The organism is Brevibacillus sp. HB1.3 (genome assembly GCF_013186635.1).
In the GTDB taxonomy this organism is placed as follows: domain Bacteria; phylum Bacillota; class Bacilli; order Brevibacillales; family Brevibacillaceae; genus Brevibacillus; species Brevibacillus brevis_D.
The window spans coordinates 171,854-278,325 of the sequence record NZ_JABMIT010000008.1; the positions used below are offsets into that span (position 1 = coordinate 171,854).

Here is a 106,472-nt window from a genome sequence, read left to right on the forward strand (position 1 = left end):
ATCGATTTTCTTTGCCATTATTACCGTCCCTTTCGCTCCCACGATGTAATTACTTCCATCTTGTCAGGTTTCTCCCGCCGCCACTCGATGTATTCTTCGCGCGCTAACACTTCGAGCACAGTCATCACACCTTCGTGACTTCGTCCGGTCTTTACGCATATTACGTCAATGCTCGGAGGATTCGGTTTCATCGCATAGTAATTTCCTATAATTCGTAATACCTTGCGCTCAATATCCGCGAGCAAGCACCCCCCTTCAAACAAGAACATTTGTTATCTAGAATTAACCACTAAACTGAGCTAACAATAGAAAAATTAGGATAGGATTAATAATGTGTCACATTTCGCTTGGGCAGGCGCGGCTACACCGTCGTTCTCGAAGCGGGTGATAACGTCTGCGAAGGTCTTCAGTGACCCCAAAAATCTCGCAGAAGCCCGTTTGCGCCGACTTTGCAGTCTAGTGTGCCCATCCCAAACCATGCACACCAAAGCGCCTTTCCAAGCCTTCTGCGAGATTTTCCGAAAAAGCTTGCCGTTACTTATGATACGGTTCTGCGCTCACAACTTGCTGGTACACTTAAATCGTCACCAATCCATAGGGATATTTTCTCCAGCTTCTTTCTGTCTGTTGAAACATGCACAGACTTAATTACAGAACGTATCAATACTTTCTTTTCCTGATCGTCCGCTACCTCAAATAATGAGTCGAAGTCTTTGAGTATCTCAACAACCATTTGTGAATTGATTTTGATACCATAATCCAATCTGGCTAATTTACGTTCAGTCTTTGCTAGGAGTGCATTTACTTCGTCTAGTTCACTTTTCGCCTTGGTTATAAGTCGATTATAATTATCGGAGCTTATCTCTTCGCTCAAATACCTTTCGTCTAACGAATCAATTTGTTTAGTTTTGTTTTCTACCCGTAACTTCAAGTCATTATAACGAAGTTCTAATGGCTGCTTGTCTTGTGAAGCATCTTCCTCAATCTTATTTAGAACTTCATCAACCAAATCCATGCTGTGTACAGAATCCCTTAACACATGCAATACCTCTTGTTCAATCCAATCAGCCCTAATTAAATTTGAGGAACATTCTGACCTACCTTTTTGGTGGTATGCCTGGCACATATAGTATCTTCGGTAGTCGTTAGTCCCTCGAATTTTATTCTTGTGCATCACCATACCCGCTCCACATTTCGGACACCTAACAACACCAGCCAGAAAGTAATTCCCACTATGAGATTTGATTGCTGTAAACGAATTCTTATGCAGGTCGTTTATCTCTTGAACTTTTTCCCATAATTCTATTGAAATAATTGGCGCATGTTTACCGTTTCTTTCGGGTACTTCTTCGAGTGTGCCCTTTCTTCTTTTAAGGTTCCAGTCCTCCTTCTTCCCCCAAGTGTTCACTCCCACGTAATCTTTATTGAGTAAGATCACCCTAACCGCAGAAATACCGAAGTTGTTTCCTCTCTTGGTTTTATAACCATAGGAATTAAGACTGTTCACAATGGTTTTATAGCCCATACCTTCAGCGCGCATCTCAAATATCCTTTTAACTATCTCACTTTCCTGCTCATTAACAACCAATTGCTTGTTGACTATATCGTAGCCTAGTAACGTACCTCCGTTAAATTCACCGTTACTGGCTCTTTTTTTCATTCCCGACTTCACTCTATTGATTGTTACATTCCGCTCATACTCGGCAAATGTCCCCTGCAAACTGATAAACATTTTTCCTTCTATGGTTGAAGAGTCAATACCACACGTACTGACTAACAGCCGCATATTCCTTGGTTGCAACTCATTATCTATCAATGTCAAAATGTCCTTGTTGCTTCTTGAAAGTCTGTCGAGTCGCCATACAACAATAGTTTGAAACTTGTTTTGTACCATGTCAGAAAAAAGACGTTGTACATCTGGACGGATAAAGTTTTTACCCGAATATCCACCATCGCAATAAACATCAAAAACGTTAAGACCGGTTGATGCAACATATCGACGAAGTTCCTCTTCTTGTGCTTCTAGTGAACAGCCGGCGTTCTTCTGCTCTTCTGTACTGACTCTAATATAAATGGCTACCTTGTCGTTTCCCATATTTTACACCTCAGCATTTCTTTTATGAGAAAATAGGTAAGCGCTAATAATCATGCGCCTACCCATTTTGAATAGCTTTTATTTTGATTTCCGATGACCATACTTTCTGATTAATTCAGCGAGAACTCTAACAACTTCCGTTCTCTTGACGTTCTCTGCTGATGGCTTGATTATTTGAGTATCAACTTTAATCATAGTGCTACCTCTCAGCTCCCCCCACCTGGCATAGACTACCTCATATGAAGATCAAGAATGTTATGTCTAACAATGTACAGCTCTTGCTCAACTTTTTCCTTATGATCGCTTAACGCATCTACAATTTCCATTAAACCTTCGAACTTTAGATGACTTTTGTCGGCAATTTTAAAATTGAATCTAACCAAATGCCCAATTGCAGCGTCTAGCTCCTGAATTCCTAGCTTTAGGTCTTGTTCCTCCCTTTCAAAGGGTGCTTCGATTTGATTGTTTTTCATATCCTTTTCCTCCTTCATGTTATCTACTTGCAATAGACATATATCAAAGGAGGCGATTTTTTTAAGGGGAAAACAAAAAAAGTTGAACTTTTTTGCTGGACTCTTGAAGAAGGCCTACTCCAAAGAGCACTAGTCATTTTTCTCAACTCAAATAACCCAGTCATTCTTTGCTGGTTTAATCGCATGCGTATTCCTGTATTGTTGCGAAGTATACGATATTTTCCAAAATCTGCACAACCATCGTTTTTGCTGTCGTTTTCTTCCTTCGGTTCATCGTATACTGTATTTGTAACTGCCATTTGTACATGTCGCTCTTGAACTTGTGGTTTCTGCTGCCCAAGCAATACCCCACACAGTTCTTCTAATAGCGGCTCCCATGCTTCCCTTGCTAACTCGTTGAAATCTATCTGATACGGGTGAGCAAGGGTTTCTTTTACCTTCTTTCGTATATAAGGCGTTACTTCCTCTATATCTGCCCCATCCCTTAACCTTCGCGTCTGCTCTGCACGCTTCTTCGGAAGGCTGTCCCAATCTGTAACCATCGCTGCAAAGTAGTGCTTGTTCTGTTCTGGTGGATGATGCAGCAATTCTGCTAATGGTATCCTACGTTCTGGCTTATCTACTATTTCAATTCGTGTCAACTCAAAATCGATAACGGTGCTCTGATTCTCTAACAACTCCAATCCCTTATTGTAATTCCGACAATATCCATTCGTTTTACGTTGATGCTTATCCCCAAAATAACGTGTCCCCTTGTAATGTCTCATCTTTCGCCGCCCATCCTTAGGAAAGACAATCACATTATCCATTGAGGTCTTTACATCATAGGCTATGTCACAGCTCACATAGTAGATGCCACTAGCTGCGCTACGCAATCTATCCAGTACTTCCTTGAATTGAACGTAATATTCTGGGCGGGTCTCTAACCGCAACGTGTATGCACTTCCTTCAGGCTCTTTTATGTTTCGGTAAAACACATGCAAATACGCACCGTTTGCCTTCTTCAGATGCAATTCGTGGCTGTACCCGTCCCCATGATATATCGTCTGCTTATATAGCTCACAGCTTATCGCCGCGCGTATCACCAAACGAAAATAAGCCCCAAATGTAACATCTTTATATTCCACCACAAATTTGTCGATGGATACCTTCGCTTTCATCGCTTGCTACCCTCCCGTTCTCACTAGCTTTTTACTGCCTGTGATTGTATTTTTTAAGACTTAATAGACTAATTAATAATTATCGGGTTTAGACTGTTTTCAGGTCTTTAAACGTAAAAAAACACTTGTCGCCCATGTCGGGCAAATCAAGTGTTTGAAAGTTGAAAAGTTGTTAAGTGTGTTTGGATAATTTCACTAAACATGAATCCGTATATTTTATTGTGTGAAATTATTATGCCATCCGGGTAGACAGGAGTCAATAGTCTGTCATTTGGTTTACTATCACCAACGAGCTTGCACGATCTCGCTATTTGCTGCCTACCTCGGTGTCATTTGTAGTGAACACCACTGAAAACGTCATCTCACCGGGTTCTCGTAGGTCTCTGACAGGTTCCCACTGTGCTAGTCGAGTACTCCTAACTCGCGGCGCATCTCGATTTCTATTTCACGTAACCGCTTCTGCTTTTTAACCAATTCCTCAAACCATTCTTTGTCTTTTTTTGCTAAAGCCAAATCGATTAGCTCGTCGTAGTCCTCTGAACACATCATCATTGCTTCTTGAAATTTGCTCATTTGTCTAACCTCCCATTGTTAATCGACGATTAGCTAACCTGCCTTGCCTTGTTCCACAACTGGCGGCTAATGATACGAGGGAAAACATCTTTCTGTCTGATGCCGTTCCGTTCTTTTTGTCCGTTGTAGGTATTAAACCCTGTATACGTCTCATTGTTCAGAACGTTTTGCACCTGTACAACAGTCCAGTCTTTCCCTGTTTTGGTGCGGATGCCTGCTCGGTTCAATTTACAAGCAATTTTGTATGGATTATTCCCCTCTACATAGAGTTGAAATATGTTCTTTACCGTTTGTGCTTGCTGCTCGTCAAGAATTATCACACCATTTTGTACCCGATACCCGTAGGCAGGTGCACCGCCAGCATATTTATTTCCCTTGGCGGTGGCAATCCGTCCGCCTTTTGTCCGTTCGTTGATGGTTTTCCGTTCAAACTCTGAAAAAGAACCTATCATTTGCAGGAACATCATTCCCGACGGTGTAGATGTATCAAAATTTTCCGATACGCTAATGAAGGCAATTCCTTTAGGTTCCAGTTCATCCTCTATCAATAAAATCAAGTTTCTCAACCTTCTGTGTATACGATCTGCCTTTACCACGACGACTCCCGTGACTCCATTATCAACCTGTTGGACGTATTGCATCATGTCCCTGTATCCGTCACGCTCTGTTGTACTACCACTTTCTCCTTCATCCTTAAAAATTCCTGCCAGTTCCCAGCCTTGACTGATACAGTACGCTTCAATCTTTTTCACTTGCTCCGCTATCGATGTATTCTCTATCTGACTATCTGAAGAAATACGAGCGTATCCAACGACTCTCTTCATTTTCACGTTACCCATGTCCAATGACTCCTTTTTTTGTAAATACTATACGACCTAGATTAAGGAAATTACAATTCCTTTTATCCTTCCTGCCGTTCTTTTACCGTGATCATGGTAAAAGAAATTTATTTTGAATATTGTCATCCTACTGCTTCAATCACAAAAAAGGGAACGAACAAGCTTCGTCACCTGTTTGTCCCTCCCTGTTAGCGTTCGCATTCCTTCTTTGCACGATCTTTCCTTGCCTGCTCAAGTATTTCAGCCAGCCTATCTAAAGACCCATCATTCTTACTCTTGTTCATTTCAAGCAGCCTGCTACTTTCTCTTACAAGGCTCACCATGTTCATTTCAATTCTCGTAATCCCTTCCTCAATAGCTCGGATGACAGCAGGGTTCGGCTTTTTCTTCTGTTGCTCTTGATTTATCCGGTTCATCATGCGCCGTATGCGTATCTCCGATAACTTGAACCTATTCTCAACTTGAGTTATCGGGTCAGTTGAAACCTGAGCGAACAGCTCCCGCTCTTCATCCGTCAATGTATCTAGCCATATCGTTTCATACAGTCCATGCTTCAAGGCGTTTTTGTTCCCTTTCAGTTTGTTGGGGTTTTTCGGTCCAGTGGATTTTCCTCCATGAAACCTGCAACGCCCATTTGCTAGAGCAGCTTTCTTACAAGGTTCGCCGCTTCTCGTCTTAGCTCCACACAGCTTTTTCTCCATCCTTTCACCGCCTAACCGTATATCATGGGGTTCGTTTCCTTTGCCCCGGGGGGGATGAATCCACTCCCAGCCGTGCATAACCTCATGCTATGTTTTCAAGTCTTTGTTTCAACATTGTTCGACATATACTGACATGATTTCAGTTACTCGCATTTGCTTCTTGCTGTACCTTTACTTTCCTGAATGCTTCAAACTCTTCACGCAGTCCTGCTGCATTGATGTAATCTATATAGTCATCTAACAGGAAAGCGTTTCGTAACAACATGTCATTTGCTGCGCTTAGTTCTTCCCATAGTAATCTTTCATACTCTGTCATTTCATTCATCTTTGTTATGCCCTCCTGTAACCCTGAAGTTTGGTTTATATCGTGTTTCAATGTTCGGGGGCTAGAATATACGGTGCAAATTATCCGCAACACATCTCTGCCCCCTTCTCGTTGGTGCTCGTATTATTGCATTAGTTCCTTTGCCTTACGCTCCCAATATCTCCGTCTGTACTCCTTTTCCTTCTGTTTGTTCTCCGGCTTCTGGCGCCACTTCCTTCTGTACTCCCTTTCGTGCTGGCGGCGTGCTTCCAGTGCTTCGGGGCTCAATTGTGCCATATGACTAATCCTCCACTATTTCAATTAGTTCGCTGTCATCAACTATTTCAATTACGTCCACATCATCGAATATTTCTATCATCTCGTCCTCGGGCTTATCCAATCTATACACGCCATCCTCCGTAACAATTTCATGAGCCATCTTTCCCGGGAATCGTGAATGCAGGTCTTTCAACGCTCACTCCCATTTCTTCGGTATTGAATTACTCAACTCCGTTCCCCTCCAGTTCCGCAAGCTTCGCCATCTCGTAAGCTAGAAGCCGTTCTGTTTCCTGTACTCGCTCTTCCGCTCTTTGAACCATTGCCACAGCTTCTTCCTTTGCTTCTTCAAGTTCCTTCTGCTGACGGGCTAGCACGCTTTGGTTATGCTGTACAGTCCCCCTCAATGCAGATGCTTCACGCTGTAAATCTTCAATGTGGCGAATTGCTTCTAGCCTTGGATGTCCGTTCTGTTGGTCAGCTAACAACTCATACCGTACAGCCTGATCTAATAACTGCCGCATTTCTGCCCCTACTTGTGAATCCGTCCGTCCTGACCGCTTCAATTCTGCCGCCTGTTCCCTTAATTCCCTAGCCTTCAGACAGTAGCCCCTTACCTCCTCCACTAACTTCTCATACTCTGCTTGTGCCTGGGCAATCGAACGCACCGTTTCTTCTACCGCTTGTTCCTCCACTGCTGCCGCCTCTACTACCTGTTCACGTTTTGCCATTGTCTGTTCATCTCCTTAGATTTTCTGCATGCAAAAAAGGCTCACTCCAACTGAAAACAAGTTGAATAAGCCTTCTAAGTGTGGTTTCAAGTTTGTATTAACAAGGTTGGTTAAGTTTGTACTAGCATCGACTGGTTACTGTGTACAACGTACAGTGTACGACCCTTCCCTAAAGAAGTAAACCCAGCGATTATAATTTAGTTAAAATTAAAGTCGTAGACTGGCAGCGGGCTTAAACCCCTCATGGATATGTGGCGATCCCCCTTATAGAGCCTGCATCTAATCTCGTTTACTGATAAAATCTTTGTAAACGGCAATTTTATGTTCAAGCATCTCATCCGCAGCTTGTAAAGTTCTAATTTGCTTCTTAATAGAGTCCTTATGTTCTTCTAGTAGCTTTAATCGCTCTTGAGTGGTATGTTCCCCCTCTATAGCCAACGAAGCATACTCCTTAATTTTCGCGATGGGCATTTGTGTTTCTTTTAACTTGATAACAAATTGTAGCCATTTCAGATGTGAATCATCATATCGTCTGTCCCCATTATCATCCCGAACGGGAGCAATAATATTTTCCTTTTCGTAATATCGCAATGTATGCGTGCTTATTCCCATAATTTCGGCCACTTCCCCAATAGTGAACATGAAAAACCTCCACACTAAATTTTATCTTGACTTAGAGTTTACTCTAATCAGTATAATCAACTCATTGATCGATCACAATAAACGAAATGAATAAAATTTAGGGGGAATTCATTTGAAATATACAGTTATCACAGGTGCAAGTTCAGGAATTGGGTATGAAACAGCTCTTGCTTTTGCGTCTCGAGGAAAAAATTTGATTTTAGCAGCCCGCAGAACGGAAGAATTGGAAAATTTAAAGTCGAAGTTGACAGAAATCAATTCAGAACTGGATATTATCATTCGAACTGTTGATTTATCTGTCACAGCGAACGTTTATGAATTTTACGAAAGCATTCGGAATTATCAGATCGAAACGTGGATTAACAATGCTGGCTTTGGAAACTTTGCTTCTGTAGGGGAACAAAACTTAAATAAAATCGAGACGATGCTCCACTTGAATATAGAGGCATTAACCATTCTGTCCTCACTTTATGTACGAGATTATGCAAAGGTTGAAGGAACGCAAATCATCAATGTTTCATCTGGAGGCGGATACTTAATCGTTGCTGATGCTGTGACCTATTGCGCGACAAAGTTCTATGTAAGTGCCTTTACAGAAGGTTTAGCACATGAATTGAAAGAAAATGGGTCAGCCATGCAAGCGAAAGTTCTAGCTCCTGCTGCAACTGCAACGGAATTTGGTAAACGTTCTATAGATGCAGATGAATTCCAATATGAAGGTGTAGTTCCTAAGTTTCATACTGCGAAAGAAATGGCTGGATTTATGCTAGAACTTTATGACAGCACAAAGGTTGTAGGCATTGTAAACGGTGAAACGTATGAATTCCTATTAAGAGATCCAATTTACCCATATGTAACGAGAACAAGAAAGGATTCGTAGAAAAATGGACAAATTTAAAATGATTCAAAATAACCATCTAGCATTAACCCAATACTATCGTTGGTATCAAGTATATGAAGTCCCACTTAACAAAGCACGTGTTGATAATCAGTTAGATATTTTGTCGGATGACGTAGAAATTTCATCACAAGCAGGAACCTCGAAAGGGAAACTGGGAATTGAAGATCGATTAAAAATGTTTGAAGGATGGCAAAATGCACATCATGTTGAAAACACAACAATCAAACAGTTGAACGATGAGGAACTTTCATTAGAAGCGGATATTCTTTATCAAAATATACGTCCAGATAATAGTAGATATAGCTATAAAATTCATTATTCCACAACATTGAGACTTAGAGACAATGACTTGCCTCTTTTTACAAAAGTTCATTTAGAACCTACAGGTACGGTGGAAAATCCACAATTTCAATCTGCCTATGCTGAAAATCGAGCAAAATCATTTATGCATTATTGGTTATATTTAATGGAAACAGCATCTGTGAACAGCGATAAATTCCAAGAACTATTAGCTGATCACTTTGAGTTAGATTTAAGCACGACTTCTAAAATTAATACACTAGAAGGATTTAATGAATGGCTCACGACCATTCCTAATCAAGTAAAACAAAGCGGACATTATCCGAAAAACTTATCAGTTACAGAAAATGCTGATCATACGATAACTGTTTCTGTAGATTTTGAATGGGAAGGTATTTCTACCCAGAATAAGCGAATGATTGCGGAAACACATCATGAATGGATACTTGAAAATAATTTAGATGAGCGATTTGCTCGGATGAAAATGATGAAAGTAATTCAAACAAAACCATTTCAAACAGTAGAATAATTTAAAATGTTGCATTTTGAGATTTCAATAAATCTATTTTTCAAACCCGTTACGATTTCCTACTAAAAGAGAAGTAAGCGTTTATTATACAGTTTCATGTTAACTCCAAACGGATTAATATTCGCTTGGGGTTCTTTTCTTTAGGGCAAGAAAAATCAAGAGCAGTAAGTTATTCTCTTAGTTATTTTGCTAACAGGGAAGGTTAGTTCAACAAAAAAAGCGACGAACAAAGGCCTTATTTTATAGTCTTTGCTCGCCGGACAATTATCACTATCGTTTTAATCTGCTGATATAGCTACTATCAAGTACTATTTCTTTTCTGATCGTGTGTACCATCACTTGTGATACGGTTCTCCGCGCTTGATCTTAAACTAATTTGCCAATTAGCTTAATGAAGCGCCAGTCAGTCTAATACTTTTTTTCTGAGTTTAACACTTAATCTCTCCGCTTCGTCCCCATGTTCAACCCTTAGTTGGTTGAAGTAGTCCTCAACCTGATTAAGGAAAGCACCGGAAGTGCTCCAGCCCAGCGCAGGACGACAAAGTCCTGCCGTATCTTGATAACCCTCATTCTTATGTCCCTCCTGAAAATAATAATGCCCCCTGGAAAAGGGCTCTTGGTCTGGATCACGAACTTGATATATATAAGAAATTGTAATAGATTCGCTTTTTTAAGTTAGCAGGCAGCATTCCTAATATGAAGCATAATCACAGGGAGATTTCAAAGTAGGAGATGATACATTGAAAAAGATTAGCGAGGGTCGAACAGCCGAAGTATTTGCTCAAGATCAGGATAAGATATTAAAGCTTTATAGGGACGGATTTCCAATGGAAGCGGTGAAATATGAATATGAAGTAAATCGGATTGTGGCCTTCCTTGAAATTCCTGCTCCAAGAGCGTACGATTTGATTGACTTTGATCATAAGAAGGGTATTGTGTTTGAAAGGATTGAGGGCTCAACACTGCTTCGTATGGGTGTTCAGTTTCCTAACGAACTCAATTCCTTGACTAAAGAGTTTGCTGAACTACATTATCGCATACATAAATATGAACTTGATGTGGAACGAATTGGAGGATCATCCGTCCTTAATCAGAAAGAGATCTTGGCTCGTAACGTTCAGAACGCTTCCCAACTATCTAACGAAGTGAAGCATGAGATCATTGAATATTTGAAAAATCTACCGGATGGAAACCGTCTATGCCATGGTGATTTTCATCCAGAAAATGTTATGATCGGTGAGCGTAGCTGGGTAATAGATTGGATGACAGGGATGATCGGTAATCCTGCTGGTGATGTCGCTCGCACTTTGCTATTATTCCGTTTTGGTACGCTGCCTGATGAGGCTCCAAGTAGCGTTAAAGATTCACTTGAACTGATGAGGGATAAAATAAACGGAGTATACTTGGAACAATATCTTTCATATTCTGGTCTGCAGTTCAGTGACATTGATAAGTGGATGTTACCGATTGCAGCGGCTAGACTATCAGAATGGATTCCTAACGAAGAGAAAGCACTACTGTTAAACTTAATCGAAGAACGATTGAAGTAACGAAAAACAACGGTCTTTTGAGGGAGCATAAATGAAAGGGCCATCCCGCAAAAGGATTGCCCTAAAACTTGCCGTTACAGACAGCGCGGAGAACCGTATCACAGCAAAAAGCCAGTTACCGCGAGCAATGTCTCGTTCAACTTAATTGCAACCAGAATCTGCTTGGGCTTATCCACTTTACCCACAGCTTTTTGCAAGAATTGTGAGTAATTTGTTCGGAATGTGCCCATTGGGAATGCAGGACAGTTTTTCCACGCGTAGCCGGGGTACTCCTAGTGACCAAACACCTGCTTCATGGTAGGAGATTACCTCCGGATCGTTGCACCAGTAAATCACCCCGTCCTTTTGGATCACAAAATGATAGGCGATGCCCGGCGGGCCCTTGGTGTTAACATGGTATCGTGCGAATGCCTCTGGCAATCCGCTCAATGTAGCCGAATGGTGCATGGCTGCTGATCGGATATAAGCCAACTTGCGACGTCCATACTTGAGTGATTTGTGGCGCGGCAAAGAGGCACGAACATCTGTCATGCGCGCGCCGGGAATCGTCATAATCATCGTTAGCTTTCGCCTTTCGTACACCTGTCCTTTTCGACATGATTATCACACAATAGTTTTTAGCTGTCCTAACTCGTTACACGCAGAAAAGGCCGCATGCTCGGTCAGCTTCCACCGGACATGCGGCCTTTTCCCCCTATAAAAAGCGACGGTGCACCTTCTTGCCATCGTACGTAAACAACACTTGCCGATCCTCCACCATCGATTCAAGGTGGATGGATTTTCCCCACAAATCATAGATGTAAGGCAATGTTTTTTCTACGTATTTGACATCCAGCTCCAGCCCCTCGAAATGATGCTTCAGGTACATCTCGCCGGAGCGTAAGTAATCCCCATCGTGTACGAGTACATAAGGGAATCCCCCGTTAACCCGTGTGCCCGCAAGACCATCGCGTACCTTCTCCCACTGCTTTTCCGCGACGACCCAATCGTTGCCCTGCTTGCCGAACATATACAAATCCAGATCACTGACGAGGTCCTTGGTCAGGAAGTTGCGAATGAAGCTGATGTCAGACTCCAGCTCGCGCACCTCGAAAATTTTCGCGCGTCCCTCTCCTGGCTTGCGTCCGAAACGCTCCTGTTCCTCCTTCGTCGGATTATCCCAGCGCTTTTCAATGTCCTCCAAAATTTTCAGACCCAAATGATACGGATTGATACTCGTCGTCGAAGGCTGAATGACGGAGGAATGCAGCTTGGCAAACTCGATCGTCTCCGATTCTGTCAACTCCATTTCCCGCAGGATGCGCATATGCCAGTAGGTGGCCCAGCCTTCGTTCATGATCTTCGTCTCCATCTGCGGCCAGAAATACAGCATCTCATCCCGGATGATCGTCAGCACATCCCGCTGCCAATCGTCCAGGATATTGCTGTATTCCATAATGAACAGCAGCAGGTCTTTTTCCGGCTCCGGCGGGAATTTGCGTGGTGCTTTTACCGGCTCGGCTTCCTCTTTTGCTTTGCGGTCCAATCCCCAGAGATCGTCATAAGGCGAGTGCCGTTCGTTCCTCGTCTTTTTGTTCGCTTCGTCTGGCTCTCGTTTCCAGCGCAGCTTCGGACGCAGCAAGCTCGGATCGATATGCTCCTGAATCGCCAGGCTCGCATCGAGCAAATTTTCCACAGCTTCCTTGCCATACTCAATCTCATACTGGCGAATCCGCTCTCCGCTGGCCGCCATGCTTTCGACCATATCCCGATTCGTGTTGGAGAAGCGCACATTGTTTTTGAAAAAGTCGCAGTGAGCAAGGACGTGAGCCACAATGAGCTTGTTTTGGATCAAGGAATTGCCGTCCAAAAGAAACGCGTAGCAAGGATTGGAGTTGATGACGAGCTCGTAGATTTTGCTCAGATTCAGGTCATACTGCAGTTTCATCCGGTAGAACGATTTACCAAAACTCCAGTGCGAAAATCGTGTGGGCATTCCATACGCGCCAAATGTATAAATGATGTCAGACGGGCATATCTCGTATCGCATCGGGTAAAAATCGAGATTGAACCCTTTGGCGATCTCGGTAATTTCGTCAATGGATCGCTCCAGTTCTTTGCGCTCGTCGTTGGTCAAATCGTTTCGCCTCCCCCTTTTGCCGTCGGTCTACTTTATGTATATGGGGAAACAGCCAAAAGACGCCACCTTTTAGAAAAGATGTCGTTCTTCATATGACACGTTTTAATGGGTAATTTATGTCAATTACCCATTGTTGCTGAATTTAGTCGAAATAATTGAGGCTCATACCCCATTTCACGGAACCGCTTAGCTACCAAAGACACATACCCTTTCGCTAATCCAATGATCATTCCCCTAACGTTCTCCGCGACCACTACCCGCGGACGTAACTTCTCAACCACGTCCAAGAAATCGAAGAATAGATCAACAAGCTTCTGCTTTGCCTGACCTTTTCTAAGATGTCCAAAGATCAAAGAGCTCTGCCGGTAGCTGAGCATTCGGGAGATTCTTGAATGGGCATTTGAAATGGGTACATCGGGGGCAATGCTGGATGCCTTGATTTAGTTGGGCTGTCGCCGTGTTTTGTAGGTGAAACCAAACGACTACTATTCCAGCGGAAAGGTATACGTATTGTTTCACCGCAAAAAATGAGGTTGAAGCTTAGAGCCTTATGCTTTGGCTGCCTGTTGGCTTTTTTCTCCTGTCGCTGAGTCGACATACTAGCGCACTACATTTCACCCTCCTCCATGAAAAAAAGCACCGCGTGGGTGCTTAATTTAAACTATTTCTTATTAGTATTACTGTGACAATAACCCCTGCGAGACTTGGAAGAATAGTTTTCGAACTAACGACAATATCAGGTATCGAAATTCCTAGATAAATTTCTGGCAAAATATCACCCCCTATACTTCCATTCTGAGGTAATGGCAGGAGCTTGTCTATATCAAAAGCCCCCCTCTTTCGGCAGGGGCATCCGGCGCGAGCCAATCCTTACGCCTAACTGCGGCCACAGGCTATAAGAGGCGGTGCAGCAGGTAATTCTGTACACTTGAGACAGGATCGGCGAGAAGCCGAAGCCGTAGGTCTCGCATATAATCCCCTGTCCGGTAAATCCCAGCAGAGTAAATCGCGGTTTTTCAAAGCTCCGAGAGGAGTTCCCAAAAATTGAAAACCGCTGTAATGCATACAATGAAAAATAATTGCATGGTTCCCTGCTACGCTCGTCGCAGCTGGTGCGTTCAGGCTCAGAATGTCCCCCTCTCGTAAGGTCACATTCGTCATCACCCATAGATTCGCTCAGGTACACCATTGATGTCTTTTACGCGTGAAGTGCTGAGATACTTCTCTTCAACAATCCGACGCTCAATCTCGTCTAGCGAATATTGCAATGCGCGATCAATCTGTTTGGCCTTCAGCTCGTTTATTGTCTCTGTTGGCTGTAGCCTTGGGAACAGTTGACCTATGCCCTTCTCTCTTGGTTCCTGCTATTCTGTACAGCAACACGGAGGGCTTTATACTCTTTCAGTTCCTTCACAACCGCCTTTCTGACTTCTATCTCATTCACTGGTTGCAGAAATGACAATTGTTCTTGTACCTGTTCACTCATTTCCAGATTCCCCCTCGCGGTAGCCCGTGATATAATTTTCTTGTGTAAGGAAAAATTATCCAACTCTCGATTGGGGGCTTTTTTTTTTAGGAGGTCTCCAATGCCTGAGATTACTGTGGTTTTTTTATTTCTTGATTAAACACAAGAAATAGTATGTTAAACCTCCTTACTATCAAAATATAATTTGCATATTTTCCCTTTAATGATAGAATATTAGAGTATTGTCAGAATTTTCAATTAAAATACGTGATAATGATGAAGAAGTTTCTAGCTGTCGCTTTAGCAACCGTTATGGTTCTATCAGTATCTAGTGTTGCTCTAGCATCTGGTGCAACTGGTGGTGGCAATTGCCCTAAAGGAACTAATACAGGGGCGTGTAGCGTGCCCTGGTAAATTTATTCCTGCCTAAGCCTCCGAACCTCGGGGGCTTTCTTAACTAAATTTCTCTTATGTTAAATATCGATTCCCTTCGACTTTAGGAAAGCCAGGCAAACAGCGTGAGGTGCTTTTCCTGATATGGTGCCATGCAAGCGTTTCTCTGCTATGGCCAAACACTGAAAGTCGATGAACACTCCATCTTTAAATCGCGAGATTAGTTGAAGCGCGATCCCTTGTTTTGCTGCTTCCTCCACCAACACGTCCATGCCGTCCCAAGTGGTTGAGAACTTCGGCACCCATCCATGACCGTCTGTGGCCCAGTCAGCGAAATCTTCTCGAGATAAGGTTCCCACCCCAACGCCTCCGCAACTTGCTTGTCCAACTCACGTCCTGCTTGCATCCAGTTCCCCTCCTTATCCATTGTGTTAAATACTGATGATTCCCCCAATTCTTAAAGTTAGTTGTGATAAAAATATTATTTAGAATCAAAAAATATTGACATTACATTTTTTAACATCTATGTTTATAGTTGTAAAATACGTATATAAGGAGTTGTCGCAATGAAGAGAATGTCGATGGTCATTACCTCTCTAATGGCTGTTACTTTGCTTGTTCCCACAGTATCGTCTGCAAACGAAGGGGCACAATCAGCGAACAGTGCATCATCTGTAAAAGAAGTGTTTAGCTCTGCATCATCTGAGAATCGTCGCCCTGATGTAGAGATTACTAACCCTCCTTCAACAAAGGCGTACTCCCCTACAATCTATTACAACGAACAGCCCAAAATATCTTGGTACCAAACAGATCCTGATCCAAACACTGTTTTTAAAACTTTCTGGGTTCTAGTTTATGATGAGACGAATGGTAATCAAATTTATAGTTCAGGAGTTCTCCCACAAAACACAAGCAATATATCGCAATCCTTTACAATTCCAATCGAATTGCCGAGAGATAAGACTCTTAGCGTAAGTGTTAGCGTACAGGATGAAGCTGGGAATTGGAATTGGGGTGCAAATGTGCACTATTTTAAAATTCAAACACCATAAATCTATATCGAGCGGTTTATTTTCGATGCCTGTTGATAACATTTAACAGGCATCTTGATATAACAAGACATTTACTCTTCCTCCTATCGTTCTTTTCAGGAAATCCGTTTAGTTCATGTAATGAAATGTTAAATTGCTTCTTTCAAAAGTGATTCAGTATCCTTTTCTACAAAACGCTCCCAATCCCAGAAATGCTCTTTTCCCGCTGTTCCGTCCAACGCTAAGGCCAGTACAATATCGAAGTCGAACCAATAGCTTATAGGGGTGTATATGTCTTTTACATCATCATAAAATCCGCAATCGGTGTAGTATGTCTCGCCATCCTCTGTTTCAGGAACCCTGTTATTCGAGCAGTAGACATAAGCTTCAATTCCCTCCTCATACTCCCGCCTTCCATTTGAAGAGTGGGCTTTCCACACTTAGGGCAGATGCTTGCCGCATGTATGAGCAATCTCATTCGATCAAAGTAACGAACACGAATCCGTCTTTCACCCCTTTTAACAAATCGTGTGTTGTGTTACCCATTTCGAAGTAACCGCTACACCATCCGTACTCTCTACAAAACTAAATATCTATTAATCACTTTACTAAAAACCGTTTTTGTATTACCATTTACTGTAAGTAAAACCATATTATTAGGAGGGACTAACGATGCAAAACCAAGATTTGTTTGATTTAGATATTCAAGTAAATTTTGTAAATCTAGTGAGACCAGACCTGCACAAGCCTAATATGACCCAATGGTGCATAACATTTGTTGGACGCTGCAGCTTGTCCTGCTGAGAAAAAGTAGTCTTTTAACATAAGTCGTAATACAAAAATTTTCAACTCACTGGCGACAGTGGGTTGAAAATTTTTGTATTACGTGGGTAATTTAGCTCATTTTCCTCAATTACCGTTGTGTTAAAACGTGACGATTTCCGTATACTGTGTGATAGCATTGTTAGTGATAGGGGGTCTAACCTTAAACAAACGATTGAAACAACAATATTTGCATGACCTGAGCCATATCAAAATGTTGATGAACGAATGGGACCCTATGGGACTAATACAGATGGGGGCTCCCGAGGACGAATATGACTCCTACTCAGCAAAAAGTTCTCATTATAATCCAAACCTCTAAACACGACATTGAGGCTAAAAATAATCTCGAATCTTATTTAGATGCTCTGATTCACAAAGAGTTGGATAACCCATCTTGTATTCCCGCCAGCATCATTGCTGATAGATTGCTGGAGTGGTAATGGGTGATTCTACACAATAACTATTTTGTTAACTACTGTTTTCAGTATTTTGTTAATCTAGCATTATTGAACCCTTTGGCGATCTCGGTAATTTCGTCAATGGATCGCTCCAGTTCTTTGCGCTCGTCGTTGGTCAAATCGTTTCGCCTCCCCCTTTTGCCGTCGGTCTACTTTATGTATATGAGGAACCGTGCTAAAAAGACGCCAGCATTTAGAAAAGATATCGTGAATTATCAATTATACTGGTGGTAATCTTGAAGTAAACGTAAGAAAATCTACTATAATAGATCATTGGTTCTGAGATGAGGTGAGATAGTGAAAACTTTTGGGTACTTACTTACTTTCATACTCAACTTGATAGTTGCTTACTTTATATACGATCAATCCAGCTATGTAAAACCTCTCTTGCAGTCTATTTTTATCGTGGCCTTGATCGTTATCATGGATTTCATTACGAATAAAAAGAGTAATCACGTAAAGCACAAATAAAGATATTGGGTAAAGACGCCAGCCTCCCGAAGAAAAAAGGCATCCCCGATTGGAGACACCCTTGGTTTGTTTTTCATCTTGCTCCTTAACCCTTGAACCAGCCACGTACACCAGAATAAATAAGAGCTCCTGCGAATACGACCACAGTGATCAGACCCAATCCATCCACTACCGGGTCCACCCCACTTAGGAAGGAACCGTCCAACGGCGCTTTCAACAATGCGAAGCCACCAAGAAGCCCTCCTACGTTAGAAATCCATTTGTTCATATTACGTCACCTCCCGTCGCAGCGACCTGTAAGCGTTGCCACTGCGATACTTTACTCTATGTTGGAGGTTGACAAGCGGCTTGTATGGTAGTCCAAGGCGTGTTCACTAAATTACAATTGGGCAATGTCTATCTTTTTACGCTAAAATAGAGGTCGGATAGATGTACAGGTTATGCGAAAAAAGGAGTGACGCACTCATGAAGCTGTTTTTGATGCTTGGCAGTATCAGTGGATTTCTTTCGGTTGCGTTGGGAGCATTCGGGGCACATGCACTGAAGGAAAAATTGGACGAATATTCGCTGGGCATTTTCCATACGGGCGTGACCTATCAGACGACACATGCACTGGCTCTGGTGCTGGTTGCTCTGTTGCTCAAATGGTACCCGGATTCTTCTGGCCTCGTTTGGGCAGGCTGGTGCTTTACAGCCGGAACGTTGATCTTCTCCGGCAGTCTCTACACGCTGGCGATGACTGGTATTAAGGTTCTCGGTGCGATTACGCCGATTGGCGGAGTCTTGTTCCTTGCTGGCTGGGCGTTGCTTGCGATTCATGCCTGGAAAACCGTATCGTAAACGAAAGAGTTCATATGCTTGCAAAAGGTTGGGATCTTGCTCCCAGCCTTTTTTCTATGCAAAAAATCGAAAGCGGGTTGTGTCGATTCTCTAATGCTTGGCGTCTAATTCTGTTGAAGAGGGGAGGGAGAAAATGGAATCCACACCTTTTGATGAGAAGTACTGGATTTCGCGTGCCAAAGAAAATCGAGAGGACTTTGCTCCTATTTATGATCATTATGTAAAGCGAATTTACCGTTATTTTTCATTCAAAGTGGGGAAATTGCTAGCCGAGGATCTGACACAGCAGACCTTCTTAAAAGCGATGAGTCGGCTTGACAGCTTTCGGGAAGAGTCGCTTTTTTTCACCTGGCTGTTTCAGATTGCCAAGTACACGCTCTTAGACGAGCAACGCAAGCAAAAGCGGCGCCCGAGAGAATGGGAGCTTGATTCTCTATCTGCCAATTCGTCTCCCTGCTATGCAGAGCAAGCAGACACTCAACTCGATTTAGCCTCTGCCCTGCAGCAAATCAATGAGATCGAACGGGAAATTATCATGCTTAAATTTTTCGGTGAATGTACCTTTGCCGAGATCGCACAAATCATGCAAATGGGCGAAAGTGCCGTAAAAAATCGCCTGTATCGCGCCTTAGAAAAGGTAAAAGGAAATCTACGAGGATCGGAGGATTCTTATGAAGCGCAATTCAGACGAGATTGTTTCTGAACAAATCGAGAGCTTTGCCAAGTGGCTGGGGGCGCCTCACTCGGAGTTGCGCAACGGGGCTCTGGCTTATGACGCATCTGAGCTTATTGACATCGTCAAACAGCTTGAACGAGAAAACGGAATACACACCCCTGACGAAGAAACCGTAGCACGGATGAAAAGCAATTTATTCAGAACCATGCCACAAGAGCAGTCATCCGGTTCCCGTATCCGCATGAAAAAGATTTTCATGGCCTCTGCTAGCGTTGCGTCCTTCCTGCTTTTCACCCTCCTGGCGCTCGGATTTTCCTCACCCACATGGGCAGAAAAGCTGAAGCATGTACCGGTCATCAGCTCTGTCTTTGAACTGTTTCAAGAAGATACTCTACAAATCGCCAACGAAAAAGGGCTAATTACCGCAGTCAACCAAAGCGCAGTTGTCAATGGCATTACGATAACAGTCAACGAAGTATTTTACGATGGGATACAATTGGGAATTGGCTATTTGATTCAGATGCCCGAAACGACCGAAAAAGCAGCCGCCCAGGAAATCGCAGAAAGAATCGTGCTAAAGGATTTTACCTTGGCTGAGCCCATCGATAACACCGGAGCTGGCTGGAGCAATGAGGTCAAACAGATGGAGGATTATTTGTTCGCAGGTGTTACTACCATTACCCTCAATGGCAATTGGCCCGATCAGTTTACGATGCAAGCACAGTTATATGACTATCAAAATACACAAAACACATGGAACCTGAAACTTCCTGTTGTGAAGCAGTTTGCGAAGATTGACAGCAAGACCCTCACGCCTAACATCAGCCAAACCTTGCGTAGTAATTTTGCATTTCAAGTCAAAGAGGTTACACTCACGCCGGTATCCACAACGGTTGTACTAAAAGAAATTCCGCCTGACGACAAGCTGTATGAGCCGTCGTACACTCTCCTCGATCCAAGCGGAAAGGAAATTCGTATTGAGGAGGAAAGTACGAATTACGACGAGAATGGGATTTCGCGAAAATTTATCGTTTCCTTCAAGGAAAAACCCGCGTACATCCAATTAATCCCGCATATGAGCGGAGAAGCAGAACCGGATAAAGCAGTAAAAATTTCGTTACAGTAAAGGAGATCGACCATGAAAATACAACCTTTTCAAGCAATCGGCAGTTTATTGTTGGCAGCTATTATCGGTTTGACAGGAGTCGCGACTGCAAGTTCGGGGCATACTCCCACCGCGCAGCCACGTGATGCAAGTAAGCAGGAATCAATACCTGCTCTCGTAGAAGCGAGTTTTCAAAAGCTGCTTGAAGTTGAGCCCTCGCTGAAAACGTGGAAAATCATGGGGGTGCATAAGTCTCCCATGTCTATATCAGGAGACATTCGGGGAGTATGGACGATTACCCTAAACGAAACAGGGAATGCATCGGATAGAGGGAAACGTTTTTCCGAAATGCAATTCGACAGTACGACGGGCATTTTGCTGTACTATCACGGTGGTCCCTTTCCCGTAGCGAAAGTAGCGTCCCGCCATAAGGATTTCTACCTAAAACGTGGTCAAGAGCTTATGAACCAAATACTTGGCAGCGAATATACGAAGCAGTTTAAAACCGTTAGTAACCAATTCATTGAAACAGGAGATACAAACGGATTTACACGAGAGCTAGGCGGGATTACTTTTAAAGCCGAGAAGGAGCAAATTGAACTAACCATTGACTCAGACGGCCGCCTGGAGCAATACCATCGCGTTCGTCTTTCTCCCCAGAAAAAGTAATCCAAAACTCGTTCAGACACCAGCTACAATGGTGTCTGTTTTTTCTTCCTGACACCCTCCATGGACGATCGCCATATGCTGTAGGGTTAGCAGTTACCCCACTCACAAGGAGAGGAAATCATGACAAAGCCCTCCTATACTCGCCCCTCGTACTTTTTCGGCGGAATACCAGATGTCTACATGCAGATGGGGTACTATCCGTTTCCCACTCCTTCTGCTACGGAACAGCTGAGTCGGAGTGTTCACATTCCGTATGCGATGTCGATGGCGGATCAATGCAAATACTTCATGGGACAGTCGGAAAAAATAACCGTGGGCGATGGGGCTATTGGGATTGCTGCCTTGTCGAATCCCTTACGCTCCAGTGTTCATTTGTTTGTCCATCACTGGATGATCACCAATCCATCCCCGCACCCGATAGAAGCACATTTCTTGTTTGGCAAAGCCTCCTCAATCACAGGTACGACTCTCTCCCGTCAAGTGACTTCTGGTTATGTTCAACTCCCCGCATGTCCAGCCGCCCAAGGGCAAATTTTGCATGGCACTGGTATGACGGATACCTTTTCTGATCACATTCATACTGCCACACGAATCATTCCGGCATCCTCTACCGTTGAGGCGACCCCTAGCGGACAGTGGATTCTCGGACCTGGCATGTCACTCATTGTTCGCGTTCCAAACACTGGTGAGAAGACATCCTTTTCCTTTTCAATAGACTGGTGGGAACAACCCGTATATGGGTAGCTCTCACTGGAACACTTGACGGACAAGTCTAGCCACAACAAAAAAGGGAACCCCCAAAGGAGTTCCCTGTCATTTTACTTTGTATTTTTCCTATACCATGTTGAAAAGCCAATTTTCACGTGATAAAATGAGAATTGGTCTGTTGGTTAATTGATAATATGTAACTATTTTATCTCCAATATAATAGTACCACATTCACTTTCGATTGTCAAACCTTCAGGCCAAAAATGGGGAACGAAAAAGGAGCGGTACCATGAGCGTGACTGATCAAGATCGGCAAAACGAACAACAACGTGTTGAACAAGTCATCTCAGAGATAAAGAACCGAATAGATGACCTTAAAGAGCATGTGAATGTCGTGAGCGAGGATATCATCGGCATTCGCAAGCATTTTTGGGACGACGTGACAGTCAACTTCGAGGATGCCATTGAAGCTGTCGAGACTTACGCCAGTATCAAGCAGCAAGCGGAGGTCCTGTCCGAGCGTGAACGCATCCATCGCCATGCCCAAAATCAGTTGCGTACGCTGCAGCGCTTGTTGCACTCTCCCTATTTTGGCAGGATTGATTTTCAAGAAGAGCTGGAATCGAAGCCAGAAGCCATCTACCTTGGCATTGCTTCTTTGCTGGATAAAAACGACGAGGAGTTTCTCGTCTACGACTGGCGCGCTCCGATCTCCAGTCTGTATTATGACTACTCGCCGGGGCCAGCCGAGTACAATACACCAGGTGGTAGCGTAAATGGAGAGATTACGTGCAAAAGACAATACATCATTCGCGACGGCAAATTGCTGCACCTGTTCGATACGGGCGTGACGATTGGCGACGAGCTGCTTCAGGAGGTACTCGGCAAACAGGCTGACTCGCAGATGAAAAGCATCGTGGCCACGATCCAACGGGATCAAAACCGCATCATCCGCAATGAACGAAGCCGACTCGTCATCGTCTCTGGAGCTGCCGGCAGCGGGAAAACGTCTGCGGCCCTGCAACGAATCGCTTATTTGTTATACCGTTATCGCAAGACATTGACCGCAGAGCAAATCGTCTTGTTTTCGCCCAACTCTTTGTTTAACAGCTACGTCTCGACCGTTCTTCCTGAGCTCGGCGAGGAAAATATGCAGCAAACGACTTTTCAGGAATACGCGGAGCATCGTCTCGGTGACGAATTCCAACTGGAAAATCCGCTTGAACAGATGGAGTATGTACTGACAGCAAGTGATCAGTCTGGATATGAGGCGCGGCTGGAAGGGATCCGTTTCAAGTCAAGCGCCTTGTTTTTGCAGGCCATGGATGAATACGCGAATAGCTTGAAACAAGCTGGAATCATGTTTCTCCCTGTTACATTTAGGGACCAGACACTAATCAGTGCGGCTCACATCCATGAGCTGTTTTATTCTCTCGATACGAATCTGCCGATCCCCAATCGGATGGTACTCGTTGCAAAATCACTGCTGACAGAGCTGAAAAAAATGGAACAGCGCGAACGATCAAAGCCATGGGTAGAAGATGAAATGGAGCTGCTTGACCGAGATTCGTATGTAGCTGCCTATCAATCGCTGCGCCGCAAAAAGCAGTTTCGGGAGGATACCTTCGATGACTTCGAACGCGAGCAGGAGCTCTTAGCCACATGGATCGTCAAAAAACAGTTTCAGCCTCTGCGCGATTTTATCCGGGAGCTTCAATTTATTGATACTCGCGCTATTTACCTCCAGCTCTTCTTATCACCTGACTTGCTCGGGACGCTTGCGCCAAGCACTCTCCAACACGATGTATTAGACAAGTGGCCGGCAGTGTGCGAACAAACAGCAGAGCGTTTAGAGCAACAGTATTTGGCATGTGAAGACATCCCTCCTTATTTGTATTTGCAGGAACGATTGGAGGGCAAGCAGACGAACAACCTCGTCCGTCATGTCTTCCTCGATGAAGCCCAAGACTACTCCCCCTTTCAGTTCGCTCTCATCAAGAGCTTGTTTCCCCGTGCCAAAATGACTGTGCTGGGAGACTGGAATCAAGCGATTTACGCCCATGCGTATCACCAAAATAGCTTTGATGCTGTCACATCCCTGTTTGAGCCTGAAGAGACGGAGACCTTCGTCCTGACCAAAAGCTACCGCTCCACCTATCCCATCGTCTTGTTTACGCGGCAACTTTTGCGAAACGGGGAGATGATTGAGCCTTTTATGCGCGATGGTCGCTTGCCAACTCTAACCAAGGTGACATCCCCTCAAGCTCATACCGATCAAATCGAAGCACGCATACGTGAGCTCACTGATCGTGGTCATCAGACGATCGCTGTTATCACAAAAACGCTAGAGGAAGCTCAAATCGTTCATGACGCTTTGCAAGAAAGATTGCCGATTCGCTTGATCAAGCCCGCTACTCTTTCCTTCGAGAAAGGAATCTTGATCATTCCCTCTTATTTGGCAAAAGGAGTCGAGTTCGATGCGGTCATCCTTTATGATGCTTCCGCTACATCCTACGGCGAAGAAAGTGAACGCAAGCTATTTTACACGGCATGTACACGTGCCATGCATGAGCTGCACCTTTACTATTCGGGTGAAAAAAGTCCATTTATAGATAACGTCTCTCCTGAGTATTACGAGCTGTTTATTTAAAAAAAGAGATCCAGCTGACCGCTTACTGGTTCAGCCGGATCTTTTTTTCACTTTTTTAGACCCACACAAATTGTGACAAGCAACAGGATCAAATCCATCTCATAACCGCCCACAAAGCCTTTCGCCCATTTTACCGTCACAATCGCACCTGCCATGATCGCAGCTAATCCCCATGCGGCATATCTCGCCCCAACTCCAATGATCAGCGCGAGGCCGCCGAGTAGTTCTACGATCAACACCAGATACGCCAGCCACCCCGGCAAACCGAGATCACCAAACGTCGTCACAACAGTAGCCATCCCTTTTTGCAGTTTGGCTATGCCATGGATGAAAAACAAGATTCCCGTCGCGATCCGTAATAAAGAAAACGCCTTTTCGTAAGCCATCTTCTCTTATTCTCCCTCCCCTCCACCACTACCATATGCCTACTTGCGTACAATCAGTCTTGTACTCTTCGGCGGGACAACAGCTCAAAGCTTTGGTGCTTGCAACGAGGGCATCCGCGTTTTTTCAACTGTTCGATCGTCACTATTTTTGCCTGTGCACCTACCTGGATTGATCTTTTGCAACGCTTGCATTGATACTCACGCTTGGAAGGAGTCTCTTCGCCTGTGTACAACGACTCCAGAAATGGATGCTTGATTGTCGGAGTCGTCAGCTCTGTTGTGGTAAGCACGATCATCTGTCCCTTGTTTCCAATCATTTGCGCCGCTTCGTATTCATTGAAATGACTGAGCACCTCTCGTACGGTCAAGCCTGCCAGCACGAACTCCCGTTGCATATTTAGCGTAAAATCAGGTGATTTATGCGCAAAGGAAAGGAAGATGGACAGTCCTTTTTGCTTTTGCAGCCCACTGATTCCGCGGGATAAAAACAGCGCCATTCCTTGCAGCGTGTAAGGTGGATCAGTAAAAAAGCAATCGTAGCCACCCTGTAGCTTCTTCGGCAGCGGCTGCCGCAAATCAGCCTGATGGCAGGCAACGGTCAATGCTTTTTGCTTGGACACATCCGTAATGTACTGAAGAAAACGTTCATCGATATCGACTACGTCAATTTGCTCTGGACGTTGTTGATTCCCTGGAAACAAGCGCTTGAGCAAAAGTCCCAGCGAGATGCTGACCAAATCATCATCCCCGACACATAATATTTTTTTGCCCACCAAGCTCTGATGCCGCAAGCATAAGATTGCCCTGCGCAGACTCGTCTCGACTGTGCATTTGGACTGATCGATCTGTACATCGACTTGCGGACGCCCAGCAAAAATCATCTCCATCTCCGCTTGCAAGTCAGCCAGCTCGGTTTTCCAAGCTTCGTCGTCTCTCATCAGCTTTTCGTACAGCCCTCGATCCAGCCCACCATACCCTAGCTTTTGCTCAACGAACGCTTCCCCCTCTGCGGTGCATCTCACCCCGCTTCCTTGCTGTATGGCACCTGCCTTGATCAGCTCTTTTTTGACGGCAGTCGCCACCGGTACAGGCAAGAGTACTTTTCTTGCCAGCTCTTTCGTAGGCAAACCCGGATGAAAATAGCAAGCGAGCAGAAACTGTTCGATCACTTGTTGACCTTCTTGTAAACGCACTTGTTTATAAGTGTCTTCGATATAATTTTTCATGTGGAGTACCTCTTTTCAAAAGGGATGGACCCATCGATGCACGCAAAAAAGGCAGAGCATGAACATTCGTTCATCTCCGCCTTGAGGGCATACGTTCGCTACGTGCGCGTGGATAGTCACGCAAAAAAACCGTGCGTAAGAGCACGGTTCCCGTAGTCGAGCAAATGGGTAGATGGATGACCGTAAGTTCTTAACTAATCAAGGCCTCCTCTGTTCCATAGCAAATAAACTCATATGACATGAGGTTTTTGCCAAAAACAATGGGAGTACCCTATCCAGTTGCTTAGTTAAGAACACACACCGACATCAAAACGTCCCCTTTTGAAAAAGATACTTTCCATTATACGGCAATCGCAATCAATCGGCAAGAAGCTACATGGCAGTCTCTACAATCGCATTTCTAGGCTGCTTCCGCTGTTCATGCAATCTGCGTCCAAGCCAATAAAAGATCAAGCTGACCAGCGCCAATACTGCCATGACCCCAAACATCACGGGGCCACCATATGCGGTGAGCACCATACCACCTGCCCATGGTCCAAGGAAGCTCCCGAGCATCGTTGCGCTTTGTGCCCCATAGTAAGTCCCTCTCATATTCGCGGGACTGATCTCGTCGATTTGCGCATACTCCGCTGGTATGATCAAGATTTCCCCGAGCGTAAAAACGATCATCGCTGTCATAAACCAAGCCCAATTTGACGAAAAAGCAAAACCAACTTCTCCTATGGCCATCAATACAGCACCGCCTGCTATCCTCGCAAACAAGGAGTACCGCTCAACCAGCCTCGTTACTGGAATTTGCAAAAGCAAGACGGTAAATCCGTTGACGCTCATCAAGGTTCCAAACAAGGCGACACCCTCCGAAAAGTTTTCGCGCAAGTATTGGGAGAGCGTAACAGACATCTGACCGTACACCGTCACTAACAGGATTCCGCCTGTGACAAAGGTAAGAAGGACGACATCCTTTCTGAGCACTTGCCAGATCTCACCCAAACTGGCTCTCTCCACCGCTCCGTTCTCCCCACGGTTATCGGTGACGCCGCATTTCCGACATGCCACTACTAAAATGACGGCAAAGCTCATCAAGGATACCGCAGTCAGTATAAACGCCAGATTGCTGCCGGAAATCCCCAAAAAGGCACCGAGCATAGGACCAATCGCGAAGCCAAGATTGCTCGCAAGATAGCGATTCGAGAACACACGAAAACGTTTATGCTCGGGCGTCAAATCGCCCATCAACGCTTTTGAAACCGTCGCAAAAATCGAAGCCGCGAATCCCATAACCATACTGATTACCAGTAAACCAATCGGATGTGCCACTGTAATGAAGCCGATCATCGAGCACGCCATAGCAAGCAAGGAAAAAAACATCAGCTTTTGTCTGCCAAACAAATCTGAGAGAACCCCGCCAACAAATCCCCCTACTGTTCCAGCCAAAGGACCCGCTCCGATAATCAGCCCAATATAGGCGTATGAGAGCTTCGTCGTTTCACCGAGATAGATCGCCAGAAAAGGGATACTCATCGATTGGGTGAGCTGAACGAACACCGTCCCTGCCATCAACAGATGAACAATCGGATGATACGCCTCCCACACTTGCCTCATTTTGCTCATACTGATTCAACCTACCCTCTTAACAAAATCATGCTATTTCCGTAAGCAAAATCACTCTGATGCATGGAAGAAAGAACGAAGCAAGACCGGGAGACGCTCGACGAAGGCTTCTCGCAGACTGTAGTAGGAAATCGTCGTACTTCCTGTGTAGTGAGCACGAATCAGCCCCGCTCTGCGCAACGCCGTTACATGATGATGAACGGTGCTTTTTGCCAAGGATACTTGCTTTTGTAACTCACCAAGGGTGCACGTCTTTTTTGCCAGACAGCGCAAAATTTGCAGGCGCTTCTCATCTGCCAGACACTGTGTGATAGGCAACAGCTCCAAGAGTGGCTGTGGTTTGGTCGTTGCCGCATCTTTGACAGGGTACATGCAAGTGGCAAGCCCCCGATAAAAGTCGAGAACAGAAGAATGGGCACAGTGATATTGCGGGATCAGTACAACCTCTCGCAAATCTGCCATCGGCTCAATCCAGATACCGTTTGTAACATGATCGACCAAATCGATTGGAGGCGTTTCTTTGGCGCGAGCCGTCAGCTCATCGGCGCTCCGTTGCAGGCTCTCCAAAATGCGTGGGTCCATCTTCGAAAAATAATGCTCATTCCACCGGGTAAGCAAGGATAGGCTGCGATCACGGATTTCTCCCAGGTTCAGCGGGATTGTCTCCACCCACGGCGCAAGGCGCTCATAAATTTCACCGGGAGGGATGCTTTCCAGCCACCCTAGAAATTCTTCAACGGATTTGGTCTGGGGCGATTGCGCTACTAGCAGTACCAAGCGGTGGAGTACCTCCCAACGTTCGTCTGCGAGTTCATCTGCAAAAGACGTCGGGAGCTTTTGTTTTGTCTCCTCTAACCAAGCTGTACCAAGCAAACTATGCTTGCGGTCTTTCTCGTAAATGTAAGTGTAGAGGCTAATGATACATTCATACGCAGGAGACCATTCTACTCTGATCGAATATAATTCATTCATTCTATCACCATCGAACATTTAGTTTTTTTCAGTGTATCATTCTTGGTGGATTTTGCATAGTTCCATTTGGGGTCAACATAGTGGAGGAGAAGAAAAAGCACAGTGCTCTTCGACTCTGACACGCCAGCAGGGGGATTCAACTGTCCGTCTCCACTTTCAAAAGGGGACCGTCGAGCCAAAGCCACCCTACGGGCGGATGTATCTCAAGGAAGAAGTGTTCGACAAGCGTGGTCCCCTTTTGAAAGTTCCAACTGGGGAGGCGTTGTCAAGGTCTACGAGCCCTGTGCTTTTTCTTCTTACCAGGCTTTGTTGGTTTATCGATACCACTTAAACCTTTGGCAAAAAAACGCAAAAAAAGTAAGCCCCCAGCTTCACCAAACTGACGAGGCTTACCTATACTAGCTTCCCTTATACAAACGGTGGGTCCCACGCTTTTTTTCGCCAACCCAACCGATGATCAACGACGTTTAAATCACGATCCAAGACAACATCTACACCAAATGGCAGCTTGCGGTTGTACCAAAAGCGCACGTCGCTCCACGTGACTTCATAACCGTCGGCTATCTCCTTCCACGTGACGTGGATTCGTTGAGCAAATCCGAGAAAAGCACGAACGCCATCCACACCGACAGTAGCCTGGATAATCGCATCACGCTGTTGCTTCGGATATACATCCTCCAGTATTACACGCGCATACTCGATTCTCCCTGTGTAAAACAGCTCCTCCGTCTCAACGACGAATCTCCAGTGAAATGGATGTATGCTCGGGAACACATGGGATATGCCCCTTGTTTCCAATGCCATAACTACCCGTTTGACGTTACGGTGATGCTGCCAAGCCCGCACGCCAATATACACGAGCGTCATGGCATATGCCACCGGAAATAACACTGTAGGATCTCCTCTAAAAGCGATCCACCAGATCGCCGCTGTCAGATGAATGGCGAATACCAGTGGCTCAAAAATCGCGAGCACATCCAAATGCACCCAACGCTTGCTAATCGGACGTATACATTGGACTCCATAGGCGTTTAGCATATCGAGAAAAACATGCAGCATAACAGCTAACAGCGTCCAACCGTACAAAATGCCGAACTGCCCCATGAGACCAAACCCCCAGGCAAGAGAAAGACTGATGATGAGGGGCCACAGAAACAAGGCGGGAATCGAATGCGTAATTCCTCGATGAAAGCGAATGTAAAAAGAAATACCGCGAAGTCTGGCCACAGTGTCGAAATCCGGGGCATGAGAACCCACTACCGTTGCGATCATCAGCGCCTGTGCAAGCGCCGGATCATTCGCCACTCCCGGCGTGATATGAGCTAACCCCGCCAGTGTGACACCCAACAAAAGATGACTGCCAGTGTCCATTACGATGCCTCCCTTTACAAGTACTCCCTTCTCTTTTACTGTACGAAAAAATAGCGAGGATTCTATAAACCGCAGGTAAATGTTATCCGAAGATTTCTTCTGCAATGTTAACAATCTCTCAACGAAAAAAAGCAGCCTGTCAGAATAGTGACAGACTGCTTGGAACTAATTTATTCGTACATTTATGCTTCTTCTGTCAGGCGCAGGAATTCGTCGATGTCTGCCACAGCCAGGTCAACAGCTTTTTGCCAGAACTCAACTGTCGTCATATCCTCACCGAGATGCTTCTTCGCCAAGTCTTCCACCATCAGGCGGCCTGTATCTTGGAGCAGTGCATCGTATTTCGGCGCGAAGCTTTCCCCTTCTTCAAGCGCACGCGCATAGACACTCATGCTGAACAAGTACCCGAATGTGTACGGGAAGTTGTAGAACGGGTACGACGTGATATAGAAATGCAGCTTGGATGCCCAGAAATGCGGCTCGTAATCTGCCAAAGCGCCGTTGTACGCTTGCTTTTGCGCGTCTTCCATGATTCGGTCGAGATCAGCCGCGCTAACGAGACCTTCTTTACGCTTCTCATAGAAGTTTTTCTCGAAAATAAAGCGAGCGTGGATGTTCATGAAAAACGCGACGATGGATTGCAGCTTATCTTCCAAGAGCACCAGTTTTTCATCGTCATTGGCTGCATTTTTCACAGCAGCGTCAGCGAGGATCATCTCTGCGAAGGTCGATGCTGTTTCCGCCACGTTCATCGCGTAGTTTTGGTTAAGGGCTGGCAAATCCCACATGACTTGCTGATGATACGCATGCCCCAGCTCATGTGCCAGTGTGGATACATTACTTGCGCTTCCCGCATACGTCATGAACACACGCGACTGCTTGCTGACTGGGAAGCTCGTGCAGAATCCGCCTGGGCGCTTGCCAGGACGATCCTCTGCCTCAATCCAGCCCTCATCGAATGCCTTTTGCGCAAACTCAGCCATGCTCGGATTGAAGCGGTTGAAGTGCTCAACGATCAGGGCAGCTGCTTCATCGTAGGACACTTCTTTATGTACATTCCCGACTGGAGCTCCTACATCGTACCAGCTCAGCTTGTCTACACCAAGTAGCTTTGCCTTGCGCTCCAAGTAGGCAACCAGACGATCCTTGCGATTGTCGATGGCCTGCCACATCGCGTCGAGTGTCTTTTCCTGCATTCGTCCGATATCCAGTGGTTCACGCAGGACGGAATCCCAGCCGCGATGACGGTACAGAGAGAGTCGGAAACCACCCAAGTGATTCAGCGCTTGTGCGCACAGCTCCGTTTCCTTGCCCCAAGCTTCATTCCACTTTTCAAAAACATGGGAACGCACAGCACGGTCAGGACTACTCATCAGGTTAGAAGCTTGCCCCACGGACAGCTGCTTCTTCTCCCCATTGACCTCAACCTCAATGCTCATACGTCCCACAACCGCATTGTACAAGTCTTGCCAAGCATGATAGCCGTCTACAGCCAAATCGTTTGCCAGCACTTCTTGTTCAGGGGACAGCTTTTCCTGTGCACGGCGACGGCGCTCATTCAGCACAAAAGCAAGCGATTGCAATTCTTCATCTGCCAACAAATTCTCCCATGCAGCCTCGTCGATAGCCAGCAGTTGTTCTTCCCATCGCGTCAATACTGCACCAAACGCAGCCGAGATGCTCTTTACACGTCCACCCATCAGCTTGGCAGGCTCATCCTTTACATTTTGAGCAGTCAGGCAGGAAATGAATGCACCTGCTTGTCTCACTCGCACGGCAATGCTTTGAACTTGAGCGACAACCTCTTTGAAAGCGGATGTTTCATGCAAACCAGCGCCAGATTGCTCGAAACGCGCCTTCAGGTTAGCAATATCCCCTTCCACTTTCACTAAAAACGCCCGAAAATCCTCTGATTCACTGCCACCAGGAAAAATCACATCCATATCCCAGCGTTGCGGCAATGCTTTTGTCATATGTACCCCTCCTCAAAAAACTCCTTCGATAAAAATATTTCTATAATAAGGTAGCTATTCCCTCCCCATTTATTCATATCGTTAGAAAAGCGACTGCCATGTAAGCAGTCGCCAGCTTTTCACACCTATTGAACAGGGATCGAAAACGTCTCCCCTTGTTTTTCAACAACGATCCTGTCCCTCTCGTCCCCCGCTGCTGCCAACAGACGCTCAAACGGCTCATCAACTGGCTCACGCGAGAGCACAAACGTATTCCAATGAATAGGCACCAGCCACTTGGCTCTGGTCTCCTTGAACATTTGCCATGCTTGCTCTGGCGTACAATGCGCTGCCTGATACGAGTCTGGCTTGTAGGCGCCAATCGGCATGAATACCAGATCGATCGGCCCGAATTGCTTCGGCAAATTTTCCATGGAGATATAAGCGGTATCGCCGGGATAGAGGATGCACACACCATTTTTCTCAATCATATAGCCATTGTAGCCATACTCATGATTCCATGGAAAACGGTTGCCCCAATGTCGGACAGGAATCGCCGTAATCGTCAGTCCTTCTTTGGTTGTAACGGCTTCACCTGGCTGCATTTCCTCATACGAACCAAATGGCATATGCTTGAACAGCTTGCTCGTCTGGTGCGCTGTAATGACATGTGTGGATCGATTCGCTATTTTCTGCAAGGTTGGTAGATCGACATGATCCAAATGGGCATGCGATAGCAAAATGATATCTACCTCGCCAAGTTCAGAAAAGTCGAGGGCAGGAGGTGTAAAGCGCTTGGGACCAAAATGGACACCTGCTAGCTTAATCCCCAGCTTCTCACCCAAAACCGGATCCGTCAGTATTTTCGTACCAAACATATTCAACAGAATCGTCGAGTGGCCGATCCATGTAAATGTAACCTCATCGTGACTCCAGTCGGCAGGTATTGGTTTTTTCGTGTCCAGATGACGAAACTCCGGCTTCGGAAGCTGTCCCATATGGTACCAGTAGCGGTAAGCCACATAGCCAATCAATCCGAGTGTGAGTACCCCCACTATGGAGCCTACCCATGTAAAAAAATTGAGCATTAGACAACTCCCTTTATCCAGCAGTGATTTCCCCCATTATAGCAAATGGCATTATTGCTGTAGCAAGCCTAAAAAAGCGGCAAATTGCTTTTTACGCTTGCTTACTTCCTCCTGCCGGGCTTGCTATAATTGCTAGAGAAAAACGTAGAGAATCGAGGAGAAACCCATGATCCTGCACAAGGGGGAAGTCTTGTTTCGACAAGGAGAAACAGGACCGCTCTATCATCTGAAGAGCGGTCTGTTAAAAATCGTTCGGGTACATGCAGACGGAGCATTGACGCTGGTCAACATCATCGTGCCAGATGAGATCATTCCACATCATTCATTGATGAGCCCGAATCCCTATTACGGGACAGCAATCGCTCTCGTGACCTGTGAGATCGAAGTACTGTCTGCCCTGGATTGGTATCGCCATCTGGATGACCATCCTGAAAAGTGTCGTGATATCGCACTACAGCTGCAAGGGAAGCTGCGGATGATGCAGCAGCGTATCGACCAACTGACCGAAGTCTCTCCTGCTGAAAAGCTTCGCAAGCTCCAGCTTTGGTTTCAGACATTCATTCCTGTCGCCTCGCTTTCGGAGTTGCTGACTCAGGATGAAATCGGTCAACTCATCGGACTTCGCCGCGAGACGGTAAATCGACTGCTGCGCGCTCAAGCTGCGAATCGCGAGTAAGCATACGCTTTTTTCGTGGTTGCCTTTATGCCAAGGTCGCTGCCGGACCAAAAAACTCAAAATGAATGTCTTTTGCTGGCACTCCCCATTCCAACAGAGCACCGTTGATTGTTTTCATGAATGGAATTGGACCACAGAAATAGTAGCTCGCCTCTTTTGTATCGATGACCTTTTGCAGCCACGGCAAGTCGATATATCCTTCTTTCTGGAAAGCACCGTTCAATCGATCCTGTTCGGTCGGCTGTGTATAGCACCAGTGAACAGAAAGCTGCGGATGTTTTGCGGCCAACTCCTCTACTGCTTGCTTCATGGCATGCACATTCCCGTTTTTGGCTGCGTGAATGAAGGTGATCGGACGGTCTGTTCCCGATTTGATCAGTGTGTTCAGCATGCTGATCATTGGGGTCAATCCTACACCACCACTGAGAAGCACAACCGGACGGCTATCCTCTTGCTGCAAGATAAAATCTCCAGCCGGAGCAGACAACTGCAGACTATCTCCTTCCTTCACTTCCTCTGACAAATAAACGGATACTTTTCCTGCTGGCTTATCCTGCATCGCGTCCTCGCGTTTGACAGAAATGCGGTAGTACGCATTCCCAGGTGCATCAGAGAGACTGTACTGGCGAATATGCGTAAATTCCTCGCCCGGTAATTCTACCTTGATGCTGACATACTGTCCTGATTCATAGCTGGAGATCGGTTGACCATCCGCCGGAACCAAATAGAAGGAAGTAATTACGTCGCTTTCCTTCACCTTGCGTTGGACGATAAACTCTCTGAAATCAACCCATCCTCCAGGCTGTCCGCTCGCCTCTTCATACATTTCGTGTTCTACACCGATGAAGGCATCCGCAATGACTCCATACGCTTCCGCCCACGCCTGTAAAATCTCGTCCGTAGCCGCATCCCCAAGTACGTCTTTGATCGCAGCTAGCAGATTTTCCCCGACGATCGGGTAGTGTTCGGCCTTCACTCCCAAACTGCGGTGCTTGTGTCCAATTTGCTTCACAACAGGCAAAATCGTTTCCAGCTTATCAATATATAAAGCCGCAGCATACACCGCATTTGCCAGAGCTGTTTGCTGTCTTCCCTGCTTTTGATTGGCGTGGTTGAAAATATTGAGTAGCTCAGGGTGCTTAGCAAACATCATTTGATAAAAACGTTTTGTAATGGCAGTTCCGTGTACCTCTAGCACAGGAACGGTTGATTTTATGATTTCAATGGTTTTTTGACTTAACATCGTAGAACCTCCTTGAAGTGCTTCGTTCTTTCTCTATTTCAAGTGTACGGGAGGTTCACAGATACACATGTGATTCTGGTCACAGGAAATCGAAACGATTTGTGACAATCGCAAACACCCTAAGAAAAAGTCGTTCCCCAACCGTCTTGTTGCAAAAAAAATGATTGCCATGATAGCATAGCAACCAATGGATTGTTATTAAATTCCACCCAAAATAGTGAAGGTGAATGAATGCTAACCGTAAACCGAGATGACGAACGTCCAATCTGGCAGCAACTGCTGGACCAAGCGATCCATAATATTACCTCAGGAAAATGGCAGCCGGGTGAATTGCTACTACCCTCCCGCGAACTCGCTTCTTTAATTGGCGTTTCCCGTTCAACCATTCAGATTGTATATGAGGAGTTATTCAGCCGCGGCTACACTGTCACCTCTCGCCGCGGTGGAACGAGAGTTAGCGAATGGATTTATGCCACTCGTCCTTCAGAGGATGCTGCGCCAAAAGGACCTGTCCCTCCCGAATTGCCTTTATTAAACGCTACAGTCGGTCATTTGCACGGTTGGTTCGGGGACAAAGATCGTCAAAAGGTTGAGGTCGATTTCAGTCCCCATGAGCCATATTTGGACGAACATTTTCAAAAGATTTGGAGACGTTCGTTTTTACAGGCTTCCACAGAAACGAATCTGGACAGCTGGGCTTATGGCAATGCCTATGGATACCAGCCGCTACGAGAACAGATTCAACGTTATTTGTCACTTGAACGGGGCGTTCATGTAAATATCGATCAAATCATGTTAACCTCAGGTGCCCAGCATAGCATCGATTTGATCGCCCAAGCCCTTTTACATGAAGGGAATACCGTTTCTGTAGAAGATCCTGGCTTCCCTGCTGCCTGGATGGCAATGAAGTATCGGCGTATGCAAGTTATCTCCGTTCCAGTTGACGAGTACGGGTTATGCGTAGACCAGATTCATCCGTGCTCCAAGCTTGTCTATGTTACACCATCGCACCAGTGTGCGGTTGGAGTCATTATGTCGGAACCTCGCAGGCAACAATTGTTACACATGGCTGCCGAGCAGCAGTTTTGGATTGTTGAGGATGATTACGACAGCGAATTTCGCTATCGCGGCGACCCACTTCCAACCTTGTTCAGTCAGCGACCTCAGAACACATTGTATATGATGAGTTTTTCCAAAATGATTGCTCCCGGTATACGAATATCAGCAATCGTTGGTCCCAAAGAGGCCATTCGCCAGCTCGCCCAAGTCCATGAATTAACCTATCGGCATCTTCCGATTATGGAGCAATTAACGCTTACTCATTTTATTGAGCATGGTCATTTCATGCGCCATATGAGACGGGTTCGAAATGTATATCGCCGCAGACATGAAGCCATGACGAAGGCCATCATCACGACAGGTCTCGGCGAGCGCTTCACACTAAGCGGCGTAGAAACAGGATTGCATATCCTTCTTGAAGCTGATCAATCGTTTGATGAAGAAGCCGCGACGATCCTCGCACTTGAAAATGGAATCCGTGTTTATCCGCTTAGCAAGTATTGTTTGAAAAGTGATCGAAAAGGATGGGTGCTGGGTTTTGCTAAAGTAGATGAATCCACCATTGAAGAAGGCATTTTTCGTCTTGCAGAGATTACACGGTTTTACCAGGTTTGAACAATTTTTCTTCTTCTATTGGATTTTCTTTCGCAGTGATATGCTGTGGATCTATTCGGTACACCTGAACCGGACCACCGAATACTGCTGAACGGTATTTGTCTACGTGCTGCTTGGGTAAAGGCCGATTATAGTAGCCTGGCACATACTTATTCATCATTTCTTGTAACATGTGTGTAGCCTCATCCAGATCAACAATAGGCTCAGCTTTGCCAAAAATCATTACACTCATATACGCTGTGTCCGTCTTAGCTGGCACCGGATCAGTAATCGTTCCATATTCTTCACAAACTGTAAAACAGACCTCAGGATTAGCATCCACAACCTGATTTCTTCTCCCGCCGGTGGCACCATGGAAATAAAGCTTCCCATTTGTCCAAACAAAATTGAGCGGAACAACATACGGCAAATGACCATCAACCATTCCAAGATGTCCGATTCTAGCTTGCTGCAAAAATGTCTCAATCTTGCTCTTATCCAATACTTCTCTCATTTTGTAACGCACTCCACCCATTGTTATCACTCCTATTATTTTGAAATATGCTGCAAGTTTATCAGCCATTGGAGTGAATATATACGTCCAAAACAACCTGATTAAAGCAATCCATAATCTATTGTCTAAAGCATGAGAAAACGAAAAAGCTGCCGGAACATCCCGGCAGCAGGCATTTTCTTATTACTCCGTATGATTGATGAAATGGGCAATTTCTTTCACTCTCTCCATTGTAATCCCTTCTCTTTGCTCAACTGCAAGGGGATGATTCGTTTGCTCTAATTCTATTAAGGGAACCGCACCAACTTTTTGTGTATGTACCCATGTCTTTAAGGATAGGGTGGTTTCTGGATAGACGGAAAGCTCAGTCGATAACCAGCCAAAATAAGGTTCTTCCTTTTCTCTTCCTTCTACTTGTAGCAATTCATTCGATCTCAAAAAGTTTTCTTCACTAAGAGACACCCAGACACTCCATATAAATTTCTCATTACTATCTATTATTGGTATTTCAATGTGTCCTCTCATAAAGAAATACTGTTCATCAATTACACAAAAGTCTTTTATTAATTCTGTTCGTTTCTCTTCTGGTACCATGTAAAAATAATGTGGCGCTTCTATTCCGTAACAGAAAGGAATTTCATTTAATTCGTTGTGACAGTGAGGGCATTTCATCTCTTTTGCTCCTTATCATTTCTCGCCGATTTTTTATTTACATTACCACATATTTCATGACATGGATCATCTCCCATGCTACAAAAAAAGATCATCCCCAATCTAGCTGGAATGATCTCAATGTTGCTAATCAGTTTTGACAATACCAAACGGAAACCCGTTCCCTTACAAAATTGGCTACGTTGTCTATGTCATTAATATCGAAAAAGGGTAACCCCGGCTGACGCTTGTCCGTCCAACCTACGATCCCTACCAGATGAGTAACGATCGAGAAAAGCTCCTCATCTTCTGGCCTGCGAAGCAAAGCGAGCTTGGGATAGCCTTCACGCTTGAAGCCTTCTACCAAAACGAGCTGGGCCCCGGCATCTGCCAAGCGCTGGATCAGGACGGATAACTCCTGCGGCTTTTGCTCCACGATGGCCGTTTTCGTTTTGGATGTGATCGCAACCAGCGAGGCCCCGGCTTCACGATAACGCCAAGTGTCCTTCCCTGGCTGATCCCACTCAAAATCGTGTCCGCCATCATGCTTGATGACCCCAACTCTTATCCCTGCCTTTTCGAGAATCGGAATGAGCTTGGTGAGCAGCGTCGTCTTGCCACTGTTCGAATAACCGACAATCTGCAAAACACAAGGTGGCTTGACCATCTGCTATCCCTCTCTTCGCCAGGTTGGGGTTGCATGCGTGAGCACATCAACCAGCTCTCCTGCTTTTTTCCCGCTTCCCCCGGCTGGTATGATCATAAAGCATTCGCTGTCCTTCAACGTCCCCAGATTCCCTGCCTTTTCATTGAAATCAGGGATTGCGTGCAAAACCCCGTCTTTTTCGAGGAGCTTCCCTCGCAGATAACGTGGGTATGGACAAGGCTTCGTATAATCGACGCCGAGTCTCGCCTTAATCACCTGTTGTACGACATGGGTTTCTCCCGAGATGCGACGAATGGCTGCTCGCGCAAATAACTCAAACCCGAGGAAACAGGCACCCGGATTCCCTGATAGGGCAATCAACGGCTTGCCCTCCATGAGCATGGCTGTCGTCGGACTTCCCGGACGTATCGCGATCCGGTTGAACAAAAGCTCTACCTCAGGCTCATCTACTAAAGCCGCGATCACATCAAAATCCCCAACGGACACACCACCGCTTGAAATGACCAGATCCACGCCCCGCATGCATTCAGTAATTTTCTCCTTCGCCACTGCCAGATCATCCGGCAATCTCGAAAACGAAACAGGGATGCCCCCTGCTTCGGCAATCAAGGCAGTTAGCATCACCGTATTACTGTTGCGAATTTTGCCTGGAGCAAGCGGCTGATCAATCTCCAACAGCTCGCTTCCAGTCGAAATCAGACCGACACGCGGCTTGCAGAACACCTCGACCTGCGAATAGCCAAACGTAGCCAAGCTGGCGAGCGTACCTGCGTTAATCCGTTCACCCGTTTTGGCAATGATCGTTCCTTTGGCCATCTCTTCACTGCGACGCGATACATTTTCCCCAGGCTTCATCTCCCGCTTGATCCGTACAGTATCAGCCTCTTCGGCTAGGTTGTGCGTTTGCTCAAACATGATGACCGCATCTGCACCCGCAGGCATCATCGCACCTGTCATGATCCGCGTCGCGTAGCCCTTTTTCAATTCTCTAGAAGGTACTTGCCCGGCCGCAACCGTCTCTAGCACTGTTAGTGTAATCAGGTGGTCAACGGAGGCCCCAACCGTATCCGCAGCTCTCACGGCAAACCCATCCAGCGGCGAGCGGTCAAAGTGCGGCAAATCGTATGTTGCATGTAGATCAGAGGCCAGTATCCGCCCGTATGCCTCCCCGATCTGCACTTGTTCCGTTCTCCCTGTTACTACTTTTGCCAAAAGCTTGCTCATCGCTTCCTCAACCGAGATTGTTTGTCGCGAAAAACGCATGGCTTGTTCCCCCTAATCTTGACCACCCATTGCTGCAGCTCGTCAGCCGACGTTTACTTCCAAATCTTCTACTTCTCTCTCCACGTATTTCAAATCTTTATTGGCGTGGAAAGTGTCCGCTTTTTCAACCTTCACGGCTGTATTGTATTCGGGAATACCTGCGTATGTCTCGTATACACCCTTCGGAATGAGTACGTTCCCTTCCGGCCAGTGTACTTGAATATTTCCGCGTCTGGTGTCCTCGAATTTGGCACGTCCTTGGAACGTTCCATATTTATTGTAAACGACGATATTTTCGCCTTCTGCAATGCGCAGTTCTTTTGCATCCTCTGCATTGATCAGGATATCATAACGGTCCGCATTGTTGAACGGGTCTTTCTTGCTATAAATCATCGAGTTGAACTGCTTACCGCGACGAGTCGTTACATAGAAGTGTCCCTCTGGCTTGTTCAAATCCGGAATCTCAATCGGAATCAGATTCGCTCGGCCATCCGGTGTCGGGCATACGCCGCCTTCACACAACCATGCACCGCCCCATTGGAAAACATCTCCGCGGTTTTTCAGATGCTGGATACCATCGTAGTTCGGATTCGCCTGGGCAATCTCTGCGCGAATTTCAGCTGCGCTTGAGAAGTGCATCAGATGCTTTTTCTCCGGATTTACCCGTGCCGCCAGATCAACGTAAATCTCCCATTCCGAACGAGCTTCTTCAATTCGTGGCCCTTCCACTTCGGCACTGAAGTAAACCATACGCTCTGTACTTGTCGAAGTACCGCCACCCGGCTGCTCGTAGCGAGTCATCGCTGGCAGTACGATGACTTCTTCCTTCGCATCCACCAACGTAGATGTATTGAAAATGATGTCCTGATGTACACGAACTTCTATGCTCTCCAAGCATTTTTGCATGAAGTCCGGATCTGGCATCGTCTCCAGGAAGTTGCCGCCACTCGTATAGAACAATCTGGTCTTGCGTTCATGTCCATCTGGCAACACTGCATTTTCCAAAGAAATACCGACGATATCTCCTTGCCATTTCGGGATGGGGAAGTTCCAGAGCTTTTCGATGCGGTTCCAGGATTTTTCTTCAAAATCTCCACCTGGCAAGCTGAACGGATCGGCACCCATTTCACCAGAGCCTTGTACGCCAGAATGTCCGCGAATTGGCATAAGACCAGTGTGCTTGCGACCCAAGAATCCACGAAGGATGGCCAGATTGGCTACTTGAGAAATATTGTCCGTACCGAATTTGTGCTGGGTCAAACCCATACTCCATACGAATACACCATTTTTAGAGTTAGCGAGCAACTCCGCGAATTCCTTGATACGCTCGCGGCTGAGACCCGAGGATTCGACGATCTTGTCCCATGATTCATTCATCACATGCTTGCGCAGCTCTTCGATTCCGTTCGCGTGCTCCTTGATGAAATCATGATTGATCGCAGAACCTGGTTTGGCTTCCTCCATCTCGAACCATATCTTCATCACGCCGTTCATGAATGCGATGTCGCCGCCAATATTCACTTGATAGAAATCGTCCGCAATCTTCGTTCCGAACAAAGCACTATCTGGTACAGATGGGATCCAGTACTTCTCCATCGCTGGCTCTCTGTATGGGTTGATCAGGATGATTTTCGTTCCTGCTTTTTTCGCAGCATACATGTATTTCGTCGATACAGGCTGGTTGTTACCTGGAACAGAGCCCCAGAATACGAGCACATCAGTACCGATCCAATCCTGATAGTTACAGCTCGATGCACCAATCCCAACCGAACGCTTCAATGCGGTCTTGCTCGGCGAGTGGCAAATACGTGATGCATTGTCAATGTTGTTGGTTCCGAGGAAACGAGCCATTTTAGCTGCCGTGTAGTATACCTCGTTCGTAATCCCGCGAGCGGTCAAGAAAAAGGCCAGTTGTTTTGGGCTGATGTCTTTGATTTTTTTCGCAATGCGGTTCAGCGCTTCATCCCAGCTAATGCGCGTGAACTTGTTTTCTCCAGGTTTTCTGGACAGCGGATACGGGATTCTTCCCAGCTTGCGCAATTCTTCGCTGGATAACTTTTGTAGCGCCCGTACATCTTCGAACCATTTTGGATCCATCGCAGACATCGTATTGAGACGCAGCACGTTCAAGCGCGTGGTGCACAAATGCGGACCAGTCAACGTCTGATCGTAGAGTCCAGATACGCCGAGAGCGCAGCCATCGCATACCCCTTGGGTCAAAATGCGATAGGCATACCCCAAATTATCGCGATTGTCATAGGCCACTTTCATCGTATCGCGAATGTGATGCGGCTTGATTTTTCCGAGTCCCATCGGCATCAGTGAAGCCCATAAGGAAGGCTTCCACGAAGTATCCAGCTTAATTGGTCCGCCATGCTTGGTCTTGCCCATTTCTTTTATCTCCCCTCTAATAAACTCCATTGAGACGAAAAAACCACCATGAAACCGTCCCTTGTCCTATAGGAAAAGAGCGTGTTCACGGTGGTTGTCTACGGCAGGTTCGCTACCTAGTCTCAACTTCGTGTTTGCTTTCGCGAATTCCGTTGCGTCTAAGCCGGTGAACAGGAACGCTGCTTCGTCTAGACTTACGGTTCGTTTTTCATTCTTTTTTCAATGTCTTGATCAAATACAAAGATCGACATTCCAAAATCCCGTTCAATGTCAATATCGACGAATAGATCAACGAGTTTTGCTCCAAGAAACGCTTCCATGTCAACTGGCTGGTGTTTCCGATAGATCTCTTTGACCATTTCGGTTCGGGCAGCTCGTAATGTCTGCTTTCCGTCTTCCGAAGTGGCGATGAACTTTTCCACCGGAGAAAGGTTGCCTTCCATCTCGCAGATCGCCCAGTTCTTGCAGAACGTGGTGCTGATCTTGCTAGGTCCCTTTCCCATATGGCGCTTTCGGAAAGCCCTGACCAAATTACTGAATTCTGCTTCGAACTTATTCATCGAGGAAAATCACCTTTACTTCAAATCATTCTCTACTTAAACTTTACCATTGATTAACTAGCCAATTCAACAGACTTTTCTCTTTGTTTGGCTTCTTCCTTCAGTTTTTTGATATCCAGACGGACTAATAGCGAGATCACCAGAGCGACAACGAACATTCCTGCGAAAACACTCATTGTTCCTGTATAGCTTTCTGTCGTCTTGCGAACCCATGCTGCAAAGATCGGTCCTGCCAAGCCGGCAGCAGCCCATGCTGTCAGAATATAGCCGTGAATCGCGCCCAATTGCTTCGTTCCAAACAAGTCACCGATGTACGCGGGAATGGATGCAAAGCCACCGCCGTAACAGGTCATAATGATGAACATCGCAACCATGAACAGGATTGGATTGGACAGATTCGGCAACAGGAAGAACAATACCATTTGGATAACAAAGAAAGCTGTGTACGTATTTGGTCGTCCAATGAAATCAGACAGAGACGCCCAGCCGATTCGTCCCCCACCGTTGAACAAGCCGTTTAGCCCTACCATCAACGCTGCTGTTCCGACAGACATCCCCACCATTTCTTGCGCCATCGGCGATGCTACCGAAATAACGGCGATTCCACAAGTCACATTAATAAACAGCATCAGCCACAGCAAGTAAAAACGGCGTGTCTTGATCGCTTCGTTGGCAGTCAATTGGCACAAATCTTTTTTGATTTGCTTGCTGCCAACCGTTCCCTCAGCGGAAAATCCAGCCGGTACCCAGCCTTTTGGAGGTGGAGCTAAATATTGAGCCGAAGCCAACATTACAACAAAATAAATAATGCCCAAAATATAAAAGGTGTTCGCGATTCCTACATTGGCAATCAAAGCGTTCATAATCGGACTGGCAATCATGGAAGCAAAGCCGAAGCCCATAATGGCAAGACCTGTCGCTAAACCACGGCGATCCGGAAACCATTTGACCAGGGTCGATACTGGCGTAATATAGCCTACCCCGAGTCCGATACCACCCAGCACTCCATAACATAAGTACAGCAGAGGCAAGCTGCTCAATTGAATCGCCAAGCCAGCCCCGACAGTTCCTATTCCGAAAAAGATAGATGCGAGAATACCAGCTTTACGCGGGCCGTGCTTTTCGACATAATGACCGAGGAAGGCAGCAGACAGTCCCAAGAACAAGATCGCAATACTGAACGTAAATTGAACGTCTGGCAAGTCCCAGCCAAACTGCTCGGTAATTGGCTTGGTGAATACACTCCAGGCGTATACCGACCCAATCGAGATGTGGATGCCTACCGCAGCCAACGCGATGAGCCAGCGGTTTTTCACTTTTTGTTCCAAATCATTCATCTCCTTTGTAGTGGTCTTTAGCATACTGTGGATCCATCAGCAGCCTTCTCGAAAAAAAGAAAAACTGCTGATTTCACCGACTCACCCAAGTCTCCTATAAATGGAAACAAGGGCTACGATGAAACACAGCAGTTAATCATCAGCAGGAACGCTACATCAGCATCAACAAGCATTGTGTTCACTATGTAATTCGCTGCAAGGCTACAAAATAATCGGTGGCAGGGTCGCTGCTCCGTGTCAATCTGTCCTTACGCTATGAATACATGGAAAGACGAAAATTTTATGACACTTTTCATCTCACATAGTATACTACCATGTAAGCGTTCACTCGACAATATTTTCCTCACAAAATAGCCATGAAAACTTCATAATTTCGACAAAAAGGAGGCCAGTATGTCCGAGCTAACCATCACCACCCGATTGCCCGTGTTGAAAATTTCGGCTGACCAACATGGCTGGGAAGACGACGAAATCGTTACTGAGTACCCCCTCACGATTTTCCTCAATGATGAGGAATTCGCTACAATCGTATGCACCCCGGCCGACCTGGAAGAAATGGTCATCGGTTTTCTCGCAGCCGAGGGTGTCATTAAGAGCTATTCAGAAATCAAACAGCTTACGATTAATGAGGCCCAAGGGTTTGCTTACGTTGATTTGCATAAAGAAACGATCTTGTCGCAGAGCTTTTACTCCAAACGCAGAATTACTTCCTGCTGCGGAAAAAGCAGACAATCCTTTTACTTTTTTAGCGATGCGCGCACAGCAAAGCCCGTTGAAAACACAACAACTGTCACCCCTGCTCAATGCATGCACCTGATGAAGGAATTGCAAGCGTCGTCTGAGATCCACCGCCAAACAGGTGGCGTCCACAATGCAGCCCTCTGTACACCGGACGAAGTTTTGCTTCAGTTCTCCGATATCGGGCGTCACAATGCACTCGACAAGATCTATGGGAAATGCTTGCGAGATAACATTTCCACCACGGACAAAATTCTAGTATTTAGTGGACGCATCTCGTCTGAGGTGCTGCTCAAGGCTGCCAAGATTGGTGCGGGCATCATTTTGTCCAAGTCAGCTCCAACTGACCTCGCCCTGCAATTGGCAGATGAGCTGAAGCTCACCGCAGTCGGTTTTATCCGCAATGACAAAATGAACGTGTATACACAAGCTGAAAGAATTCTTCTGCTTTAAAGGAGCTATCAAGCAAAAGCGGGACAGGCTGTTGGTAATCTCAAAGCCCGAGTTAACCTCTCGGGCTTTTGTTCTTTGTACGTGGGAATTTGTTATTTGCAGCAGCAATGCTTCTTACTGTGATGCTTGCAGTGGTCGTCATCATCTTCGTCTTCGTCTTCGTCGTCATCCTCTTCTTCGTCTTCATCATCTATTTCATACTTCCTGCAACAGTGGTGGTCATGTTTTTCAAAGCATTTGCAATCATGGTGTTTACAGCAACAGCAGTGACCGTGACAATGTTCATGCTTTTTGCAGCAGCAATGCGGCTCATCGTGTTTTTTGCAGCAGCAGTGAGGCACGGAGTAATCGTCATGTTTCTTGCAGCAACAGTGGTGGTCGTGATATTTGTCGTGTTTTTTGCAGCAGCCGTGGTGGTCGTGATGCTTGTCGTGTTTTTTGCAGCAGCCGTGGTGATCGTGTTTGTCGGGTTTTTTGCAACAACAGTGGTGACCGTGGTGTTTGCCCTGTTCTTTGCACTTTCTTGTCATTGCGCTCCCTCCTTTCATTCGCCATCACTACTATTCATACGGTTTGTCCAGAGAAACGCTTGTATGATAGCCCTCTATGAAAAGCCCCTTTTTTCCAAACAAAAAACAGGACACGTCTCAAGCATGTCCTGTCTTTCTGCGTTTTTCTTCACTTTTTGCCTGTTCGTATTCTTCAGGTGTGTTGACATTAAAGACAGCCCAAGGGTCCAACCATTCATCAGGCAAGGGCAACACACGCAGTTCATCTAAAGTCCGCATCAATCTTCGCTGTCCATTCAATAGCGCCTGCTCCCAATTACTCTGTGTTCTCCGATGGTACACTGCACATAATGGATGGATTCGTCCCTCTGATTGGGCGACAATCACATCCCAGTCGTTGTTCTCCCTGGCAAATTCAATAAGTTTGGCTATTTGTACACGATCCATAAATGGCAGATCGCAGGACAACACCAGCAAAGCATCCTCTGAACTTACACGAAAAGCGGTAACCAGCCCACTTACAGGACCGCAGGATGGTACCAGATCAGGTGTGATTGTGACGGGCTGTTCATCAATTTGTTCCTTTTGTGTCACTTGAGTGCCCGAAAAATCGTTCGTTACAATGAAGCAAGACAAGCCAACCGCCTGTACTTCCTTTATCAGTTCTGTTAAAAAGGTTCCGTCTCTCCACGGTAATTTTTGCTTTGGCGAGCCCATTCTACTGCTCTTTCCGCCCGCTAAAATAACCGCACCGATACGCAGCTGCTGCATAAATTTCCTCCCGGGTGTTGACAATAATCCTTATTAGTTTATAATAAGTTTAAACAAATAATAATTATAAATAAGGAGAGATTCTCATGGAAAACACACTCTACAGCGTTCTAAATAAACAAGTAGCAGACTGGACAGTGCTCTATACGAAACTACACAATTTTCACTGGAATGTAAAAGGACCGCACTTCTTTACGCTCCACGCAAAATTTGAGGAATTGTACAACGAAGCAGCAGCGAATCTTGATACCCTCGCTGAACGAGTCCTCTCCATCGGTGGAAAGCCTGTAGCGACTTTGGCTGCATGTCTGAACACAGCAAGCATCACTGAAGCAGAAGGAAACGAAACAGCTGAGCAAATGGTAGAAACGATCGCGAGAGACTTCTCCATTCTCGTAGATGAACTGAAGCTAGCTATGGAAACGGCAGACCAAGCCGACGATGAAGGGACAGCCGATATGCTGTTGGGAATCCGCAGCAGCCTGGAAAAACACATTTGGATGCTCAAGTCCTTCTTACAATAAGCATGTAAATCAATAGACACCAAAAGGCGATTGTGCATAGGCACATCGCCTCTTTTTGGGTCTTGCCTCCCGTGAAACTGCCTTTTGCCCCCTAGTTACCTAGAGCTAGAGTGAAAAAATCAGTTTCCGCCCGTCCTTTTCTACTTTTACTTGGGGCAAATACTTTAATGACTTCTGTACACCAATGTAGGGACTAGCAAACTCTACCTGGTGCCGTACTTTCAACACGGAGCAGAGATCAGCCAATGACATTGGAGACATTGCTTCCCGTAACAGGTTTTCGATGTGCTTCGCAACTTCCACATAATCATGACGAATGTGCGCCTTTCTCACTTTCATTCGCTTCATCAAGTCATCTGAAAATTCCTCTGTTGATATAGCTACATCGTCTGGATTTTCTTCGTCTCCGATCCCGACTTCGTTATCCAGCTCGCGAATGCGGCTCAAAAGCTGCTTGATGTCAGCTCCCAACTGCTTGTCCTGATCGACATACTGTCGACGCAGTGCCATACGCTGCTCTAGCATGGCCTGCAATGTCATTTGTAACGCTTTCCGTTCGTTAAACATTGCGTTATGTATTCCCCTTTTCGCAAAAAGTAGAATGATGGAATTATATCCAATGATAATATAATTCTCACTAATTGGAAACGGGGGAATTTAAGTGGCAAAATCCTCAACGTAAAGACGGGACTATTTTCCCATTCATCTTTCCAGCCTATTTTAAGCTGCCTTCCCCTCGCTCAATCGATCCGTAATCACCGCAATCGCACCATCACCCGTTACGTTACAAGCGGTACCAAAGCTATCCTGCGCGATGTACAGAGCAATCATCAACGAAGTCAACGTGGTAGTAAATCCAAGCATGGTCTCCATCAATCCAAGTGCTGCCATGACTGCACCACCCGGCACACCTGGTGCTGCGATCATTGTTACGCCCAGCATCAAGATGAATGGAAACATCACACTAAAGGATGTCGTCATGTCATTTAGCATCATGACTGCCATGGAACAGCTGACAAGCGTAATCGTGCTTCCGGAAAGATGGATCGTTGCACAGAGTGGAACGACGAAGTCCGCGATTTTTTCGCTCACACCGTTTTTCTTGGTCTGATTGAGTGTCACAGGAATGGTGGCCGCAGATGATTGTGTTCCAATCGCTGTGAAGTAAGCGGGAAGCATATTTTTTATCAGCGTGAATGGGTTTTTGCGTCCCATCTGGCCTGCTATCATGTACTGCACGAACAAATAGAATAGATGCAAGACGATAATCATGACGAAAACTTTCACGAATACGGACAAAATCATGGTGACTTGTCCACCATAGGTCAGATTAGAAAATACAGACAGGATATGGAAGGGAAGCAACGGGATAATGACGGAAGCGATCAGCTTCTCGACGATATCTCTCAAGTCTACCATTACATTTTGCAGGGCGTTCCCTTTGATGACAGTCGCTCCAAGACCAAGGGTAAAGGCGAGCAACAATGCTGTCATCACACCTACAATCGGCGGCATGTCCACAGTAAAGAATGGCTTCACTAATGCTTCCTCCGGGTTGGCATACTGATTCACCAATCCACCTACCTCAAGAATGTGTGGAAAAATACTCGCACTGACCCAATAAGCAAGCGTTCCTGCAAGGATCGTCGACAGGTAAGCAACCCCTGTGGTTACCCCAAGCAACCGCCCTGCGCCTTTGCCCAGCTCACCGATGCCTGGCGCGATAAATCCAATGATAATCAACGGAATCGCAAATCCGAGGAAATTTCCAAACAGGCCACTAAATGTAGCCAATCCTTTCACAACCCAAATCGGCGAAATAGAGCCGATTCCGACCCCAAGGACAATAGCGATCAGGATTTTGGGTAGTAAACCTAGATTTTTCATCAATATTGAACCTCCGTTTAGTATTAATAAATGATGTCCACGTGGAATGGACTTTGTCTCTTTTACGCGGACTGATGAATAACAAGGTAACATATTCGGGATGAGATTGTCATGAATCGTAAAAAAGTAATAATATTCAAATTAAAAAGAAACCCCCAATGAGCGTTACTTACTCACTTGGGGGAACGATTCTTATTTGGCGCAAAGCACCTGGCGAAATTCCTCTTCGATGTCTGCCAATACGCGCATAGCATTCGCTAGCTCCTGCTCATTTTTTTCCACGATCAGTGTGTGACAACGTCCAAATTGCTTTGCCTGCCTCTCTTTCATTGCCGCCAGCTCTGGTGCATGCTTCGAGAAAAACACAGCAAAATCCATGGCTCGCCTCGCACCTAATTGGAAAGCAAAATAGGAGAGATGACCAATTTCTGCTGGGGAGAGTCCGCCCTCCTCTTCGATCCGCTTGACTACCCGCAAGATCGCTTCCTTTCCGTATAGGACCGAAGCGTTTCGTTTAGCCGATGCACTTTCCTGATAAATCCCTTGGAATAAACGGAGGGCATTTGCAGCTTGTTCCTCCTCTGACGGACTGCCTACACGCTTTGGTGCTGTCCAGTAGTGATAAGAAAAGAGGCGATCGAAGATTTTTTCGGCTTTCCATGCCAAGACAAATTGGGACAATGGCAAGCTCACAAAAGGGAATCCTGCCGGATCATGCAGGTAGATTTCTTGCTCATCCATCCTGTAGGCGAGAACAAAATGGTCAGCTCCTCCCAAATAAGCTGCATTCGGATTATACGTCAAATAGCCCATATCAAGTGGTCCGAGCAAAACGGGCCCATGTTCCATATCACGCCGTAATTCCTCCAATGGTGGCTCTCCCTCAGCATCCGCTGACTTTTCCGTCCAGCGAAATCCTAGTAGCTCCAACGCATGACTTACACCACGATCTGGAATCTCTTGTCCGAAATAAATGACTTTCTGCTCCTCATGCCACATCGCCCCGATGCCTACTCCAGAGAGTACTTCAAGTACAGCAGGCGATACCTTCTCCCCAATTGTCTCCAAAAGCATAGCTGAAGAATTTGCGTAGCAGTACGCGCCACTTCCGATGTACGGTAACATGCTTTTCTCCCTCTTTCTCGTCAATGTATGGCTTACCTATCATTGACTTCGGGACATATGCTTTTCTGACAACGCTTTGCAAAACGCTTCTAGTTGTAACCTTCTTACCTATAATCCACTTCATTCTTCCTCTTCTTCCGACATGACGAAAAACTCTTTCTCCAATCCGGTTTTCTCCCAAAAAGCTTGAGCCGACTCATTTTTCACATCCACAAACACTTGAATGTGCGAAACTTCTTGCGCGAGAAGCCAGCTTTTCAAGCTGTGATAAATCGCTTGCCCCGCTTTTTGTTTACGATATGGTGGAGCCACATACAGTTCATCTACGTGCCCCGAGTAAGTTTCATACACCATCTCTTTTTTCAAGGAGGCAAGTCCATAACCAACAAGCTGGTCGTCATCGTCGAGCGCAATATGTACGACTCCGTATGCCGACCGACAATATTGAACCACCTGCTGTTCGATGCCTGCCATTTCTCCATCTGTTAGCTCGTATTCTGCGGTTTCGATTGCGTTTTGATTCCATAGTTCTACGATTTCCTTCAGGTAACGGCTATCTGCTTGTAGCTGTTCAATGCGCATGTTTGGAAAAATCCTCTCTTACGCGAAATATTTTTTGAAAAACTCCATTTTCTCACTCACGAAAGCATCATCCGAATCGATGCTACCCATGATATGAGGATCATGCATGCACAGCCCCATTAGCCACAATTGGCGAATGCCTGTCATGAGCGGCACCGCTGCCTGATCGTTTTCAGATAAGGGACGAACCTCGGTATATCCTTTTAGAAAAGCATTCCATAGCGACTCCACCAGTTCCTCATCTTCCTCGATCAATATTCGGCTCAGCTTGAAAGCAGCCAGATCATACGCCCGCCAGCCATATCCGCACAGGTCGAAATCAAAGTGGGTATAGGTGTTGTCCTCACAAAAGTTCGTATTAAAATTCCCTTGAAGGTCTCCGTGGCAAATCCCCCAGTCGAGTCCGGCACGGATATGCTCGTTCAGCTTGGCTTCCAGCTCCATCGCCAGCCTTTGGAGAAATTGAAGATCTTCCTTCCGATGCTGCAGACGTGGCTCGATGATGGCTAACGGGCGATGAATTAGCGTCTTGGCGTTCCACACCTCGCGAGCTTGCTGTGTGGAAAAGCCTTCTGCTTTGACATGCAGCTCCGCAACGGCTCTGCCGAATCGTTCGCTCAGTTCCTCGGTATCCATTTCTTGCTCCTTACCCTCAGCAAAAGTGAACAACGAACCAAAGCGATTGCCCTCTGCTGCTTGCAGTCTCAACACATGCTTGCCTGAGCCGTCTGCAATTGGCGCAGATACAGGTACTCCTTGTTTATTCAAATGGAGCAACAGCTCCATCTCGAACGCGACTGCTGCTTCCTCTGTTCGCCAATCACTGCGATACAGTCTGAATATTCGTTTTTGATCGCTCGTCTTCACGAGGTACGTATCGTTCATGCCTCGAAGCATGTAGTGAACGGATTGTATTTGTTCGGTTGGGTATGCTTCCTGAAGTACTTTCTGTAATGCTTTTTCACAGATCGTTGAGTAGACGACGGGTACATGCATAGTCATGCTGCTCCTTTTTTGCCAAGTATTGGTGAGTTATTATGGAAGACGTGTGAATCGGGAAAAGGACACAATAAAAAAGAACCTTGAAGGGCTAATGGCCGATCAAGGTCTGGTACAGGCTGCGACGATTTGTCCCCCTTACTGAATAAGCTCTTCCAGGAATCGGGCAACATAAGTAATGGATTTGTATTCGTCACGCTCATCAGAAGGCTTGATGTCAAAAAGAGTTATTTCCTCACTTTTCCCTTGATCTCTCGCAATTCTTCGAGAATCAGATCGTATTTGTCGCTGTATTTGTCCAGCAAGTCTTGCAGTCGCCCCTCGCGCTCGCGATTTGCCTTCATAATATAAAACAACAACCAGACAAACAAAGCAGCAAATGGCCCTTGCTGAAGTAATACGGTTGTTACTTGATCTTCCATGTTTGATCTCCCCTTTTGTCACTGTACAGAACGAGTGCCCCCGCATCGTTCTTATCTGTATTTTGTACAAAGGGCTTGTACATAATTCGTTGAGGGCAAAATTTTTATCCATACTTTTCTTTTTCCCTCTCATTTAGTACAATAGGCTTGTACATCCTCACAGGAAGGACTGGCACGCTCATGCTATCTCAGCGCTTACGCACAGCTCGTAAGACAAAAGGTCTGACCCAGGAAGAGTTGGCAGAGCATGTCTGCACGACCAAGGGGACGATCAGTAACTACGAGAATAACCACAGCACACCACCGAATGACATGCTGCGGCAATTGGCTGATGTGCTGGACGTCACGACCGATTGGTTGTTGGGCCGCACAGATGAAGTCACGGCTTATATTCTCCCAGCAACAGGAGAGATAAATCAACGTTCGTTGGACGAGCTCTTGCAGGAAAAGATCGATGACCCCGACGACTACTATTTCCTAGACGGGTATCTGGACGCTTCAGAAGAGGAGAAAAAAGAAATTCGCCGCTACTGGTACGACTTGAAGAAACAGTGGAAAGTCCGTAAAGTACGCGAGGAACGCCCTCCTTCTTTGTTTGACATCACGGAAGACATCAAAAAAAAATAACCCCAGTGCGGGGTTTTCTTTTCAACCAAAAACAGAACGTACGTTCTTTACCATTCATCTAGGAGGTCCTTGATGCTTCACTCCCTTTTGCAAGAAATCTGCGAACCGCAAACATGGCTCGAGAGTCGCGTGTACTTGTTGCTTCAACATCACGGCATCGATTCGCCCGAACAAATCGATCTGCATCTGCTATGCGAGACGTACGGAATCGAGATCCATCACATTTGCGGCAGGAGTCGTACACACGCGCACCCCTTTTCGCCGGGACGTTTTGTCATTGCGGTGGACGAGCGCCTCGATCTGGCAACCCAGCGGGTAAAAATCGCGCATGAACTCGGACATTTGCTTCTTCACGAAGGCATTCAGCCCCAGAGTAGCGAATGGATGATTGACTGGCAAGAATCGCAGGCAAATCATTTTGCCGAGCATTTGCTGCTTCCCATTTACATGATGAGCCCCCTTTTGGCCGATTGCTCGCGATACAACGCTCCGGCTGTGTTGGCTCAGCGCTTTCAGGTGCCGATGCCTCTTGCCCGTGCCCGTTTTGAGCGCATACTGAGCCGTATGTATGCCAAAGGTTTTCCTGTCTATGGGTAAATGACGACATTATTTTTATGCAGGAGGCGATACCTGATGAAACGAGTCTTTATTGCTGGTGATGCATACACGACTCATTTTTTTGATCTCGCCTTGGAACAAGACGAGGAGCTGTCGCTGTTACCCTCTTTGCAGGTAGCCAGCTATCACGTGGCCCGCTTTGCTCTCATCATGCGAGATGAAGGCCTTAGTGGTCTCGGTATTTTTCCTGGAGATGCCCTCTTGATCTCAGACTTTTCGATGGAGCCTGTAAAAGACAGACCTGTGTTGATCCGACAGGAGGGGCAGTTCCTTGTACGCATCGCAGCAGACGTCAATCCATTAGAATGTCTGTTTACTACCACCCGCGAGCAAGACACGCCCATGCTACTCCCCTCGGAAAATATTCGCATTACAGGTGTGGTATCCGGGATTATTCCACGTTCATCATCGTGACATCATTAAGCAGCCAATCCTTGATTGCTGCCACCGTTTGCTGCCACTGCTCCTGCGGAGTAATGGCAGCGGGCTTGTCACCCTCCTGCGATCCATAGCTTCCGAACTGCGAGTGGTTTCCCCCTTCTATAGTCATGTACACCGTACGCTCCGGCAAATATTGCTTGCTCTCCTCAAACCTTTCCATATTAATAACACCGTCGCGAGACCCGAGCAAAGACAGCACAGACAAATTCACCTTCTTCAAGTTCCCCTGACTGTTCGGATACGCTCCCAGTAAAAACACGCCGTTGATTCGGTCCGGGTGGTTTGCTGCGAATTGAGCTGCCATAGTACCACCGAGTGAATGTCCTCCGATGACAAACGTTTTATTTGGGTACGCGTTTAATACTTGTGTGGCTCTCGTCATATCACTCACAGCCAAATTTAGCGGCATTCGTGCGAGAAAAACATGGTAGCCGGAGCCTGCCAAGGCACGTGCAATCGGTGCATAGCTCTCCGGTTTAACGAGTGCTCCCGGATATAAGATGAGTCCCGGTTCGCGTGACTCCCCGCCTTGGAAGATAATCCAGTCATTCGTATCCATGACCGTTATCCCTTCACCGCCTTGCATAGCCGTTAGTGCTGCCTGATCGGGCTGATATGGCTGCAAATACCATATAGCCAGACAAATCGCTGCAAGTGTCACCAATACGAGTGCCTGAAACCATTTTTTACGCGCTTGACTCATCCTACCACCCCGTTTCCGCCCCTATGTATGATGCTACTTATTATGTCTCAAACACGCTGCACATGTGCATAAATTGTGAATCTCGACATTTCCGTAGTGTTGACGAACTGATTTTTACTTAGTAGTATTCAAACATACTACTTGATTTTCGCCAAAAAGAGAAGGGATGGGAATTGTTATGAACCTACAGGATGTGCAATTTTGCGAGGAACTGGTAAGAAGTGCTGGATTGGAGCTGCTAGTGGAATTTGAAAAAGGCGCGCCTTGCCACAGCAAGGAAGCAATGGCTAAACGCTTTGAAGAGGTGCATCCCGTGGTCGAAGCTCGAATAAAGCGCTCATAATCCGAGCGGTTCCCCACCTATCAATTCTCTGACGCCGAATTCGATCTGGCTGCACAGGAAAAGCCTGAATTTACAAGTCCTTATTGGGTGATGGATGCAATCGATGGAGCCGTTCACATCCAAATCGCAGCTGAGTGAGTGCATTCTAGGGACGCTCTTTGCTTCCTCCGAGCCGATGAACCATTTGGTCGGAAAGTATACAGCGAATTCCTTGACGCGAGTGATGCCAGATGCTTTTGCCATCCGCATGCAAAGCGCGGTATCACTTCATCTGGCCTATGTGGCGTGCGGTCGACTCGACGGTTACTGGGAATACGGTGAAGGGGTGTATGATTGGCTGGCTGGTGCTCTTTTGGTCCAGGAAGCCGGAGGCAAAATTACGGATACACAGGGGAATGATTTTTGCTGGAAAAGCACAGGCATCGTAGCAGCAGGCTCGACCATCTTCCCTCGGCTGCTCCAATTGACCCCGGCTTCATAACGAACAGATAAAAAGGGTGAGCCTATGCGCATCACCCTTTCTCCTTTTTCCGCTCACGAAAACGGCGCACCTTCATCAGGTTTCCGCACATTTTGTCATCGCACCAGCGGCGCACCCGGTTGCGGCTTTCATCATAAAACACCCAGCGGCAATCCTCGTTGTCACATATTTTGATTCGCTCCAGATGCTGCGGGGCAAGCAGCTCTGCGAAAGAAGCCGCAATTTGTGCCATGACGAGAGGCCAGCCCTCTGCTTGGCTGGATTGCTTTTGCCTGTAGCCGCCCTCTTCATCTACATACAACACCTGCGTATGAAAAGGGGCGAGAGCCAACACTTTGTTCAATTCCGCAAGGTCCTCCTCTTGGAATCGGTCTCCACGGACAACGGCTTCCAGCATACGTCTCAAACGCTCCCGCAATTGCAAAAGAGCCGCGGCATACGCCTCATTCATCGGCAGCGGAGCGGTTAGCTTGTATGTTTGCAAAAAGGATGACAGCCATTCCTGGTTCTCCAGGCGATTTTCCCAACGACCAGAACCGCGCCAATCCCGCCAATCACTATTTAAGAAATCAATACAAAGCCAGTCCATGCCATCCACTCTCCTGACGAAACCCTTCATTTTTCTCTCTTGTATGACCATACAGGATATGGTAATCTTTATTCGTAACTATCGTAAGTCAATTAGCTAGTTACATACCCGTTTCTTATTGCTATTATAGCGTTTCATCAATCTGTTTCACAGACGAGGAGGAAGCGTATGAATCGGAAGGAATTGCTTTTGCACGGATGGGAATGTGCGTATGACAAGGAAGACTGGTATCCACCCCTAAAAGAAGTGCTTTCCGGAGTATCAGCAGCGGAGGCTAGCTGGCGCCCTGTGGGAGAAGCAGCCAACACCATCTGGGAAAACGTCAGCCACCTTCTTTATTACAAAGAACGCCTCTTGCATCGTCTTTTGGGCACCGAATTCCCTAGCTCCGCTGAGACGAACGATGATACCTTCACCCCATCGGGTGGACCCGATGACGAAGACGCTTGGCAAGCTACCCTCTTGCGTATGGAAAGCGTCCACCGCCACATTCATGAACAGCTTTCCTTGCTGACGGATGAAGAGTTAGACCAGATAGCTACCTATACACCCATTTACCAAAACGTACTGAGTCTTGTCTTGCATGATGCGTTTCATACGGGACAAATCGTCCAAATTCGCAAGCTGCAAGGCTCCTGGCCTGCCAGACGCTCATTTGAATAACAAAATTTCACATTGATTAATCCCGAACAATCCTTTATAGTTGATAAATCACATAATTTCATACATGTTATCCTCATCTTTCACGGTGAGGATAGAGGTCGCGGCTTTTATATCATCCTGTACGAGATTCAGAGAAAATCAATGACTCCAGGTAAGGAAAATCCGCCGAAGCTCATATCGCGTCTCTGTGCGATTGGGTTGGGGCTGTACTCGAAAGGGGCAGAACTGTCACGTTTGCATGCCAAGCAAACGTGGTGAGCTATCTTCAGTGAAGGCTTGGTGGGGATTGGATGATACCGCCCTATGCCATTTTTTTGGCTATGGCGGTTTTTTAATTTCCGACCTTCCTTCTCAAAAATCAAGAAAGGTCGTGCAAGCAGCTTATGTCACAAAATCAATTGCAACGTGGTTTGAAAGCCCGACACCTGACGATGATCGCCATCGGCGGCTCGATTGGGACGGGATTGTTTCTCGCGAGTGGAGGCTCGATTCATTCCGCCGGACCAGGTGGAGCTTTAGTCGCCTATCTCGCTATTAGTATCATGGTTTACTTTTTAATGACCAGCTTGGGGGAAATGGCGGCCTTTATGCCTGTTTCCGGTTCGTTCTCGACGTATGCCACACGGTTCGTCGATCCATCTCTCGGCTTTGCTCTCGGTTGGAACTACTGGTACAACTGGGCGATTACCATTGCCGTCGAGCTGTCAGCTTCCGCACTCATTATGAAATATTGGTTCCCGGATACCCCAGCGATAGTGTGGAGCGCTTTGTTCCTCGGATTGCTGTTTGCCTTGAATCTCCTGTCTGTGAAGGCCTATGGAGAATCTGAATATTGGTTCGCCTTGATTAAAGTAGTAACGGTTATCATCTTTATTATTGTCGGTGTGTTGATGATTTTTGGCATTATGGGTGGTCAAGCAGTTGGCTTCCAAAACTTCACCAAAGGCGACGCGCCATTCAATGGCGGCTTCATGGCTCTGCTCGGTGTCTTTATGATTGCCGGATTCTCTTTCCAAGGAACAGAGCTGGTTGGAGTAGCAGCTGGGGAGAGCGAAGACCCTGCCCGCAATATTCCGAAGGCCATCCGTCAAATTTTTTGGCGCATCCTGCTCTTCTACATCCTCGCTATTTTGATCATCGGGTTGCTGGTTCCATACGATAATCCAAATCTGATCAGTGGCGACCTTACGGATATTGCGATCAGTCCGTTTACGATTGTATTTGAAAATGCCGGTTTTGCTTTTGCAGCGTCCGTCATGAATGCCGTTATTCTTACGTCTGTATTGTCTGCTGGTAACTCTGGCATGTACGCCTCTACACGCATGCTGTGGAACTTGGCGAAAGAAGGAAAAGCACCAAAATGGTTCGCAAAAGTAACAAGTAACGGCGTACCGATCAATGCCTTGATCTTGACTGCGCTCATCGGCGCCCTTGCTTTTCTGTCCTCTCTGTTTGGGGAGGGCGAAGTGTACGTATGGCTTTTGAATGCGTCCGGTATGTCAGGCTTCATCGCTTGGCTGGGAATTGCCATTAGTCACTACCGTTTTCGCAAAGCGTTTATCGCTCAGGGTCGAGACTTAAGCGAATTGCCTTATCGAGCAAAGTGGTTCCCGTTTGGACCGATTTTTGCCTTCATCATTTGCTGTATCGTTATTTTGGGGCAAAACTACTCCGCATTTATGGGGGGAACGGTCGACTGGTATGGCGTCCTGGTCTCTTACATTGGCCTACCACTCTTCTTACTCATTTGGCTCGCTTATAAAATCAGCCAAAAGACCAAGGTCGTCCCTCTTGAACAAGTAGACTTCAGTATGGATGAATACACGAAATAATCGAAGAAAAATTTCGGACTCCCGTGATCTAGACGGGAGTCCTTTTTCATGTTTGCCACCCTATTAAAAACTGCCCTAAAATAACCGATAGTATAGAAAAGAAGCAATTGAGATCCGTTTCCTTCTGTCCTCACAACTCATACTAGTCATCTGATAAAGGGTAACCATGATCTCCCTGCCTTCACGACTGAACATGAATCCATGTGAGGAGAGTAGAACATGCAAATCCACTCGTATTCCCGCTACCTACCCCCCCAGCTCCCAACTAGCCAAACTGCACCTAAAATGGTGACAGGAACTAGTCTGGGATTGCCCAAACCCGATACGGTAGACCTTCGTTCACACAAGGCACGCGAGCTACCTGCTGATGCCATCGAACATCACAGCGTCCAATTTTTCTTTAGCACGGAGATTAATGAGCGTTTGGATAAAATTTTCGCAGATAAACCACCTGAGGCTCGTAAAGCCTTTGACCACATCCTGGAGCGAAACTTTTTCAACTCCCAATCCACCTACACCGATGAAGAAAGAGCTGCTTTGGTAGAAGTCGGTTTAACCCAAGGCAAATATTTAGCAGATCAATACATGGCTGATGGGAAAAATGCTGCTGAATTTTTGGATACCCTCCATCTGCTCGCAGGCGTTGCCAAAACACGAAAGGTTGACCCTGCAACTGGCAGTGTCAGCTACGTAGAGCTTCCGCAAAAACCACAAGGGGCGCCGAACGACTATGTTAATCCATCCAAGCTGATGGAGCGGTATGACCCGGAAGCCTATAAAAAAATGCAAGCGGCCACAACCAATCAAACAGAGAAAGTAAGCATGCTGATTCAATTCGTCAAAAAGCTGCAACATCGTCCTGACTGGATCACACAATACCGAAACGAACAAGCTACGCTTCTCTCCGATTTAAAAAATACAAAAATCACTAACCGCTTTGAGAATGTAAATACAAAGGACACCACTGAATTTGTTCGTCAAATGAATACGCTCACTGAAGATGCTCCCTTTTCCGATATCACATCATTGCTACAAACGAATCTTGCTTCTTTTATGAAGAGCCTGGTCAAGAAAACGAGTTAACTGCACAAAGATGATCGGCACAGCCCCTCCCGAACTTTCTGGGACTGGGGCTGTTTTTTCTGGTGTAGTCCGAGTCCCGTTGCTTTTCCATTTAAGGAAATGTACAGGCAGGTGGTGGATATACTAATCCATAAAGGAGGAGACGAACATGGATGACAATCGCGAAAACGACCTGCCTGATTTCAAGCAACTGGATGACAGACTGATCGCTCAACCTCCCACTAGTCCAATACTCGCAATCCGTACCAATCTGGACAAGGAACCAAATGACGTCGACAATCCGTATGTGCAGCAAGACTCTACATCCACTGGACAAAATAAGGGGGAAGCAAATGACTGATCGTACCTCACAGGAAAAGCCCGACATGGGTTATAACGGAAGCAATATGCATGGTTACTCCCTTACGCCAAAGGAAGGGACATTGGACCAAACTGCCAAATCGGCTACGGAAAACAAAGAAAACAGGGACAAAGAATAGTACTTTTCCCATTATGAAAAACAAATCCCCTTTGGGGAAACAGGCAGATGCTCACTTTGCCTGTTTCCGGAAGGGGATTTCTTTTGGATTTCTGACCAAGAACGTGGTGAAAACATTTTTTCATTGACGAAATTGTGTTGGAAATATATACTTTTTATGGATTTGCCAATGAGAATCATTATCATAGTCGTATATATAATCAGGAGGATCCCCATGAAATCTAGGCTTTTCAAACACATTTATAGCACAACTTTAGTCACTTCTCTCCTCACAGGTGGCGCCCATTTTGCTCTGGCCGCTCCACTCGTAGCCACTGCGGAACAGACGGATCTTTCCCCTTTGTCGCTAGATTTCGCAGTCGAACAGGCAATAAAGTCCAGCATTGATCTGGAGCTGCTTCGGCTTGAATTAGATATTACGGAGTATGAAACATCCATCACACTAAGAGAAAAAGAAGGAATCAAAAAAACCGACGTCATAACTCTGGCTGATGCAAAAAAGAAATTCGAGGACGCCGCCAAAGCGATCAAAGAAGTGGTTTTCGATGAAGTAGCCCTGAATACACAAAAAAACTCCGTTCAATTGCAAGTACATAAAGCTTTCTTCGAAGTCCAATCATTAGACGCCAAAATCAAAGCGCAAAAGAAGAGCTTGCAAAGACAGTACTGGTTGAACTCCCAAGAAACAGAGGCTCACAAAAATCTTGCTGCCCTTGAAGCCAGCTACAAGCAAGCATTGGCCAAGCTCAACGATTTATTGAATGAAAAAGCAGACAGACAATGGAGAATGATCGCGACTGATCTGACCCAGCACGAGCTGCTTTCCCTGGAGCAATTGCAAGCAAAAGCTTTTGAAAAGCGTCCTGAGATGATCAAGGCGCAAGCAGAAATAGACTTTACCCAAGTAAGAATTGATTACACGGCAGAGTATTCGGCACTAAGCACACATAAAGGAATAATTGCAAAAAATGAGCACAAAAAAGCGGAACTGCAAAAACAAAAAACGCAAAAGAAAATCGGTCAAGAAGTAAGTGACAACTATACGAAGGTACTGGCGGCGAAAAAGGCATTAGAAGAAAGTACAACAAAGAAAGAAACCGCATTGGAGCGCTATCAGGCAACAATCGATCAATATAGATTAGGGAGAGCATCCATGAAAGAACTGATGGAAAACGAAGCAAGCCTGTTTGACTCTGAAACAAAAGCAATTGAATCGGTTTATCAATACAATCTCGCTGTTACCACCTTGAACCAGTCAACTGGCTATTAATATTCCTCATTACGAAGGATCTCATTTATTCATTTAAAATAAAGAAGGCTTCATCTCAAAGGGTGAAGCCCTTACTCATTTAACAATCTCTCAAAAACTCCCGGCATCACCAGACGACCACCGTCTACACCAAAATCCTCTATAAACCACCAAGCCGATAGCACACTATGGCAATACGCCCACGCCAACACTCTCTCTTTTTGCAAAGATAGCGCCTTCGTCAGCCCATCGACCCGCTGCTTCATTACCTCTTCTACCCCATCCTCTGGCAAATGGTTCAGCAAAAACGGAATCACCTCGTATTCCCTCTCCCCGATCAGTCCTTTTGGATCAATTGCCAACCACGGCTCTCTTTCTGCGCGCAAAATATTTTCATGATGAAGATCACCATGCAACAGGCACAGTTCTTTTTGTGTGGGGAGAAGCTTTTTGTACCATTGCATAGCCCGCTCCACCATTTGCTCGGGAATCGGTCCTGTCCCCCCTTGGAAATGAGGGCGAAGCTTTTCCAGTCCCACAGCCCAGTCTGCTATCGTCGGAAACGTAGGCGCAAGCTTGCCACCTTTCGAAACGGGTGTATGCATTCTTTTGATCACGTCCGCCAAGCATTGCATTCGCTCATCTTCGCTACTCAGCTTGTCCAGCGTCTCTCCTGGCATGATGCGCTCCAAAAGCATGATCCCTTTTTCCTCGTCCGCATCGAGCAGCTGCACCATTCCCCTGCCTGCAAAAGCCCGAATCGCTGCCAGCTCTCTCTGCCAATCCAGTCCAGGCACTCCCAGCTTCAGCACCGCGCTCCTCCCATCCTGCAACACAACTGGTGCTACAAAGTTATAGGAGAGTGGAAACGGCTCAAGCACTTTTAATAACCACCGTGCTTCGCATTCGGCAATCAGCTCATGAAAGGAATTGAGCCAGAGACGACCTGCTTCTTCATGAACGCTCACAACTGTTTGGGTAAAATGGGTCGGCAGTGAAATCATTAAGAATCCCTCCTCGAACTACTTGCAAAACATCCTTTTGCATTAGCTTTCAAGCTGTTCCTTTACCGCAGCCGCGTAAGAAGAAGCGCATTTCCAGTCAAGCGCCTCTGGAGCCATCCCAGCTTCGGAAAAAATGGCGGGGAATTTCAGCTTCACCTATGAAACACTCCATCGAAACCTCAACGTTTGAAGCGCTCCCGCCATTTTTTCCGAAGCGGCCAGTGAATCCCCCTTGCGGGGCGTAGGCCGAAGTGCAGACTGGAAATGCGCTTCTTCCCCACCACAGCCACTTCACCAAAAAGGGAGCAGCTTGAAAGCCGCCCCCCCTTTATTTCCCGGAAAATGTTAGGACAGTCGTCCCATCAAGCGCTCCATACGTTCCAGCGCCTTCTTCAACTGCTCCATCGATGTTGCATAAGAACAACGAATATGTCCCTTTCCGCTTTCACCGAACACATCTCCAGGTACGACTGCTACCTTTTCCTCCATCAGCAGCTTCTCCGCAAACTCAGAAGAGCTGAGACCTGTTGAAGCTACAGATGGAAATGCGTAGAATGCTCCGTCCGGCTCATGGCAAGTCAAACCGATATGACGGAATCCATCTACCACATAATTGCGGCGCTGACGGTAGCTCTCGATCATTCGTTCCATATCCGAACGTCCATGGCGCAGTGCTTCCAATGCAGCCATCTGAGCCATTGTCGGTGCACACAGCATGGTGTACTGATGGATTTTCAGCATGCCTGCGAGCAAATCAGGTGACGCGCAGACATATCCCAGACGCCAGCCGGTCATCGCGAATGCTTTGGAAAAACCGGAGATCAGGATCGTCCGATCTTTCATCCCTGGCAGAGCCGCGATACTTTCGTGCATGCGACCGTAGGTAAGCTCCGCATAAATCTCATCGGAGATCACCATAAGGTCGTGCTTTTCAATGATCGGCAAAAGTGTTTTCCACTCTTCAGCCGTCATCGTCCCCCCGGTCGGGTTATTTGGATAGCAGAAAATGATTGCTTTAGTACGCTCGGTGATGTGCGTCTCCAGCTCTTGCGGTGTCAGCTTGAACTGGTTTTCCATCGTTGTTTTCAGGAAAACCGGCACCCCGCCAGCCAAGCGAATGACTGGTTCATAGGAGACATAGCAAGGCTCTACGACCAATACTTCATCACCTGGATCGAGAATGGCACGAAGCGCGATATCAATCGCTTCGCTGGCACCAACCGTCACGAGAATTTCTGTCTCTGGATGATAGCTGACCGAAAAACGTTCTTCCAAGTATTTCTGAATTTCCACGCGTAATGGTAGCATACCTGCATTGGATGTATATGCTGTATGTCCACGCTCCAAGGAAGAAATCGAAGCTTCTCTCATGCGCCAAGGAGTGACGAAATCAGGCTCCCCTACACCTAAGGAAATGACTCCCTCCATCGATGCTGCCAAATCGAAAAAGCGGCGAATTCCTGATGGCTTCAACGATTGAACTGTACTGGATAAACGGTTTTTGACTTTGACTTGTGTACTCACGGCGTAACCACCATTCTGTGATCTTCGTCACGATCTTCCAGCTCAATGCCATCGTGCTTGTAGCGTTTCAAAATAAAATGTGTAGCTGTTGAGACAACTGAATCGAGAGTGGACAACTTTTGCGAAACAAAAGTGGCTACCTCTTTCATCGTTTTGCCTTCCAAAATAATCGACAAGTCATAGCTTGCACCAGACATCAAGTAAACAGCCTTCACTTCTGGGAAACGGCAAATTCGCTCTGCCACTTCATCAAAGCCGACATCGCGCTTCGGCGTCACTTTCACATCAATCATCGCGTTCACGTACGGATGATCGTCCACACGCTCCCAATTCACCAGCGCTGGATATTTGACAATGACCTTCTCGGCTTCCAATGCTGCAATCGTCTGCTCAACGACCTCGGTTGGCTCTCCGATCATTTTTCCGATTTGCTCAGCGCTCATGCGACTGTCTTCTTCCAACAGGTGCAACAGCTCTCTTTGCTTCAAGCGATCCATGCCCCACCACTCCAGTTTTCTCTTTATTTTTTACATAAGTACGTGTTCAAGTAGTCGACTTTTTGAACGACGTCAGAAAGCAAAAAGCCCCAGCAACCAGACTCATGATTTCCATGAATCCGGTTGCTGAGGCGAAGGTATCGCGGTACCACTCAGCTTTTTTGCCCCTTTCACAAAAGGCAAACTCGTGCTGTCTACGTAGACATGCGCCCCATAACGTGGGCCATCCGCTGCTTTCTACTTGGCATTTTCAAAAGCAGAGCTCCAAGGTGGCTTTCAAAAAGAGTTCGCGGCTGCCCTCTCAGCTAACAGGCAACTCTCTGGACGTCAAAATCCCTTTTTTACTTTCCTTTTCACGGCTGTGTTAGTTGTTTTATTGAATGTCTCAGATTATAAATGACGGTTTCTCTCATTGTCAACCAACAACTTCTGTCTGCTGAACCTCTTTCAAACCGTTAGGCAACCAGACGCGAAACACCGTCCCTGTTCCCAAGCTGCTTTGTACGTCAATTTTTCCACGATGATTTTCTACGATGGATTGGGTGATCGACAGCCCCAGCCCAGCACCTCCGCTTTTGCGCGCACGCGAGGATTCAATCCGGTAGAAACGGTCGAATACATGTGGGACATGCTCTGGTGCAATTCCGACCCCATTATCTTTGATCGTCAGTTCAATCCCATTGGCAATCTTGCCCAATGTAAGCCCGATCTCACCATTCACAGAGTCAGTATGCTGCACCGCATTTTGAAACAGATTGAGAATAACTTGCTTCATTCCGTCACAGTCGAAAGCAACCGTAACATTCGGTTCTACGCGGAAATGAACGTTTCGGTCTCCGGCCAGCACCAAGAGCTGCGACTCCATACTGTGCACGACTGCGTCCAACTGCCCTTCTTGCAAAAGGAAAGCCGGTTCCCGATCCATCCGAGCCAGGTACAGCAAATCGTTGACGAGTTTGTTTAGCCGCTCTGTCTCGCCGTGCATGCTTTTCAATGCTTTCTGTAAATGTTCGGGATTTGCTGCCGCACCGCGCAACAGCACCTCCAAAAAACCATGGATGGATGTCAGCGGTGTTCGCAACTCGTGCGAAGCGTCCGCTACAAAACGCCTCATCCGCTCCCCAGCTTCCTGCTCAGTTTTAAAGGAGGTTTCCAAGCGTTCCAGCATTCCGTTAAAGACCGCCGATAATTGATCAATCTCCATTTGGCCTTGATCCATTGGCAGTCGCTCATCCAAATTACCCGCATTAATCCGCTCAACGGTAACCTCAATACGCGAAAGTGGGTTCAGCGTACGACGAAGAACAGGCACATAGGTTAACAAACCTATAAGCAAGGCGAGTGCAGATGCAGAAAAGAAAATGATCAACTGTGGAAACAGCACCTCTCGCATCGAGCCGACAGGGGTGCTCAGCTGTACAATTCCTTGCAGCTGATCAGGTGAACGGATGGGTGCCAGTACGACCAAATAATCCGTACCAGTACTACCTTCCAAAATTTTGTATTTAAAAGTACATACGCCACTAGCCAAGATCTCGCGGTATAGACTCTCCGGAAAGCGCGGGGAATACCCTTCGCTCGGATTCGTAAACAGCTCCGTTACATTTGCGTCGTTGTCAATAAAGGCATACTTGATATCGGGTGTATGCAAGGAAAGCAACGCACTGACATACTGATCGTTCTTTGGGAGCGTTTCCGTGTCCTCCAAGACCTGATACGGAAGAGTGACTGCCAGATTTAACAAGCTTTCCGCTTTGCTGCGATACAAGAATTGCTCCATCAATAAGTATTGAATCATTCCAATTAGAAGCAGCAACCCAGATAAGATAAATAACGAACGAGACAGCAGTTGATAACGCAAAGAGTTCGGTTCTAGGAAGGAGGACCATTGATTGTTTCGATTCTTCTTCATACAAAATCAACCCGATAGCCCGCACCGCGCAATGTGCGAATAATCCGATGCTGACGATCGTTCAATTTATCACGCAGGGAACGAATGTACACCTCGACAATATTCTCCTCCCCACCGAAATCATAGCCCCACACGTTATCCAGAATCATTGGTTTACTCAGCACCAAGCCGTGATTTGTCACCAAATATTTCAGCAAAGCGTATTCCGTTGGCGATAGCTCCAGAAGCGTGTCCACGTAGGTAATTTCTTTTCGCCTGTCATCGATCTGAAATGGGCCGAGGTGTAACTTAGAGAGCAGATGTGGGTAATGATTACGAATCCGCGCATGGATACGGGCAAGCAGCTCTTCAAAGCTAAACGGCTTGATCATATAATCATCGGCACCGAGAGTCAGCCCTTTTACCCGATCCTCCACGTCTTCTCTGGCTGTCAGCATAATCGTCGCTACATTCTGTATCTTTTTCAGCATCCGGCATACCTCGAAGCCATCCATGCCAGGCATCATCACATCGAGAATGACGACATGCGGCTGATGCTCCTTCACCATGGTCACGGCCGTCATCCCATCTTGTGCCGTCAATACTTGGAAGCCTTCATTCTCAAGACCCATCTCCAAAAATTGCAGGATGGTCGGCTCATCATCGACAAGCAATATTTTAATGCCTTTGTTTAGGCTCATTTCTTTCACCTCACCTCTATTTTACCTGAACAGGATAAGCGTAGCTGAATGTTTGCTGAATATCCCCTGAGTACGAGCTGAAAGCTTTTTGTAAAATAATAAACCAAAAAATGTAAATTAAATAGAAAAACGTTGATCATTCTCTTGCCCTTGCACGTTCAACAAACTTTCAGCCAGCTTTCAAGACCCACTCAGCTTCCTCTCTCATAATGATCCTTGCGAAGCCAAATACATACGCCCCAAGTCTGAACACTTCAAAAACATGGAGGTTATCCAATAATGAAAAAGAATTCGGTTATCCTGACTGCCTCAGTTGCCACACTCGTGGTTGGTATCGGGGGTTACATGCTCTATGACTATTTTGTGGGAAACCATGTGGAGATCCGGCCTGCAGCTGCGGTAGCCGTAGCCTCATCTACCGCTTCCTCTACGCCTCTGACAGCAGATCAACTGAATAAAAAATGGACGATTAATGACCAGTCCAAAGTCTATTTCTCCGTAACAACGTCGAAAGAAACGGTAAACTTTGAAATGGACGGCATTACTGGCAGTTGGGATGTGAACCTCTCTGCACCCGACCAAATGAAAGCAACAGCTTCTGCTGACTTGAATAAGCTGAACTCCGGTAATGAAAAACGCGACACCCATATCAAATCTCCTGATTACTTTGATACGGCCGTCCATCCAGCTGCTACTTTTGAAGCGAAATCTTTTGAAAACTGGCCATCCACATGGACAGAAGGACAAAAGGCTTCGTTCACCATCAATGGCGTCCTGACCGTAAGAGGAATTGCCAAAGACGTAAAAATTGATGCTGACGCGATTTATTCCCAAGGCAAGCTGCAATTGGAGGGAACTTCCGTCGTAACGTTTGGTGACTTCGGATTGACTAGCCCTCATACGATCGTGGCCAAAGCAGAGGAAAACATTACGATTACACTGAGACTCGCGTTGGATGCTGTTTAATCAGTCCTTTTCGCGCGAACTGCTTACGGAGACGTCTGACCTTCACAGGCGTCTTTTTTCACAGAATTTTACATTGTAATATTGACATTGTTAAAACAATATCATAATATGAAAGTATAAGAACAGATTCGAGCAAACGGAAAGGATGATCTTGTGAATACGTCTCCCCTTCGAGCCAAACGCATCCACTTTCGTACCAAAAAGTACCGCTCGCCGGATGGACTTCCGACAGATATTTGCCTTTTTACGATCCTTTCCATCCCGCGCCAAACGAAAACCAAATCGTTGCCACTCAAGCAATTGGCCGTTCTTCTGATCAAGCGAAAGAGCAACACATTTGGAGAGCAATGGGCCTTGCCTGGCGGTTTTTCCCATGAATCAGAGACACTGGACGAATGCGCCTATCGTGAGTTAAAAGAAGAGACGAACATTGACCGCGATGTACACATCGAACAGCTGAAGACGTACTACAAGCCGGGAAGAGACCCTCGTGGTTGGATCCCAAGTGTTGCCTATGTCTCCCTCGTTCATGAAGACTTATTAAAGCACGCACAGGCAAACGACGATGCATCAGACGCGCAGTTGTTTCCGATTGAGGAAGCCTTTGCCCTCAACCTCGCTTTTGATCATCGTGAAATTTTGACTGACGCCTTACAGCGCGTTCGTGAGCAGATGCTGCAAACGACTATCGCCAAAGCATTTTTGCCAGATGAGTTTACCTTGAGTGAATTACTGCAAGTGATCGAGACCGTCGTTCCATCCTTTTTGGCAAAAGATCGCGGCAATTTTGAGCGGCGCTTACTTGCGACAACCAGACGGCAAGGACTTCTCGAGCCAGTTCTATCAGCTGACGGACAGCCTGTCTACTCGACCGAGTTTTCGAATTCGCCAGCTAAGCTCTATCGCTTTACTGGCTTTACGCCAACTGCCATGATTTACTAAAAAAGTCCACATTCAGGAGGTTTTTTCTATGAAAGCTTTGATTGTGATCGACTACACGAATGATTTTGTTGCGACAGATGGTGCATTGACTTGTGGAGAACCTGGTCAGGCTATTGAAGGACGCATTGGAGAGCTGATCCGTGACTTCCTCGCAGAAGGCGACTTTGTCGTCATGGCAGTCGACGCTCATCGCGAGCAGGACCCGTACCACCCTGAAACCGGACTCTACCCTCCGCACAATATTATCGGTACGGCTGGCCGGAATTTGTATGGCAGCATTCAGGAGATTTACGAGGAATTCGAAGATACGATTCACTGGATGGATAAGACGCGCTACAGTGCTTTTCAGGGCACCGACCTTGCGCTATTGTTGCGCACGAGAGGCATCACTGAGATTCATCTAGTAGGTGTCTGCACAGACATTTGCGTGCTGCATACAGCGATTGAAGGCTTTTATAACGGCTTTTCTGTCGTCATCCACGAGGATGCAGTAGCGAGCTTTCTTCCCGAAGGTCACAAATGGGCTCTCGGTCATTTTCAAAACCAGCTTGGCATGACTGTTCGAAAAAAATAACGGGCTCATGACGATAGGAGGCAATTTTTATGCGAATCGGTATTTATGGCAGCAGCTTTGACCCCATCACGTACAGTCATTTGTTCACGGCTGCGACCGTCGCTCATCGGAGACGACTGGACAAAGTCATTTTCGTACCCTGCTCTTCAAAGCGTCATGATAAAAAATTGCAGACAGAGGACGCCCATCGCTTGCACATGCTCAAATTGGCTTTGGCTGGCAGTACACACAAAACAAACAAAGCTGGCGAACCTCTTTTCGAGATTTCAACAGTCGAAATGGATGCCTTGCCAGGTGAAACCTATACGTACGATACGATGATGCACATGAAAAGGAAGTACCCGAACGACGAGCTCTTTTTCATCATGGGATCGGATTTGTTAGAGGGACTATCGAACTGGGGCAACGCTGAAAAGCTAGTCGCAGGCTTCAACTTCATCGTGATGTCGCGCGAAGGCTATCCGACAGCTGACCTGATTGCGGATGACGCGCTGCTGCGCAATCATGACGAGCATTTCCTCATTATGAGCAAGGGCATCAACATGGGAATCAGCTCTACCTACATCCGAGACGAAATCCGCAAGGGCGGCGATCCCAGCTTCCTGTTGCCCGATGCTTGCCTTCAGTACATTTATGAAAATGGAATCTACAAAGAACCCTCCGTATAGTCTCCATAAGAAAAACAGCCGACCCTGTGTGAAGTGTCGGCTGTTTTCTTTGTTTTCTCCATCAACGATTGAGATGATTGGCAATTGCAGGCTGTCGCATTTTTTTCTGATAGTTCACTAAGCATATACTGCACACGATCAATACCAGACCGGCGATGAGGGAATACGTTACCGGCTCGTCCATGAAAATGGTACCAGTGAAGACTGCGATGAGCGGCACGAGAAACGTAAAGGCAGCCACCTTGCTCGCTTCGCCTGCATTCACGAGTCCAAAGTAAATGACAATGGCAATCGGCACACCAAATGTAGCTCCATAACTGAGACCGATCAGATAGGGTGCATTCCAGACGATGTCGGACCAGCTTTCTACGCCTGTCCCCAGAAGAGTTAAGGCCGCGCCACCGATGATGCATTGCATGGCAACCATCCACAGCGAATCTACCTTGGCACTGACTTTTTTCACATAGATCACGCCCATCGCCCATGTCAGAGCCGTCAACAAGCCTAAAATGACGCCCACGATGGAAACCTGTCCAGTCAGTCCATCTGCACTGACCGCAAGTATCCCGAGGAATCCCATGATCAGCCCAATGATTTTGAGCACCGTCATGCTCTCACCCAGCCACAACCAGGCAAAGAGTCCAATCAAGATTGGCTGGAAGTACACCAACACAGAGAATAATCCACCTGGCAAATACACGAGTCCAACCGTCTGAATGCCGTAAAAGCACAATGTATTCAGAAAGGCAGATATACAATAGCGCAACCAGTTTTCACGCCAGTTGATCTTTTTCCATTTCGGTAAAATGAATAAAGCAAGCAGAAGTCCACCAATCAGCGAACGCATTCCTGCGAATAAAATCGGTGGCGTATAGGCGAGTGACATTTTGTAGATCGACCAGCTTAATCCCCACATCAACACCAAACTTGCAATCGCGACAACAGTCTTACCCGAAAACTTTCCCACAAGGGGCCTCCCTTTCTAGCTGCACACTTGCACTTATGTTTTTGTCCGCCTCCTATAGTACCACACAAAAGAAATAGCCGGATGTTCTCACCCGGCTTTCCTTCCTGCCATATTAATGCAGCTCTTGACGCAATAACTGATCGAAATCATCTGTCGGAAGCGGTTTGCTGAACAAATAGCCTTGACCGTGGTCACAGCCATTTTCCTTCAAAGCCGCTACTTGATCATGGAGCTCAATTCCCTCAGCGATGACATTCATATTGAGACTTTGTGCGATGGTAACAATCGCTTTTACAATCGCCTGACTCTCTTGGTTGTGGTGAATGTCGCGAATAAACGAGGCGTCAATTTTGATCGTATCGACTGGCAAGCTTTTAATATAACTAAACGAGCTATAGCCTGTCCCAAAGTCATCAATCGAAATTTGGATTCCAATGTCCCGAATCTGTTGCAGAACTGCCGTCGCCTCTTCCATTTTGACAAAAATGCTCTCCGTAATCTCGAGCTCCAGCCAATGAGGAGACAGTTGTGTTTCCTGAAGAATATCCTTGATCATCTCGACCAGATCTTTTTGATAGATCTGTCTCGCTGACAAATTCACAGAGACCTTCAGCGTATATCCTTGATCGTGCCAGTTTTTGTTTTGTTTGCACGCCTGTTTCAAAATCCATTCCCCAAGCGCCAGGATCATCCCTGTCTCTTCAGCGATTGGAATAAAGCGATTCGGCGGAATGATGCCCAGCTCTGGATGCACCCATCTGACGAGCGCCTCCATGCCTGTCATCGCACTTGTCGCGATATCGATTTTGGGCTGGTAGTAAATTTGGAACTGCTCTTGTTCAATGGCTTTCCGCATCTCATTTTCCATCAAGATACGCTCCAGCGACTTCGCCTCCATCGTCGGATCGAAAAAGTCATAGCCATTCTTCCCGCGCGATTTCACGGTATACAATGCTGTATCGGCTCTTTTCAACAAATCTTCGGGATTGTCCCCATCCTGCGGGTACAAGGCGATGCCGATGCTGCACGACACGTTGAATACATGGCCCTCCAATTCAAACGGCCGCTGCAACTGATACATGATCTGCTCTGCCAACGCAGTCGCTTCGTTGCGATCTAGCAGTTGGTTCTGCATAATCGTAAATTCATCTCCACCCAACCTAGCCACAACATCTCCTGGCTTGAGACATGCCTGTAGACGCTTGGATGCTTCGATCAGCAACATATCCCCTACATCATGACCGAATGAATCGTTCACATCCTTGAAGCGATCCAAATCCAAAAACAGCACAGCCAGACTCGATTGGAAACGCTTGGCCTGCATCATTTCCTTGCTGAGCTGTTGGACATACATTCGTCGATTCGGCAGATCTGTCAACGCATCGTGATAAGCCAAGTGGTGAATCGTCTCTTCGGACTGTTTCCGGTCGGTGACGTCACGGGTAACGAGAAGCAGCTTGGTTACATTTCCTTCTTCATCCATAATCGGATTGATTTTGCTTTCCGTCCAGATAACATCGTTTCTTTGGGTATTAATTCGGCATTCTACCATGTATTCCTTACGCGTAGAGAAGGCATGCTGAATCGCATAAGCAAAAATATCTCGGTCATCCTCCACAATCCACTCGAACAGGTTATGGATTTCCTCATCAGGAACGGTATGCTCCCATACGCGCTTGTGAGACGGAGACAAATAGAGAAACTCCCCATCCAGGTTGATGATGCTGATGATATCCGACGTGTTTTCTGCGATGATGCGATACTTTTCTTCACTCCGCTTGAGCTCGTCTTCCATCTGCTTGCGAGCTGTGATATCACTGCGAATGGAAAGGTATTGATAGATTTCGCCCGCTTGGTTCTTAAATGGCACAATGGTTGTATCGACCCAATAATAGCTGTCATCCTTTGCGCGATTGCGAATTTCACCCCGCCAGACCTGACCAGCTCGAATACAAGCCCACATTTCTTTAAAAAAGCCCTTCGGATGGTAACCCGAATTAAGAATCCGATGGTCTTTTCCAATCAATTCGCTTCGTTCGTATTTCGATATGCGGCAAAATTGCTCATTTGCCCGCAAAATAATCCCCTTATGGTCCGTAATTGCCAAGATCGTGGATTGGTCCAAAGCGTATTTGACATCTGCCAGCTCATTCACAACCATGTTCAGCTCACCATCTTTTTCGCGTAGTAGCCCTACCCAATCTTGGGGTGTCAGTGAAGACATCGTTTGGTTTTTCATTTCCATCACCTGCTTTGGATACAGTCAAAAAAAATGATCCTTACAGAAGGATCGTAACGTTCTGAATACAAGTTCGTTCCATTTTACCATGTTTTTCCGAAAGATCAACGAAAACAGCTGCAGTAGAAATTACATTTTTGCGAAAAAAATGAACCAGTGCAGGTAGCCTGGCTCACTTTTTTCAACAATGGGTATAAACGGGTTGCATTCCTTACAACCGGGCAAGAATGCTGCGATTAAGGTCTGCGGTAGAATTGCTTCCAGACAGCGCCATCGCAACGTCAAATTCATGAATAAGTGTATCTAACACACTCGCTACGCCTTGCTCTCCGGCAACAGCCAATCCATACAAGAATGGACGACCAATCAGAATGGCATTCGCCCCTAAAGCAATCGCTTTAACGACATCTGCTCCTGTACGCACGCCACTGTCGAGCAAGATAGGTATTTTGCCAGCTACCACCTCGGCAATCGCTGGCAACGCATCCAGCGTAGAAATGGCGCCATCCATCTGCCGCCCCCCGTGATTGGAGACGATGATTCCATCTACACCATGCTCTAGGGCAAGGCGCGCATCATCCGGATGCAAAATGCCTTTTACCAAAATCGGCAGACGGGTATGCTCACGCAAAAAGGCGATATCGTTCCAATTCAGTGCTGGATGATAAATGTTTTTCAACACTTCCTCCACTGCATTCTCCGGTGTTACCTCAGGGAGTCGCGAGCAAAAAACAGGGTCGGTCAAGTAATTCGCCAGTCCTCTTCCTTCGCGCAGTGGCGAATACCCGTTGCGGAAGTCTCTGCGCTTCCACCCTAGCATGACGGTATCTACCGTGAGGACAATGGCAGAATAGCCTGACTTTTCCGCTCGTCTGACCATGCTCGCAGAAACCTCTCGATCGTTCGACCAATAGAGCTGGAACCAGCGATATGCCTCGCCCATCACTTCAGCAATCTGCTCGAGTGAGTGGGCGGAAACTGTACTGGCTACGAACGGCACTTCAGCTGCTGCTGCCGCCTTGGCAGACGCCAGCTCTCCATCGGGATGTGAAATCGTCTGCATGCCTACAGGTGCCAAAAAGATCGGTGTGCGCAACGCTTGATTGTACATCGAAATACCAAGCGTGCGATTCGTTACATCCCGCATCATCCGTGGAATGATTGCCCAACGAGAAAAAGCTGTCCGGTTTTCTACCAGTGTTTCCTCTGCCCCTGATCCCCCGGCAACATAATCAAATGGCCCATCTGGCAAAACCTCTCGCGCCTTTTTCTCCCAATCCTCAATAGAAATCGGCAGTGCCTGCGTGTCCTTGTTCACACGGGTAAATAAGAGTGATTCCTCATTTGTTTTCGTCATCTGGTTTGCTTCCTTTCTACGACGTCTTTCATCTTTTTTATCTCAATTCACATAAATTCGCAATAGTCTTAATCTAAACGCTATTGTCGAGCTTGTCCACTTTCACACACGCCTTTTTCAAGGCTACTTTTTCTTTTTGCACTTTCGGGCTGTGCGACGGACCCGTTTCTTTTCCTTCACTGTCTTCATTCCAGCAGCCCCTGAACCCACCCATGTATTGGTTTGGCTATTTTCATTGATGACCTTCACTACATTGCCGCTATTGTTGCCACCCGAACCGGAAAACGATTTGATTACACTTTTCGGAGAGTTGTTTGCCGTATCGCCAAAGTTGATATTCCCGACATTATTGGTAATGGTCACCTTGCCTATAAAAGTTGGCAAAACTCCTCCCTCCCCGTTGCGTAATCGCTTATTCCCATCCTATTCGAACGGTTTTGCGCCCGCTTGGACGATGGTCGAGGGCATTTGTCCGATGAGTCTTAGCAAAAAAAATCTCCCCGAGTAGACAAATCTACGCGAGGATAAAGAATATCTTACTGTGCGGTATAACCGCCATCGACCAGCAGGCTTGTCCCAGTGACGAAGGAGGCATCGTCGCTGGCAAGGAACAGAACGGCTTGAGCGACTTCTTCTGGTTTACCCAAGCGTCCCATCGGATGTAACCCGATCAAGTGCTCATTCAAAGCCTCATTGCGCCCAGCAATTAGTGGTGTATCAATGTAGCCCGGGCAGACCGCATTTACACGAATCCCTTGCTTGGCATACGTAAGTCCCAGTGTCTGGGTCAGGAGCTTCACGCCACCTTTCGCGGAAGAGTATGCTGTCACACCAGCTTTTCCGGCATGGCTATGGATCGAGCCGCAGTTGACAATCGCGCCGCCAGTCCCTTGCGCCAGCATTTGCTCGATGACATATTTATCGCACAAGAATACGCCAGTCAGATTGATATCAATTGTTCTTTGCCAGTCATCCAGGCTCAACAGATGACCAGGTGCGTCTTTCGCGATACCCGCATTGGCAAACAAAATGTCTACCTTTCCGTACTTTCCTACAGTGGCGCTCACCATATTTTTTACTTCGTCTTCTTTCGTTACGTCCGTTTTCACGAACAACGCATCGAAGCCCGCTTGATTCAGCTCTTCCGCCAATTCATTTCCACGTGGGGAGAAGTCAGCAATCACGACTTTCGCCCCTTCTTTTGCGAAGAGACGGACGGTCGTTTCCCCGATTCCACTTGCTCCACCTGTTACGATCGCTACTTTCCCTTCGAGTCTCGCCATGGTAAACGCCTCCATCTATTATGTCTCTTGTACCTGATCTCTTGCCTTGCTTTCATTATAGGACTCTTTTATATTTAAAAATATGTAAACATACTTACCCTTCCTTAAGTACGACTAAAGGATGTGATCTTACCAAATGCATCTGGAACAACTGGAATATATCGTAGAAATAGCGAAGGCAGGCTCCTTGACCAAAGCCGCTCAGAACAAGCATGTCACACTCTCCGCCATCAGCCAGTCGCTCTCCAGTTTGGAAGCTGAGCTGGGCGTTACTCTTTTTTCGCGTTCGCGTCTCGGAGCGGTACCGACCTCTGAAGGGCGCATCATCATCAAAAAAGCGTTTGAAGCATTGGGAAAGATCCAGGAGATTTGGGAGGAAGCACAAAACTATACGAACACGTTGAGTGGAGAGCTCAGGCTGGCGACCATTCCCGGCCCCATGAATCTTCTGGTCGATGCCGTCGCGAGCTTTAAAAAAGATTATCCTTACATCCGTACCGAAATTGCCGAAAAAGGCACACAGGAAATATTAGAGGACATTCTCCAGGACAAGCTGGACATTGGTCTGGTCATTATCCATGAGAACCTTCTCAAAAAGAGCGAAGGCCTCGGCTTGGTGTTCGAACAGTTGCTAGAGGGAAAAATGGTCGTTGGTGTAGGCAAAAACTCGCCACTTGCCTACCAGGATTCCGTCACACCTGAAGAGCTTCGCAAGCAATCCTTCGTCCTGTACAACGACGACTACGTCAAATGGTTCGTAGAGGATTTTGCCGCGACTTACGGTCCCGTCGACATTTTGTTTACGTCAAACAACACAGAAGCGCTCCGCAATGCAATCCGGCAAAATCTCGCGGTAACCATCGGACTGGACTACTCTTTTGTTCATGAACCTCATTTGCAAGACTCCGATTCAATTACGCTTGATTTGGATATTCCTTATCAACAGCCCGTCTATTATGGGTGGGTACGCTCGGAGGAACGGCATTATTCCCGTATTTCCATGAACTTCATCAATCGACTCCAATACGATTTGAAAAGCAAGAAATACCCACCCACTCCTTAGCATAAAAAAGGCCGCCGCTTCATTTTCGCGGACAGCCTTTTTCAAATCGTTCTTACTGCGCTGGAGCAAAGAAGGTTTGTTTATCGTTCCCGTTCATAATCAGAGCTGATCTAGCCTTCACCACTTGCCCCTCGTATGTGAAATCTTGCTCTGAGAAGTTGGCGATCACTTGCAAATCCTCGCCATAAACCGACTTCTGCACCAGCCTGTCCTCGGACAAGACGCGATAATCGGTCATTTCTTGCTGCACCGCTTTTTTATGGAAAGGAGACCATACCTTCAAATAGTTCGTGATTAATGCTTGGTTTGTATCCCACATTTTTTTATCCAAATGATAAAGCGGCGGTACATTGTAAAGCAGCTCCTTGAGCATACGGGTGCCGACTTCATCCTTGATCTTCAGACTGCCCCACTCCCAGTGATGGCTCGTGATCACTGCATGATTGTACACGAGCTTGTACAGTGGCAAAGAATAGGCAGGATCAATGTATACATGGCGATACTCTTCCTTGATCGGAACCTGTTTGGCGTATCGTTCTGGGACCTCTCCCGCCGGGGACCAGTAGCCTCCTACATAATACGGGCTTTGCTTGTTTTTTCGCATGTCCGGATCGGCCCATTTGATGACAGGCGTCTCAATGCCATGCGCAAAGGCGATACTCCGGCTAGCGAAATCATTTCCAGTTTCAGACCCGATAACCAACTTCTTTTCATCGCGAATGTAGTCCATACGCGCAAGCTTTGCCTTCAGATCCTCTGCCTCAGTCGTCGTGTGCTGTGGCGAATAATCATCGTTGAAATCTCCTGCTGCATCCACATCAATAAACCACGAATTAAAAGCAACATCGTTACTCATGATTTCATCCATGCGCTGTTTGACACTCGGCAGTGATAGAGTCGGATTCAGCAATCTCCCCTGTTGGAGAAAACCAGCTTTCTTCTCTCCATTTTTCTTTGAGATCGTTGCGTTCTCGTACAAGCTCTTATCCTTGAAAATAGCCGTGTTCCAATCGGGATTTTCCTCCTGATGAATCGAATGGTAGGAATCGTAGCTGGCGATCAAATAGCCTGTCTCATTCGCCTTTTGAATGAACGCTGGCTTCATGTAGGCTGCTGTCCAATCCGGCAAACCGATCCATGCCCGATCAATCCCCGCCGCTTTCATTTCTTTCAAGAGATCAGTAGAGTCTTCATTCCCCCACTGTTCCACAGGTGGAACGACATCTTGGAGCACACTTTTCAGCACCTTTTTGTTCATGTCGTACAGCTGTGATTCTGTCAACGTGTCGATCCCTTTTCCAAACGATCTTTTTACCTCTTCATCGACATGTGGAAATCGCTGCGGATTGTAAAACTCACGGGAACGCAAAGCATAATTCAACCCGCTAAGGAGTGCTTTCTTTTGATAATCGGCGACGTAATCCTGCTTCTGAATCTCGCGGAATTGCTGGATGCTCTCTTTTCCGTCCACTTCATTGGAAGCCAGGATTTTCTCAAGTGCCCCGATGAAGCTCGCGTTCAGTTTCGTTTTCAGTGCATTCCATTTCACATCGTTGACCGATAAGAAGCTCTTGTTCCACAAGTAAAAATGCGGAGCGCCGTAAAGCTTTTCAATATTCGGATTGGCTTTTGCTTTTTCAGCCAGGGTCAGCAGTCCTCCCTGCTCCTTGACATATTGCTTGTAAACACCTGCTACACTAACCGGATCGTTGTCTGTGACATACAAGCGGAACCCGTAGGTCTTGTCCGGATTAATCTTGGGGAACTCGTGCGAAAACGTAAACCCAATCGTCGGATCAACGACAAAATCAACGGTGTTGTTAAACAAATTGTCCACGACGTACATCAGCGTATACTTGCTCTTGTTCACAGCAAAAAAGCGCATGGAAAAAGACTCAGCAAAGCTAAGACTCTCTTCTTTTAAAAAGGACTTCCATTTGCTGTCATTCGCAGGAATCCATTTCCCTTCTCCCAAGGGCACCATGTAGCCTGCTCCTTTTACTGTCGGCCAGGAAAAGCTCTCTGCTCCTGTGGAGGTTAGGGTGATTTGCAAATAATCCTCTTTCTTTTTGATCGAGACATCCAGCTGATCGTCTGGGTAGCTCCAAGCAATCTCTTGCTCACCTTTTTGTACATTCGTTACCTTACGCGCAGGCATCGGCTCTGAAGCACTTTCCTTCATCCCGTCTCTCTCGACGAATACTTCGAAGGTATCTGGCTTCACATCAAAAGTAAAATCTGCATGCTGCTTCGACTGTAACTGTTCGGTAGCCTTGTTGCTCTCACAGCCAACTACGAATTGGAGCAAAAGCACAAATGCTATGAGGAAAATCGGTGATCGTTTCATAAAAACCCTCCTAAATCGATTCGCTATGTATATCGTAATACGATGTACATATACAAAAAAAATGGCCAAAGCCTTTACCAAGGCCGCCTTACAATTGTGCGACCCCGGTCACTCAAAAAGCTTTTACAACTTTTGTCCTGCTAAAAAGAGGAGGCAGACAGATCGTCATCAAATTTGTTATAGTTCCGTCGCTTGCGGATCAGCGCCGCCCCTACTCGAAATATCCCATAGCCAATTAAACCGCCGAGTGCGTTTAGCAGCAAATCATCAACATCAAAGCTGCCTAACGAAAACAATAGCTGCAAGGTTTCGATGATGAGACTGGCCGAAAGCGTGAGAAAGAACACGCGATGCACGCTTTGAAAGGACATAAATATCAACGGCAGTAACAACCCGAGCGGAACAAATAACATGACATTGCCAACCAGGTTATACATGACAGTGCCAAAGCTGTAATTGTCATAATGAAAAACGTAATCCACCAAGGTTTGAAATGGTTTCGTATTTTGGAACAAATGCGTATATTGCGGGACGCCGTATTCCAGCATTCTTTGCTTCCATTCCAGGGTAAAAGCTCTGCGTCGGAAGCGATCCGGTGACAATAACAAGAGATAACCAGAGATAGCTACATACAAGAAAAACAAGGTCATAACCCATTTGCGGATGTATTTATCAATGAGCGGCATGGACTCAGACAGTTGCTGACTGATTGCTTTCGTCGAACCAAATCGTTGAATGGTCAGTAAAATGGCTTCCTGTTCTTCATAGCCTTCTTCGACCAGCTCACTTTTCAAGCTATTCAAATGATCCATCAGCTCATCTTTGACATCCTGCTTTTCCCATTTCGAGCATGGCAAGCGACTGACAACCTGTTCTGCATATTCTTCGAGCTTCATTCGTTTACTCACTTCCCTCATTGCAAAGCAAAATGAGTCTACTCAAGCTCTGCCAATCCTTCATCTTGTCTTGCAGAAGCCCTTGGCCCGTTTTGGTAATCCGATAATATTTGCGGCGTCCGCCTTCGTTGGCTTCCCCCCAGTAAGACTCCACTGCCTTTTGCGTCTCCAGTCTCTTAAGAGCAGGATATAATGTGCCTTCACCGATTTCATACAGCTCATCGCTTTTATCGCGAATCTTCTTGGCCAACTCATAACCGTACTGATCTTTTTGTGCGATCAGCGAGAGAAGCAATAGATCAATGCTTCCTTTCAACAACTCCTTGTTCACAAAAGCATCTCCTCCCTGTGATATGCCTAGAGATTATCACACTACACCTCGTGATACAAGGTAGTTTATCAAGGGAATTTGCGGGCAGAACTTTTAGTGCTATGTAATTATTGACAATAATAAAATAGGTAATATAGACTATATTCGACAACGTTATTCATGAGTCTACATACTTTCAGATGAATCATTCCTTTCTACACTCAACCAGATGATAGGCCCATAGAACGAAGCAAAAAGAAGATTTTCACTTTTTTGGAGCAGGTTACTTTTCATTCGTGACTTCATTCTCTCTAACAGGAGGCACTTACATGCTTGCCCACTTTCCAATGATTGTTCTGAATACGGTTCTCTTAGCCTATTTTGCAATCGGTGTGCTATTTTTGTATTCCGAATCCAAATTTTTGCGTAAAATAAAGACTCGTAGAAATAGATAAGCCGATTTTTAGATAAAGGGGTTTGCACGTACATTGAGATCTTTTTTCCGCCAATTTCTGCCACGTCAGAATCAACCTCAAGAAATTACCTACAAGGAACTGGATTCGAAATTGATCAAAGCTGCACGCTACGATCTGGCCACAAGCCACCTCTACATCCGTTTTCACGATGGACGCGAGCTCGTTTACTGTCGGGTCACTCCTTACGCCTATAATGCGTTTTTAAATGCTGACTCGTTCAGCGATCATTTTCATTCGTTCATCAGCCAACGGTACTTGAACTATCAAGTGATGTAGCCTGTCTATACAAAATGCCCTCAGTCTGTCTTCTCGACACTGAGGGCATTTGTTGTTGATCTTCTCTATTTTAACGCGCGATGCAAAAAAGATTTGGTCCGCTCAAATTTAGCGTTTGTAAACAATTGCTCCGGTGTCCCCGACTCTACGAATTCCCCTTTGTCCATAAACATGATTTGGTTCGCCACCTCGCGTGCGAATCCCATCTCATGCGTCACTACCATCATCGTCATATGCTCCTGGGCAAGCTGTTTGATGACCTGCAGGACCTCACCCGTCAGTTCAGGATCGAGTGCAGACGTTGGCTCGTCAAACAACAAAATTTGCGGGTTCATCATCAGTGCTCTGGCGATCGCTACACGCTGCTTCTGTCCGCCTGAGAGCTTCGCTGGATACGCGTCTGCCTTATCAGACAGACCGACCTTTTCCAAGAGCTCTGCACTCTTTCTCTGGATGTCTGAAGACACCTCACCTTTGACTACACGTGGTGCAATCTCCAGATTTTCCTTCACCGTTAGATGAGGGAACAGATTAAAATGCTGGAAGACCATGCCCATTCTCGACGTGATCTGTTTGATTTCCTGGTTACCGGCATAGACGCCGTCCTTCACCAAATAATCATCCTGCACACGAATGCTACCACCATTCACCTGCTCGAGGTTGACCAAGCTGCGCAGCATCGTGCTTTTACCGGAGCCAGAAGGCCCGATGACTGCCACGACTTCGTTCTTTTTCACCGAAAACGAGACATCTCGCAAAACTTCCTGATTTCCAAACGATTTCTTTAGATTCGATACTTGAATGATATCCATATTGCGCCAGCCCTTTATTCGAATTTGAACCTTTTTTCCAGCCACTTAAAGAACAACGTCAACAATAGCGTCATTAACAAATAAATGATTCCGGCAATAAAAAACGGAACGATGGTAAAGTCACGATTCACAGCCGTTTGTGCAAAGTGAAGCAATTCTGGGACGGCAACTGCATAGAGCAGCGCTGTGTCTTTTACAAGGGTGATTGATTCATTTGCGACGGCAGGTAAAGCCACGCGAAACATTTGCGGCAAAATAATCTTGTTGGTTGTCTGCCATTTGCTAAAGCCGAGTACCTGCGCCGCTTCGTACTGTCCTTTGTCGATCGACAGCAGTCCTCCACGGAAAATCTCCGCGAAATACGCTGCGTAATTCAGCACGAAACCGACACATGCAGCGACGAACCGATCCATCACCAAATAATCTCCCACTACGGGCAAGAGAGGCAGCCCGAAGCAAATAAACAACAGCTGCAATAAGAGAGGCGTCCCACGCATCACATACACATACGTATGCGCGAGCCAGGCCAGCGCCTTATTACTGCTCTTTGCCAGTAAGGTGATCAGAAAACCTAATGGAATGGAAAGCAGAATGGCGATGAGAAACAACAGCACCGTCATCTGCGCTCCTTCTAACATGGGCTTCGTAATGGAGAGAATGTAGTCTACGCTCATCTGGGTATGCTCCTAATCCTGAAAATAAAAGCGTGGCTTCGCCAATCATGCGGCGAAGCCATCGCTGTTCTGCTTATTTCAATACACGATTTTCGCCAAACCATTTTTCCGATATTTTTGCAGCTGTACCATCCTGATTCATTGCATCCAGTGCTTTTTGCAGCTCATTTTGCAATGCCTCGTTGCCTTTTTTGACGCCTATTCCATATTCCTCAGGAGACAGCGATTCTTCTAACTGCTTAAATGCTCCCGGCTCTTTTGCCATATAGTAATCGGCCACAATCTGGTCGATGACGACTGCTTCTACGCGACCGATCTTCAAATCACTCAGTGCCAGTACGTTATCAGGGAACTCGGTAATCGATTGGACCTGATTTTTGATCTCACTCGCATTAATCGCGTCAGCTGCGGAAGACAGCTTTTGCAAACCAATTGCTTTCCCGGCCAAGTCTGACAGCTTGGTCAAGTTGCTATTTGCCTTCGTGACCACTACTTGTGCGTTTTTCAGATAAGGCTTGGTAAAGAGAACCTTCCCTTTTCTCTCATCTGTAATCGTATATCCATTCCAGATCAAGTCAATACGACCACTGTTTAGTTCAGACTCTTTTGCACTCCAGTCGATTGTTTGAAACTCAACTTGTTTTCCCATTTTTTCGCCAGCTGCACGTGCATAATCAATATCAAAACCGACTAGTTCATTTTTCTCATCCCGGAAGCCCATCGGTGCAAACTTATCATCAATTCCGATAATCAGCTTATTTGCGTCAGCGCCAGTTTTTGCGCTGGAACAGCCCACTACCAACGAAACCACCGCACCCAACAACAATGACATCCAAGCTATTTTCTTCATCGTGATGATCCCCCTCGTTTCCCTACTCTATATTTTACTCTGATAAAGTGGTAATACGTTAACAGGTTATCATGATAGCACATTAGCAAGGAATAGTCGATACTTTAGTAAACAAAAGCACCTTAGAAATATACGCCAAATAATTGGGGAAAATGCCCGGCTATCTCCAACACGAAAAAGCCCTCCACATTTAATGGAGAACTTTTTCGTGCTGAAGCTATATACCCGTTTCCAATCCTTACGCCTGATTACTCACTTTGATATATGAAACATTTCTCACGTTGATGACAACATCATCATACTGGAGCCATCCGTTGTTTTGATTAGCGACCATTTGAATGATCTCTTCCGGTTCCGTGGATTCGATGCTAATCGTTTCACCGCCTCCGGAAAAGTAGAATTGAATCACTTTTGCTTCCTTCATAATATCCCCTCCTATTCCTTCTAGTTATCGGATGGTTGGAAAATTTTTGTTACGGGTGATTTTTGTGTATTCCATTCAACTCCTGAGCGGCTACGTGCATTCAAACACCAGAAACTTTTTCAGAAGGTTTCTATTTCATCAAAATGGGGAAAGTACGTTTATATAAAGTAAATCCGGATAGGCAGCAATTCACATTCGATATCCTTGGGGAAGACATTCTGCGTACCCTAACCTAACGCCTATGAATGAAGGACCAATTGATATCACAAATGGTTTTTTGTTCGTCTATACTTTATGAACAATTAGTTTCTTTACCCTACCAAAACTTGACAAAGTATATCTTTTGGCTTATATTTTGCATGATTATGTCCAGCAAAATTCGACATAGTTTTACAAATTATGCTAATAAATGCAAAAGGCAAAGTCATCGAAAGGTGGCGACGCAAAACCACGGGTCTACAGTCTTTGACCATGATAGCCGGGTTGCCATCATCTTGGAACAATTTTTTTGATGTTGGTAGCTTCGGTTGTTCCATTTCGATGGAACGGCCTTTTTTTGTGTTTCGTTTTTTGAAAGGAGGATGAAAGCTCTTTCATTTTTGCAACAGAATGGAAAAACATAACTTTTGGGACGTCAAACATACACAACACGGTAATCAGTAAATGATGGAGTGGGGAAGTTATGTACAAACAAGTAGAAACTGTACAAGAGTTAGCTAAATTTCATGAAATCAAAGAAACAGTATGGACAAGCATGGGCTTCGAGATGGAGTACGCGAAAGAAGGCTCCGCACAATTCCTCCTACTTGCCGATGATGGTGAAGCAGGTGGAACATTTGAAATGACACCCTTTTCCAAATCAAGTGCTTATATGAAAACACTATTTCAGGATGTTATTACAGAAGATATGAAAGTAATGGAGGTAGACAGTCTCGCTGTTTTGCCAAAATACCGTGGACAACTAGGGCAAAAAGGAATTTGCTTGATGATAGATTACGCTGAAAAGCATGGCTATACCCACGCAATCGGGGTAGCAGATCCAACCTTTTTTAAATTCATTAACACGAAGTATCATGTAAAGGCGATTCAGATCAAAGATATCGTCTTTTACAAAGGGGCCGATGCTATTCCGACCCTCTTTCATCTAAAAGATGTCTATGACAATAAGCACGATCCGAAATATTCCTGGTACAATTCGTCGTCGTCCAATCAAGTAAAAGTCGAGGTAGGTGGGTAACATGGATAACATTGAGCTATTGAGAAGAAGAAACAATTGGGTCGTTATCGTATTCGCAAGCATCATTACGGTTGTTCAGGTCTTAAACCTCTTTCTAGGCGTACCGTACACATTCGTTCTCACAGTACTGGGTATTTTGTATGGCGTGCTGGCACCGTTTACGTACATATCCAATCGCCCGAACTTCCGTGAAAAAGCAGCGCCTTTCATGAAGTTTTTCAACTTCGCTGTAATCGGAATCTTCATGTTCATCATTGTTGGACTGGACCCGCATATGATCAATATCATGACCATTATGTTCTTTGTAGCAGTCATGGGGATTTATCAAGACCGACTCATCAATATTTTGACCATTGTATCGACATTAGGCATTGTCTCTTACTACTTCCTGACACAGAGAGAAACGATTTTCCATTCGACAAGCAATCTCGATCTGATGTACTTCCTGCTCACCTTCTGCTTCGTCTCTATCACGAGCATGATGCATGCTGTATTCAATAACAAGCTGCAAGAGGAAAGTGAGCAACAAAAGCAAGAAGCGATTGCCTCGAAGGAATCGTTGCAACGTGTTCTTGATCAGATCAATGAATCTCTCACCTCTATGCAAGACTATCAAGAGAATTTAAACAAGGTAACAGATGGTGTAAATGTTCGCGCTGTCGAAACCGTCGCTTCCCTGCAAGACATTATGGAGTCCTTTACGATCCAGACCAGCAATACAGACGAGCTGCGTCGGGAAATGAGCTCGACGAATCTGCAAGTTGAGGACATGACCCGCTCTGTTACAGAGATGCATGAGTACGTAGAATCGACCAAAGAAGCCACTAGCGAGAGTGGAAAACGCATTGGCAACATCGGCAATGACTTTGAACGATTCATCACGGACATCCAAGGCACGAACCAGCTGATTCAAGAGCTCAATAAAGAAACCGAATCGATTGGGAAAATCATCCAAACCATTTCCGAGATTTCTGCACAAACCAATCTGTTGGCACTCAATGCCACGATTGAAGCGTCTCGCGCAGGCGAACACGGCCGAGGATTTGCTGTCGTAGCAGATGAAGTACGCAAGCTGGCTGAATCCTCCAAGCTATCCTCCGAGTCGATCTCGAGCCTGCTCATGACCATTCGTGAAAAAATGAAGCTCGTATCGGATATGATTTCCGAGTCACAGACGTCTTTTGAGAAAAATAGCGAGGGCATCCTCGAAGTACAAGAAATGTTCACCAATGTAGACAACTACATGCAAAACTTCGCAGATAAAACGAAGAACCTGCAAGAGTTCATCGTCCATGTTCACAGCATGATTCAGGAAGTCGGCGCAAAAGTAGAAGTCAACGCCGATATTACCGACAAGAACAAAGAGAGCCTGGAAGAAGTGCTTGTTCTCGTTTCTGAGCAAAAAGACGAGGTCGTTAAGGTTTCTGGCGGCTTTGAGAAAATCGAACAGCAAATGCGTGGTCTCCATATGTAGCCTTCCTGCAACCGCCTTTTCAATGGCGGTTGTTTTTTTTTCATTTTGTAACTGAACGGGTATATAATATGAATATTCTGATAGTAATAACTTAAAAGGAGGCACATCATTGATGGATGCACGAATCGAAACCAAAACGATTCAGACCGATCGATTGCTCGTTTCCTACCTGACAGCAGGCGTACCGGAAGGAGAACCACTTCTCCTCATTCACGGCAATGCGTCAGCCAACTTGTTCTGGGATGATACCATTGCGGCTCTATGTGACCAGTACCGTGTATATGCACCTGATATGCGAGGCTATGGAGCAAGTGAAGCTTTGCCTATTGATGCGACACGCGGTTTGCGAGACTGGTCGGATGACCTTCATTCGTTTATTCGGGCATTGGACTTGCCAACACCTATCCATCTTGCCGGCTGGTCGTTGGGGGGCGGGATCGCGATGCAGTTTGCCATCGATCACCCGCAGGAAGTCCGTTCTCTGATTCTCATCGCCCCTATGTCCCCTTACGGCTTTGGTGGAACCAAGGATATAGCTGGCACCCCTTGCTACAGCAGCTTCTCGGGCTCAGGTGGGGGAGCCGTCAACTCCGAGCTGGTCAAAAGGATTGCAGCCAAAGATATGAGCAATGAATCTCCCTCCAGCCCTCGCAATGTCATGAATCAGCTTTATTTCAAGCCCCCATTCCAAGTTGCCCCAGAGCAGGAAGACCGTTATGTGAGCGCCATACTCTCTACGAGAATAGGAGAAGATTTTTACCCCGGTACCTTTGAATACGTGAACGATTGGCCCGGTGTTGCTCCTGGAACGACAGGGATTACGAATGCGATTTCTCCCAAATACGTAAATTTGTCCGGTATTGTCCAGATGGAGCCGAAGTGTCCGATTTTATGGATTCGCGGTGCAGATGATGCCATTGTCTCGGATCAGTCGCTGGCTGATTTCGGTACGCTCGGCAAGCTTGGCTATGTCCCCGGGTGGCCCGGGGAAGACGAATATCCCCCGCAGCCGATGGTCTCCCAAATTCGTAACGTGCTTGAACAATATCAGCTCGCTGGTGGTTCCTATCAGGAGATTGTCATGGAAAATGTGGGGCACGCTCCACACATCGAGAAAGCAGAGGAGTTTATCGGGCTCATTCGAAAAACCGTCAGGGCATGACTCTGACGGTTTTATTGGGCTATTTCGGCGTTTCTTTCTCCACTTTCGATACCTTCAAGTTAAATTCTCTTTCCTGCTCCTCAATAATCGCTCGATCCTCTGCATTATCTCTCACTACTTTTTGTGTCAAAATCGATCCAACTGCTACTAAAAGCGTGCATGCGATATAGTATGCCTTTTCGTGCTAGCAACTGGCGCAATCTGCGCCGAATATGATTATGACGTGCCCTTCATGTCGCCAACGTTCTGTCATCTGTTCAACAGGCTTCCCACGTAGCGCAGCAGCTCATTTGCGCAAACCGGGCAATATTGACGCTACTTCGATAAGACGCTTGGTAACCTCATTAATTTTCTTGAGCTGATGCTCATCCGGCGTTTTGTTCGAGGTCGTAATTTTGACGACATCCTTCAGATCGGCAAACAGCTTCTTCTCGATAGCTTCCCGCAGACGATCATGCGTGCTGTAGTCAAAACGCTTCCCTTTACGCGCATAGGCCGAGATACGGATGAGAATTTCTTCACGGAAGGCCCGCTTGGCATTTTCCGAGATGCCGATTTGCTCCTCGATGGAACGCATCAGGCGCTCATCTGGATCCATCTCCTCATCGGTAACGGGATCACGGATTTTGTTCTGTGTTAAATGATATGCACTTAAAGTCCCCTCTCTCCTTCCCTTATTTTAAAGCCCTTTCCATTAGGTGGAGAGGGCTTTTTTCATAAATCATAAGCAAACCCGTCTCCTCAAAACAGGGACGGGGTATTTTCTAGCCAGCTAAAATAAACTTTTTTTCAGCAAGGATTTTACACTTCATATTTATGGTTTCGTTTCAATGATATCATTGGTTCATTTTCCCAAACGAATCGATGGCTTGGTGTAACATTATTAGAGCCAATACAATATAAGCAAATATTTCTTTTTGGTTCTTATTTTTTTTGAAAATTAACAATGATACGAGCAGTAAAAACAACAAGGTGCATACGACAAATATGATGGCTACCATATTGACTCACCATCCTTTCTTTTTAAGTATTAGCCTATATCCTTCCTAAAATTATTATAATCTAAGAACGATCCGCAGAAAAACTACTTAACTGCGGATCGTTTATCATTAATTAGTATGGAGTAATATCATTTTTTAGTATGTTATATGCAGTTCCTAAATCTTCTCTCCCCGATGTACTGGAATCATAGATTTTGTAAGCAAGAACAGCACCTGCTGCCCCTTCAGCAATTAAAGGAAGTATCATTTCCCACGTTACCAAAGCAACACCTATAACTACAGCTAGCTCAGCTTGTGCCTCTCTTAAATCGCCCCTAGCATCTTCTACTTTATCACAATACCTTTTAAAATCGCTTACGTTTTCATCATTATAAGAATACTTCGTTAATCGCTTTCCTTTACCCTTTTCCAGATAGTCATCAGCATCAGGTGTTGCAACTAATTTATAATAGCGCTTATTAATTTCGTCGTAAGAGCAAATGTTGTATATCCCACCCGATTGACCATCATATTCTGCCTTTAGTTTCTTTGAAGATTTATTTTCATTGTTACTTTCTTCGTATACAGGAGATTGTAAAAATTTTTCGCTTAATTTTTCTCCATTAATAAAATACTTTCCATCGCTTGTGATTTCCAGTTCAAATGTTTTCTCACTCTTGATCGAATCGCGATCGTCAATATATTTCTCTTCTACTTGTTTAGTGATTGTAACCTTCTTTGTATCATTTTCATCAACTTCTACTTTTCTAAAAACATTTATGACTTCTTCACCGATGACTTCGCCATCTTCTCCAAAGATATCTTTTGTTTCTGAGAAAAAGTGATTGAGCTCTTCACTTTGTTCCGACAATAGTTTTGTATTATGACTTGCAGCCTGAGCACCTCCAGAATAAGTAAATACTAGAGAAGCTACCAGTATTACTGACAATATTCTTTTCATGCTTTTAAACTACCTCCTTAATTTGTATATTTTTACCATAACATGTAATTATTTTACATTTTGTCGTTAGATGTCGATATATTAAAATTTATATTTTCAAAATATTCAACACGCAACCTTCCACACATACTCCCCCTTCTGCCCTCCAAAAATCCAGGATGACGGCATTCCTATCCTCGACATCTAAATGCCACCGTACCGAGATGTAGAAGTAACCAAATCAATGCCGAAAAATTACTCAAAAGATTGATGCAGACAGAAGAAGAAGCTGGCTTGAACTTTTCGCAATTCCTCCAGACATCTATAAAAAGTCAGCTTGGTATCCGTTTAACACCGGAACACGGGTCATCATCGAGCAAATAAAAAAACAACCTGCCTTTGATTCTAACTGCATCTGAAGTACAAGACTTCATCGACTGGTATGGTGGTCGTGCAGACGGACGTGGCAAAGAAACATTTATGTTCAATAAAGACTTTAATAGGGGGCATTTACTTCTAGAAAAGATTATGTAGCATTCAGTAAGATTCAATCGTTTGAAGTGATGGAGTATACCAAATATCACGACGAGACACCTCCTCTCTAACAGGAAGGTGCCTCAAGTTTTTAAAGACGCTGACTATACAGAAAAGAGTAGAGCCAACAAATACTGATGATCGCAGCGTGCCGCTCTTCGTCCAATTCCACATTTTGACGCGTGCTTTAATTTAAGGCTGAATGTAAACATAATCCCGATTCTCACCAGTGACAATTGATTTTGATTCGCCATAGAATGCCTCTCAAATGAGAAGGCTTAAATCGTACTTTTCAGCAACTCCGTCTTTGTCACGATCTAACTTCTCTGTACCCAGGCTCACTGCTCACGGTGTTTTTACTGGGCTCCGGTTCGTTCTTTTTTACAACATCCGAATGGCACCCATCCTCTTGGCGTAGTTCTCAATTGACCAAATTCTAACTCCGGCTTTTGGGCTGTTGCTATCGGGCATATCCTAATGCGAAACCCATCTTTCATAGTGATCGAGGATTTCAATACACAAACAAAATGTTCAAGAAGAAACTAGATGATACAGGAATGACTCAGAGCATGTCGAGGGTAGCTAGGTGTATCGACAATGGTCCAATGGAATCATTCTGGGGAATGTTAAAATCAGAGATGTACTATCTCCAGAAATTCAATACATACGAAGTGCTAGAAGGAGCCATTACGGAACACATAGTTTACTATAATAATTATCGATACCAGAAAAGGCTAAACCGTATGACGCCTCTAGAATATAGGCAATATCTACAAAGTTCTGTGGTATAAAGAAGACACCAACCTAAGTTCAGATTGGTGTCTAGGCTTTTTCTTTTTTCACTGTCTCCTTGACAGGGGGCACTTCAGACCTTTCCGAAGGAGGGGTTCGTTAATTTAGTAATCTTTGAATAGATTTATTGTCCTAAAACTTGAATTGGTATGTTTTTGCCGCTTTTGGTTCCATCTCCAATTTGTCCAAAAGTATTGCCTCCCCAGCCAAAAGCAAATCCTTCCGCACTTACACCCAAAGAATGAACATTTCCAGATGATAAAGTTTTATAACCCTCTAAATTGGTAATTTCAACTGGTAAGGAGTCATTTGTTGTTTTGCCATTTCCAAATCCTCCACTTCCATTGCCGCCCCACGCCCATACTGTTCCATCCTCTTTTTTGGCAAAAGAATGAAATCTACCAGCTTCAACTTCTACTACATTTTCAAGATTCAATACTTGTACTGGGGTATATTGGGTAGTTTTATTATTAATACCCAATTGCTCGTATGAATTCTCTCCCCAAGACCATACTGTACCATCACTTTTCAATGCCAAGGAATAATAATAACCTGCTGAAATATCAATAACATCCGTCATCCCTTCAACCTGCACAGGCACCTTTGAATTATAAATATTCTTTCCAAGACCTGATTGGCCATATTTATTGTCTCCCCATGCCCATACTGTTCCATCATTTTTTAATGCAAGAGAATGGAAACTCCCTGCTTTGATTTTTTTCACATTATCAAGATTTGCCACTTCGACAGGAATTTTGGATGCTTTACTTGAAGCTTCGTCACCTAGTCCTAGTTCATTTTTGCCCCAAGCCCATACACTTCCATTTTCCTTCAATGCCAGGTTAAATTCCGCTCCAGCCGCGATATCTTTTACTTCCTCAAGTCCTTCAATTTGGGCAGGTGTAGTCACGATACTCCCACTTGCACTACCAACTTGCCACTGCCCATTCCCCCCCCACCCCCATACTGTTCCATCTTTCTTTAATGCCAATGAATGCACTCCAGAACCCGCATCAATCTTTACTACATTACCTAGTGCAGACACTTGTTTTGGGACTGTACTCTCTTTAGTGGAATCGTCCCCTAATTGCCCGAACATATTATTTCCCCAGGCCCATACTGTTCCATCTGTTTTTAGAGCAAGCGAGTGATTACTCCCAGCACTTACTAACTCAATTTTTTCGTGCTCTTCACATGCAAACGCTTGTCCTGTAGGCATCAAAAGCAAAGCAGAAACTAGAAGACTTACTGAGAAATTTTTAATCCTTTTCATGATTATCCCCTTTGAGTTATGATTTAACATTTTTCACTATAATTAAATAACCTGAATATGTAAAACATTTCATTTTTTGATAATTTGTGTTTTTTTATTTTTCTCGCTCAAATTCTTTAAGCATTTCAATTATTCAGCGTTTGTAAAATTCTTTAGATTACCTTCCTCCTCTTAGTGAATACACTGTGTAATGAATTACTTCCCTCGCTTTCAAGTCTGGGCTTTTTATCGATTAAACTCCTCCTTATGCCCAAGTTATTGAGTTTCTATTTTTATTTTACCGATTAATTTTTTGTTCGGTGAAATCGCTGGAAGTGTAAACTTTTGTAAGTAAGTGTAACCACTTCATACAAATGTCCTAGTAAAGATAGAAAAGCCCCTCACCCAATTAATGGCGAGGGGAGGACAGAAGTTGATCACGATACTAGCGATTTGAAGTTGCAAGTCTTCGTAGCTGCTATCCACTCCACTTTACCCACAGCTCTTTGCAAGAATTGTGAGTAATTTGTACGGAATCTGCCCATCGGGAATGCAGGGCAGTTTTTCCACGCGTAACCGGGGTACTCCTGGTGACCAAGCACCTGCTTCATGGAGTGAAGGCTTCCGTGTTGCGCATCCGATGTTTTTGTGGATACATTCACAATTTGTTCATCCGACTCATGCAAACAAATACAAGTCAACCGGACGATTTCTCGCCCGGTTGCTTCCATGGATTACCTCACAGCTTCTTTCTTGCCAAAGAAAGTACGCAACGCCTTGTATACCTCGCCCTTTTCCCGAATGACACAATGCATGAATTTCGGCTCCTTGATGTGGCGATACGCTGACATAAGAGTGCTGTGCCTATTATACTGATTCACTTCGCCATAGCCGAACATGTTGCATCTCTCTATGAGCTCTTTTACCAGCTTTACGCAACGTTCATTGTCAGACGTGAGGTTGTCGCCATCGGAAAAATGGAACGGGTAAATGTTGTACTGCGATGTCGGGTAGCGGCTATCGATAATCTCCAACGCTTTTTTGTAAGCAGAGGAGCAGATCGTCCCCCCGCTCTCCCCTTTCGAGAAAAAGGTGTCCTCCGTCACTTCCTTGGCATCCGTATGATGGGCAATGAAGACGATCTCGACCTTTTCGTACTTGGTGCGCAGAAACCGTACCATCCAGAAGAAAAAGCTGCGGGCGATATACTTTTCAAACACACCCATCGATCCGGAAGTATCCATCATCGCAATAATGACAGCATTGGAATGAGGCTTGATGATCTCTTCCCACGTCTTGAAGCGTAGATCATCATCGGTGATCCCCAGCTCCATATCACTGTAGCCTGCCAGCGCATTTCGGCGAATGGCCGCAATCAGCGTACGTTTTTTATCAATATTGCCCATCAAGCCCTTTTTCCTGACATCATTGAACCGAGTCTCTTCCACGACGATTTGTTCCTCGTCTTTTTGTTGAAGGTTCGGCAGCTCCAGCTCGGCGAAAAGCATCTCCTGCAATTCTTCTACGCTGATTTCAGCCTCATAGTAGTCTACACCTGGCTGATCGCCCGCTCCCTGACCTTTTCCTGGCCCTTGCGCCGGATCGCCGTCACGGGCTACGACATCGCCTACTTTACTGTTTCCTTTACCTTGACCGCCATGTTTTCCCTTTTGGAAGTTAAAACGCAATCGGTATTCATCCAGGGAGCGAATAGGGATCTTAATGACTTCCCGACCATTCGACATGATGATGTTTTCTTCGCTGACGAGATCGGGCAGATTTTTTTTGATCGCTTCTTTCACTTTTTCCTGGTGTCGATTTTGGTCCTGGTACCCTTTGCGGTGCAGCGACCAGTCTTCCCGGGAGACAATGAACGATGATTCATCTTTCATGCCGTCTCCTCCTAGCAACTGGCGCAATCTGCGCCGAATATGATTATGACGTGCCCCTCATGTCGCCAACGTTCTGTCATCTGTTCAACAGGCTTCCCACGTAGCGCAGCAGCTCATTTGCGCAAACCGGGCAATATTGATGCTCTTCGATAAGACGCTTGGTAACCTCATTAATTTTCTTGAGCTGATGCTCATCCGGTGTTTTGTTCGAGGTCGTAATCTTGACAACATCCTTCAGATCGGCAAACAGCTTCTTCTCGATAGCTTCCCGCAAACGATCATGCGTGCTGTAGTCAAAACGCTTCCCTTTACGCGCGTAGGCCGAGATACGGATGAGAATTTCTTCACGGAAGGCCCGCTTGGCATTTTCCGAGATACCAATTTGCTCCTCGATGGAACGCATCAGGCGCTCATCTGGATCCATCTCCTCACCTGTAACGGGGTCACGGATTTTGTTCATGTTGCAATAAGCTTCCACATTATCCAAATAGTTATCCATGAGCGTTTTTGCCGACTCTTCGTAGCTGTAGACAAACGCCTTCTGCACTTCTTTTTTCGCCAGCTCGTCGTATTCCTTGCGCGCGATCGAGATGAAGTTCATATACCTCTCCCGCTGCTCCTTGGTTATGGACGGATGCTGGTCAAAACCTTCTTTTAGCGCCCGAAGAATATCAAGCGCATTGATGCACTCCGTATCGCGACGGATCAGTGCACTGGAGATACGGTTGATGACATAACGCGGATCAATACCGGACATTCCTTCATCGGCATGCTCGTTACGTAGCTCTTCCAGATCGGCTCCCTTGAAGCCTTCCACCGATTCACCGTCATACAGCCGCATCTTTTTCAGCAAATCGGCCCCTTGTTTTTTCGATTCTTTCAAGCGGGTCATAATGGAAAAGACTGCTGCTGACCGGAGCGCATGTGGTGCAATATGCACATGCCCCAAGTCGGATTGCTTAATTAATTTCGCGTATATTTTTTCTTCGTCACTGACACGCAGATTATACGGCATCGGCATGACGATAATCCGAGATTGCAGTGCCTCATTTTTCTTATTCCCAATAAAAGCCTTGTACTCCGATTCGTTCGTATGCGCAACAATCAGCTCATCTGCAGAAATGAGGGCAAAACGACCTGCCTTGAAGTTTCCTTCCTGCGTCAGCGACAGGAGATGCCACAAAAATTTCTCGTCGCATTTCAGCATTTCCTGGAATTCCATCAACCCACGATTGGCTTTGTTCAGCTCCCCATCAAAACGATATGCACGAGGGTCAGACTCAGAGCCGTACTTCGTAATCGTCGAAAAGTCGATACTCCCCGTCAAATCGGCAATATCCTGTGACTTCGGATCGGAAGGGCTAAATGTACCGATCCCGACACGATTGGCTTCGGAAAACAAAATCCGGCGAACAGGGAAATCCTCGATGCACCCCCCATATTCGGACTCCAGCCTCATCCGGTTATAGGGCGTCAATTCTCCTTCAATCTTGATGCCCAGCTCTTCTTCTACCTCTGGACGCAGCTCGTGCGGGATAAGATGAAGAGGCTCTTCGTGCATCGGGCAACCATCAAGTGCAAAGATCGCTCCGGCTTCCGTCCTGGAATACTCCTCCAGTCCCCGCTTGAGCATCGTCACGAGCGTAGACTTACCGCCACTGACAGGTCCCATTAAGAGCAAGATGCGTTTGCGAACATCCAGACGACGTGCAGCCGAGTGGAAATATTCCTCCACTAGGCGCTCAACAGAACGATCCAATCCGAAGATTTCTCGACTAAAAAATTGATACGAACGTGAGCCGTCCTCGTTCTCTTCAACCCCCGCGCTTTTAATCATGTTGTAGACGCGTGAGTGCGCCGTCTGGGCAATTTGCGGATTTTTACGTACTAGTTGCAAATATTCGGCGAATGTTCCTCTCCACATCAGGTTTTCTTCGCGGGCCCGGTGCTCAGCGATCCGTTTTAAAATGTCCATGTTCGACACTCCTCCCTCTTAAGCCCTCTCTCTTCCCAACGCCAATGTACTCTCATGTATATGTCCGCCTGCGGTCACGCATTCACGTGCAAGCCGTTTTCTCCGGTTGCCAACAGGCTCTTACAGCCTTTACATATGTGTATGCGCGATATCAGCACAAGTTTCAGCAATCTTCCCATAAAAATACGGCACATTGCTTTTTCACGGCTTGGAAGATTACGGAATTGTAAGGTTTAACGAGCGTAGCTGTAAGTTGATTCGATAGTTTGTAATCCCTCTCCCCCTGTAAAATACAATCATAAGCAACATACACGGAAAGCCAATACGGATTGGCGTAAAATAACGGAGGAACGAACATGGACATCCAAACAGAACGTATTCAAGTAAAAAAAGGACTTTATTTGACCGGCATCGCAGCCTTGGTGATTCTCTCGGTATTTATTTACCAAGCAGTGACAGGAATGGAACTCGATACAGGAGAAATACTGAGTGTGCCCATTTCGCTTTGTGCCTTCTTGAAACTCGTGAATGACCATCGAAAATTGTCACTTACGTAAGGGAGCAACAGCTTTAAGGCGTTTGCAAAGTGGGCAGGCTACGCTATAATGGGAGTAGTTTGTTTCCGAAAGGAGCTGTCAACCGTGGGTACATTTATCGTGGCAGTGGTCTTCGTAGCTTTTCTGTTTTTCATCCTGACAGCTGGCTACAACGAGGACAAAACCTGGAACCTGTAAGAAGCATCCAGGGAAAAAAGCAGGCAGCCTACTGTGGCAACCTGCTTTTTTTGTTTTCTTGTTATTTCTTATTCTCTTTGTTTTCTGCTTTTTTTGCTTCGATTTCTGCCTTGATTTCTTTTGCGCTCTTGTCTGCTGTTTCGACGCCCCACTTGGCAGCCTTTTCTTTCAGGTTCGCAAGCTTCTCTTGCTTCTTCGCTTCTTTTGCTGCCTTTTTCTCTGCGTTTGCTGCTTTTTTTGCTACTTTTGCTTCTTTAATTGCCGCTTTTACTTCCTTCGCTGTTTTACCTGCGGTTTCAACGCCCAGCTTCACAGCTTTCTCGTTTAGCTTGGCGAGCTGTTCCTGTTTCTTCGCTTCTTTTGCTGCTTTTTTTGCTGCCTTTTTCTCAGCGTTTTCTGCTTTCTTTGCTGCTTTTGCTTCTTGAATCGCTGCTTTTACTTCCTTATTTGTTTGATCCGTGGTTTCGACGCCCCACTTAGCAGCCTTCTCGTTCAGTTTTGCTCTGTTTTCTTCCTTTTTCTCCGCTTTCGAGTGCGTAACTGTAGCATCCGCTCCTGTATCCGCCGCAGCTACTACAGAGATACCACTAAACAGCAAGGTAGCCATTACCAGAGACGAAACAAGTTTTTTCATGAGATTTCCTCCTTTTATTATGTAAAACGTGGTTGTACACCCCTAGCCTACCTGATGATTTTGGGAAAAGTATGTGAAAAAGCAGGCTTGGCCATTTTTTCAAATGGACAGCCTGCTTCTCGGTTATACTTTCATAGTTATTCCTTACCCTGCAAACACACCGTTTTTTTCAGAAATCGCCGTAAACAGCTCTTCTAATGATCCCCGCTGATCGACCTGATACTGAGGCTCACCACGGTCTTCCATCCAATTGGTTACCAGAAACGTTTTCATTCCCAGCTTGGATGCGACCATGTCCTCCTGCATGTGATTCCCGACCATGACACAATCTGTCGGCTCAACCCCAAGCTTTTGGCAAATCTCATTATAATAACCAGGATTCGGCTTCGTGAAATGCGATTCCTCATACACGGTGACCAGTTCGAAATCATCCGGGGACATCCCGATCCAAGCGAGGCGATGGTGAATCGCATCCCGCGGGAAAACAGGATTCGTCGCTACTGCAACCCGAAAACCTTGTTCTTTAGCCGCAGCAATAATTTGCTTTGCCCATGGCGAAGGATACGTCAGGTGAGAAAGCGTCGGAAATACATCGCGATAAAACGAATCGAACAGAGGCCATATTTCCTCTCGATCCCACTCACTATGTTCCGTAAAATGTTCGATAAAAACTTGCTCGTTCGTCTTGTCAGGCTCTTGGTTCATGATCATTGCTTTGGTCGCATCCCAGACCAACGCCAACAGCTTTTCGGTATCGTACTTATCTCCGACATGACGGCCTACTTCAACCAAGTAACTTTTGACAAAGGGTTCAGTCTGCATCTCTAATAGCGTACCGTCCAAATCAAACAGGATGGTGTTCACAGTCATAATGGATATCTCCCTCCCAAATGCCTTACGATAACGATGGAAAACCTAACTGGCGAAGTCCCTCAAACAAGACAATTGCTGCACAATTGGACAGGTTCACAGAACGGGTCGCACCGCTCATCGGGATACGAATAGTCTGTTCCCGATATTTTTCTGTCAGTTCTTCCGGCAAGCCCGTCGTCTCCTTGCCCAAGATAATGTAGTCGCCATCCCGGAAGGAAACGTCCGTATACAACTTTTCCCCCCAGGTCTCCACAAAGTAAAAAGTGCCCGCACCTTCTCCTTGTGCCTCAACAAAGTGCTCGAAACTCTCATGATGGTGAACGTTAACCGCATGCCAATAATCGAGACCAGCTCGCTTCAGGTAACGATCGTCCGTTGAGAATCCTAGTGGATGAATCAAATGCAGATGCGCTCCTGTCGCTGCACATGAACGGGCAATATTTCCCGTATTGGCAGGGATGAGCGGCTCATGCAAAACAATATGTAACGGCATATCTGAAAATCTCCTTGTAAATTGCGAACTTGTTACCAGTACACGTCCTATTATACCACCGTGCCCAGCTTCTGTAACAAATGGAGTGCCTGCTGCATCTAATCAGAAAACTTTGCTATCGAAAGGAGTGCTGATTAGATGGGGACATCCGTTTCATTTGGGCGACGCCTTGTCGCACATGTGAGCATCCTGAGTTTGATCCTGTTAATCGCCAGTTGGATGTGGGCTGATTTTTCTTCGTTCCCTGCCCTGGAAACATGGAGCATGCTTCTCGGCTATCTCTCATTTATTTTGATTGGCTGCACCCTATTGATTGGTCCACTCCAGTCCTGGCTCCCTGCTGGCTGGATGCCTAACAGCTTGTCCATCCGCCGAGATATCGGCATATGGGCTGGGCTAACCGGACTGCTGCACGTCATTCTTGTGCTCGTCCTTTTTGAAAATGAGCCTCAGCTAATGATCATACATGAAAACCGTTCAGAAAAGGCTGATGGATGGTTGGGTCTGTTCTTTGACGCTTCCTCTGATCCGACTATGTGGCCATCTCCCAACTGGACGCTTACAGGCGTTGCGAACTACCTTGGGCTGTTTGCCTTTTTCATTCTACTAGCCCTGTGGCTGACATCTTCTGCACAGGCAGAAAAATGGCTGGGTGGCTCCAGTTGGAAAAGGCTTCATCTCGCCAATCCATGGCTTTTTGTCATCGCCTTGTTCCATGGCTTGATTTACATCCAATCCATCAAAGGAGAACCGCACACCTTTTCAGACTTGCTCGTTTTTGCAGCAATGATTTGGCTGGTTCGCAGCATCGCTTTTATACGACGAGCTTTTTATCGCAAGAGGTAATTACACCCCTCTTATATGAAAGAAGGCATAGCGCATGTTGGGCGTATAGGCTGTGGAATCCTCATATGCCCAGTAACGCATGCTGCTATCTGTCGTATGGGCGTTCACTAACGGCATCTGATTCGCGTCTTTTGCGACCACAATCGTATTGTGCTGAAAACGCCCATCTCCGTTAAAATCATAACAAATGATATCACCTGGGACCAATTCGGCCGCAGAGCTTTTCGAAACTGCCCGCATAGGTGCTCCACCCGATTTCAAAAGCAAATACAAGCTATGCGCAACCGTCCAGCTATAACTCCAAGAGGCCCCTTTTCCCGTGCGAATCCACCAGCCCTTGCCCATCTCTTTAGACATCTGCATAGGGATTCCGCCTGCGTGTAAACATTGCGAAATAAAGTTCGTGCAGTCATCCGTAAAACGAGGATACACGGGATTGGTCGTGTTCCAGTAGCGTTCCGCGTACGCGACTGCATTTGCAGCGTTGTACCCTCCCGCTCCATGCACGATCAGCATCGGTTGGTCGATGGCATCCTCGACGCCTGACACAACGATGATAGGCTCCTCCTCCTCTTCCTCGATCACCAATTTTTGATCACCATTCGACTCCCTTGCCCCGATAATCGACCACTTTTCGTTCGTTTTGAGCAACTGGAGCTGAAACAATCGTTTGTTTGCCTCTTTATACTTGGTTTGCTTAATCCCCAGCGTTTTATTTTCTTGCCATTGAACTGTTATTTCCATGGTGGCATTAGTATCTACCCAGCACATGGGCGTTACTTGTCCCTGGACAGCCAATAATTTGACTCCCCGTTCCTCAGCTCTCTGCTTCTCCCGGTTCAGTCGATTCCACTCTTCCTGTACGCCAGAATCTTCTGTGCAATAAAAAGGCAGCAGTCGCTCATACTTTCCATCCGTAGATGACTGGTGAACTGCTTGAAAGTATTGCTGAACAAATTCACGCCACTCCACTTTCCCCTCCTCCTTTCCGCCTCCAGACTGTGACAAAGCCCATGAACTGTTCATCTCAATGAAGAATATGTCGCTCGTGGAGCATTCAGAAGAAAAAGAAAAGCTGTCCGAGCAAGCAGACAGCTTATTAGGATGAAGCGTGAGCAAAAAGTGGACCTTCTTCTAGGGAAAGTAAATATTCTTTAATGGATAAGCCACCGCCGTACCCGACCAAGGCACCATTCGAGCCAATGACTCGATGACACGGTATAATGACAGGAATCGGATTACGATTGTTCGCACCGCCAATAGCCCGAACAGCTTTCGCCGCTCCAATTGCCAAGGCAATATCTTTGTAAGAACGAGTTTCTCCATAGGGAATGTTCGATAGCTCATTCCATACAGACTTTTGAAAGGGAGTTCCGTACAATACGGTTGGAACATCAAACGTCTTGCGCTTGCCTGCAAAATACTCTTCTAGCTGTATTTTTGCAGGCTCATTAATCGCATCGTTACGCGTTGGGGTAATCCCTACGAACGTTTTTTTGCACCAGCGCATAAGTGGCTCCAATCCGTCTTGTTCATTGGCAAACTGAATGTAGCATAGCCCTTCTTCTGTAGAAGCCAAGAGCAATGGTCCAATCGGTGAATCCATCATGGTATAGCCTAATTCCTTTGCCATTTAACGTCCTCCCTCTATTGTTCAAACTAAGCCTGTTCATGGATCATGCTCATGCCTTTTTCTATCTCTTCCACCACTTCGGGTGACGCCTCTTTTGCTTTTGCGGTAATGAGCGCCTCTTGTGCCTGCTCTCCTCCGATTTTTCCAAGCGCCCATGCAGCAGTTCCGCGGATGACTGGACGAGGGTCTTCAAACAAAAGACGCTCCAAATGAGGAACAGCCGTCCGATCCTTGAAATGGGCAAGCGCTAGTATGACATTACGCTGAATGGGCTTTTTGCCCCGCCAAGATGAAGAGGATTGGCCAAACTTTTCCTTGAACTCCTTATTGCTCATCTGAAGCAGAGGAATCAATAAAGGCTTCGCAATCTCCGGGTCAGGTTGAAATTCAGCATGATGGTCGTTGTCGATGCGACGATTCTTCGGACATACCGTCTGACAAGTGTCGCAACCATACAGCCGATTCCCGATTTTTCCGCGGAATTCATCGGGAATAAAGTCTTTCACCTGTGTCAAATAAGCTACACATCGCTGTGCATCAAGCTGCCCGCCCTGAATCAAGGCTCCGGTCGGACAAGCGTCTACACATATATTACAGTCGCCACAGCCTTCTTCGATTGGGTGATCGCTTGGCAACGGAAGATTCGTTACAAGCTCCCCCAAGTACACCCATGATCCGAACTCCGGCGTTATAATGGCGCAGTTTTTTCCTACAAACCCAATCCCAGCTCGCTCGGCTACCGCACGATCAGACAGTGCTCCCGTATCTACCATGGATTCGATCCGAGCCCCTGGCTCCAGCTCCATAATGAATCGCGTCAGTTTGTCCAGCTTGTCGCGCAGAACGTGATGGTAATCGGTTCCCCATGCTGCTCGGCACAAGATTCCCCGGTATGCACCAAGCTCTGACTTTGGTGGATTTTTGAGCTTGGAAGGATAGGCCAGTGCTATTGAAATCAGCGAACGTGCCCCGTCCAACAACAGTTCCGGGTTCGTCCTCTTTTCTAAATCAGGCTCTTCAAATCCAGATTCATAACCCTTTTCCCGATGTACAATGAGCCGTTCTTTTAAGGTCGTGAATGGATCGGCACTGGCAAACCCGATCTTATCGATTCCGATTTCCTTTGCATAATCAATGATGGACTGCTTTGTCTGCTCCCAGTACTGCAAGTCGTTCACAGTTGTTTAATCGCTCCTGTCGCCAATTCGTCGCAGCGGTTGTTCCATTTGTTGTCGGCGTGTCCTTTGACTTTTACGTACTCTACCTTGTGGGTGTCCATCAATTGCAGCAGTTCTTTCCATAAGTCCTGATTTTCCACCTGCTGGCCTTTACTGTTTTTCCAGCCGTTTTTCAGCCAGGCTTTATACCAGCCTTGTTTGAAACAGTTGACCAAGTATGCACTATCACTGGACAGCGTCACCTTACAAGGCTCCTTCAGTGTAGAGAGCGCCTTGATGGCCGCCATCAGCTCCATTCTGTTATTCGTTGTATGTGGTTCGGCACCGGACATTTCCTTGATGTGTTGACCGTACATCAGTACAGCCCCCCAACCACCTGGTCCTGGATTGCCGGAACAAGCTCCATCTGTATAAATCTCAACCTCACGCATCGTCATCGTCAGGATTCCCTCCTCTGTTCTCTTCTATTGTATCGAAGCTTAGTCGCTTCCACAAAAATTTTTTGTTATACTACCAAAAATAGGTTCAGTAAGGAGTGTCTATCGATGAAAGTTCAGCTAGATCCTTCCGTGTCCGAGCGTCTGCCGCAATTTTCTCTCGGCATTTTACAATACAGCAATGCTTCCGTCAGTGACTCCCCCAAAATGCTACAGGGACGTATCAATTATTATGTGGAGAGCTTGCGGCTGGATCACAACACCGCAAACCTGACAGAAATAGAAGGCATCCGCGAGTGGAGAGCCTGCTTTAAGCAAGTTGGTATCGATCCGTCCAGATACCGCCCTTCCTCCGAAGCATTGCTTCGCCGGCTGTTGCAGGGAAATCCTTTTTTCTGGATCAACAGCGCCGTTGATGTGAATAATTTTTTCTCGGTTTTGCACGCGCTTCCGTTCGGAATTTATGACGTCAATCACTTAGCGGGTGATATCACTTGTCGACTCGGCCACGCCGAAGATGTCTATGAAGGATTAAATGGACGCGAAGTCAACATGGAAGGAAAACTACTTCTCGCCGATGGTAACGGCGCATTTGGGAGTCCCATTGTCGATTCCAAGCGTTCATGCGTAACGGAACAAAGCCGCGCTCTCCTCCAGGTCATCTTCTTCCATGAAAAAATGGAACCATCTAAAAAAGAAGAAATCGTAGGTTCAGTTGGTCGCATGTTTACGGAAATCAACGGTGGCGAGCTGACTCACTCCTCTGTCATTACTGCCTAAGAAAAAGACGGCCCGTCATGCAGCCTGGCCGTCTTTCTTTACGCTATCTTCTTCCTTTTTTCTAAAAACGATATGTTCCAGGACCAGGCACACAATAACGCCGAGCAATAAGCCATTTCCGAACAAGAAGCTGGCTAATACGGGGAGTTTCTGCCAAGCTACAGCAGGTACGAACATGACTCCGATCCCGACCAAAAGCGAGCTACCCCCAACAATTATCGTACGTTCGTCCATCTTCACATTTACGTAATCCTTCAACCCGAAGCCCAGCAGTTGCGTATAGGAAATGAACATCGCTGCATATGCCACTGGAGTAGGCAAAGCAGCCAAAAAGTGGGCAACAGTGGGAAGCAACCCAATCAGCATCATCCCCAACATCGCTATGACAAATGGCAGACGGGAAGCCATTTTCGTCGTTTGAATAACCGCTGCTGCCAAGGAAAGTGGAATCATACCTACCACACCGCTCAAGCCTGACAGGAAATGGGATACCCCTGTAAAAATACCACCGCGATTGTACTGCTTTTCAGTAGGCACCGTGTCTGTCGCTTTTCCCATAACCGACAAACTCGTCATGAGGTTTGTCAACAAAACGAATCCTGTCAGCATACTCGTTAATACAACGCCCCAATCCCAACGTGGAGGTCCCCAAAAGAAAATAGAAGGCCATGAAAATATTTGCTCAGTAGGCCGGACAGGTTCTGTCCATCCAAGAAGCCCGTACACGATCCAGCCTCCAACCATGCCAAACAAAACGGCAAAACTGGAGAATCTCTTCGTCCGCATAATGAACACAACAAGGGCTACGATCCCTATGGACACAAGTGCTACACCCGGTTGTACCTCTCTTGAATGCTGAAAACCAATACCGAGCATGCCCGTGAGAATGTTACTACACAAAGAAACAGCAAGTAAAATCATATACGTACCTGAAACCAACGGCGTAAACCACTTCTGTAATTTTCCAATCCAGCCTAATAAGCCAAAAATGAAAAAGAGTAGACCTGCTAATATCATACCCACTTGAAAGGATTGACCAATTTCTTGTGGATGGAGACCCATGCTCGTTCCGAGTTGAGCCAAAATGATAAAGATCCCCCACCAAAGTCCAGCCGGACCTTCTATCATCGGATAACGGTGTCCAATCCAAACTTGCAGTAGTGACGCAAGTCCAATGTAAAACATGGTCTGCTGCATCAGCTTTCCAATTTCATCAGCCTGTAAGCCGTACATATCTCCAATCATTAGTGGTACCGCCACACTGCTGGAAACAGTTACGATCATCCACTGTAATACGGACAGCGTTGTAATCCCCATTGGCGGCTTGTCTTGCAGTTTGTAAAACACCTCAACCACCTCGTCTTTTTGCGTACACAAGTTGTCTATTTCCCTGTCTACACTATGTGCATATTAAAGCAGAAAAAAACCCCAATCATCAAGATATCTTGACATTCAGGGTTAGCCTGTAAAAGTATGGTGCCGGTGAAGGGACTTGAACCCCCACGGTTTCCCTCACGATTTTGAGTCGCGCGCGTCTGCCATTCCGCCACACCGGCAAATATTTTGGAGGAGGCACCCGGATTTGAACCGGGGGTGAGGGTTTTGCAGACCCGTGCCTTACCACTTGGCTATGCCTCCATGATATAAAGTAAAACAATTTGAGAAATGGAGCGGACGAAGGGTCTCGAACCCTCGACCTTCGCCTTGGCAAGGCGACGCTCTACCAATTGAGCTACGTCCGCATTTTAATGGCTGGGGTACTAGGATTTGAACCTAGGAATGACGGAGTCAAAGTCCGTTGCCTTACCGCTTGGCTATACCCCAATAAGTAATCCCCAACTATGAATTTATGGGGCGATCGATGGGACTTGAACCCACGAGTGCCGGAGCCACAATCCGGTGCGTTAACCCCTTCGCCACGACCGCCATGATTACTACTATTTTCTTGAAAAATGGCAGGGGCAGTAGGAATCGAACCCACACCAAAGGTTTTGGAGACCTTCGTTCTACCGTTAAACTATGCCCCTATAAAGGTGGCTCGGGACGGAATCGAACCGCCGACACGAGGATTTTCAGTCCTCTGCTCTACCGACTGAGCTACCGAGCCTTATATCTATGCTTTACGCGCCAATTTCATTTGATTAGAAATGGCGGAGCTGACGGGACTCGAACCCGCGACCTCCGGTGTGACAGACCGGCGTGAACTCCAACTTCACCACAGCTCCATATTTGGTTGCACCCACTAGGTGCTCCGATCCCACTTGATCAAGTAGAGCAAGTAGAAAATTTGGTTGCGGGAGCAGGATTTGAACCTGCGACCTTCGGGTTATGAGCCCGACGAGCTACCGAGCTGCTCCATCCCGCGATAGTTAGGACGACTGAGTGTCAGTGTTGCCACAGGACGTGGCGCTTTTAGCTGACCTTCCTTGTCCTTTGATATAAATGGTGGAGGCTGACGGGATCGAACCGCCGACCCTCTGCTTGTAAGGCAGATGCTCTCCCAGCTGAGCTAAGCCTCCAAATCACCTACAAACATGTAGGGATTTTCTAGGTGACCCGTAGGGGATTCGAACCCCTGTATGACAGCGTGAAAGGCTGCTGTGTTAAACCGCTTCACCAACGGGCCAAGATGGCGGATGGAGTGGGATTTGAACCCACGAGACGGTTCGACACCGCCTACACGATTTCCAATCGTGCTCCTTCGGCCGCTCGGACATCCATCC

Annotated in this window: 113 protein-coding genes, 12 tRNA genes, 4 pseudogenes, 2 riboswitches and 1 other annotated feature (1 of these 132 cut by a window edge); of the genes and pseudogenes, 39 read left to right on the top strand and 90 right to left on the bottom strand. The window is 46.2% G+C overall.

Annotated features, from left to right (window positions below; genetic code table 11):
• The 13 genes from HPY31_RS19405 to HPY31_RS19465 form a co-directional block, all read right to left on the bottom strand.
• Nucleotides 1-42, bottom strand: partial view of a YolD-like family protein gene (locus HPY31_RS19405; protein ID WP_305793572.1) — the beginning only. Its footprint begins 144 nt before the window's first position; only the first 42 of its 186 coding nucleotides appear in the window; it begins with the start codon at nt 40-42; the stop codon falls past the left edge of the window.
• Complete coding sequence (locus HPY31_RS19410; RefSeq protein WP_253901876.1) at nt 21-191, bottom strand: hypothetical protein; 171 nt, start codon at nt 189-191, stop codon at nt 21-23. Before HPY31_RS19410 ends, HPY31_RS19405 begins: the two co-directional genes overlap by 22 nt.
• Before the next feature lie 347 nt (nt 192-538).
• Complete coding sequence (locus tag HPY31_RS19415) at nt 539-2,095, bottom strand: recombinase family protein (RefSeq protein WP_172142057.1); 1,557 nt, start codon at nt 2,093-2,095, stop codon at nt 539-541.
• Nucleotides 2,096-2,325: 230 nt separating this feature from the next.
• The gene (locus HPY31_RS19420; protein ID WP_172142058.1) at nt 2,326-2,568 is read right to left on the bottom strand and encodes a hypothetical protein; all 243 of its coding nucleotides are present in this window, start codon (nt 2,566-2,568) and stop codon (nt 2,326-2,328) included.
• A 23-nt stretch (nt 2,569-2,591) separates the two neighbouring features.
• Nucleotides 2,592-3,728, bottom strand: a complete 1,137-nt coding sequence (locus HPY31_RS28645; RefSeq protein WP_216675720.1) for a replication initiation protein — start codon at nt 3,726-3,728, stop codon at nt 2,592-2,594.
• 402 nt (nt 3,729-4,130) lie between these two features.
• Nucleotides 4,131-4,301 (bottom strand): IDEAL domain-containing protein, encoded by a 171-nt coding sequence (locus HPY31_RS19430; protein WP_172142059.1) that lies wholly within the window; start codon nt 4,299-4,301, stop codon nt 4,131-4,133.
• 29 nt (nt 4,302-4,330) lie between these two features.
• Entirely contained in the window at nt 4,331-5,140 is an 810-nt protein-coding gene (locus HPY31_RS19435) for a recombinase family protein (protein WP_253901877.1), read from the bottom strand.
• A gap of 188 nt (nt 5,141-5,328) precedes the next feature.
• Nucleotides 5,329-5,919 (bottom strand): type II secretion system F family protein, encoded by a 591-nt coding sequence (locus HPY31_RS19440; protein ID WP_172142060.1) that lies wholly within the window; start codon nt 5,917-5,919, stop codon nt 5,329-5,331.
• Nucleotides 5,920-5,980: 61 nt separating this feature from the next.
• Nucleotides 5,981-6,166, bottom strand: a complete 186-nt coding sequence (locus HPY31_RS19445; RefSeq protein WP_172142061.1) for a hypothetical protein — start codon at nt 6,164-6,166, stop codon at nt 5,981-5,983.
• Between the two features lie 123 nt (nt 6,167-6,289).
• Entirely contained in the window at nt 6,290-6,442 is a 153-nt protein-coding gene (locus HPY31_RS19450; RefSeq protein WP_172142062.1) for a hypothetical protein, read from the bottom strand.
• Nucleotides 6,443-6,446: 4 nt separating this feature from the next.
• The gene (locus tag HPY31_RS19455; protein ID WP_172142063.1) at nt 6,447-6,617 is read right to left on the bottom strand and encodes a hypothetical protein; all 171 of its coding nucleotides are present in this window, start codon (nt 6,615-6,617) and stop codon (nt 6,447-6,449) included.
• A 28-nt stretch (nt 6,618-6,645) separates the two neighbouring features.
• A complete protein-coding gene (locus tag HPY31_RS19460) occupies nt 6,646-7,152 on the bottom strand; it encodes a hypothetical protein (protein WP_172142064.1) in 507 nt (168 codons plus the stop codon).
• Between the two features lie 279 nt (nt 7,153-7,431).
• Nucleotides 7,432-7,794: a MerR family transcriptional regulator gene (locus tag HPY31_RS19465; protein ID WP_172142065.1), complete on the bottom strand. Its 363-nt coding sequence runs from the start codon at nt 7,792-7,794 to the stop codon at nt 7,432-7,434.
• Nucleotides 7,795-7,906: 112 nt separating this feature from the next.
• Between HPY31_RS19465 and HPY31_RS19470 the strand changes: the two genes are divergently transcribed.
• The 3 genes from HPY31_RS19470 (at nt 7,907) to HPY31_RS19480 (ending at nt 11,074) form a co-directional block, all read left to right on the top strand.
• Nucleotides 7,907-8,674 (top strand): SDR family NAD(P)-dependent oxidoreductase, encoded by a 768-nt coding sequence (locus tag HPY31_RS19470; protein ID WP_172142066.1) that lies wholly within the window; start codon nt 7,907-7,909, stop codon nt 8,672-8,674.
• 4 nt (nt 8,675-8,678) lie between these two features.
• Complete coding sequence (locus HPY31_RS19475) at nt 8,679-9,524, top strand: hypothetical protein (RefSeq protein ID WP_172142067.1); 846 nt, start codon at nt 8,679-8,681, stop codon at nt 9,522-9,524.
• 740 nt (nt 9,525-10,264) lie between these two features.
• Nucleotides 10,265-11,074, top strand: a complete 810-nt coding sequence (locus tag HPY31_RS19480; RefSeq protein ID WP_172142068.1) for an aminoglycoside phosphotransferase family protein — start codon at nt 10,265-10,267, stop codon at nt 11,072-11,074.
• Between the two features lie 177 nt (nt 11,075-11,251).
• Here the strand turns inward: HPY31_RS19480 and HPY31_RS19485 are convergent, their stop codons facing one another.
• From HPY31_RS19485 to HPY31_RS19505, 5 genes are all read right to left on the bottom strand, one after another.
• Nucleotides 11,252-11,632, bottom strand: a complete 381-nt coding sequence (locus tag HPY31_RS19485; RefSeq protein WP_253901878.1) for a peptidoglycan recognition protein family protein — start codon at nt 11,630-11,632, stop codon at nt 11,252-11,254.
• A gap of 136 nt (nt 11,633-11,768) precedes the next feature.
• Nucleotides 11,769-13,190 carry a SpoVR family protein gene (locus HPY31_RS19490; protein WP_016741702.1) on the bottom strand — a complete coding sequence of 474 codons (1,422 nt, stop codon included), beginning with the start codon at nt 13,188-13,190 and terminating at the stop codon, nt 11,769-11,771.
• Between the two features lie 122 nt (nt 13,191-13,312).
• Nucleotides 13,313-13,570, bottom strand: a complete 258-nt coding sequence (locus HPY31_RS19495) for a DNA cytosine methyltransferase (protein ID WP_371811742.1) — start codon at nt 13,568-13,570, stop codon at nt 13,313-13,315.
• Between the two features lie 962 nt (nt 13,571-14,532).
• Nucleotides 14,533-14,679, bottom strand: coding sequence for a hypothetical protein (locus HPY31_RS28885; RefSeq protein WP_253901879.1), 147 nt, complete (start codon nt 14,677-14,679; stop codon nt 14,533-14,535).
• A 452-nt stretch (nt 14,680-15,131) separates the two neighbouring features.
• Nucleotides 15,132-15,410, bottom strand: coding sequence for a hypothetical protein (locus tag HPY31_RS19505; protein ID WP_172142069.1), 279 nt, complete (start codon nt 15,408-15,410; stop codon nt 15,132-15,134).
• Nucleotides 15,411-15,617: 207 nt separating this feature from the next.
• Here HPY31_RS19505 and HPY31_RS19510 point away from each other — a divergent pair, with 207 nt between their 5' ends.
• Nucleotides 15,618-16,103, top strand: a complete 486-nt coding sequence (locus tag HPY31_RS19510) for a hypothetical protein (RefSeq protein ID WP_064201715.1) — start codon at nt 15,618-15,620, stop codon at nt 16,101-16,103.
• Between the two features lie 128 nt (nt 16,104-16,231).
• Here HPY31_RS19510 and HPY31_RS19515 read toward each other — a convergent pair whose 3' ends face one another.
• Both HPY31_RS19515 and HPY31_RS19520 read right to left on the bottom strand, forming a co-directional pair.
• Nucleotides 16,232-16,522, bottom strand: coding sequence for a hypothetical protein (locus tag HPY31_RS19515; RefSeq protein WP_172142070.1), 291 nt, complete (start codon nt 16,520-16,522; stop codon nt 16,232-16,234).
• A gap of 1,399 nt (nt 16,523-17,921) precedes the next feature.
• Entirely contained in the window at nt 17,922-18,104 is a 183-nt protein-coding gene (locus HPY31_RS19520) for a hypothetical protein (RefSeq protein WP_172142071.1), read from the bottom strand.
• Nucleotides 18,105-18,301: 197 nt separating this feature from the next.
• On the opposite strand from HPY31_RS19520, the gene HPY31_RS19525 reads away from it, so the two are divergent.
• The 6 genes from HPY31_RS19525 (at nt 18,302) to helD (ending at nt 24,484) form a co-directional block, all read left to right on the top strand.
• On the top strand, nt 18,302-18,676 hold the full coding sequence (locus HPY31_RS19525; RefSeq protein ID WP_012684886.1) for a DUF423 domain-containing protein: 375 nt from the start codon (nt 18,302-18,304) through the stop codon (nt 18,674-18,676).
• Between the two features lie 133 nt (nt 18,677-18,809).
• Complete coding sequence (locus HPY31_RS19530; RefSeq protein ID WP_172142072.1) at nt 18,810-19,379, top strand: RNA polymerase sigma factor; 570 nt, start codon at nt 18,810-18,812, stop codon at nt 19,377-19,379.
• The gene (locus tag HPY31_RS19535) at nt 19,348-20,478 is read left to right on the top strand and encodes a DUF4179 domain-containing protein (protein ID WP_172142073.1); all 1,131 of its coding nucleotides are present in this window, start codon (nt 19,348-19,350) and stop codon (nt 20,476-20,478) included. Before HPY31_RS19530 ends, HPY31_RS19535 begins: the two co-directional genes overlap by 32 nt.
• A gap of 12 nt (nt 20,479-20,490) precedes the next feature.
• Nucleotides 20,491-21,126, top strand: coding sequence for a hypothetical protein (locus HPY31_RS19540; protein ID WP_172142074.1), 636 nt, complete (start codon nt 20,491-20,493; stop codon nt 21,124-21,126).
• 120 nt (nt 21,127-21,246) lie between these two features.
• On the top strand, nt 21,247-21,870 hold the full coding sequence (locus HPY31_RS19545; protein ID WP_172142075.1) for a DUF6143 family protein: 624 nt from the start codon (nt 21,247-21,249) through the stop codon (nt 21,868-21,870).
• A 253-nt stretch (nt 21,871-22,123) separates the two neighbouring features.
• Nucleotides 22,124-24,484, top strand: coding sequence for an RNA polymerase recycling motor HelD (gene helD / locus HPY31_RS19550; protein ID WP_172142076.1), 2,361 nt, complete (start codon nt 22,124-22,126; stop codon nt 24,482-24,484).
• Nucleotides 24,485-24,531: 47 nt separating this feature from the next.
• On the opposite strand, the gene HPY31_RS19555 is transcribed toward helD, so the two are convergent.
• The 7 genes from HPY31_RS19555 to HPY31_RS19585 all read right to left on the bottom strand — a co-directional run bounded on the left by HPY31_RS19555 (nt 24,532) and on the right by HPY31_RS19585 (nt 33,090).
• Nucleotides 24,532-24,870 carry a DoxX family protein gene (locus HPY31_RS19555; protein WP_172142077.1) on the bottom strand — a complete coding sequence of 113 codons (339 nt, stop codon included), beginning with the start codon at nt 24,868-24,870 and terminating at the stop codon, nt 24,532-24,534.
• A 53-nt stretch (nt 24,871-24,923) separates the two neighbouring features.
• The gene (locus tag HPY31_RS19560) at nt 24,924-26,096 is read right to left on the bottom strand and encodes a bis-aminopropyl spermidine synthase family protein (RefSeq protein WP_172142078.1); all 1,173 of its coding nucleotides are present in this window, start codon (nt 26,094-26,096) and stop codon (nt 24,924-24,926) included.
• Between the two features lie 372 nt (nt 26,097-26,468).
• On the bottom strand, nt 26,469-27,707 hold the full coding sequence (locus HPY31_RS19565) for an MDR family MFS transporter (protein WP_172142079.1): 1,239 nt from the start codon (nt 27,705-27,707) through the stop codon (nt 26,469-26,471).
• A gap of 51 nt (nt 27,708-27,758) precedes the next feature.
• Nucleotides 27,759-28,679 carry an ArsR/SmtB family transcription factor gene (locus tag HPY31_RS19570; protein WP_172142080.1) on the bottom strand — a complete coding sequence of 307 codons (921 nt, stop codon included), beginning with the start codon at nt 28,677-28,679 and terminating at the stop codon, nt 27,759-27,761.
• 408 nt (nt 28,680-29,087) lie between these two features.
• On the bottom strand, nt 29,088-30,050 hold the full coding sequence (locus HPY31_RS19575) for a metal-dependent hydrolase (protein WP_172142081.1): 963 nt from the start codon (nt 30,048-30,050) through the stop codon (nt 29,088-29,090).
• A gap of 182 nt (nt 30,051-30,232) precedes the next feature.
• Nucleotides 30,233-32,023 (bottom strand): M3 family oligoendopeptidase, encoded by a 1,791-nt coding sequence (locus HPY31_RS19580; protein WP_172142082.1) that lies wholly within the window; start codon nt 32,021-32,023, stop codon nt 30,233-30,235.
• A gap of 125 nt (nt 32,024-32,148) precedes the next feature.
• Nucleotides 32,149-33,090 carry an MBL fold metallo-hydrolase gene (locus HPY31_RS19585; protein WP_172142083.1) on the bottom strand — a complete coding sequence of 314 codons (942 nt, stop codon included), beginning with the start codon at nt 33,088-33,090 and terminating at the stop codon, nt 32,149-32,151.
• A gap of 166 nt (nt 33,091-33,256) precedes the next feature.
• On the opposite strand from HPY31_RS19585, the gene HPY31_RS19590 reads away from it, so the two are divergent.
• Nucleotides 33,257-33,766: a Crp/Fnr family transcriptional regulator gene (locus HPY31_RS19590; RefSeq protein ID WP_172142084.1), complete on the top strand. Its 510-nt coding sequence runs from the start codon at nt 33,257-33,259 to the stop codon at nt 33,764-33,766.
• A gap of 25 nt (nt 33,767-33,791) precedes the next feature.
• On the opposite strand, the gene hmpA is transcribed toward HPY31_RS19590, so the two are convergent.
• Nucleotides 33,792-35,009: an NO-inducible flavohemoprotein gene (gene hmpA, locus HPY31_RS19595; RefSeq protein ID WP_172142085.1), complete on the bottom strand. Its 1,218-nt coding sequence runs from the start codon at nt 35,007-35,009 to the stop codon at nt 33,792-33,794.
• Between the two features lie 231 nt (nt 35,010-35,240).
• On the opposite strand from hmpA, the gene pdxR reads away from it, so the two are divergent.
• A complete protein-coding gene (gene pdxR, locus HPY31_RS19600; RefSeq protein ID WP_172142086.1) occupies nt 35,241-36,683 on the top strand; it encodes a MocR-like pyridoxine biosynthesis transcription factor PdxR in 1,443 nt (480 codons plus the stop codon).
• Here pdxR and HPY31_RS19605 read toward each other — a convergent pair.
• The 7 genes from HPY31_RS19605 to HPY31_RS19635 all read right to left on the bottom strand — a co-directional run bounded on the left by HPY31_RS19605 (nt 36,661) and on the right by HPY31_RS19635 (nt 44,036).
• Complete coding sequence (locus tag HPY31_RS19605) at nt 36,661-37,197, bottom strand: pyridoxamine 5'-phosphate oxidase family protein (RefSeq protein WP_172142087.1); 537 nt, start codon at nt 37,195-37,197, stop codon at nt 36,661-36,663. The two genes, pdxR and HPY31_RS19605, sit on opposite strands and share 23 nt — an antisense overlap.
• 162 nt (nt 37,198-37,359) lie before the next feature.
• Nucleotides 37,360-37,848, bottom strand: a complete 489-nt coding sequence (locus HPY31_RS19610; protein WP_172142088.1) for a DUF2199 domain-containing protein — start codon at nt 37,846-37,848, stop codon at nt 37,360-37,362.
• Nucleotides 37,849-37,978: 130 nt separating this feature from the next.
• Nucleotides 37,979-38,494, bottom strand: coding sequence for a molybdopterin-guanine dinucleotide biosynthesis protein B (gene mobB, locus HPY31_RS19615; RefSeq protein ID WP_172142089.1), 516 nt, complete (start codon nt 38,492-38,494; stop codon nt 37,979-37,981).
• Between the two features lie 3 nt (nt 38,495-38,497).
• Nucleotides 38,498-39,757 (bottom strand): molybdopterin molybdotransferase MoeA, encoded by a 1,260-nt coding sequence (locus tag HPY31_RS19620; protein ID WP_172142090.1) that lies wholly within the window; start codon nt 39,755-39,757, stop codon nt 38,498-38,500.
• Between the two features lie 42 nt (nt 39,758-39,799).
• Nucleotides 39,800-42,148: an FdhF/YdeP family oxidoreductase gene (locus HPY31_RS19625; protein ID WP_172142091.1), complete on the bottom strand. Its 2,349-nt coding sequence runs from the start codon at nt 42,146-42,148 to the stop codon at nt 39,800-39,802.
• 194 nt (nt 42,149-42,342) lie between these two features.
• Nucleotides 42,343-42,708: a Na-translocating system protein MpsC family protein gene (locus HPY31_RS19630; RefSeq protein ID WP_007722503.1), complete on the bottom strand. Its 366-nt coding sequence runs from the start codon at nt 42,706-42,708 to the stop codon at nt 42,343-42,345.
• Nucleotides 42,709-42,761: 53 nt separating this feature from the next.
• Nucleotides 42,762-44,036 carry an L-lactate MFS transporter gene (locus HPY31_RS19635; RefSeq protein ID WP_305793571.1) on the bottom strand — a complete coding sequence of 425 codons (1,275 nt, stop codon included), beginning with the start codon at nt 44,034-44,036 and terminating at the stop codon, nt 42,762-42,764.
• Nucleotides 44,037-44,438: 402 nt separating this feature from the next.
• On the opposite strand from HPY31_RS19635, the gene fdhD reads away from it, so the two are divergent.
• Complete coding sequence (gene fdhD / locus HPY31_RS19640; protein WP_172142093.1) at nt 44,439-45,236, top strand: formate dehydrogenase accessory sulfurtransferase FdhD; 798 nt, start codon at nt 44,439-44,441, stop codon at nt 45,234-45,236.
• Between the two features lie 52 nt (nt 45,237-45,288).
• On the opposite strand, the gene HPY31_RS19645 is transcribed toward fdhD, so the two are convergent.
• From HPY31_RS19645 to HPY31_RS19655, 3 genes are all read right to left on the bottom strand, one after another.
• The gene (locus tag HPY31_RS19645) at nt 45,289-45,426 is read right to left on the bottom strand and encodes a hypothetical protein (protein ID WP_172142094.1); all 138 of its coding nucleotides are present in this window, start codon (nt 45,424-45,426) and stop codon (nt 45,289-45,291) included.
• Nucleotides 45,427-45,591 (bottom strand): hypothetical protein, encoded by a 165-nt coding sequence (locus HPY31_RS19650; protein ID WP_172142095.1) that lies wholly within the window; start codon nt 45,589-45,591, stop codon nt 45,427-45,429. It lies immediately after the preceding gene.
• 292 nt (nt 45,592-45,883) lie between these two features.
• A complete protein-coding gene (locus HPY31_RS19655; RefSeq protein ID WP_172142096.1) occupies nt 45,884-46,516 on the bottom strand; it encodes a molybdenum cofactor guanylyltransferase in 633 nt (210 codons plus the stop codon).
• A gap of 86 nt (nt 46,517-46,602) precedes the next feature.
• Between HPY31_RS19655 and HPY31_RS19660 the strand changes: the two genes are divergently transcribed.
• Nucleotides 46,603-47,040, top strand: a complete 438-nt coding sequence (locus HPY31_RS19660) for a Dps family protein (protein ID WP_172142097.1) — start codon at nt 46,603-46,605, stop codon at nt 47,038-47,040.
• A 105-nt stretch (nt 47,041-47,145) separates the two neighbouring features.
• On the opposite strand, the gene HPY31_RS19665 is transcribed toward HPY31_RS19660, so the two are convergent.
• From HPY31_RS19665 to HPY31_RS19690, 6 genes are all read right to left on the bottom strand, one after another.
• Entirely contained in the window at nt 47,146-47,607 is a 462-nt protein-coding gene (locus HPY31_RS19665) for a hypothetical protein (protein ID WP_172142098.1), read from the bottom strand.
• A 153-nt stretch (nt 47,608-47,760) separates the two neighbouring features.
• Nucleotides 47,761-48,927 (bottom strand): dicarboxylate/amino acid:cation symporter, encoded by a 1,167-nt coding sequence (locus HPY31_RS19670; protein WP_172142099.1) that lies wholly within the window; start codon nt 48,925-48,927, stop codon nt 47,761-47,763.
• Nucleotides 48,928-49,119: 192 nt separating this feature from the next.
• Entirely contained in the window at nt 49,120-50,052 is a 933-nt protein-coding gene (locus HPY31_RS19675) for a hypothetical protein (protein ID WP_172142100.1), read from the bottom strand.
• Nucleotides 50,053-50,172: 120 nt separating this feature from the next.
• On the bottom strand, nt 50,173-50,634 hold the full coding sequence (locus HPY31_RS19680; RefSeq protein WP_172142101.1) for a GNAT family N-acetyltransferase: 462 nt from the start codon (nt 50,632-50,634) through the stop codon (nt 50,173-50,175).
• 18 nt (nt 50,635-50,652) lie between these two features.
• Nucleotides 50,653-51,636 carry a homoserine kinase gene (locus HPY31_RS19685; protein ID WP_253901880.1) on the bottom strand — a complete coding sequence of 328 codons (984 nt, stop codon included), beginning with the start codon at nt 51,634-51,636 and terminating at the stop codon, nt 50,653-50,655.
• A 224-nt stretch (nt 51,637-51,860) separates the two neighbouring features.
• Nucleotides 51,861-52,055: a BhlA/UviB family holin-like peptide gene (locus HPY31_RS19690; RefSeq protein WP_012684855.1), complete on the bottom strand. Its 195-nt coding sequence runs from the start codon at nt 52,053-52,055 to the stop codon at nt 51,861-51,863.
• 180 nt (nt 52,056-52,235) lie between these two features.
• Here HPY31_RS19690 and HPY31_RS19695 point away from each other — a divergent pair, with 180 nt between their 5' ends.
• The 3 genes from HPY31_RS19695 (at nt 52,236) to HPY31_RS19705 (ending at nt 53,714) form a co-directional block, all read left to right on the top strand.
• Entirely contained in the window at nt 52,236-52,682 is a 447-nt protein-coding gene (locus tag HPY31_RS19695) for a helix-turn-helix domain-containing protein (protein WP_172142102.1), read from the top strand.
• A 72-nt stretch (nt 52,683-52,754) separates the two neighbouring features.
• Nucleotides 52,755-53,279 (top strand): ImmA/IrrE family metallo-endopeptidase, encoded by a 525-nt coding sequence (locus HPY31_RS19700; protein WP_172142103.1) that lies wholly within the window; start codon nt 52,755-52,757, stop codon nt 53,277-53,279.
• A 36-nt stretch (nt 53,280-53,315) separates the two neighbouring features.
• A complete protein-coding gene (locus HPY31_RS19705; protein WP_172142104.1) occupies nt 53,316-53,714 on the top strand; it encodes a hypothetical protein in 399 nt (132 codons plus the stop codon).
• Here HPY31_RS19705 and HPY31_RS19710 read toward each other — a convergent pair.
• A complete protein-coding gene (locus HPY31_RS19710; protein ID WP_172142105.1) occupies nt 53,692-54,444 on the bottom strand; it encodes an alpha/beta fold hydrolase in 753 nt (250 codons plus the stop codon). The two genes, HPY31_RS19705 and HPY31_RS19710, sit on opposite strands and share 23 nt — an antisense overlap.
• A 178-nt stretch (nt 54,445-54,622) precedes the next feature.
• Between HPY31_RS19710 and HPY31_RS19715 the strand changes: the two genes are divergently transcribed.
• Complete coding sequence (locus HPY31_RS19715; protein WP_172142106.1) at nt 54,623-54,787, top strand: hypothetical protein; 165 nt, start codon at nt 54,623-54,625, stop codon at nt 54,785-54,787.
• A gap of 103 nt (nt 54,788-54,890) precedes the next feature.
• Nucleotides 54,891-55,268, top strand: a complete 378-nt coding sequence (locus HPY31_RS19720; protein ID WP_172142107.1) for an inositol monophosphatase family protein — start codon at nt 54,891-54,893, stop codon at nt 55,266-55,268.
• Between the two features lie 31 nt (nt 55,269-55,299).
• Here HPY31_RS19720 and HPY31_RS19725 read toward each other — a convergent pair whose 3' ends face one another.
• Complete coding sequence (locus HPY31_RS19725) at nt 55,300-55,857, bottom strand: CGNR zinc finger domain-containing protein (RefSeq protein WP_172142108.1); 558 nt, start codon at nt 55,855-55,857, stop codon at nt 55,300-55,302.
• A 168-nt stretch (nt 55,858-56,025) separates the two neighbouring features.
• On the opposite strand from HPY31_RS19725, the gene HPY31_RS19730 reads away from it, so the two are divergent.
• The 6 genes from HPY31_RS19730 to HPY31_RS19755 all read left to right on the top strand — a co-directional run bounded on the left by HPY31_RS19730 (nt 56,026) and on the right by HPY31_RS19755 (nt 61,183).
• The gene (locus HPY31_RS19730) at nt 56,026-56,520 is read left to right on the top strand and encodes a DinB family protein (protein WP_172142109.1); all 495 of its coding nucleotides are present in this window, start codon (nt 56,026-56,028) and stop codon (nt 56,518-56,520) included.
• Between the two features lie 84 nt (nt 56,521-56,604).
• Nucleotides 56,605-56,790: riboswitch (Lysine riboswitch) on the top strand.
• A 113-nt stretch (nt 56,791-56,903) separates the two neighbouring features.
• A complete protein-coding gene (locus HPY31_RS19735; RefSeq protein WP_172142110.1) occupies nt 56,904-58,352 on the top strand; it encodes an amino acid permease in 1,449 nt (482 codons plus the stop codon).
• Between the two features lie 219 nt (nt 58,353-58,571).
• Nucleotides 58,572-59,435 carry a hypothetical protein gene (locus HPY31_RS19740; protein WP_172142111.1) on the top strand — a complete coding sequence of 288 codons (864 nt, stop codon included), beginning with the start codon at nt 58,572-58,574 and terminating at the stop codon, nt 59,433-59,435.
• Nucleotides 59,436-59,583: 148 nt separating this feature from the next.
• Nucleotides 59,584-59,775 carry a hypothetical protein gene (locus HPY31_RS19745; protein WP_016741646.1) on the top strand — a complete coding sequence of 64 codons (192 nt, stop codon included), beginning with the start codon at nt 59,584-59,586 and terminating at the stop codon, nt 59,773-59,775.
• Complete coding sequence (locus HPY31_RS19750) at nt 59,768-59,914, top strand: hypothetical protein (RefSeq protein ID WP_172142112.1); 147 nt, start codon at nt 59,768-59,770, stop codon at nt 59,912-59,914. Before HPY31_RS19745 ends, HPY31_RS19750 begins: the two co-directional genes overlap by 8 nt.
• A gap of 213 nt (nt 59,915-60,127) precedes the next feature.
• Nucleotides 60,128-61,183, top strand: a complete 1,056-nt coding sequence (locus HPY31_RS19755; RefSeq protein WP_172142113.1) for a TolC family protein — start codon at nt 60,128-60,130, stop codon at nt 61,181-61,183.
• Between the two features lie 71 nt (nt 61,184-61,254).
• Here HPY31_RS19755 and HPY31_RS19760 read toward each other — a convergent pair whose 3' ends face one another.
• From HPY31_RS19760 to HPY31_RS19785, 5 genes are all read right to left on the bottom strand, one after another.
• Nucleotides 61,255-62,166, bottom strand: a complete 912-nt coding sequence (locus HPY31_RS19760) for an aminoglycoside phosphotransferase family protein (RefSeq protein ID WP_172142115.1) — start codon at nt 62,164-62,166, stop codon at nt 61,255-61,257.
• A gap of 345 nt (nt 62,167-62,511) precedes the next feature.
• Nucleotides 62,512-63,690 (bottom strand): aminotransferase, encoded by a 1,179-nt coding sequence (locus HPY31_RS19770; protein WP_016741642.1) that lies wholly within the window; start codon nt 63,688-63,690, stop codon nt 62,512-62,514.
• A complete protein-coding gene (locus tag HPY31_RS19775; RefSeq protein WP_007722565.1) occupies nt 63,687-64,187 on the bottom strand; it encodes an Lrp/AsnC family transcriptional regulator in 501 nt (166 codons plus the stop codon). Before HPY31_RS19775 ends, HPY31_RS19770 begins: the two co-directional genes overlap by 4 nt.
• 124 nt (nt 64,188-64,311) lie before the next feature.
• Nucleotides 64,312-64,553: a binding site (T-box leader), on the bottom strand.
• Nucleotides 64,554-64,602: 49 nt separating this feature from the next.
• On the bottom strand, nt 64,603-66,099 hold the full coding sequence (locus HPY31_RS19780) for a sensor histidine kinase (RefSeq protein WP_172142116.1): 1,497 nt from the start codon (nt 66,097-66,099) through the stop codon (nt 64,603-64,605).
• Nucleotides 66,096-66,779 carry a response regulator transcription factor gene (locus tag HPY31_RS19785; protein ID WP_172142117.1) on the bottom strand — a complete coding sequence of 228 codons (684 nt, stop codon included), beginning with the start codon at nt 66,777-66,779 and terminating at the stop codon, nt 66,096-66,098. The genes HPY31_RS19780 and HPY31_RS19785 overlap by 4 nt, the downstream gene beginning before the upstream one ends.
• A 279-nt stretch (nt 66,780-67,058) precedes the next feature.
• Between HPY31_RS19785 and HPY31_RS19790 the strand changes: the two genes are divergently transcribed.
• The 4 genes from HPY31_RS19790 (at nt 67,059) to nadD (ending at nt 69,929) form a co-directional block, all read left to right on the top strand.
• Entirely contained in the window at nt 67,059-67,745 is a 687-nt protein-coding gene (locus HPY31_RS19790) for a YceI family protein (protein WP_172142118.1), read from the top strand.
• 153 nt (nt 67,746-67,898) lie between these two features.
• The gene (locus tag HPY31_RS19795; protein ID WP_172142119.1) at nt 67,899-68,687 is read left to right on the top strand and encodes an NUDIX hydrolase; all 789 of its coding nucleotides are present in this window, start codon (nt 67,899-67,901) and stop codon (nt 68,685-68,687) included.
• 28 nt (nt 68,688-68,715) lie between these two features.
• Nucleotides 68,716-69,261, top strand: coding sequence for a cysteine hydrolase family protein (locus HPY31_RS19800; RefSeq protein ID WP_007729905.1), 546 nt, complete (start codon nt 68,716-68,718; stop codon nt 69,259-69,261).
• A 29-nt stretch (nt 69,262-69,290) separates the two neighbouring features.
• Complete coding sequence (gene nadD, locus HPY31_RS19805; RefSeq protein ID WP_172142121.1) at nt 69,291-69,929, top strand: nicotinate-nucleotide adenylyltransferase; 639 nt, start codon at nt 69,291-69,293, stop codon at nt 69,927-69,929.
• A 61-nt stretch (nt 69,930-69,990) separates the two neighbouring features.
• Here the strand turns inward: nadD and HPY31_RS19810 are convergent, their stop codons facing one another.
• The 5 genes from HPY31_RS19810 to HPY31_RS19830 all read right to left on the bottom strand — a co-directional run bounded on the left by HPY31_RS19810 (nt 69,991) and on the right by HPY31_RS19830 (nt 75,775).
• Complete coding sequence (locus tag HPY31_RS19810; RefSeq protein WP_172142123.1) at nt 69,991-70,896, bottom strand: DMT family transporter; 906 nt, start codon at nt 70,894-70,896, stop codon at nt 69,991-69,993.
• A gap of 112 nt (nt 70,897-71,008) precedes the next feature.
• Nucleotides 71,009-73,135: a bifunctional diguanylate cyclase/phosphodiesterase gene (locus HPY31_RS19815; protein ID WP_172142124.1), complete on the bottom strand. Its 2,127-nt coding sequence runs from the start codon at nt 73,133-73,135 to the stop codon at nt 71,009-71,011.
• Nucleotides 73,136-73,346: 211 nt separating this feature from the next.
• Entirely contained in the window at nt 73,347-74,492 is a 1,146-nt protein-coding gene (locus tag HPY31_RS19820) for an alpha-hydroxy-acid oxidizing protein (RefSeq protein WP_172142125.1), read from the bottom strand.
• A 123-nt stretch (nt 74,493-74,615) separates the two neighbouring features.
• Nucleotides 74,616-74,876 carry a spore germination protein gene (locus HPY31_RS19825; protein WP_172142127.1) on the bottom strand — a complete coding sequence of 87 codons (261 nt, stop codon included), beginning with the start codon at nt 74,874-74,876 and terminating at the stop codon, nt 74,616-74,618.
• Nucleotides 74,877-75,028: 152 nt separating this feature from the next.
• On the bottom strand, nt 75,029-75,775 hold the full coding sequence (locus HPY31_RS19830; RefSeq protein WP_172142129.1) for an SDR family NAD(P)-dependent oxidoreductase: 747 nt from the start codon (nt 75,773-75,775) through the stop codon (nt 75,029-75,031).
• A gap of 136 nt (nt 75,776-75,911) precedes the next feature.
• Between HPY31_RS19830 and HPY31_RS19835 the strand changes: the two genes are divergently transcribed.
• On the top strand, nt 75,912-76,838 hold the full coding sequence (locus tag HPY31_RS19835; RefSeq protein ID WP_172142130.1) for a LysR family transcriptional regulator: 927 nt from the start codon (nt 75,912-75,914) through the stop codon (nt 76,836-76,838).
• Between the two features lie 52 nt (nt 76,839-76,890).
• On the opposite strand, the gene HPY31_RS19840 is transcribed toward HPY31_RS19835, so the two are convergent.
• From HPY31_RS19840 to HPY31_RS19850, 3 genes are all read right to left on the bottom strand, one after another.
• Nucleotides 76,891-79,185 (bottom strand): glycoside hydrolase, encoded by a 2,295-nt coding sequence (locus HPY31_RS19840; protein WP_172142131.1) that lies wholly within the window; start codon nt 79,183-79,185, stop codon nt 76,891-76,893.
• Between the two features lie 140 nt (nt 79,186-79,325).
• Nucleotides 79,326-80,081: a VanZ family protein gene (locus tag HPY31_RS19845; protein WP_172142166.1), complete on the bottom strand. Its 756-nt coding sequence runs from the start codon at nt 80,079-80,081 to the stop codon at nt 79,326-79,328.
• Between the two features lie 4 nt (nt 80,082-80,085).
• Nucleotides 80,086-80,412, bottom strand: coding sequence for a PadR family transcriptional regulator (locus HPY31_RS19850; protein WP_012684822.1), 327 nt, complete (start codon nt 80,410-80,412; stop codon nt 80,086-80,088).
• 467 nt (nt 80,413-80,879) lie between these two features.
• Here HPY31_RS19850 and HPY31_RS19855 point away from each other — a divergent pair, with 467 nt between their 5' ends.
• The gene (locus HPY31_RS19855; RefSeq protein WP_012684821.1) at nt 80,880-81,143 is read left to right on the top strand and encodes a KTSC domain-containing protein; all 264 of its coding nucleotides are present in this window, start codon (nt 80,880-80,882) and stop codon (nt 81,141-81,143) included.
• A 65-nt stretch (nt 81,144-81,208) separates the two neighbouring features.
• Here the strand turns inward: HPY31_RS19855 and HPY31_RS19860 are convergent, their stop codons facing one another.
• From HPY31_RS19860 to HPY31_RS19875, 4 genes are all read right to left on the bottom strand, one after another.
• Nucleotides 81,209-81,955, bottom strand: a complete 747-nt coding sequence (locus HPY31_RS19860; protein ID WP_216675722.1) for an amino acid ABC transporter ATP-binding protein — start codon at nt 81,953-81,955, stop codon at nt 81,209-81,211.
• Between the two features lie 14 nt (nt 81,956-81,969).
• Nucleotides 81,970-82,629 (bottom strand): amino acid ABC transporter permease, encoded by a 660-nt coding sequence (locus HPY31_RS19865; protein ID WP_064201660.1) that lies wholly within the window; start codon nt 82,627-82,629, stop codon nt 81,970-81,972.
• 73 nt (nt 82,630-82,702) lie between these two features.
• Nucleotides 82,703-83,479, bottom strand: a complete 777-nt coding sequence (locus tag HPY31_RS19870; RefSeq protein ID WP_172142133.1) for an amino acid ABC transporter substrate-binding protein — start codon at nt 83,477-83,479, stop codon at nt 82,703-82,705.
• Between the two features lie 238 nt (nt 83,480-83,717).
• Nucleotides 83,718-83,903: a hypothetical protein gene (locus HPY31_RS19875; protein WP_016741624.1), complete on the bottom strand. Its 186-nt coding sequence runs from the start codon at nt 83,901-83,903 to the stop codon at nt 83,718-83,720.
• 92 nt (nt 83,904-83,995) lie between these two features.
• Between HPY31_RS19875 and HPY31_RS28890 the strand changes: the two are divergent.
• The 4 genes and pseudogenes from HPY31_RS28890 to HPY31_RS19890 form a co-directional block, all read left to right on the top strand.
• Nucleotides 83,996-84,115 (top strand): annotated as a pseudogene (locus tag HPY31_RS28890) (Crp/Fnr family transcriptional regulator); the annotation flags it as partial.
• Between the two features lie 195 nt (nt 84,116-84,310).
• Nucleotides 84,311-84,394: riboswitch (cyclic di-GMP riboswitch) on the top strand.
• 191 nt (nt 84,395-84,585) lie between these two features.
• A complete protein-coding gene (locus HPY31_RS19880) occupies nt 84,586-85,140 on the top strand; it encodes a GNAT family N-acetyltransferase (RefSeq protein WP_172142134.1) in 555 nt (184 codons plus the stop codon).
• Nucleotide 85,141: 1 nt separating this feature from the next.
• On the top strand, nt 85,142-86,614 hold the full coding sequence (locus HPY31_RS19885) for a methyl-accepting chemotaxis protein (protein WP_172142136.1): 1,473 nt from the start codon (nt 85,142-85,144) through the stop codon (nt 86,612-86,614).
• Nucleotides 86,615-86,726: 112 nt separating this feature from the next.
• Nucleotides 86,727-87,776, top strand: coding sequence for an alpha/beta hydrolase (locus HPY31_RS19890; protein ID WP_172142137.1), 1,050 nt, complete (start codon nt 86,727-86,729; stop codon nt 87,774-87,776).
• Between the two features lie 19 nt (nt 87,777-87,795).
• On the opposite strand, the pseudogene HPY31_RS28895 reads toward HPY31_RS19890, so the two are convergent.
• The 3 genes and pseudogenes from HPY31_RS28895 to HPY31_RS19900 all read right to left on the bottom strand — a co-directional run.
• Nucleotides 87,796-87,960 (bottom strand): annotated as a pseudogene (locus tag HPY31_RS28895) (YiaA/YiaB family inner membrane protein); the annotation flags it as partial.
• A gap of 65 nt (nt 87,961-88,025) precedes the next feature.
• Nucleotides 88,026-88,407, bottom strand: a pseudogene (locus tag HPY31_RS19895) (protein prkA); the annotation flags it as partial.
• 482 nt (nt 88,408-88,889) lie between these two features.
• On the bottom strand, nt 88,890-89,717 hold the full coding sequence (locus HPY31_RS19900) for a hypothetical protein (RefSeq protein WP_172142139.1): 828 nt from the start codon (nt 89,715-89,717) through the stop codon (nt 88,890-88,892).
• Nucleotides 89,718-90,709: 992 nt separating this feature from the next.
• Here HPY31_RS19900 and HPY31_RS19905 point away from each other — a divergent pair.
• Nucleotides 90,710-91,021 (top strand): annotated as a pseudogene (locus tag HPY31_RS19905) (transposase); the annotation flags it as partial.
• A gap of 125 nt (nt 91,022-91,146) precedes the next feature.
• Here the strand turns inward: HPY31_RS19905 and HPY31_RS19910 are convergent.
• The 4 genes from HPY31_RS19910 to HPY31_RS19925 form a co-directional block, all read right to left on the bottom strand.
• Nucleotides 91,147-92,295 carry an RCC1 domain-containing protein gene (locus HPY31_RS19910; protein ID WP_172142141.1) on the bottom strand — a complete coding sequence of 383 codons (1,149 nt, stop codon included), beginning with the start codon at nt 92,293-92,295 and terminating at the stop codon, nt 91,147-91,149.
• 416 nt (nt 92,296-92,711) lie between these two features.
• Nucleotides 92,712-93,005: a hypothetical protein gene (locus HPY31_RS28900; protein WP_253901882.1), complete on the bottom strand. Its 294-nt coding sequence runs from the start codon at nt 93,003-93,005 to the stop codon at nt 92,712-92,714.
• Between the two features lie 3 nt (nt 93,006-93,008).
• The gene (gene yhbH / locus HPY31_RS19920) at nt 93,009-94,166 is read right to left on the bottom strand and encodes a sporulation protein YhbH (RefSeq protein WP_012684812.1); all 1,158 of its coding nucleotides are present in this window, start codon (nt 94,164-94,166) and stop codon (nt 93,009-93,011) included.
• A gap of 76 nt (nt 94,167-94,242) precedes the next feature.
• The gene (locus HPY31_RS19925; protein ID WP_172142142.1) at nt 94,243-96,141 is read right to left on the bottom strand and encodes a PrkA family serine protein kinase; all 1,899 of its coding nucleotides are present in this window, start codon (nt 96,139-96,141) and stop codon (nt 94,243-94,245) included.
• 356 nt (nt 96,142-96,497) lie between these two features.
• Here HPY31_RS19925 and HPY31_RS19930 point away from each other — a divergent pair, with 356 nt between their 5' ends.
• Nucleotides 96,498-96,698, top strand: coding sequence for a hypothetical protein (locus HPY31_RS19930; protein WP_172142143.1), 201 nt, complete (start codon nt 96,498-96,500; stop codon nt 96,696-96,698).
• A 238-nt stretch (nt 96,699-96,936) separates the two neighbouring features.
• Here the strand turns inward: HPY31_RS19930 and HPY31_RS19935 are convergent, their stop codons facing one another.
• The 3 genes from HPY31_RS19935 to trmL form a co-directional block, all read right to left on the bottom strand.
• On the bottom strand, nt 96,937-97,509 hold the full coding sequence (locus tag HPY31_RS19935) for a hypothetical protein (protein ID WP_172142144.1): 573 nt from the start codon (nt 97,507-97,509) through the stop codon (nt 96,937-96,939).
• A 144-nt stretch (nt 97,510-97,653) separates the two neighbouring features.
• Complete coding sequence (locus HPY31_RS19940) at nt 97,654-98,379, bottom strand: HAD family hydrolase (protein WP_172142145.1); 726 nt, start codon at nt 98,377-98,379, stop codon at nt 97,654-97,656.
• Nucleotides 98,380-98,404: 25 nt separating this feature from the next.
• Complete coding sequence (trmL, locus tag HPY31_RS19945; RefSeq protein WP_172142146.1) at nt 98,405-98,875, bottom strand: tRNA (uridine(34)/cytosine(34)/5-carboxymethylaminomethyluridine(34)-2'-O)-methyltransferase TrmL; 471 nt, start codon at nt 98,873-98,875, stop codon at nt 98,405-98,407.
• Nucleotides 98,876-99,013: 138 nt separating this feature from the next.
• On the opposite strand from trmL, the gene HPY31_RS19950 reads away from it, so the two are divergent.
• A complete protein-coding gene (locus tag HPY31_RS19950; RefSeq protein WP_172142147.1) occupies nt 99,014-99,721 on the top strand; it encodes a ferric reductase-like transmembrane domain-containing protein in 708 nt (235 codons plus the stop codon).
• On the opposite strand, the gene HPY31_RS19955 is transcribed toward HPY31_RS19950, so the two are convergent.
• From HPY31_RS19955 to rnhA, 4 genes are all read right to left on the bottom strand, one after another.
• On the bottom strand, nt 99,722-100,693 hold the full coding sequence (locus tag HPY31_RS19955) for an amidase domain-containing protein (protein ID WP_172142148.1): 972 nt from the start codon (nt 100,691-100,693) through the stop codon (nt 99,722-99,724).
• A 127-nt stretch (nt 100,694-100,820) separates the two neighbouring features.
• A complete protein-coding gene (locus HPY31_RS19960; RefSeq protein WP_172142149.1) occupies nt 100,821-101,354 on the bottom strand; it encodes a methylated-DNA--[protein]-cysteine S-methyltransferase in 534 nt (177 codons plus the stop codon).
• A gap of 26 nt (nt 101,355-101,380) precedes the next feature.
• A complete protein-coding gene (gene queG, locus HPY31_RS19965; protein ID WP_172142151.1) occupies nt 101,381-102,532 on the bottom strand; it encodes a tRNA epoxyqueuosine(34) reductase QueG in 1,152 nt (383 codons plus the stop codon).
• Nucleotides 102,529-102,963: a ribonuclease HI gene (gene rnhA, locus HPY31_RS19970; protein WP_172142168.1), complete on the bottom strand. Its 435-nt coding sequence runs from the start codon at nt 102,961-102,963 to the stop codon at nt 102,529-102,531. The genes queG and rnhA overlap by 4 nt, the downstream gene beginning before the upstream one ends.
• A 114-nt stretch (nt 102,964-103,077) precedes the next feature.
• Here rnhA and HPY31_RS19975 point away from each other — a divergent pair, with 114 nt between their 5' ends.
• Nucleotides 103,078-103,749, top strand: coding sequence for a B3/B4 domain-containing protein (locus HPY31_RS19975; protein ID WP_172142153.1), 672 nt, complete (start codon nt 103,078-103,080; stop codon nt 103,747-103,749).
• Nucleotides 103,750-103,764: 15 nt separating this feature from the next.
• Here the strand turns inward: HPY31_RS19975 and HPY31_RS19980 are convergent, their stop codons facing one another.
• From HPY31_RS19980 to HPY31_RS20040, 13 genes are all read right to left on the bottom strand, one after another.
• Nucleotides 103,765-105,096, bottom strand: a complete 1,332-nt coding sequence (locus HPY31_RS19980; RefSeq protein WP_172142155.1) for a purine/pyrimidine permease — start codon at nt 105,094-105,096, stop codon at nt 103,765-103,767.
• 127 nt (nt 105,097-105,223) lie between these two features.
• A tRNA-Leu gene (locus tag HPY31_RS19985) sits at nt 105,224-105,305 on the bottom strand.
• An 8-nt stretch (nt 105,306-105,313) separates the two neighbouring features.
• A tRNA-Cys gene (locus HPY31_RS19990) sits at nt 105,314-105,387 on the bottom strand.
• A 28-nt stretch (nt 105,388-105,415) separates the two neighbouring features.
• A tRNA-Gly gene (locus HPY31_RS19995) sits at nt 105,416-105,491 on the bottom strand.
• A gap of 7 nt (nt 105,492-105,498) precedes the next feature.
• Nucleotides 105,499-105,573, bottom strand: a tRNA-Gln gene (locus tag HPY31_RS20000).
• Nucleotides 105,574-105,599: 26 nt separating this feature from the next.
• Nucleotides 105,600-105,675: transfer RNA gene (locus HPY31_RS20005), tRNA-His, on the bottom strand.
• A 27-nt stretch (nt 105,676-105,702) separates the two neighbouring features.
• Nucleotides 105,703-105,776, bottom strand: a tRNA-Trp gene (locus tag HPY31_RS20010).
• A gap of 7 nt (nt 105,777-105,783) precedes the next feature.
• Nucleotides 105,784-105,856, bottom strand: a tRNA-Phe gene (locus HPY31_RS20015).
• 41 nt (nt 105,857-105,897) lie between these two features.
• Nucleotides 105,898-105,974, bottom strand: a tRNA-Asp gene (locus HPY31_RS20020).
• A gap of 63 nt (nt 105,975-106,037) precedes the next feature.
• Nucleotides 106,038-106,114 (bottom strand) — tRNA-Met (locus tag HPY31_RS20025).
• 78 nt (nt 106,115-106,192) lie between these two features.
• Nucleotides 106,193-106,268 (bottom strand) — tRNA-Val (locus HPY31_RS20030).
• Nucleotides 106,269-106,301: 33 nt separating this feature from the next.
• Nucleotides 106,302-106,375 (bottom strand) — tRNA-Glu (locus HPY31_RS20035).
• 4 nt (nt 106,376-106,379) lie between these two features.
• Nucleotides 106,380-106,472, bottom strand: a tRNA-Ser gene (locus HPY31_RS20040).

Excerpts from the sequence above, each read along its gene's own strand:
- HPY31_RS19410 (WP_253901876.1), bottom strand. The coding sequence starts at position 191 with ATGAAACCGAATCCTCCGAGCATTGACGTAATATGCGTAAAGACCGGA.
- HPY31_RS19415 (WP_172142057.1), bottom strand. The coding sequence starts at position 2,095 with ATGGGAAACGACAAGGTAGCCATTTATATTAGAGTCAGTACAGAAGAG.
- HPY31_RS19420 (WP_172142058.1), bottom strand. The coding sequence starts at position 2,568 with ATGAAAAACAATCAAATCGAAGCACCCTTTGAAAGGGAGGAACAAGAC.
- HPY31_RS28645 (WP_216675720.1), bottom strand. The coding sequence starts at position 3,728 with ATGAAAGCGAAGGTATCCATCGACAAATTTGTGGTGGAATATAAAGAT.
- HPY31_RS19430 (WP_172142059.1), bottom strand. The coding sequence starts at position 4,301 with ATGAGCAAATTTCAAGAAGCAATGATGATGTGTTCAGAGGACTACGAC.
- HPY31_RS19435 (WP_253901877.1), bottom strand. The coding sequence starts at position 5,140 with ATGGGTAACGTGAAAATGAAGAGAGTCGTTGGATACGCTCGTATTTCT.
- HPY31_RS19440 (WP_172142060.1), bottom strand. The coding sequence starts at position 5,919 with ATGCACGGCTGGGAGTGGATTCATCCCCCCCGGGGCAAAGGAAACGAA.
- HPY31_RS19445 (WP_172142061.1), bottom strand. The coding sequence starts at position 6,166 with ATGAATGAAATGACAGAGTATGAAAGATTACTATGGGAAGAACTAAGC.
- HPY31_RS19450 (WP_172142062.1), bottom strand. The coding sequence starts at position 6,442 with ATGGCACAATTGAGCCCCGAAGCACTGGAAGCACGCCGCCAGCACGAA.
- HPY31_RS19460 (WP_172142064.1), bottom strand. The coding sequence starts at position 7,152 with ATGGCAAAACGTGAACAGGTAGTAGAGGCGGCAGCAGTGGAGGAACAA.
- HPY31_RS19465 (WP_172142065.1), bottom strand. The coding sequence starts at position 7,794 with ATGTTCACTATTGGGGAAGTGGCCGAAATTATGGGAATAAGCACGCAT.
- HPY31_RS19475 (WP_172142067.1), top strand. The coding sequence starts at position 8,679 with ATGGACAAATTTAAAATGATTCAAAATAACCATCTAGCATTAACCCAA.
- HPY31_RS19485 (WP_253901878.1), bottom strand. The coding sequence starts at position 11,632 with ATGATTATGACGATTCCCGGCGCGCGCATGACAGATGTTCGTGCCTCT.
- HPY31_RS19495 (WP_371811742.1), bottom strand. The coding sequence starts at position 13,570 with ATGCTCAGCTACCGGCAGAGCTCTTTGATCTTTGGACATCTTAGAAAA.
- HPY31_RS28885 (WP_253901879.1), bottom strand. The coding sequence starts at position 14,679 with ATGAGTGAACAGGTACAAGAACAATTGTCATTTCTGCAACCAGTGAAT.
- HPY31_RS19510 (WP_064201715.1), top strand. The coding sequence starts at position 15,618 with ATGAAGAGAATGTCGATGGTCATTACCTCTCTAATGGCTGTTACTTTG.
- HPY31_RS19520 (WP_172142071.1), bottom strand. The coding sequence starts at position 18,104 with ATGAACAAATGGATTTCTAACGTAGGAGGGCTTCTTGGTGGCTTCGCA.
- HPY31_RS19525 (WP_012684886.1), top strand. The coding sequence starts at position 18,302 with ATGAAGCTGTTTTTGATGCTTGGCAGTATCAGTGGATTTCTTTCGGTT.
- HPY31_RS19530 (WP_172142072.1), top strand. The coding sequence starts at position 18,810 with ATGGAATCCACACCTTTTGATGAGAAGTACTGGATTTCGCGTGCCAAA.
- HPY31_RS19535 (WP_172142073.1), top strand. The coding sequence starts at position 19,348 with ATGAAGCGCAATTCAGACGAGATTGTTTCTGAACAAATCGAGAGCTTT.
- HPY31_RS19540 (WP_172142074.1), top strand. The coding sequence starts at position 20,491 with ATGAAAATACAACCTTTTCAAGCAATCGGCAGTTTATTGTTGGCAGCT.
- HPY31_RS19545 (WP_172142075.1), top strand. The coding sequence starts at position 21,247 with ATGACAAAGCCCTCCTATACTCGCCCCTCGTACTTTTTCGGCGGAATA.
- helD (WP_172142076.1), top strand. The coding sequence starts at position 22,124 with ATGAGCGTGACTGATCAAGATCGGCAAAACGAACAACAACGTGTTGAA.
- HPY31_RS19555 (WP_172142077.1), bottom strand. The coding sequence starts at position 24,870 with ATGGCTTACGAAAAGGCGTTTTCTTTATTACGGATCGCGACGGGAATC.
- HPY31_RS19560 (WP_172142078.1), bottom strand. The coding sequence starts at position 26,096 with ATGAAAAATTATATCGAAGACACTTATAAACAAGTGCGTTTACAAGAA.
- HPY31_RS19565 (WP_172142079.1), bottom strand. The coding sequence starts at position 27,707 with ATGAGCAAAATGAGGCAAGTGTGGGAGGCGTATCATCCGATTGTTCAT.
- HPY31_RS19570 (WP_172142080.1), bottom strand. The coding sequence starts at position 28,679 with ATGAATGAATTATATTCGATCAGAGTAGAATGGTCTCCTGCGTATGAA.
- HPY31_RS19575 (WP_172142081.1), bottom strand. The coding sequence starts at position 30,050 with ATGGACACTGGCAGTCATCTTTTGTTGGGTGTCACACTGGCGGGGTTA.
- HPY31_RS19580 (WP_172142082.1), bottom strand. The coding sequence starts at position 32,023 with ATGACAAAAGCATTGCCGCAACGCTGGGATATGGATGTGATTTTTCCT.
- HPY31_RS19585 (WP_172142083.1), bottom strand. The coding sequence starts at position 33,090 with ATGCTCAATTTTTTTACATGGGTAGGCTCCATAGTGGGGGTACTCACA.
- HPY31_RS19590 (WP_172142084.1), top strand. The coding sequence starts at position 33,257 with ATGATCCTGCACAAGGGGGAAGTCTTGTTTCGACAAGGAGAAACAGGA.
- hmpA (WP_172142085.1), bottom strand. The coding sequence starts at position 35,009 with ATGTTAAGTCAAAAAACCATTGAAATCATAAAATCAACCGTTCCTGTG.
- pdxR (WP_172142086.1), top strand. The coding sequence starts at position 35,241 with ATGCTAACCGTAAACCGAGATGACGAACGTCCAATCTGGCAGCAACTG.
- HPY31_RS19605 (WP_172142087.1), bottom strand. The coding sequence starts at position 37,197 with ATGGGTGGAGTGCGTTACAAAATGAGAGAAGTATTGGATAAGAGCAAG.
- HPY31_RS19610 (WP_172142088.1), bottom strand. The coding sequence starts at position 37,848 with ATGAAATGCCCTCACTGTCACAACGAATTAAATGAAATTCCTTTCTGT.
- mobB (WP_172142089.1), bottom strand. The coding sequence starts at position 38,494 with ATGGTCAAGCCACCTTGTGTTTTGCAGATTGTCGGTTATTCGAACAGT.
- HPY31_RS19620 (WP_172142090.1), bottom strand. The coding sequence starts at position 39,757 with ATGCGTTTTTCGCGACAAACAATCTCGGTTGAGGAAGCGATGAGCAAG.
- HPY31_RS19625 (WP_172142091.1), bottom strand. The coding sequence starts at position 42,148 with ATGGGCAAGACCAAGCATGGCGGACCAATTAAGCTGGATACTTCGTGG.
- HPY31_RS19630 (WP_007722503.1), bottom strand. The coding sequence starts at position 42,708 with ATGAATAAGTTCGAAGCAGAATTCAGTAATTTGGTCAGGGCTTTCCGA.
- fdhD (WP_172142093.1), top strand. The coding sequence starts at position 44,439 with ATGTCCGAGCTAACCATCACCACCCGATTGCCCGTGTTGAAAATTTCG.
- HPY31_RS19645 (WP_172142094.1), bottom strand. The coding sequence starts at position 45,426 with ATGATGAAGACGAAGAAGAGGATGACGACGAAGACGAAGACGAAGATG.
- HPY31_RS19650 (WP_172142095.1), bottom strand. The coding sequence starts at position 45,591 with ATGACGATTACTCCGTGCCTCACTGCTGCTGCAAAAAACACGATGAGC.
- HPY31_RS19655 (WP_172142096.1), bottom strand. The coding sequence starts at position 46,516 with ATGCAGCAGCTGCGTATCGGTGCGGTTATTTTAGCGGGCGGAAAGAGC.
- HPY31_RS19660 (WP_172142097.1), top strand. The coding sequence starts at position 46,603 with ATGGAAAACACACTCTACAGCGTTCTAAATAAACAAGTAGCAGACTGG.
- HPY31_RS19665 (WP_172142098.1), bottom strand. The coding sequence starts at position 47,607 with ATGTTTAACGAACGGAAAGCGTTACAAATGACATTGCAGGCCATGCTA.
- HPY31_RS19670 (WP_172142099.1), bottom strand. The coding sequence starts at position 48,927 with ATGAAAAATCTAGGTTTACTACCCAAAATCCTGATCGCTATTGTCCTT.
- HPY31_RS19675 (WP_172142100.1), bottom strand. The coding sequence starts at position 50,052 with ATGTTACCGTACATCGGAAGTGGCGCGTACTGCTACGCAAATTCTTCA.
- HPY31_RS19680 (WP_172142101.1), bottom strand. The coding sequence starts at position 50,634 with ATGCGCATTGAACAGCTACAAGCAGATAGCCGTTACCTGAAGGAAATC.
- HPY31_RS19685 (WP_253901880.1), bottom strand. The coding sequence starts at position 51,636 with ATGACTATGCATGTACCCGTCGTCTACTCAACGATCTGTGAAAAAGCA.
- HPY31_RS19690 (WP_012684855.1), bottom strand. The coding sequence starts at position 52,055 with ATGGAAGATCAAGTAACAACCGTATTACTTCAGCAAGGGCCATTTGCT.
- HPY31_RS19695 (WP_172142102.1), top strand. The coding sequence starts at position 52,236 with ATGCTATCTCAGCGCTTACGCACAGCTCGTAAGACAAAAGGTCTGACC.
- HPY31_RS19700 (WP_172142103.1), top strand. The coding sequence starts at position 52,755 with ATGCTTCACTCCCTTTTGCAAGAAATCTGCGAACCGCAAACATGGCTC.
- HPY31_RS19705 (WP_172142104.1), top strand. The coding sequence starts at position 53,316 with ATGAAACGAGTCTTTATTGCTGGTGATGCATACACGACTCATTTTTTT.
- HPY31_RS19710 (WP_172142105.1), bottom strand. The coding sequence starts at position 54,444 with ATGAGTCAAGCGCGTAAAAAATGGTTTCAGGCACTCGTATTGGTGACA.
- HPY31_RS19715 (WP_172142106.1), top strand. The coding sequence starts at position 54,623 with ATGAACCTACAGGATGTGCAATTTTGCGAGGAACTGGTAAGAAGTGCT.
- HPY31_RS19720 (WP_172142107.1), top strand. The coding sequence starts at position 54,891 with ATGGAGCCGTTCACATCCAAATCGCAGCTGAGTGAGTGCATTCTAGGG.
- HPY31_RS19725 (WP_172142108.1), bottom strand. The coding sequence starts at position 55,857 with ATGGACTGGCTTTGTATTGATTTCTTAAATAGTGATTGGCGGGATTGG.
- HPY31_RS19730 (WP_172142109.1), top strand. The coding sequence starts at position 56,026 with ATGAATCGGAAGGAATTGCTTTTGCACGGATGGGAATGTGCGTATGAC.
- HPY31_RS19735 (WP_172142110.1), top strand. The coding sequence starts at position 56,904 with ATGTCACAAAATCAATTGCAACGTGGTTTGAAAGCCCGACACCTGACG.
- HPY31_RS19740 (WP_172142111.1), top strand. The coding sequence starts at position 58,572 with ATGCAAATCCACTCGTATTCCCGCTACCTACCCCCCCAGCTCCCAACT.
- HPY31_RS19745 (WP_016741646.1), top strand. The coding sequence starts at position 59,584 with ATGGATGACAATCGCGAAAACGACCTGCCTGATTTCAAGCAACTGGAT.
- HPY31_RS19750 (WP_172142112.1), top strand. The coding sequence starts at position 59,768 with ATGACTGATCGTACCTCACAGGAAAAGCCCGACATGGGTTATAACGGA.
- HPY31_RS19755 (WP_172142113.1), top strand. The coding sequence starts at position 60,128 with ATGAAATCTAGGCTTTTCAAACACATTTATAGCACAACTTTAGTCACT.
- HPY31_RS19760 (WP_172142115.1), bottom strand. The coding sequence starts at position 62,166 with ATGATTTCACTGCCGACCCATTTTACCCAAACAGTTGTGAGCGTTCAT.
- HPY31_RS19775 (WP_007722565.1), bottom strand. The coding sequence starts at position 64,187 with ATGGATCGCTTGAAGCAAAGAGAGCTGTTGCACCTGTTGGAAGAAGAC.
- HPY31_RS19780 (WP_172142116.1), bottom strand. The coding sequence starts at position 66,099 with ATGAAGAAGAATCGAAACAATCAATGGTCCTCCTTCCTAGAACCGAAC.
- HPY31_RS19785 (WP_172142117.1), bottom strand. The coding sequence starts at position 66,779 with ATGAGCCTAAACAAAGGCATTAAAATATTGCTTGTCGATGATGAGCCG.
- HPY31_RS19790 (WP_172142118.1), top strand. The coding sequence starts at position 67,059 with ATGAAAAAGAATTCGGTTATCCTGACTGCCTCAGTTGCCACACTCGTG.
- HPY31_RS19800 (WP_007729905.1), top strand. The coding sequence starts at position 68,716 with ATGAAAGCTTTGATTGTGATCGACTACACGAATGATTTTGTTGCGACA.
- nadD (WP_172142121.1), top strand. The coding sequence starts at position 69,291 with ATGCGAATCGGTATTTATGGCAGCAGCTTTGACCCCATCACGTACAGT.
- HPY31_RS19815 (WP_172142124.1), bottom strand. The coding sequence starts at position 73,135 with ATGAAAAACCAAACGATGTCTTCACTGACACCCCAAGATTGGGTAGGG.
- HPY31_RS19820 (WP_172142125.1), bottom strand. The coding sequence starts at position 74,492 with ATGACGAAAACAAATGAGGAATCACTCTTATTTACCCGTGTGAACAAG.
- HPY31_RS19830 (WP_172142129.1), bottom strand. The coding sequence starts at position 75,775 with ATGGCGAGACTCGAAGGGAAAGTAGCGATCGTAACAGGTGGAGCAAGT.
- HPY31_RS19835 (WP_172142130.1), top strand. The coding sequence starts at position 75,912 with ATGCATCTGGAACAACTGGAATATATCGTAGAAATAGCGAAGGCAGGC.
- HPY31_RS19840 (WP_172142131.1), bottom strand. The coding sequence starts at position 79,185 with ATGAAACGATCACCGATTTTCCTCATAGCATTTGTGCTTTTGCTCCAA.
- HPY31_RS19845 (WP_172142166.1), bottom strand. The coding sequence starts at position 80,081 with ATGAAGCTCGAAGAATATGCAGAACAGGTTGTCAGTCGCTTGCCATGC.
- HPY31_RS19860 (WP_216675722.1), bottom strand. The coding sequence starts at position 81,955 with ATGGATATCATTCAAGTATCGAATCTAAAGAAATCGTTTGGAAATCAG.
- HPY31_RS19865 (WP_064201660.1), bottom strand. The coding sequence starts at position 82,629 with ATGAGCGTAGACTACATTCTCTCCATTACGAAGCCCATGTTAGAAGGA.
- HPY31_RS19870 (WP_172142133.1), bottom strand. The coding sequence starts at position 83,479 with ATGAAGAAAATAGCTTGGATGTCATTGTTGTTGGGTGCGGTGGTTTCG.
- HPY31_RS19875 (WP_016741624.1), bottom strand. The coding sequence starts at position 83,903 with ATGAAGGAAGCAAAAGTGATTCAATTCTACTTTTCCGGAGGCGGTGAA.
- HPY31_RS19880 (WP_172142134.1), top strand. The coding sequence starts at position 84,586 with ATGTACAAACAAGTAGAAACTGTACAAGAGTTAGCTAAATTTCATGAA.
- HPY31_RS19885 (WP_172142136.1), top strand. The coding sequence starts at position 85,142 with ATGGATAACATTGAGCTATTGAGAAGAAGAAACAATTGGGTCGTTATC.
- HPY31_RS19890 (WP_172142137.1), top strand. The coding sequence starts at position 86,727 with ATGGATGCACGAATCGAAACCAAAACGATTCAGACCGATCGATTGCTC.
- HPY31_RS19900 (WP_172142139.1), bottom strand. The coding sequence starts at position 89,717 with ATGAAAAGAATATTGTCAGTAATACTGGTAGCTTCTCTAGTATTTACT.
- HPY31_RS19910 (WP_172142141.1), bottom strand. The coding sequence starts at position 92,295 with ATGAAAAGGATTAAAAATTTCTCAGTAAGTCTTCTAGTTTCTGCTTTG.
- HPY31_RS28900 (WP_253901882.1), bottom strand. The coding sequence starts at position 93,005 with ATGGAAGCAACCGGGCGAGAAATCGTCCGGTTGACTTGTATTTGTTTG.
- yhbH (WP_012684812.1), bottom strand. The coding sequence starts at position 94,166 with ATGAAAGATGAATCATCGTTCATTGTCTCCCGGGAAGACTGGTCGCTG.
- HPY31_RS19925 (WP_172142142.1), bottom strand. The coding sequence starts at position 96,141 with ATGGACATTTTAAAACGGATCGCTGAGCACCGGGCCCGCGAAGAAAAC.
- HPY31_RS19930 (WP_172142143.1), top strand. The coding sequence starts at position 96,498 with ATGGACATCCAAACAGAACGTATTCAAGTAAAAAAAGGACTTTATTTG.
- HPY31_RS19935 (WP_172142144.1), bottom strand. The coding sequence starts at position 97,509 with ATGAAAAAACTTGTTTCGTCTCTGGTAATGGCTACCTTGCTGTTTAGT.
- HPY31_RS19940 (WP_172142145.1), bottom strand. The coding sequence starts at position 98,379 with ATGACTGTGAACACCATCCTGTTTGATTTGGACGGTACGCTATTAGAG.
- trmL (WP_172142146.1), bottom strand. The coding sequence starts at position 98,875 with ATGCCGTTACATATTGTTTTGCATGAGCCGCTCATCCCTGCCAATACG.
- HPY31_RS19950 (WP_172142147.1), top strand. The coding sequence starts at position 99,014 with ATGGGGACATCCGTTTCATTTGGGCGACGCCTTGTCGCACATGTGAGC.
- HPY31_RS19960 (WP_172142149.1), bottom strand. The coding sequence starts at position 101,354 with ATGGCAAAGGAATTAGGCTATACCATGATGGATTCACCGATTGGACCA.
- rnhA (WP_172142168.1), bottom strand. The coding sequence starts at position 102,963 with ATGCGTGAGGTTGAGATTTATACAGATGGAGCTTGTTCCGGCAATCCA.
- HPY31_RS19975 (WP_172142153.1), top strand. The coding sequence starts at position 103,078 with ATGAAAGTTCAGCTAGATCCTTCCGTGTCCGAGCGTCTGCCGCAATTT.